The organism is Streptomyces sp. AC602_WCS936, from assembly GCF_019049125.1.
Lineage (GTDB): Bacteria > Actinomycetota > Actinomycetes > Streptomycetales > Streptomycetaceae > Streptomyces.
Map to the genome: position 1 here is coordinate 1 of NZ_JAGMUF010000005.1, position 85,254 is coordinate 85,254.

General features: G+C 71.7%; 99 protein-coding genes, 1 tRNA gene and 1 pseudogene. 59 read left to right on the forward strand and 42 right to left on the reverse strand.

The window, feature by feature from the left end:
- Positions 1–110: 110 nt before the first annotated feature.
- Together KUM03_RS01990 and KUM03_RS01995 are read right to left on the reverse strand one after the other, a co-directional pair.
- Positions 111–776 carry a response regulator transcription factor gene (locus tag KUM03_RS01990; RefSeq protein ID WP_217245203.1) on the reverse strand — a complete coding sequence of 222 codons (666 nt, stop codon included), beginning with the start codon at positions 774–776 and terminating at the stop codon, positions 111–113.
- Entirely contained in the window at positions 773–2,029 is a 1,257-nt protein-coding gene (locus tag KUM03_RS01995; protein ID WP_217245205.1) for a sensor histidine kinase, read from the reverse strand. Before KUM03_RS01995 ends, KUM03_RS01990 begins: the two co-directional genes overlap by 4 nt.
- 94 nt (positions 2,030–2,123) lie before the next feature.
- Here KUM03_RS01995 and KUM03_RS02000 point away from each other — a divergent pair, with 94 nt between their 5' ends.
- Positions 2,124–2,687 (forward strand): GNAT family N-acetyltransferase, encoded by a 564-nt coding sequence (locus tag KUM03_RS02000; protein WP_217245206.1) that lies wholly within the window; start codon positions 2,124–2,126, stop codon positions 2,685–2,687.
- 21 nt (positions 2,688–2,708) lie between these two features.
- On the opposite strand, the gene KUM03_RS02005 is transcribed toward KUM03_RS02000, so the two are convergent.
- The 8 genes from KUM03_RS02005 to KUM03_RS02040 form a co-directional block, all read right to left on the reverse strand.
- Complete coding sequence (locus KUM03_RS02005; RefSeq protein WP_217245208.1) at positions 2,709–4,172, reverse strand: type IV secretory system conjugative DNA transfer family protein; 1,464 nt, start codon at positions 4,170–4,172, stop codon at positions 2,709–2,711.
- Positions 4,173–4,194: 22 nt separating this feature from the next.
- Positions 4,195–5,607: an ATP-binding protein gene (locus KUM03_RS02010; protein ID WP_217245210.1), complete on the reverse strand. Its 1,413-nt coding sequence runs from the start codon at positions 5,605–5,607 to the stop codon at positions 4,195–4,197.
- Between the two features lie 12 nt (positions 5,608–5,619).
- A complete protein-coding gene (locus KUM03_RS02015; protein ID WP_217245211.1) occupies positions 5,620–7,179 on the reverse strand; it encodes an SCO6880 family protein in 1,560 nt (519 codons plus the stop codon).
- Positions 7,176–8,525: a hypothetical protein gene (locus tag KUM03_RS02020; RefSeq protein ID WP_217245213.1), complete on the reverse strand. Its 1,350-nt coding sequence runs from the start codon at positions 8,523–8,525 to the stop codon at positions 7,176–7,178. Before KUM03_RS02020 ends, KUM03_RS02015 begins: the two co-directional genes overlap by 4 nt.
- A complete protein-coding gene (locus tag KUM03_RS02025) occupies positions 8,515–9,315 on the reverse strand; it encodes a hypothetical protein (RefSeq protein ID WP_217245214.1) in 801 nt (266 codons plus the stop codon). Before KUM03_RS02025 ends, KUM03_RS02020 begins: the two co-directional genes overlap by 11 nt.
- Before the next feature lie 166 nt (positions 9,316–9,481).
- Positions 9,482–9,790: a membrane protein gene (locus KUM03_RS02030; protein ID WP_019326783.1), complete on the reverse strand. Its 309-nt coding sequence runs from the start codon at positions 9,788–9,790 to the stop codon at positions 9,482–9,484.
- Between the two features lie 277 nt (positions 9,791–10,067).
- A complete protein-coding gene (locus KUM03_RS02035; RefSeq protein WP_217245216.1) occupies positions 10,068–10,415 on the reverse strand; it encodes a DUF397 domain-containing protein in 348 nt (115 codons plus the stop codon).
- 11 nt (positions 10,416–10,426) lie between these two features.
- Positions 10,427–11,272 carry a helix-turn-helix transcriptional regulator gene (locus KUM03_RS02040; protein ID WP_217245218.1) on the reverse strand — a complete coding sequence of 282 codons (846 nt, stop codon included), beginning with the start codon at positions 11,270–11,272 and terminating at the stop codon, positions 10,427–10,429.
- A 179-nt stretch (positions 11,273–11,451) separates the two neighbouring features.
- Between KUM03_RS02040 and KUM03_RS02045 the strand changes: the two genes are divergently transcribed.
- The 3 genes from KUM03_RS02045 (at position 11,452) to KUM03_RS02055 (ending at position 13,903) form a co-directional block, all read left to right on the forward strand.
- Positions 11,452–11,922 carry an ATP-binding protein gene (locus KUM03_RS02045; protein WP_217245220.1) on the forward strand — a complete coding sequence of 157 codons (471 nt, stop codon included), beginning with the start codon at positions 11,452–11,454 and terminating at the stop codon, positions 11,920–11,922.
- An 11-nt stretch (positions 11,923–11,933) separates the two neighbouring features.
- On the forward strand, positions 11,934–12,953 hold the full coding sequence (locus KUM03_RS02050; protein ID WP_217245221.1) for a bifunctional lytic transglycosylase/C40 family peptidase: 1,020 nt from the start codon (positions 11,934–11,936) through the stop codon (positions 12,951–12,953).
- Positions 12,954–13,192: 239 nt separating this feature from the next.
- Entirely contained in the window at positions 13,193–13,903 is a 711-nt protein-coding gene (locus KUM03_RS02055; protein ID WP_217245222.1) for a phosphatase PAP2 family protein, read from the forward strand.
- 43 nt (positions 13,904–13,946) lie between these two features.
- Here the strand turns inward: KUM03_RS02055 and KUM03_RS02060 are convergent, their stop codons facing one another.
- Positions 13,947–14,129 (reverse strand): hypothetical protein, encoded by a 183-nt coding sequence (locus tag KUM03_RS02060; protein ID WP_217245344.1) that lies wholly within the window; start codon positions 14,127–14,129, stop codon positions 13,947–13,949.
- Between the two features lie 87 nt (positions 14,130–14,216).
- Between KUM03_RS02060 and KUM03_RS02065 the strand changes: the two genes are divergently transcribed.
- Both KUM03_RS02065 and KUM03_RS02070 read left to right on the forward strand, forming a co-directional pair.
- Entirely contained in the window at positions 14,217–15,107 is an 891-nt protein-coding gene (locus KUM03_RS02065) for a hypothetical protein (protein ID WP_217245224.1), read from the forward strand.
- Positions 15,108–15,175: 68 nt separating this feature from the next.
- Positions 15,176–15,358: a hypothetical protein gene (locus KUM03_RS02070; RefSeq protein ID WP_073729770.1), complete on the forward strand. Its 183-nt coding sequence runs from the start codon at positions 15,176–15,178 to the stop codon at positions 15,356–15,358.
- Positions 15,359–15,388: 30 nt separating this feature from the next.
- Here the strand turns inward: KUM03_RS02070 and KUM03_RS02075 are convergent, their stop codons facing one another.
- Positions 15,389–15,775, reverse strand: coding sequence for a metal-sensitive transcriptional regulator (locus KUM03_RS02075; RefSeq protein WP_217245226.1), 387 nt, complete (start codon positions 15,773–15,775; stop codon positions 15,389–15,391).
- Positions 15,776–16,020: 245 nt separating this feature from the next.
- Here KUM03_RS02075 and KUM03_RS02080 point away from each other — a divergent pair, with 245 nt between their 5' ends.
- Entirely contained in the window at positions 16,021–16,641 is a 621-nt protein-coding gene (locus KUM03_RS02080; protein WP_030403626.1) for a DUF47 domain-containing protein, read from the forward strand.
- Between the two features lie 7 nt (positions 16,642–16,648).
- Positions 16,649–17,647 (forward strand): low-affinity phosphate transporter PitH, encoded by a 999-nt coding sequence (gene pitH / locus KUM03_RS02085; RefSeq protein ID WP_217245228.1) that lies wholly within the window; start codon positions 16,649–16,651, stop codon positions 17,645–17,647.
- A gap of 230 nt (positions 17,648–17,877) precedes the next feature.
- Here pitH and pstB read toward each other — a convergent pair whose 3' ends face one another.
- The 7 genes from pstB to KUM03_RS02120 all read right to left on the reverse strand — a co-directional run bounded on the left by pstB (position 17,878) and on the right by KUM03_RS02120 (position 26,199).
- Complete coding sequence (gene pstB / locus KUM03_RS02090) at positions 17,878–18,654, reverse strand: phosphate ABC transporter ATP-binding protein PstB (RefSeq protein ID WP_217245230.1); 777 nt, start codon at positions 18,652–18,654, stop codon at positions 17,878–17,880.
- A gap of 57 nt (positions 18,655–18,711) precedes the next feature.
- Entirely contained in the window at positions 18,712–19,770 is a 1,059-nt protein-coding gene (gene pstA, locus KUM03_RS02095; protein ID WP_073729766.1) for a phosphate ABC transporter permease PstA, read from the reverse strand.
- Positions 19,767–20,780, reverse strand: coding sequence for a phosphate ABC transporter permease subunit PstC (pstC, locus tag KUM03_RS02100; protein WP_073729765.1), 1,014 nt, complete (start codon positions 20,778–20,780; stop codon positions 19,767–19,769). Before pstC ends, pstA begins: the two co-directional genes overlap by 4 nt.
- A 124-nt stretch (positions 20,781–20,904) precedes the next feature.
- Positions 20,905–22,032 (reverse strand): phosphate ABC transporter substrate-binding protein PstS, encoded by a 1,128-nt coding sequence (gene pstS, locus KUM03_RS02105; RefSeq protein ID WP_217245233.1) that lies wholly within the window; start codon positions 22,030–22,032, stop codon positions 20,905–20,907.
- A 208-nt stretch (positions 22,033–22,240) separates the two neighbouring features.
- Positions 22,241–22,678 carry an NUDIX hydrolase gene (locus KUM03_RS02110; protein WP_217245235.1) on the reverse strand — a complete coding sequence of 146 codons (438 nt, stop codon included), beginning with the start codon at positions 22,676–22,678 and terminating at the stop codon, positions 22,241–22,243.
- A gap of 31 nt (positions 22,679–22,709) precedes the next feature.
- Positions 22,710–23,933 carry a CHAD domain-containing protein gene (locus KUM03_RS02115; RefSeq protein ID WP_217245238.1) on the reverse strand — a complete coding sequence of 408 codons (1,224 nt, stop codon included), beginning with the start codon at positions 23,931–23,933 and terminating at the stop codon, positions 22,710–22,712.
- The gene (locus tag KUM03_RS02120) at positions 23,914–26,199 is read right to left on the reverse strand and encodes an RNA degradosome polyphosphate kinase (RefSeq protein WP_217245240.1); all 2,286 of its coding nucleotides are present in this window, start codon (positions 26,197–26,199) and stop codon (positions 23,914–23,916) included. The genes KUM03_RS02115 and KUM03_RS02120 overlap by 20 nt, the downstream gene beginning before the upstream one ends.
- Positions 26,200–26,397: 198 nt before the next feature.
- Between KUM03_RS02120 and KUM03_RS02125 the strand changes: the two genes are divergently transcribed.
- Genes KUM03_RS02125 through KUM03_RS02145 form a run of 5 tightly spaced genes read left to right on the forward strand, consistent with a single transcriptional unit; the run spans position 26,398 to position 30,853 of the window.
- On the forward strand, positions 26,398–26,940 hold the full coding sequence (locus KUM03_RS02125) for an RNA polymerase sigma factor (RefSeq protein ID WP_217245242.1): 543 nt from the start codon (positions 26,398–26,400) through the stop codon (positions 26,938–26,940).
- Positions 26,937–27,773: a zf-HC2 domain-containing protein gene (locus tag KUM03_RS02130; protein ID WP_217245245.1), complete on the forward strand. Its 837-nt coding sequence runs from the start codon at positions 26,937–26,939 to the stop codon at positions 27,771–27,773. Before KUM03_RS02125 ends, KUM03_RS02130 begins: the two co-directional genes overlap by 4 nt.
- 55 nt (positions 27,774–27,828) lie before the next feature.
- Entirely contained in the window at positions 27,829–28,698 is an 870-nt protein-coding gene (locus tag KUM03_RS02135; RefSeq protein ID WP_217245246.1) for an ABC transporter ATP-binding protein, read from the forward strand.
- Positions 28,695–30,224, forward strand: coding sequence for an ABC transporter permease (locus tag KUM03_RS02140; protein ID WP_217245247.1), 1,530 nt, complete (start codon positions 28,695–28,697; stop codon positions 30,222–30,224). Before KUM03_RS02135 ends, KUM03_RS02140 begins: the two co-directional genes overlap by 4 nt.
- Complete coding sequence (locus KUM03_RS02145; RefSeq protein ID WP_308406229.1) at positions 30,221–30,853, forward strand: ABC transporter; 633 nt, start codon at positions 30,221–30,223, stop codon at positions 30,851–30,853. Before KUM03_RS02140 ends, KUM03_RS02145 begins: the two co-directional genes overlap by 4 nt.
- A 7-nt stretch (positions 30,854–30,860) precedes the next feature.
- Here KUM03_RS02145 and mshD read toward each other — a convergent pair whose 3' ends face one another.
- A complete protein-coding gene (gene mshD / locus KUM03_RS02150; RefSeq protein WP_217245249.1) occupies positions 30,861–31,790 on the reverse strand; it encodes a mycothiol synthase in 930 nt (309 codons plus the stop codon).
- 182 nt (positions 31,791–31,972) lie between these two features.
- Between mshD and KUM03_RS02155 the strand changes: the two genes are divergently transcribed.
- Positions 31,973–33,826: a bifunctional UDP-sugar hydrolase/5'-nucleotidase gene (locus KUM03_RS02155; protein ID WP_217245251.1), complete on the forward strand. Its 1,854-nt coding sequence runs from the start codon at positions 31,973–31,975 to the stop codon at positions 33,824–33,826.
- Positions 33,827–33,990: 164 nt separating this feature from the next.
- On the opposite strand, the gene KUM03_RS02160 is transcribed toward KUM03_RS02155, so the two are convergent.
- Positions 33,991–34,281 (reverse strand): hypothetical protein, encoded by a 291-nt coding sequence (locus tag KUM03_RS02160; RefSeq protein WP_217245253.1) that lies wholly within the window; start codon positions 34,279–34,281, stop codon positions 33,991–33,993.
- Positions 34,282–34,407: 126 nt separating this feature from the next.
- On the opposite strand from KUM03_RS02160, the gene KUM03_RS02165 reads away from it, so the two are divergent.
- From KUM03_RS02165 to KUM03_RS02185, 5 genes are all read left to right on the forward strand, one after another.
- Positions 34,408–35,232, forward strand: coding sequence for a helix-turn-helix transcriptional regulator (locus KUM03_RS02165; RefSeq protein WP_217245255.1), 825 nt, complete (start codon positions 34,408–34,410; stop codon positions 35,230–35,232).
- Positions 35,229–35,432 carry a DUF397 domain-containing protein gene (locus KUM03_RS02170; protein WP_217245257.1) on the forward strand — a complete coding sequence of 68 codons (204 nt, stop codon included), beginning with the start codon at positions 35,229–35,231 and terminating at the stop codon, positions 35,430–35,432. Before KUM03_RS02165 ends, KUM03_RS02170 begins: the two co-directional genes overlap by 4 nt.
- A 170-nt stretch (positions 35,433–35,602) precedes the next feature.
- Positions 35,603–35,875: an RDD family protein gene (locus tag KUM03_RS02175; protein WP_217245341.1), complete on the forward strand. Its 273-nt coding sequence runs from the start codon at positions 35,603–35,605 to the stop codon at positions 35,873–35,875.
- A 126-nt stretch (positions 35,876–36,001) separates the two neighbouring features.
- Complete coding sequence (locus KUM03_RS02180; RefSeq protein WP_217245259.1) at positions 36,002–36,286, forward strand: hypothetical protein; 285 nt, start codon at positions 36,002–36,004, stop codon at positions 36,284–36,286.
- Positions 36,283–36,681: a hypothetical protein gene (locus tag KUM03_RS02185; protein WP_217245261.1), complete on the forward strand. Its 399-nt coding sequence runs from the start codon at positions 36,283–36,285 to the stop codon at positions 36,679–36,681. The genes KUM03_RS02180 and KUM03_RS02185 overlap by 4 nt, the downstream gene beginning before the upstream one ends.
- Here the strand turns inward: KUM03_RS02185 and KUM03_RS02190 are convergent.
- The 5 genes from KUM03_RS02190 to KUM03_RS02210 form a co-directional block, all read right to left on the reverse strand.
- Positions 36,672–38,114, reverse strand: coding sequence for a cell wall metabolism sensor histidine kinase WalK (locus KUM03_RS02190; protein ID WP_217245264.1), 1,443 nt, complete (start codon positions 38,112–38,114; stop codon positions 36,672–36,674). The two genes, KUM03_RS02185 and KUM03_RS02190, sit on opposite strands and share 10 nt — an antisense overlap.
- Positions 38,111–38,857 carry a response regulator transcription factor gene (locus KUM03_RS02195; RefSeq protein ID WP_217245266.1) on the reverse strand — a complete coding sequence of 249 codons (747 nt, stop codon included), beginning with the start codon at positions 38,855–38,857 and terminating at the stop codon, positions 38,111–38,113. The genes KUM03_RS02190 and KUM03_RS02195 overlap by 4 nt, the downstream gene beginning before the upstream one ends.
- A gap of 97 nt (positions 38,858–38,954) precedes the next feature.
- Entirely contained in the window at positions 38,955–40,007 is a 1,053-nt protein-coding gene (locus tag KUM03_RS02200) for a S1C family serine protease (protein ID WP_217245267.1), read from the reverse strand.
- Between the two features lie 111 nt (positions 40,008–40,118).
- Positions 40,119–41,141 (reverse strand): LacI family DNA-binding transcriptional regulator, encoded by a 1,023-nt coding sequence (locus KUM03_RS02205; protein WP_217245269.1) that lies wholly within the window; start codon positions 41,139–41,141, stop codon positions 40,119–40,121.
- Positions 41,142–41,183: 42 nt separating this feature from the next.
- The gene (locus tag KUM03_RS02210; RefSeq protein WP_217245271.1) at positions 41,184–41,960 is read right to left on the reverse strand and encodes a response regulator transcription factor; all 777 of its coding nucleotides are present in this window, start codon (positions 41,958–41,960) and stop codon (positions 41,184–41,186) included.
- A 267-nt stretch (positions 41,961–42,227) separates the two neighbouring features.
- On the opposite strand from KUM03_RS02210, the gene KUM03_RS02215 reads away from it, so the two are divergent.
- From KUM03_RS02215 to KUM03_RS02245, 8 genes are all read left to right on the forward strand, one after another.
- Positions 42,228–43,076, forward strand: a complete 849-nt coding sequence (locus KUM03_RS02215) for an alpha/beta hydrolase (protein ID WP_217245273.1) — start codon at positions 42,228–42,230, stop codon at positions 43,074–43,076.
- 63 nt (positions 43,077–43,139) lie between these two features.
- Entirely contained in the window at positions 43,140–43,394 is a 255-nt protein-coding gene (locus KUM03_RS02220; protein WP_217245275.1) for a MoaD/ThiS family protein, read from the forward strand.
- 2 nt (positions 43,395–43,396) lie between these two features.
- Positions 43,397–44,560 carry a hypothetical protein gene (locus tag KUM03_RS02225; protein ID WP_217245277.1) on the forward strand — a complete coding sequence of 388 codons (1,164 nt, stop codon included), beginning with the start codon at positions 43,397–43,399 and terminating at the stop codon, positions 44,558–44,560.
- Between the two features lie 129 nt (positions 44,561–44,689).
- A complete protein-coding gene (locus KUM03_RS02230) occupies positions 44,690–45,427 on the forward strand; it encodes a DUF2993 domain-containing protein (RefSeq protein WP_217245279.1) in 738 nt (245 codons plus the stop codon).
- A 214-nt stretch (positions 45,428–45,641) separates the two neighbouring features.
- On the forward strand, positions 45,642–45,749 hold the full coding sequence (locus KUM03_RS39160; RefSeq protein ID WP_374225249.1) for a putative leader peptide: 108 nt from the start codon (positions 45,642–45,644) through the stop codon (positions 45,747–45,749).
- A gap of 128 nt (positions 45,750–45,877) precedes the next feature.
- Positions 45,878–46,723, forward strand: a complete 846-nt coding sequence (locus KUM03_RS02235) for a sulfurtransferase (RefSeq protein WP_217245281.1) — start codon at positions 45,878–45,880, stop codon at positions 46,721–46,723.
- Between the two features lie 31 nt (positions 46,724–46,754).
- Positions 46,755–47,042 (forward strand): DUF1416 domain-containing protein, encoded by a 288-nt coding sequence (locus KUM03_RS02240; RefSeq protein WP_217245282.1) that lies wholly within the window; start codon positions 46,755–46,757, stop codon positions 47,040–47,042.
- A 101-nt stretch (positions 47,043–47,143) separates the two neighbouring features.
- The gene (locus KUM03_RS02245) at positions 47,144–47,404 is read left to right on the forward strand and encodes a DUF3099 domain-containing protein (RefSeq protein WP_217245283.1); all 261 of its coding nucleotides are present in this window, start codon (positions 47,144–47,146) and stop codon (positions 47,402–47,404) included.
- A gap of 60 nt (positions 47,405–47,464) precedes the next feature.
- On the opposite strand, the gene KUM03_RS02250 is transcribed toward KUM03_RS02245, so the two are convergent.
- The gene (locus tag KUM03_RS02250) at positions 47,465–48,094 is read right to left on the reverse strand and encodes a TetR family transcriptional regulator (protein WP_217245285.1); all 630 of its coding nucleotides are present in this window, start codon (positions 48,092–48,094) and stop codon (positions 47,465–47,467) included.
- A gap of 163 nt (positions 48,095–48,257) precedes the next feature.
- Here KUM03_RS02250 and KUM03_RS02255 point away from each other — a divergent pair, with 163 nt between their 5' ends.
- The 5 genes from KUM03_RS02255 (at position 48,258) to KUM03_RS02275 (ending at position 52,538) form a co-directional block, all read left to right on the forward strand.
- Entirely contained in the window at positions 48,258–49,067 is an 810-nt protein-coding gene (locus tag KUM03_RS02255) for an SDR family NAD(P)-dependent oxidoreductase (RefSeq protein ID WP_217245286.1), read from the forward strand.
- 28 nt (positions 49,068–49,095) lie between these two features.
- Positions 49,096–49,860 carry a glucose 1-dehydrogenase gene (locus tag KUM03_RS02260; protein WP_217245288.1) on the forward strand — a complete coding sequence of 255 codons (765 nt, stop codon included), beginning with the start codon at positions 49,096–49,098 and terminating at the stop codon, positions 49,858–49,860.
- Between the two features lie 148 nt (positions 49,861–50,008).
- Complete coding sequence (locus KUM03_RS02265; RefSeq protein WP_217245289.1) at positions 50,009–50,857, forward strand: hypothetical protein; 849 nt, start codon at positions 50,009–50,011, stop codon at positions 50,855–50,857.
- Positions 50,854–51,678, forward strand: a complete 825-nt coding sequence (locus tag KUM03_RS02270; RefSeq protein ID WP_308406230.1) for a hypothetical protein — start codon at positions 50,854–50,856, stop codon at positions 51,676–51,678. The genes KUM03_RS02265 and KUM03_RS02270 overlap by 4 nt, the downstream gene beginning before the upstream one ends.
- Positions 51,675–52,538, forward strand: coding sequence for a hypothetical protein (locus KUM03_RS02275; protein WP_217245291.1), 864 nt, complete (start codon positions 51,675–51,677; stop codon positions 52,536–52,538). The genes KUM03_RS02270 and KUM03_RS02275 overlap by 4 nt, the downstream gene beginning before the upstream one ends.
- A gap of 102 nt (positions 52,539–52,640) precedes the next feature.
- On the opposite strand, the gene KUM03_RS02280 is transcribed toward KUM03_RS02275, so the two are convergent.
- From KUM03_RS02280 to KUM03_RS02290, 3 genes are read right to left on the reverse strand one after another with little or no spacing between them, the layout of a single operon-like run.
- Positions 52,641–53,003: a DsrE family protein gene (locus KUM03_RS02280; protein ID WP_003974797.1), complete on the reverse strand. Its 363-nt coding sequence runs from the start codon at positions 53,001–53,003 to the stop codon at positions 52,641–52,643.
- A gap of 16 nt (positions 53,004–53,019) precedes the next feature.
- Complete coding sequence (locus tag KUM03_RS02285; protein WP_217245293.1) at positions 53,020–53,286, reverse strand: hypothetical protein; 267 nt, start codon at positions 53,284–53,286, stop codon at positions 53,020–53,022.
- The gene (locus KUM03_RS02290; protein ID WP_217245294.1) at positions 53,283–53,687 is read right to left on the reverse strand and encodes a hypothetical protein; all 405 of its coding nucleotides are present in this window, start codon (positions 53,685–53,687) and stop codon (positions 53,283–53,285) included. The genes KUM03_RS02285 and KUM03_RS02290 overlap by 4 nt, the downstream gene beginning before the upstream one ends.
- A 171-nt stretch (positions 53,688–53,858) precedes the next feature.
- Here KUM03_RS02290 and KUM03_RS02295 point away from each other — a divergent pair, with 171 nt between their 5' ends.
- The 3 genes from KUM03_RS02295 (at position 53,859) to KUM03_RS02305 (ending at position 55,721) form a co-directional block, all read left to right on the forward strand.
- A complete protein-coding gene (locus tag KUM03_RS02295; RefSeq protein WP_217245296.1) occupies positions 53,859–54,701 on the forward strand; it encodes a helix-turn-helix transcriptional regulator in 843 nt (280 codons plus the stop codon).
- Positions 54,683–54,976: a DUF397 domain-containing protein gene (locus KUM03_RS02300; RefSeq protein ID WP_217245298.1), complete on the forward strand. Its 294-nt coding sequence runs from the start codon at positions 54,683–54,685 to the stop codon at positions 54,974–54,976. Before KUM03_RS02295 ends, KUM03_RS02300 begins: the two co-directional genes overlap by 19 nt.
- Before the next feature lie 169 nt (positions 54,977–55,145).
- On the forward strand, positions 55,146–55,721 hold the full coding sequence (locus tag KUM03_RS02305) for an FABP family protein (protein WP_217245299.1): 576 nt from the start codon (positions 55,146–55,148) through the stop codon (positions 55,719–55,721).
- Positions 55,722–55,749: 28 nt separating this feature from the next.
- Here the strand turns inward: KUM03_RS02305 and KUM03_RS02310 are convergent, their stop codons facing one another.
- Positions 55,750–56,055: a DUF6247 family protein gene (locus KUM03_RS02310; protein ID WP_217245301.1), complete on the reverse strand. Its 306-nt coding sequence runs from the start codon at positions 56,053–56,055 to the stop codon at positions 55,750–55,752.
- A gap of 115 nt (positions 56,056–56,170) precedes the next feature.
- Here KUM03_RS02310 and KUM03_RS02315 point away from each other — a divergent pair, with 115 nt between their 5' ends.
- Both KUM03_RS02315 and KUM03_RS02320 read left to right on the forward strand, forming a co-directional pair.
- Positions 56,171–56,608 (forward strand): Fur family transcriptional regulator, encoded by a 438-nt coding sequence (locus KUM03_RS02315; protein ID WP_073729728.1) that lies wholly within the window; start codon positions 56,171–56,173, stop codon positions 56,606–56,608.
- 20 nt (positions 56,609–56,628) lie between these two features.
- Complete coding sequence (locus tag KUM03_RS02320; protein WP_217245303.1) at positions 56,629–57,594, forward strand: folate-binding protein YgfZ; 966 nt, start codon at positions 56,629–56,631, stop codon at positions 57,592–57,594.
- Between the two features lie 24 nt (positions 57,595–57,618).
- On the opposite strand, the gene dtd is transcribed toward KUM03_RS02320, so the two are convergent.
- Positions 57,619–58,044, reverse strand: a complete 426-nt coding sequence (gene dtd, locus KUM03_RS02325; RefSeq protein WP_073729726.1) for a D-aminoacyl-tRNA deacylase — start codon at positions 58,042–58,044, stop codon at positions 57,619–57,621.
- Between the two features lie 179 nt (positions 58,045–58,223).
- Here dtd and KUM03_RS02330 point away from each other — a divergent pair, with 179 nt between their 5' ends.
- The 4 genes from KUM03_RS02330 (at position 58,224) to KUM03_RS02345 (ending at position 62,522) form a co-directional block, all read left to right on the forward strand.
- Entirely contained in the window at positions 58,224–58,907 is a 684-nt protein-coding gene (locus KUM03_RS02330; RefSeq protein WP_217245305.1) for an aerial mycelium formation protein, read from the forward strand.
- A gap of 93 nt (positions 58,908–59,000) precedes the next feature.
- Entirely contained in the window at positions 59,001–60,020 is a 1,020-nt protein-coding gene (locus tag KUM03_RS02335) for an asparaginase (RefSeq protein ID WP_217245306.1), read from the forward strand.
- A gap of 74 nt (positions 60,021–60,094) precedes the next feature.
- Positions 60,095–61,348, forward strand: a complete 1,254-nt coding sequence (locus KUM03_RS02340; protein WP_217245308.1) for a GNAT family N-acetyltransferase — start codon at positions 60,095–60,097, stop codon at positions 61,346–61,348.
- Between the two features lie 262 nt (positions 61,349–61,610).
- Entirely contained in the window at positions 61,611–62,522 is a 912-nt protein-coding gene (locus KUM03_RS02345) for a FadR/GntR family transcriptional regulator (protein WP_217245309.1), read from the forward strand.
- Here KUM03_RS02345 and KUM03_RS02350 read toward each other — a convergent pair whose 3' ends face one another.
- Positions 62,523–62,711 carry a hypothetical protein gene (locus KUM03_RS02350; protein ID WP_217245310.1) on the reverse strand — a complete coding sequence of 63 codons (189 nt, stop codon included), beginning with the start codon at positions 62,709–62,711 and terminating at the stop codon, positions 62,523–62,525. It lies immediately after the preceding gene.
- A gap of 148 nt (positions 62,712–62,859) precedes the next feature.
- Between KUM03_RS02350 and KUM03_RS02355 the strand changes: the two genes are divergently transcribed.
- The 6 genes from KUM03_RS02355 (at position 62,860) to KUM03_RS02380 (ending at position 69,432) form a co-directional block, all read left to right on the forward strand.
- Complete coding sequence (locus KUM03_RS02355) at positions 62,860–63,735, forward strand: winged helix-turn-helix domain-containing protein (RefSeq protein WP_254398712.1); 876 nt, start codon at positions 62,860–62,862, stop codon at positions 63,733–63,735.
- Positions 63,735–64,472: an HAD-IA family hydrolase gene (locus tag KUM03_RS02360; RefSeq protein WP_308406231.1), complete on the forward strand. Its 738-nt coding sequence runs from the start codon at positions 63,735–63,737 to the stop codon at positions 64,470–64,472. The genes KUM03_RS02355 and KUM03_RS02360 overlap by 1 nt, the downstream gene beginning before the upstream one ends.
- A 62-nt stretch (positions 64,473–64,534) precedes the next feature.
- The gene (locus tag KUM03_RS02365; protein ID WP_217245312.1) at positions 64,535–65,611 is read left to right on the forward strand and encodes a phosphotransferase family protein; all 1,077 of its coding nucleotides are present in this window, start codon (positions 64,535–64,537) and stop codon (positions 65,609–65,611) included.
- A gap of 84 nt (positions 65,612–65,695) precedes the next feature.
- On the forward strand, positions 65,696–66,691 hold the full coding sequence (locus KUM03_RS02370) for an ATP/GTP-binding protein (protein WP_217245313.1): 996 nt from the start codon (positions 65,696–65,698) through the stop codon (positions 66,689–66,691).
- 9 nt (positions 66,692–66,700) lie between these two features.
- Entirely contained in the window at positions 66,701–67,306 is a 606-nt protein-coding gene (locus KUM03_RS02375) for a TetR/AcrR family transcriptional regulator (RefSeq protein ID WP_217245314.1), read from the forward strand.
- A 65-nt stretch (positions 67,307–67,371) separates the two neighbouring features.
- Positions 67,372–69,432, forward strand: a complete 2,061-nt coding sequence (locus KUM03_RS02380) for an AAA family ATPase (protein WP_217245316.1) — start codon at positions 67,372–67,374, stop codon at positions 69,430–69,432.
- 50 nt (positions 69,433–69,482) lie between these two features.
- Here the strand turns inward: KUM03_RS02380 and KUM03_RS02385 are convergent, their stop codons facing one another.
- On the reverse strand, positions 69,483–70,385 hold the full coding sequence (locus KUM03_RS02385) for an NAD(P)-dependent oxidoreductase (protein WP_217245317.1): 903 nt from the start codon (positions 70,383–70,385) through the stop codon (positions 69,483–69,485).
- Between the two features lie 60 nt (positions 70,386–70,445).
- On the opposite strand from KUM03_RS02385, the gene KUM03_RS02390 reads away from it, so the two are divergent.
- From KUM03_RS02390 to KUM03_RS02405, 4 genes are all read left to right on the forward strand, one after another.
- Complete coding sequence (locus tag KUM03_RS02390; protein WP_217245320.1) at positions 70,446–70,805, forward strand: helix-turn-helix domain-containing protein; 360 nt, start codon at positions 70,446–70,448, stop codon at positions 70,803–70,805.
- A gap of 129 nt (positions 70,806–70,934) precedes the next feature.
- Entirely contained in the window at positions 70,935–71,405 is a 471-nt protein-coding gene (locus tag KUM03_RS02395) for a helix-turn-helix domain-containing protein (protein WP_217245323.1), read from the forward strand.
- Between the two features lie 83 nt (positions 71,406–71,488).
- Positions 71,489–72,094, forward strand: coding sequence for a hypothetical protein (locus KUM03_RS02400; protein WP_217245324.1), 606 nt, complete (start codon positions 71,489–71,491; stop codon positions 72,092–72,094).
- Between the two features lie 97 nt (positions 72,095–72,191).
- On the forward strand, positions 72,192–72,527 hold the full coding sequence (locus KUM03_RS02405; RefSeq protein WP_161342092.1) for a DUF2516 family protein: 336 nt from the start codon (positions 72,192–72,194) through the stop codon (positions 72,525–72,527).
- 28 nt (positions 72,528–72,555) lie between these two features.
- On the opposite strand, the gene KUM03_RS02410 is transcribed toward KUM03_RS02405, so the two are convergent.
- From KUM03_RS02410 to KUM03_RS02420, 3 genes are all read right to left on the reverse strand, one after another.
- Positions 72,556–73,980 carry a PP2C family protein-serine/threonine phosphatase gene (locus KUM03_RS02410; RefSeq protein ID WP_217245326.1) on the reverse strand — a complete coding sequence of 475 codons (1,425 nt, stop codon included), beginning with the start codon at positions 73,978–73,980 and terminating at the stop codon, positions 72,556–72,558.
- Positions 73,981–74,240: 260 nt separating this feature from the next.
- The gene (locus KUM03_RS02415) at positions 74,241–75,350 is read right to left on the reverse strand and encodes a C40 family peptidase (RefSeq protein WP_217245327.1); all 1,110 of its coding nucleotides are present in this window, start codon (positions 75,348–75,350) and stop codon (positions 74,241–74,243) included.
- 209 nt (positions 75,351–75,559) lie between these two features.
- Positions 75,560–76,378: a class I SAM-dependent methyltransferase gene (locus KUM03_RS02420; protein ID WP_217245328.1), complete on the reverse strand. Its 819-nt coding sequence runs from the start codon at positions 76,376–76,378 to the stop codon at positions 75,560–75,562.
- A gap of 214 nt (positions 76,379–76,592) precedes the next feature.
- Here KUM03_RS02420 and mshA point away from each other — a divergent pair, with 214 nt between their 5' ends.
- Both mshA and KUM03_RS02430 read left to right on the forward strand, forming a co-directional pair.
- Positions 76,593–77,966, forward strand: a complete 1,374-nt coding sequence (gene mshA / locus KUM03_RS02425) for a D-inositol-3-phosphate glycosyltransferase (protein WP_217245329.1) — start codon at positions 76,593–76,595, stop codon at positions 77,964–77,966.
- The gene (locus KUM03_RS02430) at positions 77,959–78,462 is read left to right on the forward strand and encodes a YbjN domain-containing protein (RefSeq protein ID WP_217245330.1); all 504 of its coding nucleotides are present in this window, start codon (positions 77,959–77,961) and stop codon (positions 78,460–78,462) included. The genes mshA and KUM03_RS02430 overlap by 8 nt, the downstream gene beginning before the upstream one ends.
- Positions 78,463–78,469: 7 nt before the next feature.
- Here KUM03_RS02430 and KUM03_RS02435 read toward each other — a convergent pair whose 3' ends face one another.
- On the reverse strand, positions 78,470–79,282 hold the full coding sequence (locus KUM03_RS02435; RefSeq protein ID WP_217245331.1) for an AraC family transcriptional regulator: 813 nt from the start codon (positions 79,280–79,282) through the stop codon (positions 78,470–78,472).
- Between KUM03_RS02435 and KUM03_RS02440 the strand changes: the two genes are divergently transcribed.
- Positions 79,281–79,748 carry a DUF2000 domain-containing protein gene (locus KUM03_RS02440; protein ID WP_217245332.1) on the forward strand — a complete coding sequence of 156 codons (468 nt, stop codon included), beginning with the start codon at positions 79,281–79,283 and terminating at the stop codon, positions 79,746–79,748. The two genes, KUM03_RS02435 and KUM03_RS02440, sit on opposite strands and share 2 nt — an antisense overlap.
- Positions 79,749–79,773: 25 nt before the next feature.
- On the opposite strand, the gene KUM03_RS02445 is transcribed toward KUM03_RS02440, so the two are convergent.
- On the reverse strand, positions 79,774–81,057 hold the full coding sequence (locus KUM03_RS02445; protein WP_217245333.1) for an MFS transporter: 1,284 nt from the start codon (positions 81,055–81,057) through the stop codon (positions 79,774–79,776).
- A 154-nt stretch (positions 81,058–81,211) separates the two neighbouring features.
- On the opposite strand from KUM03_RS02445, the gene KUM03_RS02450 reads away from it, so the two are divergent.
- Both KUM03_RS02450 and KUM03_RS02455 read left to right on the forward strand, forming a co-directional pair.
- Complete coding sequence (locus KUM03_RS02450) at positions 81,212–81,973, forward strand: phosphoglyceromutase (RefSeq protein ID WP_217245334.1); 762 nt, start codon at positions 81,212–81,214, stop codon at positions 81,971–81,973.
- A 149-nt stretch (positions 81,974–82,122) separates the two neighbouring features.
- Positions 82,123–82,530 (forward strand): hypothetical protein, encoded by a 408-nt coding sequence (locus KUM03_RS02455; RefSeq protein ID WP_217245335.1) that lies wholly within the window; start codon positions 82,123–82,125, stop codon positions 82,528–82,530.
- 77 nt (positions 82,531–82,607) lie between these two features.
- Here KUM03_RS02455 and KUM03_RS38090 read toward each other — a convergent pair.
- Positions 82,608–82,721 (reverse strand): annotated as a pseudogene (locus KUM03_RS38090) (ATP-binding protein); the annotation flags it as partial.
- A gap of 34 nt (positions 82,722–82,755) precedes the next feature.
- Here KUM03_RS38090 and KUM03_RS02460 point away from each other — a divergent pair.
- Both KUM03_RS02460 and KUM03_RS02465 read left to right on the forward strand, forming a co-directional pair.
- Positions 82,756–83,004 (forward strand): type II toxin-antitoxin system CcdA family antitoxin, encoded by a 249-nt coding sequence (locus KUM03_RS02460; protein ID WP_217245336.1) that lies wholly within the window; start codon positions 82,756–82,758, stop codon positions 83,002–83,004.
- Positions 83,001–83,402, forward strand: coding sequence for a PIN domain-containing protein (locus tag KUM03_RS02465; protein ID WP_217245337.1), 402 nt, complete (start codon positions 83,001–83,003; stop codon positions 83,400–83,402). The genes KUM03_RS02460 and KUM03_RS02465 overlap by 4 nt, the downstream gene beginning before the upstream one ends.
- Before the next feature lie 74 nt (positions 83,403–83,476).
- On the opposite strand, the gene KUM03_RS02470 is transcribed toward KUM03_RS02465, so the two are convergent.
- Positions 83,477–84,034, reverse strand: coding sequence for a DinB family protein (locus KUM03_RS02470; protein WP_217245338.1), 558 nt, complete (start codon positions 84,032–84,034; stop codon positions 83,477–83,479).
- A 145-nt stretch (positions 84,035–84,179) separates the two neighbouring features.
- On the opposite strand from KUM03_RS02470, the gene KUM03_RS02475 reads away from it, so the two are divergent.
- A tRNA-Trp gene (locus tag KUM03_RS02475) sits at positions 84,180–84,254 on the forward strand.
- A 17-nt stretch (positions 84,255–84,271) separates the two neighbouring features.
- Here KUM03_RS02475 and KUM03_RS02480 read toward each other — a convergent pair.
- Positions 84,272–85,141, reverse strand: a complete 870-nt coding sequence (locus KUM03_RS02480) for an AraC family transcriptional regulator (RefSeq protein WP_217245339.1) — start codon at positions 85,139–85,141, stop codon at positions 84,272–84,274.
- Between the last annotated feature and the right edge of the window lie 113 nt (positions 85,142–85,254).

Here is an 85,254-nt window from a genome sequence, read left to right on the forward strand (position 1 = left end):
TGGTACTGCAGGGGGGACCCTGTGGGAGAGTAGGACGCCGCCGAACAATTATTGCGAGAAAGCCCCGCACCGGGAACGGTGCGGGGCTTTCTGCGTTTACGGGGCCCTTTTCAGGACGGTTTCACGAGCTTCGTGTCGTACGCCAGGATGACCGCCTGGACGCGGTCGCGTGAGCCGGTCTTGGCGAGGATGCGGCCCACGTGCGTCTTCACCGTCGACTCGGCCAGGTGCAGGCGCTCCGCTATCTCCGTGTTGGTCCAGCCGAGGCCCAGGACGCGCAGGATCTCGCTCTCCCGGTCGGTGAGGGTGGCCAGGCGGGGGTCGGGGGAGCCGGTCGTTTCCGTGGGAGCCGGCAGGTGGTGGACGTAGGCGTCGAGCAGGCGGCGGGTCAGGCTGGGGGCCACCACGGCGTCGCCGGTCGCCACGGCCCGGATGCCGGAGAGCAGCTCCTCGGGCTGGGCGTCCTTGACGAGGAAGCCGGAGGCGCCGGCGCGCAGACCTGCGTAGGCGTACTCGTCGAGGTCGAAGGTCGTGAGGATGAGAATCCGGGTGCGGCCTCCGGAGGCGACGATGCGGCGGGTGGCCTCGATGCCGTCCAGGCCGGGCATGCGGACGTCCATGAGGACGACGTCGGGGTGGAGTTCGGCCGCCGTGCGGGCGGCTTCCGCGCCGTTGGCCGCCTCCCCGACGACCGTCATGTCGTCCTGGCTCTCCAGGAGCATCCGGAAACCGAATCGCTGGAGAGGCTGGTCGTCGGCGATGAGGACGGTGGTCACTGCGGGGGTTCCTCCGGGAGGTGTAGGTGGACGCGCCAGCCCTGCTCGGGGCGGGGGCGTGGGCCGGCCTCAAGTGTGCCGCCGTACAGCGCGGTCCGCTCCCGCATGCCGGGAAGTCCTCGGCCGTCGGACGTGGCGCCGGGCCGGGCGGTGCGGCCCGTGTCGGTGATCGTGAGGGTGACGGCGCCGCCGTCGCCGTAGGAGAGGTCGATGTCGGCGGTGGCGTCGGGGCCCGCGTGTTTGAGGGTGTTGGTCAGGGCCTCCTGGATCACGCGGTAGACGGCGAGCTGGCGGCCGGCGGGGAGGTCGGGACGGCCGTGCACGGTCGTGCGGACGGGGAGGCCGGCCTGGCGGACGCCGTCGATGAGGGGGGCGAGGTCGGTGAGGGAGGGCTGGGGAGCCAGCTCGGCCGGTTCCTGGCGGCTCTGCTCGTCGTCGCGCAGGACGTCGAGGAGACGGCGTAGCTCGCCCATGGCCTGGCGGCTGGTGTTGCCGATCGCGTCGAGGGCCTGGGCGGCGCGCTCCGGGGACTTGGTGGCGGCGTACCGGCCGCCGTCCGCGAGGCCGGTGATGACGGAGAGGTTGTGGCCGATGATGTCGTGCATCTCGCGGGCGATGCGGGCGCGTTCCGCGGCGGCGGCGAGCTGTGCCTGCTGGTCGCGTTCGACCTCCAGGCGGTGGGCGCGATCCTCGAGGGCGGCGGTGTAGTTCCGGCGGGTGCGGACCGTGACGCCGATGAGGGCCGCCACGCCGATGGAGAGGAGCTGGGAGCCGAACTGCTGGTTCCAGGAGCCCGCGCTGTCCCCGTGGCGGAGACCGGAGACGAGGACCTGCGTCAGTACCAGGGGAGTCGCCCAGCACAGGGAGCGCAGGGGAAGGCGCAGGGCGATGTGGAAGACGACGAGGAGTTGGAGCATGGCCGCTTGGAGGATGGCGCCGGTCCAGGCGTTGATGACGGCGACCGGGGCCATCGCGAGCAGCACCGCCCCCGGGTGGCTGCGGCGCCACAGGAGGGGGATCGTGAAGCCCAGGGTCATGACGAGCAGGAGCCAGCCGGGGACGTCCAGGTTGTGGGCGATGTTGCGCCAGCCGCCGCCGGTGTAGTCGATGAGGCCGGCCGTGACCCAGAAGGCGGTGAGGTGCAGGTCCCAGACGAGCGGGCGGCGCCGGTCGAAGGCCCGTACCCGGCGGACGACGCGTTGGACGTGCTCGGTGAGGGGGTCGGCGGCTCTTTCCTCGGTCACGGGCTCCATCCGACCATCCTCGGATGTACGGGTCCGGTGGGCGTCCGCCTCGGGGCCGTATATGAGGTGAGGGGTGTAGTACCGGGGTATTACGGTGGCCCGCATGAGTGCCTCGGTTCCCGGTGACTACGTGATCCGCTCCATACGCGCCGACGAGTGGCCCGCCGTGAAGGAACTGCGGTTGCGCGCGCTGCGGGACCCGCTGGCGCACCTCGCGTACCTGGAGACGTACGAGGACGCCGCGGGCCGGCCGGACGCGTACTGGCAGGAGCGGGCGGCGAAGGCGGCCGAGGGCGGGTCCGGGGCGCGGCAGATCGTCGCCGAGGGGCCGGGAGGTGCGTGGCTCGGCACGCTGGCCGTGCTGGTCGAGGAGGCCGGGACGAACGACTGGGCCGGGTTGCCCGTGGAGCGGCGGCAGGGGCACGTGGTCGGGGTGTTCGTACGGCCCGAGTGGCGGGGGAGCGGGCTGACCAAGGCGCTCTTCGCCGCCGGGCTGGAGTGGGCCTGGGCGAGCGGCCTGGAGCGGGTGCGGCTCATCGTCCACCCGGACAACGGGCGCGCGCAGGGCGCCTACCGGAAGGCCGGGTTCGCGCCGAGCGGGCGGACGGTGCCGCTGGTGGGCGGGGAGCCGGGTGAGCGGGAGCTGGAGTTCGTGGTCGAGCGCTGACGCGGCCGCGTGCGCGCGGGCTCAGACCGGGAGTTCGTCGTGGGGCCAGCGGGCGCGGCCCTGTTCGCGGGAGCGGAGGAGGGCCAGGGTCGGCAGGCCGAGGTCCGCTCCGATGGTGAGCAGTTCCGGGAGCTGGGGGAGCGGGGCTACGGCGGCCACGTCGTCCAGGACCAGGGTGAGTGGTGGGTCGAGGCGACCGGAGGATGACCGTTCGGCCATGCGCCGGCCGCTCTCGACCACGCTTGAGACGAGCGCCGTCAGCAGCGGCATCGCGCCGGGGCTCGTCCGAGGGTCCTCGATGGATTCACCCACCACGTAAAGGGTTCCCTGTTCGTGCACGAAGGAATCCAAGGCGAGGGCATCAGTTCGGTTCGGAGTGCAGGCTTCGCGGATGTTGACCGTGGAGAGGGCGGCCAGGGCCCGGGTGGTCAGCTGCTGGGCCATGTCCCGGCGGTCGGGGTGGGCGGTGAGGGCGCCTTCGAGCTCGCCCGCTGCACCGGGTGCGGCCTTGGGGTTGGTACGGAGGATGCGTACGGCGTCCTGGATCTGCAGGCCCTGGGACCAGCGGTGGACGTGGCGGACGGTGCGGCCGTCGATGGCGGCGGCGTGGAGGTAGCTGCGCAGGAGCAGTTCGGCGGTGTCGCCGAGGGCCTGGTCGAGCCGGGCGGTGGGGCGGACCGGTGCGAGGAGGGCGGCCGCTCGGGCCGTGGCCGTCTGTCTGTCCTCGCAGCCGGTGGTGGGGGACCAGTGGACGCGGGCCGGGGTGTCGCAGAGGTGGCCGGGGTCGTAGAGGTGGCAGGGGCCGAGTTTGGCGCGGGCGTCCTTGGTGTCCGACCAGAGGGCCGGGCTTGAGGTGATGACGAGGGCGGCGCCTTCTGCTTCGCGCAGGGCGTTGGCGGCGGTTTCGGTGCGGGTGGCCGGGGGGCCGTAGTGGATCGCGCCTTCGGCGCGGGGGGTTTCCCACCCACCCACCCGTTTACTGTCGGCCACAGAGGCGAGGGATTCCTCCGCCGGTTCCGATGCCGGTTCCGGTTCCGGTTCCGGCTGCTGCGGTGCCTGCGGTGCCCTCGGGGTCGGGACCTCGTGGACCTGCTCCGGCTCCTGTAGGGGCGTCGCCCGCCGTCGCTGCCGTACCGCCCGCCACCGCGCCACCGTCCCCATCACGAACACGGTCAGCACGACCAGCACCATCAGCTGGCCGATGAACAGCCCCCAGAACAGCCCGTACCCGGAGAGGCCGGAGGCGGGGGAGTTCGGCCAGGCCCCGGGGATGTCGTGGGGTTCGGCGACCAGGTGACGCATGGCCTGGGGCGTGTCGGTGAAGGTCACGCCGGCGGGCCAGGAGCCGTGGGCGAACAGGGCGGCGAGACCGGTCGCCGTCCACACCAGCAGGGTCATGCCGAGGAGGAAAGCGAGTATGCCGATCAGCAGCCCGTCCGGGATGCCGCCGCCCTGACCGTCCCGCCGCTGGTCGTCCGGTCTCATCTGCCCCGTGCCTCCCCCTCGCCTAGGCCACCGTCGATTCCGACGAGTCGCCGATGTGCTGTTCCACGAACGCCGCCGCCCGCTCCTCCGCCTCCAGCTCGGCGGCGCGCAGGGCGTCGTCGCTGAAGTCCGCGGAGGACTCGGTCATCGCGCGGTCGGTGAAGACCAGCGGGCGTTCGGTCTCCGTGATCAGGTGCTTGACCACCTGGACGTTGCCGTTGACGTCCCACACCGCGATGCCGGGGGTGAGGGTCGGGATGATCTCCACGGCCCAGCGCGGCAGGCCCAGGACGCGTCCGGTGGCCCGGGCCTCGTCGGCCTTCTGCGCGTAGATGGTGCGGGTGGAGGCCATCTTCAGGATCGCCGCGGCCTCCCTCGCCGCCGCCCCGTCCACGACGTCCGACAGGTGGTGCACCACCGCCACGAACGACAGGCCCAGCCGCCGCCCGAACTTCAGCAGCCGCTGGAACAGCTGCGCCACGAACGGGCTGTTGATGATGTGCCAGGCCTCCTCGACCAGGAAGATGCGCTTCTTCCGGTCGGGGCGAATCCAGGTGTGCTCCAGCCACACCCCCACGATCGCCATCAGGATCGGCATGGCGATGGAGTTGCGGTCGATGTGGGAAAGGTCGAAGACGATCAGCGGGGCGTCGAGGTCGATGCCGACGGTCGTCGGTCCGTCGAACATGCCGCGCAGGTCGCCGTCGACGAGCCGGTCGAGGACGAGCGCCACGTCCAGGCCCCACGCCCGTACGTCGTCTATGGCGACGTTCATCGCCTCGGCCGACTCCGGCTCGGGGTGGCGGAGCTGCTCGACGATGTCGGTGAGGACCGGCTGGCGTTCGACGATGGTCTCGTTGACGTAGGCGTGCGCGACCTTGAGCGCGAAGCCGGAGCGCTCGTCCAGGCCGTGGCCCATCGCGACCTCGATGATCGTCCGGAGCAGGGCGAGCTGGCCCGTCGTCGTGATCGCCGGGTCGAGCGGGTTGAGCCGGATGCCGTGGTCCAGGGCGGCCATCGGGTCGAGGCGGATGGGAGTTATGCCCAGCTCCTCGGCGATGAGGTTCCACTCGCCGACGCCGTCCTCGCCCTGGGCGTCCAGGACGACGACCTGGCGGTCGCGGAAGCGGAGCTGGCGCAGGACGTACGTCTTCTCCAGCGCCGACTTGCCGTTGCCGGACTCCCCGAGCACCAGCCAGTGCGGGGCGGGGAGCTGCTGGCCGTAGAGCTGGAAGGGGTCGTAGATGTAGCCCTTGCCGGAGTAGACCTCGCGGCCGATGATCACGCCGGAGTCGCCGAGGCCGGGCGCTGCGGTGGGGAGGTAGACGGCCTGCGCCTGGCCCGTGGAGGTGCGGACGGGCAGGCGGGTCGTCTCCACCTTCCCGAAGAGGAAGGACGTGAAGGCTTCGGTGAGGACGGTCAGCGGGTCCCGCATCAGGCTCAGCCCCTACCTTCGGATGCCGGTGGCGAACGGAAGTGTGTTCACGAAGGCGCGGTGGTGCTCACGGTCGCACCACTCCAGTTTCAGGTACGACTTTCCGGCCGAGGCCCTTATCGTCCGCTTGTCGCGGGCCAGCGCCTCGGGGGAACGGGAGGAGACGGTGATGTAGCCGACCAGGTTGACGCCGGCCGCGCCGCTGGCGAGGTCCTCGCCCCGCTGATCCAGGCGGCCGTGGGCGGCGATGTCGCGCGGGTCGACGGTGCGGTTCATCTTGGCGGCGCGGGAGGCCTCGGCCTCGTCGTTCGTCTTCTCGGTCAACATGCGCTCGATGGCGACCTCGGTGGGTTCGAGGTCCATCGTGACGGCGACCGTGCGGATCACGTCCGGCGTGTGGACGAGAAGAGGGGCCAGGAAGTTGACGCCGACCGGGGTCATCGGCCACTCCTTGACCCAGGCGGTGGCGTGGCACCAAGGGGCGCGGGTGGAGGACTCGCGGGTCTTCGCCTGGAGGTAGGTGGGCTCCATGGCGTCCAGCTCGGCCGGCCAGGCGTTGCGCTTGGTCATCGCCTGGATGTGGTCGATGGGGTGGTCCGGGTCGTACATGGCGTGGACGAGGGAGGCGAGCCGGCCCTGGCCCAGCGGCTGGCGTACGCGGATGTCCGCCTCCTGGAGGCGCGAGCAGATGTCGGTCAGCTCGCGCGCCATGACCACCGCGAGGCCCGCGTCCCGGTCCAGCTTCCGGCCGTTCTGCGGGCGTGCGGCGCGGGCCATGGCGTTGGCCTCGGCCGCCAGCTCGCGGGTGTAGTGCATGCAGGCGATGAGGTAGGCGCGGTGCTGCTCGCTGCTGGTCGACACCATCGACTGGAGCTGGTCGTACGACTGCTGCAGCCACGGCAGCGCCTTGTCGTCGCCGCGCTGGGCGACGTCCTTGGCGTGCGCGTCGGGGTCGGCCGGGAGGGTGCGGGCGAGCATCTGGATGCGGGTGACGAAGCCGTCGCCGTTGGCCACGTGCTTGAGCAGGGTGCCGAAGCGGTCGACGAGGGCTTCCTGGTCCTCGGAGTCGCGCAGGCCGACGCCGGGGCCCTCGATCTCGATCGCGGCCGTCACCGTCTTGCGGTCGGCGTGCAGCAGTACGGCGATCTCGTCCGGCCCGAAGGGCGCGGCCAGCCAGGTGATGCGGCCGATGCCGGGCGGCGGGCCGACCTCGACCTCCCGGCCGTCGAGCCGGGTGCCCGCCTCGATCGCGCCGGAGCGGTAGGTGGTGCCGTTGCGGAGCGTCCGCTTGTAGCTCCGGTTGATCTCGAACCACCGGTAGAACGTCCGGTGCTTGTACGGCACGTAGACGGCGGCCAGCGCGAGCATGGGGAAGCCGACGAGCAGCACGATGCGCAGGGTCAGGACGGGGACGAGGAGCCCGCACATCATGCCGAGGAACGCGCCGACGACGATCAGCGCGATCTCACCGGTCTCGCGGTTGCGGCCGACGATCGCGTTCGGCCGGGCGCGGCCGATGAGATACGTACGGCGGGGCGTGACCGGATGGGACACGTGGGACTCGGTCGTCAACGCCCGTCACCTCCTGTGCTGTTTTTGCTGTTACGGGCGTTGCTGGCGTGGGGTGTGTTCACCGGGCTGGCGGAGCGCGGTGCGGGTGCGGCGGAGGGGACAGTTCCGCCGCCGCCGTTCGAGGGGCGCGAGCTGTGCGCGGCGACTCCGCCGGAGGCGGGGTTCGAGGGGCGGGACGCGGAGGAGGAGCTGCCGCCCTGGCCGCCGCCGCCTCCGCCGTCGCCGTTGTGGCGGGAGCTGTGGGTTCTGATGCCCTGGGCGACCAGGTTCGCCGGGGAGCTGATCACGGCGGCGGCCTTGCCCTCGGCACCCTGCATGATGCGGTTGTTGCGGCCGTTCGCGATCTCGTCGCCGAAGCCGGGGACGAAGCGGTAGATCATCGCGGACGCGAAGATGGCGAGCAGGATGATCGCTAGGCCGGAGACGACGGCGGAGAAGGCGTCCGGCCCGTCGTCGGCGGACAGCGCCCCGGCGAGCCCGAGCACGATGACGATGACGGGCTTCACGAGGATGACCGCGATCATGATGCCGGCCCATCGGCGGACGTGACCCCACAGGTTCTTGTCGACCAGGCCGGCGTAGACGACGGTGCCGAGCAGGGCGCCGACGTACAGCAACGCGGCGCGGATGACCAGTTCCAGCCAGAGGACGCCGGCGGCGAGGATCGACACCAGGGAGACGACGATCAGCATGATCGGTCCGCCGCCGATGTCCTCGCCCTTTTTCAGGGCGCCGGAGAACGTGCCGAAGAACGTGTCCGTCTGGTCGCCGGTCGTCTGGGCGAGGACGTCCGTGACGCCGTCGGTCGCGGACACGACCGTGTAGAGGATCAGCGGCGTGAACGCCGACGCCAGGACGGTGAGCCAGAGGAACCCGATGGCCTCGGAGAGCGCGGTACTGAGCGGGACGCCGCGCACGGCACGCTTCGCTACCGCGAGCAGCCAGAGGACGAGCGTGAGGATGGTCGACGCCGCGAAGACGACGGCGTACTGCTGGAGGAACTTCGGGTTGGTGAAGTCGACGTTCGCGGTGTCCTCGACGGCGGCGCTGAGCTTGTCGACGGTCCATGCGGCGGCGTCGGCGCAGCCCTTGGCGAGGGAGGAGAGGGGGTCGAGGGTGGAGGAGATGCCGGGAGTGTCGGCTCCGCCGCCGCCGGTGGAGCCGGTGCCGCTGTTGCCGTCTTCGCAGTACTCCTTGGCGGGGCCGTGGATGAGGTCGCAGGGGTCGTCGCTCGGCGTGGGCGAAGGCGTGGGGGCAGCGAAAGCGCGCGTGGCGCAGAGGACGGCGGCCACCTGCACGGTTGCGAGGAAACCGGTCAACCTGAGGACGCGGCGGTTAGCGGGCATAGCTGAACCCTCCATACTCCTGGACTGCCTTCGCCATCTCGTCCGCGCTGGAGGCCTTGTTGTCGCCGGGGATCGGTGCCGGGCCGTCCTTCTGGGAGTGCGTCACGATCTTCCAGTCACCGTCCACCCATTCGAGCTTCATGGTGATGGTGAACCAGCTGCTCGTGACCGGGGTTGTGGAGTTCTTGCCTGCGAGTCCGAGCAGCCCACTGCACCAGACTTCGACCGTTGCGCTGTCGGCCGAGCTTTCGGTGACCTTGGTTCCGATCGGGCTGGTACGGCTCACGAAGGTGTAGCCCTTCGGGGTCGAGCCGTCCTCGTTCAGGCCGACAGCCTTGTTGAACTGGGGGCTGTAGGCCTTGTCCAGGGTCGCCCCGAAGTCTGCCGCTCTGGAGGGGACGATGATCGCCTGGAGGATGGAGGTCCGCTTGGCCTTGTCGAACATGTCGGCCGACCCCAAAGCCACCGCATAGTTCGCCGCCGCACTCTGCGCCCCCTGCTCGTCATGGGCGAAGCCCGACTGGACCGGCGCGGTGCCTGATGGGGCCGTCGAGGACGTCTTCGGCTTGTCTTCCGCAGCCGCGTCGGAGGAATCGGAGTCCTCTCCTCCACGGTTCGCGAAGGCGATCGCGGCGATGAGGAGGACGACGACGCCGACCACGGTGACCAGGCTTCTGGACGACGAACGGCCGCCGCGTCGGTGCCCGCCCTCGTCCTCGGGCAGCCGCATCCGCGTCCCGCTCATGCCGCCGTAACCGCCGGAGGACTGCTGGTCGTCTCCGAGACTCATGCCGCGTACGCCCCCTCGACGTCGTGTCTGCCGTAGAAGTACGACGGTAGCCGTGCTGGTTCCCGCGCGGGCGCGGTGTGGTGACTCGACATCAGGGAAACGCAACCTCAGCCGGTTGGCACGACGGGCGGGTGGGGTGGAGGGTGAGGAACGGGCGTGAGCGTGGCTATACGGCCATCCCGTACACGATGGTGAAGAGCGTGCCGAGGGAGCCGATGATGAACACGCCCGTCAGCCCGGCGATGATGAGGCCCTTGCCCTGCTCGGCGCTGAAGGTGTCCCTCAGGGCCGTGGCGCCGATGCGCTGCTTGGCGGCGCCCCAGATGGCGATGCCGAGGCAGAGCAGGATGGCTACGGCCATGACGACCTGGACCATCGTCTTCGCCTCGGCCCCCAGCGCACCGAAGGGGCCCCAGTCCGGAGCGATCCCCCCGATGATGGTGTTGATGTCTCCCTCGTCGGCCGCAAAGAGCATGTAAGTCACCGCCCCTGTTGGGTAGTTCCGCACCCTCTGCGGACGTGCAGAGGTCAGGCCTCATTGTCGCCGACAAATCCGCCGTCGTATGTCGACTTGGCGTCATTGATTGGCAGGTTTCGTACGGATAGCTTGCCACCGGCCCGCGCCGGCCCCTAAGAGGGCCGTGCGGACCGGTATGCGATGAATCGTATGGTCACTCTGTGTATCACGGCATGTTACGCCTAGCAATGATGCTGGTGCGCAACCTGTCGCGTGGTTGTGTCGTTGGGCCCTTCTACGCGTCCACGAAGTGATCGAACTCGCCGGCCTTCACGCCGAGCACGAAGGCGTCCCACTTCTGACGGTCCGTCGTGACGACGGCTCCGTGGATGCCGGGGCCGTGGACGCGGACGGGGGCGTCCGCGTCATTCGCGGGAGTGAAAGTGACCTGGACGGGCGCGGGGTGGGCGTTCGCCTTCAGGGCGGTGAGCAAGGTGCCGAAGGCGGTCGGGGTGAGGGTGAGTATGGAGTCGCTGGGGTCGCTGCTTTCGGTGAGATGGACGGCGCCGGGCGTCGTGGCGACGTGGAGGCAGGAGTCGCCCTGTGCGCAGTAGGAGGACCTTTGCCAGGCGAGTTGCTTCATGTCGACCTTCCTCACAGTTCTTCCGCGATCTTGTGGATGAGATCCCGTGACCTGTCGGGCGGCAGAGCGCTGGCGTCGATTCGGTCCAGGAGACCCCGGTACTTGTCGAGCTGGGCCCCGGCGTCGAGGAAGACCGGGCCATGGGACTGGTCGAGGTGGACGGTGTCGAGCTGCGGGACGGGGCCGGAGGAGTAGTAGAAGGACTGCCCCGAGCCCGGAAGCATTCCGGCGTCGAATGTCAGGACGCGCAGGGTGATGTGGTCGCGTTCGCTCATGTCGAGCAGGTGGCGTAGCTGCGAGCGCGTGACGTCGGCGCCGCCGAGGCGCATGCGGAGTGCCGCCTCATGGATGGTCGCCTGATGTGGTGTCGGGGACGCTCGGAAGATGACCGCCTGACGCTTGATGCGGAAGGAGACCCGGTGCTCGACGTCGGGGGGCGCCATCGCCGGCACGTCCTGGCGGAAGATCTCGCGGGCGTAGTCCGTCGTTTGCAGGAGGCCGGGGATGTGCAGCGTGACGGCTGCGCGCAGGCGCTCGGCGTGGTGCTCCACCTCGGCCAAATCCAGCAGTGCGGCAGGCAGGAGCTCGCGGTACTCCTCCCACCATCCGCGCGTCCGCTCGGTCGCCATGTCGCTGAGCGCGTCGACGAGGGCTTCGTCGCCGCAGTCGTAGTGGCATGCGAGTGCGCGGACCCGCTCGGGGCTCACTCCCGCCCGTGCGGCTTCCACGTTGCTGATCTGGTTCTGCTGTACGCCGAGGAGGCGGCTGGCCTGTGTGGAGGTCAGCCCAGCTCGCTCGCGCAGTTTGCGCAGCTCGGCACCCAAACGGAGTTGACGGCCCGTCGGGTTGCTTCTCACGCCACTCTTGCCTCTCTGTCACTCACATGAGTGTCATCTAAGTTCTTTTCTAGCGCCGTATAAGAACTGCGCTTAGCTTACTCGTGGCGCCCCGCTCAGAAGCGCACCGGTCGACGGACCGGCAGGCCACTGGGCACCCCCGTCCGTCAACCAACTTCCCGCACTGATCGGAGACGTCCATGGCCACCGTAGACCCGTCCTGGGGATACACCCTCCACCTCCCGCACGATCCACGCGCACCGGGGATCGCCCGCACAACCCTCCGTGCCACCCTCGCCGCGCACGGGCTCGGCGAGCTCACGCCCACCGCCGAGCTGCTGGCCGCCGAACTCCTCGCCAACGCCCACCTGCACACCACCGGCCCCTACTCCCTCCGCATCCTGTCGCGCGAGCCGGGACGGCTACGGGTCGGCGTGTGGGACACCGACTGGAGGGTGCCGCCCGGCTTCCGGGACGAGGAGCAGCCCGGCACCGCGGCCCCGGCGGACGCCGAGAGCGGACGAGGGCTTCAGCTGGTGCGGGCCTGCGCCGACGCCGTCGGCGTGTCCGTGCTGCGCGAGCTGGGCGCGTCGAAGGGCGGCAAGCTGCTGTGGGCCGAGTGCCGGAGCCGTCCCGAAGAGGTGCGCGACATGGCTGGAAAGTGTTATTGAACGGCCCGGACATGGGGGAGGGTTGGGCCATGCGGAAGTTGTGGGTCGGGGCCGGTGTCGCGGTTGCCCTCGGGATGGGCTTCGTGATGCTGCTCGTCGTGGGCGTCTACGTGGTCGCCGGGAACCTGGCCAACGGCATCGGGGGCGGGTCGAAGAGGCTCGCGAAGGGGTCCGTTCCCGCGGCGTACCAGGCGCTCGTGCAGAAGTGGGGCAATCTCTGTCCCGCCATCAACCCCGCGCTGCTCGCCGCCCAGCTCTACCAGGAGAGCGGCTTCAATCCGAAGGCGCAGAGCCACGCGGCCGCGCAGGGGATAGCGCAGTTCATCCCGGGGACGTGGGCGACGCACGGGATCGACGGGGACGGTGACGGGGACCGGGACGTCTGGGACCCGGCGGACGCCATCCCCTCGGCGGCGTCGTACGACTGCACCCTCGCGTCGTACGTGAAGGACGTGCCCGGCGACCCGACCGCGAACATGCTGGCCTCCTACAACGCGGGCGCCGGCGCGGTGATCCAGTACCAGGGCGTGCCGCCGTACAAGGAGACCCAGAACTACGTCAAGGTCATCCGGAGCCTGGAGAAGAGCTTCGCGGCGCCCGAGGGGCGCGTCGATCCGTCCGAGCAGGCCGCCGGGGCCATCGCCTACGCGCAGGAGAAGCTCGGGACGCCCTATCTGTGGGGCGGTACGGGTACGGCGGGTCAGGGTGGGCGGTTCGACTGTTCGGGGCTGACGCAGGCGGCGTACGAGAGTGTGGGGATCAAGTTGCCCCGGGTCGCCAACGACCAGTACAACGCGGGGCCGCATCCGGGGCGGGACGAGCTGCTGCCGGGGGATCTCGTGTTCTTCTCGGACGACCTCACCAATTCGCGGGCCATCCGGCACGTGGGGATCTACGTCGGCGGCGGGTACATGATCGACGCGCCGCGGACGGGGGCCGTGATCCGGTTCGATCCCATCGACACCCCGGACTACTTCGGGGCGACCCGGGTGACGGAAGATGGCGCGAAAGCGTTGCCCACCACGGTGTGAATGCCATGGTTTGGACACAGCGTGAACCCATGCCCTGAGCTGCGACGACGTGTCTCTCTTCGATAACGTCTGCGTGATCATTCAGTGGAAGGTGGAACGTATCAACGGGGGCCGTGCGTTCCTGTTGTCGTGTAGGTGTGCGGGACAAGAGGAGCCGGCGGATCTACTGACCACGGGGGTGGCAGAGGAAAGGCGTGCGTACGGTGCGCCGCAGGACATGACGAAGGGGCCGCTGCACCATGGCTGGACTCGCCGAATCCGGGTCGAACCCCGACGTCGAGCTGCTCTACGACATCAACGGCCTGGCCAAGGACGCGCCGCACTGGTTCGACCGGGTCATGGAGTTCGTCGGTGAGTACGGACTGCTGTTCGCGATCGTGCTGCTGGTGCTGTGGTGCTGGTGGGGTGTGCGGCGGCGGGGCGGTGAGGATGCGGCCACGAGCGTGGCGGCCCTGGTGTGGGCGCCGCTCGCGGCCGGTGTCGCGGTACTGGTCAACATCCCGATACGGGGTTTCGTGGAGCGGCCACGGCCGTTCAAGACCCATGACGGGCTGGAAGTGCTGGTCGCGGGTAAGGACGACTTCTCCTTCGTGAGCGATCACGCCACTCTGTGCATGGCGCTCGCCGTCGCCCTGTTCGTCGCCAACCGGAAGTTCGGGCTCGGCGCGATCGTGCTGGCGTTGTTCGGCGGCTTCATCCGGGTCTACATGGGCGTGCACTACCCGACGGACGTCATCGGCGGCTTCGCCCTCGGTACGGCGGTCGCGCTGCTGCTGTCGCCGGTCGCCATGGCGCTGCTGACGCCGCTGACCCGCGCCATCGAGCGGTCGCCCAGGGTGGGTTGGCTGGTGCGTGCCCGGGGGCGAGACGGTGAGGACGGGCGCGGCGCCGTGATTCCGGGGGCGCGCAAGGAGAGTACGGAGACGGGGGAGCGGGATCTCGCCGCGTAAGTAAGGCAGACGTCCCACCCCGGCAACGCACGCGGCGGCCTTCTCAGGCCGCCGCGTGCGTTTGTGCGTCCGTCCGGGCCTGGCTTCTCGCCCTGCGGGCCGGGCCGCGCCAGCCGCAGCTGCAGCGGGCCAGGCAGAAGCGGCCCTGTTCGGCCGTCGTCGTGAGGTGTTCCGGTTCCGGTCCGGGGGCTTCCCCGGGGGCTTCCAGCCCGTCCTGCTGCGCCACGCCGTCCACGTTACCGGCGTCACCCACCCCTCGTTAACCGGGTCGGCAGGGGGTCCGGAGCGGGCGTGACGGCTGGGGTAGGTGGCGATGGTCGGGCGGGAACGGGAGCGGGAGCGGGAGAGGGAGCAGCGGCGGGGCAGGAGGGGCCTCGGTGGTCTCGCCGTCGCCGGGGGCGTGGTCTGTGTGTGGCTGGTCGGGAGTGGGTGTTCCGGGGAGGGGGCCGCTGTCCAGGGGACGGGCGGCGGCGATCCGGTCGCCGTGCTGCAGCGGGCCGCCGACCGGCTGGTGGCCGCCGGGAGCGCCAAAGCGCGCACCGCGATGGAGATGGCCAGCGGCGGGACGCGGGTCACCGTCCGGGGCGAGGGCGTCTACGACTTCGAGCGGCGGTTCGGCCGGCTGGAGGTGCGGCTGCCGCAGGACCCCGCGGGCACGAGCGAGCACCGACCGATCACCGAACTGCTCGCGCCGGGGGCCCTGTTCATGAAGAACCGGGGGGCCGGCGTGCCCGACGACAAGTGGGTGCGGGTGGAGACCGCCTCGCTGTCCGACGGGAACCTCGTGACCGGCGGGGCGACCGACCCCTTCGCCGCCGCCGAGGTGCTGCGGGGGACGCGGACGGCGACGTACGTGGGGCGGACCGAGGTCGGCGGGACCGAGGTGCGGCACTACCGGGGGATCGCCGACCTGGCGCGGGCGGCGCGGGGCGCCTCCGACGGCAACAAGGACGCGCTGGCCGCGGCGGCCGACGGGTTCGCCACCGCCGAGGTGCCCTTCGACGCCTACCTCGACGACGAGGGCCGCATCCGCAAGGTCCGGCACCGCTTCAGCTTCGTCAACGGGCGGGACGAGGGCACCGTCGACGTCGCCTCGACGACGCTGCTCTACGATTTCGGCGCCGCCGTCCGCGTACGGCTGCCGGACGACGAGGACATCTACGCCGGCAAGATCGCGGCGGGGCCGGGCGGCGACAAGAACTAGCCCTTCCGTGCCATGCGCGGTGTGTAGGCCGCTCCCTACTCTAGGAAGTCGGTGACGGCAGAGACGAGGTGACGCGCGTGGCTCCGGTCGGCGGTACGGCGGTTCAGGACCACGTGGCCCTCGCCGAGATCGAGCTGTGCGGCGAGCTGATCATCGCGGCGTCGGCCGCGCGGGAGCGGCTCAGTCTGGAGAGCATCGACGAAGTGCTGCGGGTGGCCGAGGAGCGCAGGGCCGCTCCGGCCGACCGGTAGCGGCCGGCCGCCCCACGGAGCCGCCCGGGATCAGGTGCGCAGCAGGCGGCCGATCGCCTTCGTGGCCTCCTCCACCTTCGCGTCGATCTCGGCGCCGCCCTTGACGGCCGCGTCGGCGACGCAGTGGCGAAGGTGCTCCTCCAGGAGTTGCAGGGCGAAGGACTGCAGGGCCTTCGTGGAGGCGGAGACCTGGGTCAGTATGTCGATGCAGTAGACGTCCTCGTCGACCATCCGCTGCAGGCCGCGGATCTGGCCCTCGATGCGGCGCAGCCGCTTGAGGTGCTCGTCCTTCTGCTTGTGGTAGCCGTGCACGCCCCGGTCGTGGTCGGTCACGACGTCCGTGCCGTCCGTCTCCACCTCGTTCACCTCGTCCACGGCGGGGGAGGGCGCACCTGCGCCGGCCTCAGTGGTCGTCATCGCGTCCTCCTGTGAGATTGGGCAGATAGCGGACATATACCCCTGGCGGGTATATGGTAACGAACTTTGCGGGGTAAGGGGCCCTTGGAAGGAAACCCTGGCAGTGGCCTGGGCGTCGTCCGGGTGTCGCCCCCCTGCTCATCAGTCTTCCCGATGGGCGACACTGGGGGACGGCCCGTTAGCCGTGGCCGGATGATGCGCCTAGCATCAGCCTGACCGAAACCGATGCACCCCGAGGACCCCACGTGCGCTTTCGTCTGACCCCCAGGGAGACGAGCTTCTACGACATGTTCGCCGCATCCGCGGACAACATCGTCACGGGCTCGAAACTCCTGATGGAACTGCTCGGGGCGGACGCATCCGCCCGGGCCGAGATCGCAGAGCGTATGCGGGCCGCCGAACACGCCGGTGACGACGCCACGCACGCGATCTTCCACCAGTTGAACTCCTCGTTCATCACGCCCTTCGACCGCGAGGACATCTACAACCTCGCCTCCTCCCTCGACGACATCATGGACTTCATGGAGGAGGCCGTCGACCTGGTCGTCCTCTACAACATCGAGGAACTGCCCAAGGGCGTCGAGCAGCAGATCGAGGTGCTGGCGCGGGCCGCCGAGCTGACCGCCGAGGCCATGCCGAACCTGCGGACCATGGACAACCTCACCGAGTACTGGATCGAGGTCAACCGGCTCGAGAACCAGGCCGACCAGATCCACCGCAAGCTGCTCGCCCACCTCTTCAACGGCAAGTACGAGGCCATCGAGGTGCTGAAGCTCAAGCAGATCGTCGACGTGCTCGAGGAAGCGGCCGACGCGTTCGAGCACGTGGCGAACACGGTGGAGACCATCGCGGTCAAGGAGTCCTGACCCCTTCATGGACACCTTCGCACTGGTCGTGACCATCGGGGTCGCGCTCTTCTTCACGTATACGAACGGCTTCCACGACTCGGCGAACGCGATCGCGACGTCCGTGTCGACGCGCGCGCTGACGCCGCGGGCGGCGCTCGCGATGGCCGCCGTCATGAACCTCGCCGGCGCGTTCCTCGGCTCCGGGGTCGCCAAGACCGTCAGCGAGGGGCTGATCGAGACGCCCGAGGGCTCGAAGGGGATGGGGATTCTCTTCGCGGCGCTCGTGGGTGCCATCGTCTGGAATCTGATCACCTGGTACTTCGGGCTGCCGTCGTCCTCGTCGCACGCGCTGTTCGGCGGGATGGTGGGGGCCGCGCTGGCCGGGAGCACGACCGTGTACTGGCACGGGGTCGTCGACAAGATCGTCATTCCGATGTTCGTGTCGCCGGTGGTCGGTCTGATCGCCGGCTACCTGGTGATGACGGCCATCATGTGGATCTTCCGGCGGGCCAACCCGCACAAGGCCAAGCGGGGCTTCCGTATCGCGCAGACGGTGTCCGCGGCGGGTATGGCGCTGGGGCACGGTCTGCAGGACGCGCAGAAGACGATGGGCATCGTGGTGATGGCGCTGGTCATCGCCGATGTCGAGGACTACGGCGATCCCATTCCGGTGTGGGTGAAGATCGCGTGCGCGCTGATGCTGTCCGCGGGGACGTACGCGGGGGGCTGGCGGATCATGCGGACGCTGGGGCGGAAGATCATCGAGCTGGATCCGCCGCAGGGGTTCGCGGCGGAGACGACGGGGGCGTCGATCATGTTCGGGTCGGCGTTCCTGTTCCACGCGCCGATCTCGACGACGCATGTCATCACGTCGTCGATCATGGGTGTGGGGGCTACGAAGCGGGTGAATGCCGTGCGGTGGGGGGTTGCGCGGAACATCATCGTGGGGTGGTTCATCACGATGCCGGCGGCTGCGGTGGTGGCTGCCGGTTCGTTCTGGGTTGTGAATCTGGCGTTCCTCTAGGGAGTGCCCGGTGCTCGTGCGGGTCGGGGGTGGGTGCGCAGCCCGGCGTCGCGGGGTGCCGCTGCGCCCACCCGTGCCGCCCCAGCGGCACGAATGCCCGCAGCTACGCGGGCGCGGCTGCCTGCAGCTGGGTGCATGTAAGAGGGCCCGCCCCCGGTCGGGGGCGGGCCCTTTGTGCTCCTCGCGGTGGCACCGCCATGCAGCACCGCGAGGGGATCGGGGGTGGGGGTCTAGCCGAAGCGGCCGGAGATGTAGTCCTCCGTGGCCTGGACCGACGGGTTGGAGAAGATGCGCTCCGTCTCGTCGATCTCGATCAGCTTGCCGGGCTGGCCGACCGCCGCCAGGTTGAAGAACGCCGTGCGGTCGGAGACGCGCGCCGCCTGCTGCATGTTGTGCGTCACGATGACGATCGTGAAGCGCTCCTTCAGCTCGCCGATCAGGTCCTCGATGGCGAGGGTGGAGATCGGGTCCAGGGCGGAGCAGGGCTCGTCCATCAGGAGGACGTTCGGCTCGACGGCGATGGCGCGGGCGATGCACAGGCGCTGCTGCTGACCGCCGGAGAGGCCGGAGCCCGGCTTGTTGAGGCGGTCCTTCACCTCGTTCCAGAGGTTGGCGCCGCGCAGCGACTTCTCGACGACGTCGTCCATCTGGGACTTCTTGTACTTGCCGTTGAGCCTCAGGCCGGCCGCGACGTTGTCGTACACCGACATGGTCGGGAACGGGTTCGGGCGCTGGAAGACCATGCCGACCTCGCGGCGCACGGCCACCGGGTCGATGCCGGCGCCGTAGAGGTTCTCGTCGTCCAGCATGACCTTGCCGTCGACGCGGCCGCCGGGCGTGACCTCGTGCATGCGGTTGAGCGTGCGCAGGAAGGTGGACTTGCCGCAGCCGGAGGGGCCGATGAAGGCGGTCACGGAGCGGGGCTCGACGGTCATCGAGATGTCCTCGATGGCCAGGAAGGAGCCGTAGTAGGCGTTGAGGCCGCTGACGTCTATGCGCTTGGCCATGGGTATCACTTCTTCTTTCGCGTGTCCGGGTCGCTGACTGTTCTTGCTGCGGCCGCGTCAGCGACCCGTCTTCGGGGCCTTCCAGCGGGCGATCCCGCGGGCCACGAGGTTGAGGATCATGATGAACGCGATGAGCGTCAGGGCCGCCGCCCAGGCACGGTCGTAGGCGGGGTCGGAACCGGCGGTGTACTGGAGGTAGATGTACATCGGCAGCGATTCCTGCGGGTCCTGGAACGGGTTCGCGTTGATGAAGTCCGTGCCCCAGACCAGCAGCAGCACCGGTGCCGTCTCGCCGGTGATGCGGGCGATGGACAGCATGACGCCGGTGACGATGCCGCCGATCGACGTGGGCAGGACGACCTTCAGGATCGTGCGCCACTTCGGCACGCCGAGCGCCAGCGACGCCTCGCGCAGCTCGTTGGGGACGAGCTTGAGCATCTCCTCGGTGGAGCGGACGACCACCGGGATCATCAGGATGGACAGGGCGAACGAACCGGCGACGCCGGAGGGGCCCATGTCCAGGATGAGGACCCACAGGCTGAGGATGAACAGACCCGCGACGATCGACGGGATGCCCGTCATCACGTCCACGAAGAACGTGACCGCCTTGGCGAGCCGGCCCTTCCCGTACTCGACCAGGTAGATCGCGGTGAGCACACCGACCGGCACGGAGAACAGGGTGGCGAGGCCGACCTGCTCCAGGGTGCCGAGGATGGCGTGGTAGATGCCGCCGCCGGGCTCGTAGTCGGCGACCACACCCATCGAGTGGGTGAGGAAGTAGCCGTCGAGGACGTCGACGCCCCGCTTGACGGTCTCCCAGATCAGGGACAGCAGCGGGATCAGGGCCAGCAGGAACGCGACCCAGACCATGCTGGTCGCCACCCGGTCCTTGGCCTGCCGCCCGCCCTCGACACCCGCCGAGATGGCGTACGTGCCGCCGACGAAGAGGACCACGGCGATCAGGGCCCACTGGATGCTGCTGTTCAGCCCGGCCACGGTGCTGATGCCGAGGCCGGCGAGGGTCGCGCCGGCCGCGACCGCCCACGGGAACCACTTGGGCAGGGTGGCGCCGCGCAGCGAGCTGCGGCTCTTGGGGGTGAGGGTTGCGTGGCTCATGCGTTGGCCCCCGAGTACTCCTTGCGGCGAGCGATGATCATGCGGGCACCGCCGTTGACCAGCAGCGTGATGACGAACAGCACCAGACCGGAGGCGATCAGCGCGTCCCGGCCCATCACGGTCGCCTCGTTGAACTTGCTGGCGATGTTCTGGGCGAAGGTGCCGCCGCCCGGGTCGAGCAGGCTGGCGTTGATGTCGAAGGTCGGCGAGAGGACCATGGCCACGGCCATCGTCTCGCCGAGCGCGCGCCCGAGACCGAGCATCGAGGCGGAGATGATGCCGGAGCGGCCGAAGGGGATCACCGACATCCGGATGACCTCCCACCGCGTGGCGCCGAGGGCCAGGGCGGCCTCCTCGTGCATGCGCGGGACCTGCCGGAAGACCTCACGGCTGACGTTGGTGATGATCGGCAGGATCATGATCGCGAGCAGGACGCCCACGGTGAGCATCGAGCGCGGCGCGCCGCCGCTCCACTCGAAGATGCCGGTCCAGCCGAGGTACTCGTCCAGCCAGCCGAAGAGTCCGTCCATGTGCGGCACGAGGAAGAGCGCGCCCCACAGGCCGTAGACGATCGAGGGCACGGCGGCGAGCAGGTCGATCACGTACGCGATGACGCCGCCCAGCTTGCGGGGCGCGTAGTGCGTGATGAACAGGGCGATGCCGACCGAGATCGGGACGGCGATGGCCATCGCGATGACCGACGACACGACGGTGCCGTAGACCAGGACGGCGATGCCGAACTGCGGCGGGTCGCCGCTGGGGTTCCACTCGAAGCTGGTGAGGAAGTTGGCCTCGTTCTCGCTGATGGCGAGGGTGGCGCGGTAGGTGAGGAAGGCCGCGATGGCGGCCATGATGGCCAGCACCAGGATGCCGGACCCGCGGGAGAGCCCGAGGAAGACCCGGTCGCCGGGGCGGGTGGCGCCGCGGGTGGCGCGCTTGCCGTCCTTGCCGGGGGGCTGGTGCGGTACGGGGGCTGCTGCTGGCTTCTGGGGATCAGTGGTTATGTCCATCGGGTTCTCCGGTCTGCGGAGCCGCCGCTGTGACGGCGGCTCGGGCGGAGCCCGTCGGGCTCCTGGCGGCGGTGCACCGGACGGTGCGGTCCGGTCCCCGGTCGGGGGCCGGACCGCACTCGGGTCAGCTCAGGCCCGAGATGGTCTCGCGGACCTTGGTGATGATCTCGGTGGGCATCGGGGCGTAGCCGGCGTCCTTCAGCAGGCCCTGGCCGTCCTCCGAGGCGATGTAGTTGAGGAAGGACTTGGTGGCGGGCAGGGTCTCGGCCTTGTTGCCCTTGTCGCAGACGATCTCGTACGTGACGAGGACGATCGGGTAGGCGCCGTCCGCTTCCGGCGTGTAGTCCAGCTCCAGCGCGAGGTCCTTGCCGGTGCCGACGATCTTGGCGGCGCCGATGGCGGCGGTGGCGTTGTCGACGGTGGCCTTGACCGGCTCGGCGGCCTCGGTCTTGATGTCGACGGTCTTGATGCCGCCCTTGGCGTACGACAGCTCGAAGTACGAGATGGCGCCCGGCGTCTGCTTCACCTGGCCGGCCAGACCGGAGGAGCCCTGCGCGGACTGGCCGCCCTTGGCCTCCCAGGACTTGCCCGGCTCGTACTTCCAGGCGTCGGGCGCGGCGGCCTTGAGGTACTTGGTGAAGTTGTCGGTGGTGCCGGACTCGTCCGAGCGGTGGAAGGCCTGGATCTTCAGGTCGGGCAGCTTGGCGTCGGGGTTGAGCTTGGCGATCGCCTCGTCGTTCCAGTTGGTGATCTGGCTGTCGAAGATCTTGGCGAGCGTCGGGGCGTCCAGGGCGAGGGTGTCGACGCCCGGGACGTTGAAGCCGACGGCGATGGGGCCGCCGACCATCGGCAGGTCGATGGCCTGGCCGTCCTTGCAGACCTTCTTCGACGCCTCGATCTCGTCCGGCTTCAGCGCGGAGTCCGAGCCGGCGAACGCGGTCTGGCCCTGCGTGAAGGCGGTGATGCCCGCGCCGGAGCCGGTCGGGTTGTAGTTGATCTGGACGCCGTTGCAGGCCGCGACGTACTGCTTGACCCAGGCGTCGATCGCGTTCTTCTGCGCGGAGGAACCGGAGGCCTGGAGCTGGCCCTTGGCGTCGTCGCAGTTGATGTTGCTGTTGGCGGCGTTGCTGGCGTCGCCGCCGTTGCTGTTGCCGCCGGTGTCGTCGGAGCCGCACGCCGTGAGGGCCAGGGCGCCGGAGACGGCGAGAGCACCGAGAGCGAGGGCCCGCCGGTTCTTGCGCTGAAGCTTCACTTGAGGGAGTTCCTTCCAGGAGCCGCCGTCCTGAATTCGGCGGCGTGCGAGGACTGCGATGAAGACTGGTGGATACGGACGCCTTCTCGGGATGCGTCCCGTATCGGTAAGGCCGAAATTAGGCAGAACAGGTGAAGCCGCCGATGGCCGTAAATGAACGCGGGGTGAACCCCTGTGGTCGGTGCGGTGAGGTCACGGAACGCTTACGTCAAGGACACGGAGTGGTCCCGGGCGGGAGCGTGGCGAGGAGGGCGTCGACGAGGGGGCGGTCGCCGGGCCGGGTGAGGCGGGCGCGGGCCTCCGCGGGCGCCAGCCACAGGATGCGGTCGACCTCGTCGGACGGGGTGAAGGCGCCGGTCGTGGCCGCCGCCGCCCAGTAGCGGACCTCCTTGGGGCGGCCGTCGGCGAGGTAGCGCACGCGGGGCAGCTCGGCGCCGGGCGCGGCGGCGTACCCCGTCTCCTCCGCCACCTCGCGCAGGGCGCCCGCGAGCGGGTCCTCGCCGCGCTTGAGCTTGCCCTTCGGGTGCGACCAGTCGTCGTACTTCGGCCGGTGGACGAGGCACAGCTCCAGGCCGGGCGGGCGGGGGGAGCGGCGCCACAGGACGCAGCCGGCCGCGCGGACGGTGGGGACCTCGTCGGGGCTCACGGTGTGTGTCGCCTCCAGTGCTGCGACGGGTCTACGGCAGCCGGATGGGCTCCTTGCGCCAGCTGTGCTGGAACGCGTACCTCGCCGCCTCCACCTCATGCCGCTGGTCGGCGTGGAGCACGCCGAGCGCGTACGCCGTCGCGGGCGCGATGCGCGGCGTGCGGGCGGCCTGGGCGGCGGCAGCGGCGGCCTCGGAGGCGTCGCGGTGGCGGTCCAGGGCCTCGCCGGCCGCCAGGAGGCGTACGTCCGTGCCGCCGCCGTCGGTCCGGCCAGCTCCGTCGGTCCCGTCGGTCCCGTCGGCGTGCTCGCCGGACAGCACCTCGAGCGCGTACCGGTGCAGGCGCAGGAGCAGGCGGACCTGGTGCCACTGGGTGTCCTGGGGGTGGGGCGCCGGGTCCGGGGAGAGGCCGTGGATCAGGGCCTGGGCGTTGTACGGATTGCCCGCGGTGACCAGCGGGAGCGCGGCCACGGCGTCGGTGAGGCGGTCCCGCGCCGCGGCGGCCAGGGGGCGCAGGTCGGTGGTGGACGCCGTGGTGTCCTTCAGCGGCACCTCGCTGGCCAGTAGGGCGACCTTGTCGGCGACCGCGTGGAAGCGGCTGCTGCCCAGCGCCTGGAGGGCCGTGGAGTGCGCCCGGGTGCGGGCCAGGGTCAGCTGGCGGTCGAGCAGCGCGCCCGCCTTGGCCGCGCCCACGGTGAGGCTGCCGCGGTCGGCCGGGGACGGGCGGGTGGGGGCGAGGGGCGCGGGGGAGTCCGCGCCGGTGGGCGCGGACACGGTGGCGGTGGTGCGGCCCGCCTGCTGCTGGGTGGGGAACAGCGCCGTCCCCGACAGCCGGTGCAGGGCCTGGAGCAGGCGTTCCAGGCGGGACGCGTACGCGTGCTCCAGCGCCAGCGTGCCGGACAGCCACGCCAGCTCGGGGCGCATGGACTCGGCCCACTCGGCGTCCAGCAGCGGCTGGAAGGTGTGCAGGGTGCCGCTGAGGCGGCGGGCCGCGCGGCGCAGGGCGCGGGCCGCGTCGACGGGGCCGTCGGAGGCGGAGGCCCCGTCCGGGCCGTGTGCTCCGGCTCCGCGCGCCCCGGCTCCCTGGCCCCCGGTCGCGTGCGCGCCCGCGCCGGTCTCCCGGTGCAGGCGCAGGGCGCGGAGGAACTCCGTGGCCTGGGCGCGCAGGTAGCTCGCGAGGGCGTCACCGCCCGCGGGCACCGGCGGTGGCCCGGCGGCGGCCGCGGGGTCCGTCGGTTCAAGGTGTTGCTTTGCCACGCCGGCGCCTCCGGGCGTCAATGAGCATCTCCTGGACGTTGCGCAGGGGCTGGCCGTCCGGGTCCGTCGCGTGCCGCGTCCACTCGCCGTCCGAGCCGAGGTGCCAGGACGCGGTGGAGTCGGACATGCCGGTCTCCAGCAGCCGGTTCAGGGCCGCCCGGTGGGCCGGGTCGACGACCCTGACCAGGGCCTCTATCCGGCGGTCGAGGTTGCGGTGCATCATGTCGGCGCTGCCGAACCAGACCTCCGGCTCGCCGCCGTTGCCGAAGGCGAAGACACGGGAGTGCTCCAGGAAGCGGCCGAGGACGGAACGGACCCGGATGTTCTCCGACAGGCCCGCCACGTCCGGGCGCAGCGCGCAGATCCCGCGCACCCACACGTCGACCGGGACGCCCGCCTGGGACGCGCGGTAGCAGGCGTCGATCACGGCCTCGTCGACCATCGAGTTGACCTTGATGCGGATGTAGGCGGGACGGCCGGCGCGGTGGTGCTGGATCTCCTTGTGGATGCGGGAGACCAGGCCGTCGCGCAGGGACTTCGGCGCGACGAGGAGACGGCGGTAGGTCTCGCGCCGGGAGTAGCCGGAGAGCCGGTTGAACAGGTCGGAGAGGTCCGCGCCGACCTGCGGGTCGGCGGTGAGCAGGCCCAGGTCCTCGTAGAGGCGGGCCGTCTTCGGGTGGTAGTTGCCGGTGCCGACGTGGCTGTAGCGGCGCAGCGTCTCGCCCTCCTGGCGGACCACCAGCGACAGCTTGCAGTGGGTCTTCAGGCCGACCAGCCCGTAGACGACGTGGCAGCCGGCCTCCTCCAGCTTGCGGGCCCACTTGATGTTCGCGTGCTCGTCGAAGCGTGCCTTGATCTCGACCAGCACCAGGACCTGCTTGCCGGCCTCGGCGGCCTCGATGAGCGCGTCGACTATCGGGGAGTCGCCCGAGGTCCGGTACAGCGTCTGCTTGATCGCCAGGACGTCCGGGTCGGTGGCCGCCTGCTCCAGGAACGCCTGCACGGAGGTGGAGAAGGAGTCGTACGGGTGGTGCAGGAGGACGTCGCGGCTGCGCAGGGCGGCGAAGATGTCCGGCGCGGAGGCGGACTCCACCTCCGCGAGGTCGCGGTGGGTGCCGGCGACGAACTTCGGGTACTTCAGCTCGGGCCGGTCCAGGCCGTGGATGCGGAAGAGGCCGGTGAGGTCGAGCGGGCCCGGTAGCGGGTAGACCTCGGCCTCGCTGACCTTCAGCTCACGCACGAGGAGGTCCAGGACCTCGCGGTCGATGGACTCCTCGACCTCCAGGCGCACCGGCGGGCCGAAGCGGCGCCGCATCAGCTCCTTCTCCAGCGCCTTGAGGAGGTTCTCGGCGTCGTCCTCCTCCACCTCCAGGTCCTCGTTGCGGGTGACGCGGAAGGCGTGGCTCTCCAGGACCTCCATGCCCGGGAACAGCTCCTCCAGGTGGGCGGCGATGACGTCCTCGATGGGGACGAAGCGGCCCGGGGAGGCCTCCAGGAAGCGGGAGAGCAGCGGGGGGACCTTGACGCGGGCGAAGTGGCGGTGGCCGGTGACCGGGTTGCGGACGACGACCGCGAGGTTCAGGGAGAGGCCCGAGATGTACGGGAAGGGGTGCGCCGGGTCGACGGCGAGGGGGGTGAGGACCGGGAAGATCTGGTGCCGGAAGAGGGTGAACAGGCGGGCCTGCTCCTTCTCCGCCAGCTCCTTCCAGCGGACCAGGTGGATGCCCTCCTCGGCGAGGGAGGGGGCGACGTCCTCCTGGAAGCAGGCGGCGTGCCGGGCCATCAGCTCACGCGAGCGCGCCCAGATCATCTCCAGCACCTCGCGGGGCTGGAGGCCGGAGGCGGAACGGGTGGCGACGCCGGCGGCGATGCGGCGCTTCAGTCCGGCGACGCGGACCATGAAGAACTCGTCCAGGTTGCTGGCGAAGATCGCGAGGAAGTTGGCGCGCTCCAGGACGGGCGTGTTCGGGTCCTCGGCCAGTTCGAGCACGCGTTCGTTGAACGCGAGCCAGCTGCGCTCCCGGTCCAGGAAACGCCCCTGCGGGAGCTTGGTGCCGTCCGCCTGGAGCCCCTGGGACTCCTCCGACTCCTCGTACGCGTCGAGGTCGGCGTCGATGTCCGGTTCCAGGTCGGAGACGGTCGCGGCCACGGTGTGCGGGCGGTGCGCGGCGATGGAGCCCACGGAGGGCTGCGGGTGCTGCGCGTGCGCCGCCGACGGCGCGGACTGCGGGTGCTGGACCTCTGCCTGGGTGTTCGGCTGCCTCATGAACCCATTCTTCCGCGCAGCGCGCAGTCCAGGCGCGTCGGAAGGCGCGTGATGCCCTGCTCCTGGTTGCTCCGGCACGGTCGGCTGCATTCGGTGAGCGTCGCAAGGCAGTCTGAATCGATGGTTACGGGGACATGACGTCTGGGATAGCGCGGTGCGATCGTGAACCGCCGGCCCCGCCCCGTGCGATGAGGAGACGTGAGCGAAACGAGAAGCGACGGCGAGCTGCTGCGGGCCGTCGCCGCCGACGGCGACCGGCGTGCCTTCGAGGAGCTGTACCGCCGCTACGCACCCTGGCTGACCGCCCGCATGCGCGGCCGCTGCGCCGACTCCGGGATCGTCGACGACGTCGTACAGGAGACGTTCCTGGCGGTGTGGCGGGGCAGCGCGCGCTACCGGGAGGACGGGGACGTGGCCGGGTGGCTGTGGCGGATCGGGTCCCGGCGCCTGATCGACGTGATGCGGGGCGACGGCGCCCGGGGCCGGCTGCGGCAGGCGCTGGCGCGGCTGCGGCACCGGGACGAGGCCTCGGCGGAGGAACGGGTGCTGGCCGGGGTGGAGCACGGCGACCTCGCCGGGGCGCTCGTCCGCCTCTCGCCGGAACTGCGCGCGGTGCTCCAGGCCACCGTCATCGACGGGCTGACCACCCGCGAGGCGGCCGTCCTGCTCGGCATCCCGCCGGGCACGGTCAAGACACGGGCGATGCGGGCCCGCCGACAGCTGCGGGAGGCGCTGGCATGACCTGGCACGTTGACGAGGCCGACCTGCGGGCCTATGCCCGGGGCGAGCTGGCGGCGCCCGCGCTGTGGTCCGCCGACGCCCACCTGACCGCCTGCGCCCACTGCCGCGCCGCCCTCGCCGGGGTGAGCGACCCCGCCGCCCTGGACGCCGGCTGGGAACGGCTCGACGCCGAGCTGGACGCCCCGAGGCCGGGGTGGTTCGAGGGCCTGCTGGTGCGGTGCGGCGTCGGTGACGGCACCGCGCGGCTGCTCGCCGCCACCCCCGTCCTGCGCCGCTCCTGGCTCGGCGCGGTCGCCGCCGTACTGCTGACGACGTTCCTCGTCGCCTACGCGGCGGGCGCCTCCGGCACGCCCACCCTCTTCCTCGCCGCCGCCCCGCTGCTGCCGCTGGCCTCGGTGGCGCTCGCGTACGGGCCCGCGCTGGACCCGACGTACGAGATGGCCGTCGTCTCGCCGCTGCACGGCTTCCGGCTGCTGATGATCCGCACGGTCGCCGTGCTCTCCGTAGCGCTGGGCGTGGGCGGGCTGGCGAGCCTGGCCATGCCGGGGTACGGACTGCGGGCGCTGGCCTGGCTGCTGCCCGGGCTCGCCCTGACCGCGACCGGCCTGGCGCTGACGCCCCGGCTGGGGCCGGTGGCCGCGCCGTCCGTCGTGGCGGGGGCGTGGGTGGCGGTACTGCTGGCCGCGGACGCGGCGGGTCCGGCCGGGGACGACCCGCTGGCGCCGTTCACGGCGGCCGGGCAGGGCGTGTCCGGGCTGGTGGCCGTGCTGGGCGCCGGGCTGCTGTTCCTGTTGCGTGACCGGTTCGACGTGTCCGCGCGCGGTGTCGCGTGAGCGCCGTCCTCTCCCCTCACTTCTTCCACTGGAACCTCTCGCACGGGAGTGCCGTATGACCCCCACCGTTTCCGCCTCCGGGCTCAGCCTCTCCTACGGCCGGACCCGCGCCCTCGACGACGTGTCGCTGCGGCTCACCCCGGGCGTCACCGGGCTGCTCGGACCCAACGGCGCCGGGAAGACCACCCTGCTGCGGGTGCTCGCCACCGCCGTGCCCGCCGACCGGGGCGCGTTCACCGTGCTCGGGCACGACCCGGGGAGCGCGCGCGGGCGCCAGGAGGTGCGGCGGCGGCTCGGCTACCTGCCGCAGACGCCCGGCTTCCATCCGGACTTCACCGCGTTCGAGTTCGTCGACTACGTCGCCGTACTGAAGGAGATGACGGGCCGTGCCGCCCGCCACCGCGAGGTGCGGCGCGTGCTGGAGGAGGTCGGCCTGGGCGACGTGCGCGGACGGAAGATCAAGAAGTTGTCCGGCGGGATGCGGCAGCGGGTCGCGCTCGCGGCCGCGCTGGTCGGCGACCCCGGGTTCCTCGTGCTCGACGAGCCGACCGTGGGCCTGGACCCGGAGCAGCGGATGCGCTTCCGGGAGCTGATCGCCGGCGCGGGCGAGGGCCGCACGGTGCTGCTCTCCACCCACCAGACCGAGGACGTGGCGATGCTCTGCCACCGGGTCGTCGTCATGGCCGCCGGCGCGGTGCGCTTCGACGGCACCCCGGCCGAGCTGACGGCACGGGCCGCCGGACGCGTGTGGAGCGGCGCGGCGCGCGACGCGGGGGCGAAGGCCGGGTGGCGCTCGGGCGACGGGTCGTTCCGGAACGTGGGTGATCCGCCCGAGGGGGCCGAGCTGGTCGAGCCCACGCTCGAGGACGGCTACCTGCTCGCCCTCGACGGCGCCGCCGGCACGGACGCGGAGGTGGCCGCGTGAGCGCCGTACTGACGACGACCGCCCCGGATGCGGACGCCGTGAACGCCGGGCCCCGCGGGGCGGGCGCGAAGGCCGTGTTCGCCCTCGCGCGCGTCGAGGCGCGCCGGATGCTGACGAGCATCCCCGTCGTGCTGGTCTTCCTCGGCTACGTCGCCTGGATCGTGTGGCGCGGCCGCAGCGCCTGGGACGGCTACCCGGCCCTTCAGGACGCCGACCGCGCCACCCAGAGCATGCCGATGTTCGTCGGCCTGGCGGTCCTGGTCGGCGTCAACTTCGCGATGCTGCGGTCCCAGCGGCACGGTACGGAGCACCACTTCGCCGTGCTGGTCCTGCCCGCCTGGCAACGTACGGTCGCCCACGCGCTGTCCGTCGTACCGGCCGCCCTGCTCACCGCCGTGTGCGTGGCCGGGCAGTTCACCTGGACGGCGCTCAAGCCGGGCGCGGTCGGGCACGGTTCGCCCTCCGAACTGGCCGTCGGACCGCTGACGGTGCTGCTGTTCGGCATGCTCGGGGTGCTGCTGGCGCGGGTGCTGCGGTCGCCGCTCGCCGGACCGCTCACGGTGGTGCTGCTGCTCTTCGCCTTCGTGCTCGGTACGGGACCCAGCGGCGCGGACGGCACGTCCTGGCTCTCGCCGGTCGTCGCCTCGATCAGCGGCGACACCCTGCCCTCCGAGCTGCTGGGCCGGCCCGCCGCCTGGCACGCCCTCTACCTGACGGGCGCGGCCCTGTTCGCCGCCTTCCTCGCCGTCCTCCTCGCCGGCGGGCGGAACCTGGCCGTCCGTGCGGGCACCGCCCTGGCCCTCGCGCTGGCCGTGACGGGCGGCGTCCTCCAGGCCCGGGGCGTGGCGCCGTCGCCGGAGCTGACCGCGGCCCGGGAACGTGCCTCGGTGCGGCCGGAGCAGACCTGCGTGGAGCGGGGCGGGTCGACGTACTGCGCCTTCGACGAGTGGGTCCCCCGCGTCGGTACCTGGGCCGGTGTCGTCGAGCGGGTCCAGTCCCTGGCGGGCGGTACCGCGGGGGAGCGGCGGATCGTCGTACGGCAGCGGATCGACGCCCGGTACGGGCTGGAGGGCGACGCCGCGATCCCCGCGCTCACCGAGCCCGGCCAGGTGACCGTGGGCACCGCCTGGGGCGGCAACCGCGTCCCCGAGTTCTCCAGCGCCGTCGCCGCCGTGCTCGTCGCGGGAACGGAGGCGGCCGGGAGCGAGCTCTGCGACGGGCGGATGGTCACCGTCATGTGGCTGTCCCTCGCCTGGCAGGACGACCCGATGGACGCCCTGCGCCGGGTCCGGCTCGACGACAGCGTGAGGGGTTCGGCCATCGTCCTGTCGCCCACCGACCCGCTGAGCATGACGGAGGGCCAGACGGACGTCGTACGGCGGCTGCTGGAGAACCCGCCGACCGGGGTCGGGCAGCGGGTGAAGGAGCACTGGGCCGAGCTGACCGCCTCGGGCGTCACCACGGCGCGCGCAGCCGAACTGCTCGGTGTGAAGGGGCCGGACAAGGCGGACTCGTGCGAGGAGTGACGCGAGCCCTGGTCGTCCCCGTGTGGCGCACGCTGCCGTGGCCGGCCCTGGCCGCCGCCGGAGCGCTCGGCCTGCTGGCCGCGGCCACGCCCGCCCTGACGGGCGCGGAACCCGCCCCCTGGCAGACGCTGATCCTGCTGCGGGGCGTCGCGCTCATCGGCGCGCTCGGCCTGGCCTTCCTCCTGGACGACCCGGCCCGCCACATCACCACGCCCGTCCCCGTCCCGCGCCCGCTGCGGCAGGCGCTGCGGGTGGCCTTGGTCGCCCCGCTCGCCGCCCTGTGGTGGACGGCCGTACTGCTGATCGCCCCGTCGGCGTCCCGGCCCCCGGCCGGTGACATCACCCTGGAGGCGGCGGCGGTGGGCGTGCTGGCCCTCGCGGCCGCCGCGACCGCGATACGGCTGACGGACGAGGCACGCCCCGGCCCGGCGGTCGTGGCGGCCCTGCTGCTGGCGGCCGTCGCCGCGCCCCTGCTGGCGCCGGAGGGCTGGGCGCTGTTCGTCCCGGCCGAGGACCCGCGGTGGCCCGAGGCCCACGACCGGTGGGCGGTGCTGCTGGCGGCGACGGCCGTGGCGTGGGCGGTGTGCGGCCCGGAGCCGGTAGGGCGGCGCGGCAGGCGCGCCCGGTGAGGCCGCCTCAGGTCTCCGTGCGGTACATCAGGTCCGTCTCGTGGGTGGTGAACCCGAGGCGTTCGTAGACGGACACCGCCGCCGTGTTGTCGGCGTCGACATACAGCATCGCCGTGGGCAGCCCGCGCTCCGCCAGGTGCCGCAGCCCGATCGTGGTCAGCGCCTTGCCGAGGCCGCCGCCCTGGGTGTCGGGGCGGATGCCGAGGACGTACACCTCACCGAGCCGCTCCTCGGCGTGCACCTTGGTCCAGTGGAAGCCGATCAGCTCTCCGTCCCGCTCCGCCAGGAAGAACCCCTCCGGGTCGAACCACGCCTCGGCCTTGCGGTCGTCGAGGTCCCGCTGCGTGAGCGAGCCCTGCTCGGGGTGGTGGGCGAAGGCGGCGGCGTTCACGGCGAGCCACGCCGCGTCGTCCCGGCCGGGCACGAAGGTCCGCACGGTCACGCCCTCGGGCAGGCGCGGATCGGGCAGCTCCAGGTCGGCCAACGGACGCCGCATCTGCCGCAGTTCGCGGAAGAGGGTCAGCCCCAGCACCTGCGCGAGGTGCCGGGCGGCGGAGTGGCCGCCGTGCGCCCAGATCCGCAGCCGCTTGCCCGAGGCGGCGAGCAGCGCGGAGCCCAGCGCCCGCCCGTGTCCCTGCCCCCGGTGCGAGGGGTGGACGACCAGCTCGGCGGCCGGGGGCTCGATCGGGTCGGTGCCCTCCAGTTGGGCGTAGCCGACGAGTTCGCCGCCGTCGACGGTGAGCAGCAGGTGCGAGACACCCTCCCGCGCCGGACCGCGCAGTTGCAGCCGCCCCTGCTCGGACACGGCCTGCTGACCGTCGTACCGGGCGGCCTCGGCGAGCAGGGCGAGGACGGCTTCGGTCTGCTCCGGGGTGAGTGCGGAGAGGGTGTCGATCGAACGGGAGCGGCCGGGCCGCACGGTGTCGTCGCTGGTCATGCGTACGAGGGTAAAGGGCGGGCGCGGCAAAGCGGCGGTGGTCGGCGCGGACGGGCCGACCGGGACGTACACCAGGCTGTGACCAGGAACCCCCTGTCGCGCTACGCGCGTTGACTCTAGGCTGTCGCGCCGGCGGGCCGTCTCCTCAGCGGCTCGCGTCACGCACACCCACAGGGGGGCGCATGCCAGCCACAGCACAGTCGCACCATCCGCGCCGCGGACGCCGTACGACCCGTCTCCTCGCCGCTGCCGCCACCGTCGTCACCGCGGGCGCGCTCGCCGCGGCGACACTGCCGGCGTCGGCGAGCACGGCCGGGAACCACCGGGGCCACGGCGGCCATGGAGGCCATGGAGGCCATGGAGGCCACGGCCATGGTCACGGCCGCTACCAGGACGTCCAGCTCCTCTCCTTCAACGACCTGCACGGCAACCTCGAACCGCCCGCCGGCTCCTCCGGCCGGGTCACCGAGATCCAGCCGGACGGCACGACGGAGACGATCGACGCGGGCGGCATCGAGTACCTGGCCACCCACCTGCGCGAGGCCCGCAAGGGCAACCGCTACTCCATCACCGCCGCAGGCGGCGACATGGTCGGCGCGTCCCCCCTCCTCTCCGGCCTCTTCCACGACGAGCCGACCATCGAGGCGCTGAACAAGCTGGACCTTGACGTGACGAGCGTCGGCAACCACGAGTTCGACGAGGGGGCCAAGGAACTGGCCCGCCTCCAGAACGGCGGCTGCCACCCCACCGAGGGCTGCTACACCGACAAGGAGTTCAAGGGCGCCGACTTCCCGTACCTGGCGGCGAACGTCCTCGACGAGAAGACGAAGAAGCCCATCCTGAAGCCCTACTGGGTGTGGAAGCAGCGGGGCGTCAAGGTCGGCTTCATCGGCGTGACCCTGGAGGGCACCCCGGACATCGTCTCGGCGGAGGGCGTCAAGGGCCTTGCCTTCAAGGACGAGGTCGAGACGATCAACAAGTACGCCAAGGTGCTCCGGCGCCAGGGCGTGAAGTCCATCGTCGCCCTGATCCACGAGGGCGGCTTCCCGGCCTCCTCCTCCTACAACTACGACTGCGACTCCCCGGGCGCGGGCGACGGCATCTCCGGCCCGATCGCCGACATCGCGAAGAACGTGACGCCCCAGGTGGACGCGCTGGTCACCGGCCACACCCACGCGGCGTACGTCTGCACGATCCCCGACCCGGCGGGCAAGCCCCGCATGGTCACCTCGGCGTCGTCCTTCGGCCGCCTCTACACGGACACGACGCTGACCTACGACCGCGCGACGGGTGACATCGCCCGTACGGCCGTGAAGTCGGCGAACCACGTCGTCACGCGGGACGTCCCGAAGGCCCCGGACATGACCCGCCTGATCGACAAGTGGAGCACCCTGGCCGCCCCGATCGGCAACCGCGCGATCGGCTACGTCTCCGGCGACATCGACCGCACCGGCACCGAGTCCCCGCTCGGCGACCTGATCGCCGACGCGCAGCTCGCGTACGGCAGGTCCCAGGACCCGGAGACCGACCTGGCCCTGATGAACCCGGGCGGCATCCGGGCCCCGTTGACCTACGCCGCCTCGGGCGCCGAGGGCGACGGAGTCGTCACCTACGCCGAGGGCTTCACCGTCCAGCCCTTCGCCAACACGGTGAACCTGAAGGACTACACGGGCGCCCAGCTCATCCAGATCCTCAAGGAGCAGGTGACCGGCCCGAACGAGGCCTCCCCGAAGATCCTCCAGATCTCCTCCGGCCTCACCTACACCCTGGACCTGACCAAGTCCGGCGCGGACCGGGTGCTGACGGACTCCATCCGCCTCAACGGCGCGCCCATCGACCCGTCGGCCACCTACCGCGTCGCCTCCAACAGCTTCCTCGCGGGCGGCGGCGACGGCTTCCCCACGCTGAACGAGGGTACGAACGAACTGGTCGGAGCGGACGACCTGACGGCCCTGGAGCAGTACCTGACGGCCAACTCGTCAGCCGGCGACCCGATCGCCCCGCCGGCGGCGGACCGGATCACGATCGTGCAGTAGGCGCTACGCGTCTGGGAGAGGGGCCCGGAATCCGCACGGGGTGCGGACGCCGGGCCCCTCTGTGTTGCCCCGAAGCGTGAACACTCAGCCGCGAACTGTCCTCGCCGCGCTCACATGAGCTCACGACCAACAGACGACCCGTGACTGTCCTCGCCGTGAAGATGTCACTGGCGACCCATCTCGATCCGCGCTCCCCGGCTGACCGCGACCCGGAGCACGTCCTGAAGCGCCTCGGTCGCCCTCACCAACGCGAACCGCACCGCCCGCTCCCCGGCCCGCCGGTCCCCGAGCACGGCCCTGGCCCCGGCGAGGACCTGCTCCCCCGACTCCACCTGCGCCTCCTCGATGTCGTCCGCGAGCCGGGAGAGCCGGCTGTCGTCGTTGTCGGTGCTCAGGTAGCAGGGGTTGCCTTGAGGGGTGGTCCAGGGGAGGAGGCGGAGTGGAGGAGCGGCCATCGTGCTTGTCCCTTCGGTTGCCGAGCAGGCGTGATTACGTTTCGTGCCGCGATCGTCACTCGCCGCGCGTACGCTGCGAAAGGGGGTCGGCGTTGTCCGCGCCCCGGGGCAACAGGGAGGGGTGACGTGGTCGAACAGGTTGACGGGCAGGGCGAGTCGGGCCGCTCGGTGTTGGGGCGAACGCTTCGCTTCCTGCGTGAGAAGGAAGGCAAGTCGCTCGGACAGTTGGCCGACGAGTCCGGATACGACAAGAGCTACCTGAGTCGCCTGGAGTCAGGTGAGCGGCTGTCCAAGGTGACGGTCATGGAGGACCTCGACGGGTACTACGGGGCCAGTGGGCTGTTGGTGAGCCTCTGGAAGATGGCCCGGATCGATGCCTTCAAGGACAAGTACAAGGAGTACATGCGCTTGGAGGCGGCAGCGCGCGTCATCCACGTCTACGCTCCTGGCATCCCGGGGTTGTTGCAGACCGAGGACTTCGCCCGAGAGGTGTTGTCCGGCCCTCAGGCAACGGAGGAACGCGAGGTCGTCGACGAGCAAGTGGCCGCACGCCTGGGACGACAACTGCTGCTGCGCAGGAACCCGGCACCCAGCGTCCGTTTCATCATCGACGAGCTGGCCCTCCGCAGGACCTCCGCCAGCACCAAGACCTGGCTGGATCAACTGGCTCATGTTGAGATGGCTGCCCAAGAGCCCCACGTGGTCGTCCAGGTGCTGCCGTTCTCCGCCGGTGTGCATCACCTCATGGGCAAGGGATCACTGACTCTTCTGCGCCAGGCGGACGGAAGTTCCGTGGCTTACACGGAAGGTGGCAGCAGCGGTGTGTTGATGGACGATCCGGACGACGTCCTGTGCCACAGCTTGTCCTACGATCGGCTCCGGGATCTGGCGCTGTCCCCGTCGGACTCGCTGGCGTTCATCAAGGACGTACTGGAGGAGCACCGATCATGAAGTACACCCCCGACCTCAGCACCGCTGCCTGGCGCAAGTCGACCTACAGCGACGGGGGCGCCAACAACTGCGTCGAGGTCGCCGACGGTTACCCCGCCCTCGTACCGGTCCGGGACAGCAAGGTGCAGGGTGGGCAGGTACTGCTGTTCGGCTCGGCGCCGTGGAAGGCGTTCGTGGCGGGGGTGAAGGGCGGCGTCTGAAGAGAGGCGCGGCAGCCACACTGAGCCACCCAACGGGGGACCCGTCTCGGCGCGCGTGTACTGGACTTCATCATCTGGTTCGCCGGGTACTTCGTCACGGGCGTGCTTCCGATGATGATCCTTCGGCGCGGCCATGAGGGCGATGACGCGGCCGGCGCGATGCTGTACAGCTGGTTCGTCGCTTCGTATCTCTCTACTTCCCGTTCTGCGTAGTCGAGTTCGGATCGACGCTGGGCAAGCGCGTCTGCGGGATCCGGGTCGTGCGTCGCGGCTCGGGACGCAACATCGGCTTCGGGCGCGCGCTGGTCCGGGAGATCTCCTGGCCGGTCTTCTCCCTCGTCCCCGTCCTCGGCCTGCTGAACTCGCTGTGGTGCTGCTGGGACCGGCCGTACCAGCAGTGTCTGCACGACAAGTTGCCGGACACCGTGGTCGTGGATCGCTGAGACCGGGTGGCTGCCGCCATGTGGAGGGTGCTGTGGAGTCAAGTCGACGGAGCACCGTGAGCACCTTCGGGTGAAGGGAGCGGCGGACGGCGGCCTCCTGCGCTGTGAGGCGCCAATGGTGGGGCCATGGCAGAGAACACGACCATCCAGGTGTCGCGTCAGGCCCGCGACCATCTCGCGCAGGTCGCGAAGGAGCGGGGCATGACCCTCGGCCAGCTGGTCGAGCAGCTCGCGTCGGAGCAGCCGACGGCGGAGCAGATCGCCGGGCGGGTGGCGGCCGATCGGCAGGTCGTCCGTGATGTCGTCGGCGTAGACATCAGCGACGAGGAATTCGACGGCGCGCCCGACGTGCTGGGGAACATCTACCGGATCGCGGCCGAGAAGATCCGCATGGCCCGGGGCGCTGCGTGATCATTCTGGACACCGGCGCGACCCGTGCCCTCGCGGACGGCCACAAGACGCTGAACCTGCTCGCCGGGAACATGGCCCGCACACCGGGTGACCTGCTTCGCGTTCCCGCCCTCTGCCTGATGCAGGCCGAGTCGGAGGAAGCGGGGGCGGGCGAACGGGTGCTGGCGTTCTCGTCGGTGGTCGTCGACGACCTGGACACGGCCGGGGCAGTCACCGTCGGGACCATGGTGCGGGACGGGTACGGAGGCGCGGACACCTGTCACGCCCTGTACTGCGCGCTGCCGCGCCCCGAGTTCACGGGCATGCCCATCCTCCTCACGGACCGGGGGAACGCCTACCCGCCCGGCTTCCTCACCGTCGACATCGACTCTCCCGGAATGCTCGGCTACTCCTGACCCCCGCCGTCCCCGCCCGTCTCCGGTGGCGGTACCGGCGCTCCCGGCAGGCGTACGGTCGCCGTCGTGCCGCCTCCCTCGCCCGGCGTCAGGCTGACGGTGCCGCCCGCCTGCTGCACCGTGCGGGCCACGATGGACAGGCCCAGGCCCGAGCCGGGGAGGGCGCGGGCGGACGGGGAGCGCCAGAAGCGGTCGAAGACGTGGGGGAGTTCGTCGGCGGGGATGCCGGGGCCGTGGTCGCGGACGGTGAGGACGCCGTCGGTGAGGCGGACGTCGACCGTGCCGCCCTTGGGGCTGAACTTCACCGCGTTGTCCAGGATGTTGACGACCGCGCGTTCCAGGGCGGCCGGCTCCGCGCGTACGTACCAGGGGTGCACGTCCGCCGTGATGGTCAGCTCCGGGCCGCGCAGGCGGGCGCGGCGCAGGGCGGACTCGACGGCGTCGTGCCAGGCGAGGATGCGGGTCTTGCCCGCGTGCTGGCCGGTGTCGGGGCGGGAGAGTTCCTGGAGGTCGCCGATCAGGGCGGCCAGTTCCGTCATCTGGGCCTTGACCGAGGCGAGCAGGGCCTTGCGGTCCTCCTCCGGGATGGGGCGGCCGGTCTCCTCGCTGCGGGTCAGGAGCTCGATGTTGGTGCGGAGGGAGGTGAGGGGGGTGCGGAGTTCGTGGCCGGCGTCGGCGATCAGTTGTTGTTGCAGGTCGCGGGAGCTGGCCAGGGAGGAGGTCATGCTGTTGAAGGAACGGGAGAGGCGGGCGATCTCGTCCTCGCTGTCCTCCTCGACCGGGATGCGGACGGTCAGGTCCTCGGTGCGGGCCACGTGCTCCACGGCCTGCGTCAGTTCGTCGACGGGGCGCAGGGCGGTCCGCGCCACCCAGAGGCCGGCGGCGCCCGCGCCGACGACCCCGGCGCCGGCGACGAAGACGAGGACCAGCGCGAGGTTGCTGAGGGAGCTGTTCACCTCGCTCAGCGGGCGGGCGGCGGAGACGGCGACGCCTGGCAGATTGGGGACGGTGTAAGTGAATACCCGGTACTGGGCGCCGTCGGACCCGGTGGCGTCGTGCAGCGCGTTCGGGGACGTGCCCTCGGCCACCGCGTGGTCGGCGTCGGTGAGCGGGACCTCCTCCGTGCCGATGATGAGGCAGCTTCCGCCCTGCCGGTCCACGAGTTGCACGGACGAGCCGAATGGGTTCTGTTCGTGCGTGCCGGGGTCGTGGGCGCAGAGGAAGGTGCGCAGGTTGAGGTACTGGCTCACCTGGTCCCTGTCCATGCGGTTCGCCTTCAGCGCCTCGTCCAGCGAGCTGACCAGCACGCTCTTCACCACGAACCAGCACGCCACCGCCGCCACCGCCACCGCCAGCGCCACCGCCGACGCCACCAGCAGCGACAGCCGGGCCCGGATGGGCAGGGCGCGGACGCGGCGGGCCAGGCTTGTCACTCCGCGCCGCCCTGCCGCAGGACGTAGCCGACGCCGCGCACGGTGTGGACGAGGCGCGGCTCGCCGGCCGCCTCGGTCTTGCGGCGCAGGTACATGACGTACACGTCGAGGGAGTTGGAGGACGGCTCGAAGTCGAAGCCCCAGACGGCCTTGAGAATCTGCTCGCGGGTGAGGACCTGGCGCGGGTGGGCCATGAACATCTCCAGGAGCGTGAACTCCGTGCGGGTCAGTTCGACCGGGCGTCCGGCGCGCACGACCTCCCGCGTCGACAGGTCCATGGTCAGGTCGGCGAAGGTGAGGGTGTCGTCGTCCTCGGCGGTGGCCTCCACCGCCGCCGCGTACGAGCTGCGGCGCAGCAGCGCGCGGATGCGGGCGAAGAGTTCGTCGAGCTCGAAGGGCTTGACCAGGTAGTCGTCGGCGCCGGCGTCCAGGCCGGTCACCCGGTCGCCGACCGTGTCGCGGGCCGTGAGCATGAGGATGGGCGTCGTGTCGCCCGCGCCGCGGATGCGCCGGGCGGCGGTCAGGCCGTCCATGCGGGGCATCTGGATGTCGAGGACGACCAGGTCGGGGCGGTACGCCGACGCCTTCTCCAGCGCGTCGGCGCCGTCGACGGCGACCTCGGTGTCGTAGCCCTCGAAGGCGAGGCTGCGCTGGAGGGCTTCGCGGACCGCCGGTTCGTCGTCGACGATCAGGATGCGCTGGACTTCTCGGTCGCGGTCGCGGTCGCCGTCTGCGGGGCTCATGGGCTCGGGTTCCTCGGATGCGGTGTCGGGGGCGGCTGCGGGCCTCTTCAGCCTCGCATGTTCGCGGCGGCCTCGGGCAGCCGCGCGGGACGCCCGCTCAGCCGTCGGCGCCCGCGCGCAGCTTGGCCAGGTCCGCCTTGACGGTGTTGATCGGGATGGCGAAGCCCAGGCCGACGCTGCCCGCGTTGGCGGAGGACTCGGCCGACGAGTACATCGCGGAGTTGATGCCGATGATGTTGCCGTTCATGTCGATCAGCGCGCCGCCGGAGTTGCCCGGGTTCAGGGACGCGTCGGTCTGGATCGCCTGGTACGTCGTCGTGGACGAGCCGGTGTCACCGTTGAACTCCCGGCCGTCGAACTCGAACGGCCAGTTGCCGCCCTGCTGCTGTTGCTGCTGCCCCTCGTCGGTGGAGACGGTCACGTCGCGGTCCAGGGCCGAGACGATGCCGCTGGTCACCGTGCCGGTCAGGCCCTCGGGGGAGCCGATCGCCACGACCTGCTGGCCGACCTTCAGGGCGTCGGAGTCGCCGAGGGTCGCGGCCTTGAGGCCGGAGGCGTTCTCCAGCTTGATCAGCGCGAGGTCCTTGCTGCTGTCGGTGCCGACGATCTCGGCCGCGTACTGCTTGCCGTCGTTGGTCGTCACCTTGATGGAGGAGGCGCCGGAGACGACGTGGTTGTTGGTGATGATCTCGCCGTCACCGGTGATGATCACGCCGGAACCGGTGGAGGAACCGGCGGGCGAGGTGGCGCTGATCTCGACGATGCTCGGGCTGACCGCCGCGGCGACGCCGGCGACCGTGCCCTTCTGGCTGGAGGGCACCACGTTGGTGCTGCTGGAGCTGGAGGCGACGGTGTCGCTGCCGGTCAGCTCCTGGATGCCGAAGGCGGTGCCGCCGCCGACGGCCGCCGCGACGATCGCCACGGCGGCGAGGAGGGCGACCGGGCCGCGTCGGGCCCTGCGCGTCTTGGGCGGCTGCTCGGGCTGCCCGGCCTGGAAGGAGGCGGCGGGCGGCTGGGCCGGCGGGGGCGGCCACTCGGGGTCGACGGGAGAGGAGGCGTGCTCGTGGGTTCCCTGGTACGGGTTCCCGTACGGGTTCTCCTGCGCGTGCTCGTACTCGCCGTTCCGGCGGAGGCTCTCGGTCATGTTCATGAGCGTCCCGCGCGCGTATGAGAGCGGCCTGAGTGCTGCCTGAGAAGCCCGGCAGAACCTCGTATGCCCGATGTAAAGACCGGCGGGGGCGGTCCGGAAGGCCGCCGGAGGCTACTCGCAGCCGCAGGACTGGCGGACCACCAGCCGCGACGGGAAGACCTTCAGCCGTTCCCGCCGCGAGCCCGCCACCCGCAGGCCGTCGTCCAGGACCAGGTCCACGGCCTCCCGCGCCATCGCCGAGCGGTCGGAGGCGACCGTCGTCAGCGGCGGGTCCGCCAGATCGGCCTCCTTGATGTCGTCGAAGCCGGCCACCGCCAGCTCGCCGGGCACGTCGATGCGCAGCTCGCGGGCCGCGCGCAGCAGGCCGATCGCCTGGTCGTCGGTGGAGCAGAAGATCGCGGGCGGACGCTGCGGGCCGGAGAGCAGGTCCAGCCCCACACGGTAGGCGTCGTAGCGGTTGTACGGGGCTTCGAAGAGCCGGCCCTCGGTGTGGAGCCCGGCCTCCTTCATCGCCCGCTTCCAGCCCTCGACGTGGTCGGAGACCGGGTCGCCGACGGACGGGGTCTCGGCGGTGCCGCCCATGCAGGCGACGTACTCGTACCCGTGCTCCAGCAGGTGGCGCACGGCGAGCTGGGCGCCGCCGAGGTCGTCGGTGACGACGGCGACGTCGTCGATGGCCTCGGGGCGTTCGTGCAGCAGGACGACCCGGGCGTCCCAGGCCTCGATCTCGGCGGCGGCCAGGTCGTTCAGGGCGTGGCTGACCAGGATCAGGCCGGAGACGCGCATGCCGAGGAAGGCGCGCAGGTAGTGGACCTCGCGCTCGCCGACGTAGTCGGAGTTGCCGACGAGGACCATTTTCCCGCGCTCGGAGGCGGCCCACTCGACCGCGTGCGCCATCTCCGCGAAGAACGGCTGGCGCGCGTCCGGCACGATCAGCCCTATGAGGTCCGTGCGCCGCGACGCCATCGCCTGGGCGACCCGGTCCGGGCGGTACCCCAGTTCCTTGATCGCGGCGAGGACACGCTCGCGCGTGGCCGGGGCGACCGGCCGGGGTCCGTTGTTGATGACGTAGCTGACGACGGCGGTGGAAGTCCCCGCCAGTCGCGCCACATCATCCCGAGTCACCTTGGCCACGCGCGGAGTCTACGCGGATGGAACGGCCCTGGGCAGGGCGTATCACACCTTGGTTGACGTCGCCCGCGCCGCGGGGTCCGGCTGCGACCGGGCCTCGGTCTCCTTCACTGAACGCTCCGGCTTCTCCGGCTTCTCCGACTTCTCCGGTTTCTCGGGCGTGACGAAGCGGTAGCCCACGTTGCGCACGGTGCCGATCAGCGACTCGTGCTCGGGGCCGAGCTTGGCGCGCAGCCGCCGTACGTGCACGTCGACCGTGCGGGTGCCGCCGAAGTAGTCGTAGCCCCAGACCTCCTGGAGCAGCTGGGCGCGGGTGAAGACCCGGCCCGGGTGCTGGGCGAGGTACTTCAGCAGCTCGAACTCCTTGAAGGTCAGGTCCAGGACCCGCCCCTTGAGCTTCGCGGAGTACGTCGCCTCGTCCACCGACAGGTCGCCGTTGCGGATCTCCATGGGGGAGTCGTCGCCGACGATCTGCTGGCGGCCCATGGCGAGGCGCAGCCGGGCCTCGACCTCCGCCGGGCCCGCGGTGTCCAGCAGTACGTCGTCGATGCCCCAGTCGGCGGTGACGGCGGCGAGGCCGCCCTCGGTGACGACCAGGACCAGCGGGCAGCTGAGCCCCGTGGAACGCAGCAGCTGGCACAGGCTGCGGACCTGGGGGAGGTCGCGGCGCCCGTCGACGAGGATCACGTCGGCGCCGGGGGTGTCGACGAGGGCGGGGCCCTCCGCGGGCGCGACGCGGACGTTGTGCAGCAGCAGGCCGAGGGCGGGAAGCACCTCCGTCGACGGCTGGAGGGCGTTGGTCAGGAGCAGCAGAGAACTCATCGCGCCCCACCTGCCTGGGTCGCCCTGTGATCGTGCCCGGTTCGCTCGCCCATAACGTCTGGTTCCTCCTGGGTCCCTGCGAGGACGTTTGCGGCACTGCTTCGTACTGTCGTACAGGTGGCTGGGTCCCGTGCCCGTGGGGCCCGCCGCGCGTCCGGGAGGTGAACGCCCAGCGGCCGTCCGGCGACCGCCCGGCATCGCTCCCGAAAGCACAAAAGGACCCGGGGGCTACGTTGCCCGAGTCCTCTGCCCAGCAGAATAGCCGACATGAGCAACCGACCGGCAGGTCATGTGGCGCGTTCCACCATTCGTCCCACCACTCGTCCGAATGCCGAGACGTCCGGCGAGACGCCCGCGCGCACCTTCCTCCATACGCCCGACGGGGTCCGGATCGACGCCGTGTACGAGCCCGGCGCGACTGCCAACGGCACCTCTGACCTGGTGTTCGTCGTCGCGCACGGGTTCACCGGCGACGCTGATCGCCCGCACGTGCGCCGCATCGCGGAGGCGTTCGGGCGCCACGGCGCCGTCGTCACGTTCTCCTTCCGCGGGCACGGTGCGTCCGGCGGCCGGTCCACCGTCGGCGACCGCGAGGTGCTGGACCTGGCGGCCGCGGTCACCTGGGCACGCGGCTTCGGGCACGCGCGCGTGGTGACCGTCGGCTTCTCCATGGGCGGCTCCGTCGTCCTGCGGCACGCCGCGCTGTACGCCGGCGACCGCGAGGCCGGCACGGACGCGGTGGTGTCGGTGAGCGCGCCGGCCCGCTGGTACTACCGGGGCACGGCACCCATGCGCCGGCTGCACTGGCTGGTGATGCGACCCGCCGGGCGCCTGGTGGGCCGCTACGGCATGCGCACCCGTATCCACCACCGGGACTGGGACCCGGTGCCGCTGTCGCCGGTGGAGGCGGTGCCCCGGATCGCGCCGAGGCCGCTGCTCGTCGTGCACGGCGACCGGGACGGCTACTTTCCCCTGGACCACCCCCGGATGCTGGCCGAGGCGGCCGGTGACCACGGGGAACTCTGGGTGGAGCCCGGCATGGGCCACGCCGAGCACGCGTCCGGCGAGGGGCTGCTGCGCCGCATCGGCGACTGGGCGGTGGCGCGGGCGGGCTAGCCTGACATGGTTCACCGCCGAACGGCACCCGACGCCGATCGGCACCGGCGACGAAGGATCCAGATGGCAAAGGTCACGGTGCGCTACTGGGCCGCCGCGAAGGCCGCGGCGGGGGTGGCCGAGGAGGCGTACGACGCGGCCACGCTCGCCGACGCGCTCGGCGCGGTGCGCGAGCGGCACCCCGGCGAACTCACGCGCGTGCTGCTGCGCTGCTCGTTCCTCGTCGACGGCGACCCCGTGGGCACGCGCGAGCACGAGGCGGTACGGCTGGCCGACGGCGGCACGGTCGAGGTGCTCCCGCCGTTCGCGGGAGGGTGAGCATGACCGACCAGCCGCATCAGCCGTACGGGCAGAATCAGCCGTACGAGGGATACGACGCCCAGGCGTGGTACGAGAGCAACGGGTACGAGGGCAACGGGTACGAGGGCGCGGACGCCGCCCAGTACACCCAGCAGTGGCAGGGGCAGACCTGGGAGACCCAGGTGCAGCCGCCGGTCTCCGCGGAGGAGACGGCGTATCTCCCGCCGCAGCAGCCGCAGCAGCCGCAGCAGCCGCAGCAGCCGTACCAGGCGCACCCGCAGACGTACGGGTACTACTCCGAGCCGCAGCCGCAGCCGCAGCCCCAGGCCTACGAACCCCAGCCTCAGCACCAGACACCCGCTCCGGTCGCCCCCGCCCCCGCCTCCGCCGACGAGCCCGGCTACGGCCCCGCGACCGTCGCCGGGAACACGCGGATAACGGACGCCCAGCGTGCCCGTGCCGAGGGGCGCTCGCCGATCATCGACCCCGGCATGCAGCCGGCGGGGCTCACCGCGCTGCTCGGTCTGCTGCTGGCCGGCGGGGCGGCGCTCGGCATGTACGCCCTGCTCGTCCCGCTCGTCGTCCTCCAGGCGGTCACCGCGGCCGGCTGGTTCCGGCTGAACGGCATGTGGCCCGCCCGGCAGGGCATCGCCCTGGGCTTCGCCGCCGCGCTCGCCGCCGACGCGGCGATGCTGGTGTCGGACCGCTCCCCGGCGGCGATCATCGGCACCCTCGGGGTGTGGGTGCTGCTCTCCCTCGTGCTGCAACTGCGCTCGCACGCCGACCCGGACGAGCGGATGTACGGCCTGATGGCGACCGTCGTATCGGCGGCCCTGGCCGTGGTCGCGGGCGGGTACCTCGCCGCCGACGCGGACGCCGTGACGGTCGGCGCGATCGCGGTGGCCGTCGCCGTCGTGGCGCGGGCCCTGCCGCTGCCGACCGCGGCGTCCCTGGTCGTGGCGCTGCTCGCGGCGGCCGGGGCGGGGATCGCGGTCGGCGCGATGACGGACTTCGGGTCGTCGGGGGCGCTGCTCGGCGCGGGCGCCGCGGTGTGCGCGCTGATCGGCCACCGGGTGGCGGCGTACGACTACCCGTCCCGCTTCGTCCACTTCACGGCGGGCGTGGCCCTGCCGCTGGCGGCCGCCGCACCGGCCGTCTACCTGCTGGGCCGGGCGCTCGGCTGAAACCGGCCGCCTGTCACAGGTGATCGACAAAATCCCGGTGGCCCTTGTCCGTCGCGTTACTCTCGCGCTGGACGGCCGCCGGTCGTCGGAGACCGCCGTCATTGACCGCCCGAGGTGGGGGAACACCGCATGCGTGCACTGCGAATACTGTTGATCGTCGTCGTGATATTGGGCGGTCTCTTCGTGATCGCGGACCGGGTGGCGGTCAACTTCGCCGAGGGCGAGGCGGCGGACCAGCTGCAGAGCACCGAGAACCTGGCCTCGAAGCCCGACGTCTCCATCAACGGCTTCCCCTTCCTCACCCAGGTCGTCGGCGGCGAGCTGGACGACGTCGAGATCGGCATCGACGGCTACGAGGCGTCCACCGGCGACGGCGCCGAGAAGATCCGTATCGACCATCTGCGCGCGAACATGAAGGGCGTCGGTTTCTCCAGCGACTTCAGCAGCGCCACCGCGGCCACCGCCACCGGCACCGCGACCATCTCCTACGACGAGCTGATGAAGGCCGCCAAGTCCGAGCCCACGGACATCGCGCCGGGCGTCACCGCGAAGGTCGTCGGCCTCTCCGACGGCGGCAACGGCAAGATCAAGGTCTCCCTCCAGGCCACGGCGTTCGGCGTCGAGCTGCCCGAGCCGGTCGACGTCCTCAGCTCGGTCACGGTCAAGGACAACAACGTCGAGGTCGTCGCCGACGGGCTGCCGGAGATCGGCGGCAAGGAGCTGGCCGAGTCCCGCATCCGGGCCATCACCGACTTCCAGCAGACCATCGACGAGCTGCCCGGCGGCGTGCAGCTGGACAAGGTCGAGGCGGCGAAGGACGGCGTCGAGATCACGGTGAAGGGTTCGGACGTCAGGCTGGCCGGGTAGGACGACGACGGTCGTTCGCAGGGGGCGCGGGCCTCGGGGCGTCCGACTGGCGAGACGCTGACGTCCGCCCCGTAGATGTGATGGCGACGGTCCCGGTCCGGAGGTCGCTCACCGGTGCGCCGGAAAGACCTCGCGTCCCGAATCCCGGACGGTCGCGTCTCATAATCCGACACGCCGGTGACATTGGCCGCCGTCCGTCCCTACGATCGGGCCTATGCAGCATCAGACGAGCGTCCTCCGGCCGCGGGGACAGGCGGATCTCACGAAGCGGCGGGCAGTCGACCTGTGCCGCGTCGCCGCCATGCTCTGTCGCACCGTCTGAGCGGACGGCGACGCCGCCGTCCGTGTCCCCCTCGCCCGCCCTGCCCAGGGCACCCGCGCGCCGCCCCGGCCTGAGCGCGCACACCCTCTCACCGCACGCCCCGCCGCAACTGCCCCGGAGGAGAAATCATGAGCCGCAGCGACGTCCTGGTCGACGCCGACTGGCTGCAGGACCACCTGGACGACTCGACCATCGCGATCGTCGAGGTGGACGAGGACACGTCCGCGTACGACAAGAACCACATCAAGAACGCGATCCGGATCGACTGGACCCAGGACCTCCAGGACCCGGTCCGCCGCGACTTCGTCGATCAGGAGGGCTTCGAGAAGCTCCTGTCGAAGAAGGGCATCTCCAACGACCACACCGTGGTCCTCTACGGCGGCAACAACAACTGGTTCGCGTCCTACGCCTACTGGTACTTCAAGCTGTACGGCCACGACAGCGTCAAGCTCCTCGACGGCGGCCGCAAGAAGTGGGAGCTGGACGCCCGCGAGCTGGTCGACGGCACCGACGTGCCCGAGCGCCCGGCCACCGACTACAAGGCCAAGCCGCAGGACACCTCCATCCGCGCCTTCCGCGACGACGTCGTCAAGGCGATCGGCGCGCAGAACCTGGTCGACGTCCGCTCGCCCGACGAGTTCTCCGGCAAGCTGCTCGCCCCGGCCCACCTCCCGCAGGAGCAGTCGCAGCGCCCGGGCCACGTCCCGTCTGCCCGCAACATCCCGTGGTCGAAGAACGCCAACGACGACGGCACCTTCAAGTCGGACGACGAGCTGAAGCAGCTCTACACCGACGAGCAGGTCGACCTGGCGAAGGACACCATCGCCTACTGCCGCATCGGTGAGCGCTCGGCCCTGACCTGGTTCGTGCTGCACGAGCTGCTGGGCGTGGAGAACGTCAAGAACTACGACGGCTCCTGGACCGAGTACGGCTCCCTGGTCGGCGTGCCGATCGAGCTCGGCGCCAGCAAGTAAGCCCGCCCCCTCAACCCCTCAGGAGTACGACATGTGCGGAGCGAAGGCCGGCGGCCCCGACGCCTCGACGATCAAGCCCGGTGAGACCACGATCCAGGGTCACGTGACCCGCGACGGCGAGCCGGTGACGGGCTACGTCCGTCTGCTGGACGCCACCGGCGAGTTCACGGCGGAGGTCCCGACCTCCGCGACGGGCCAGTTCCGCTTCTACGCGGCCGAGGGCACCTGGACCGTCCGCGCGCTCGTCCCGGGCGCCAGCGCCGACCGCACGGTCGTCGCCCAGCAGGGCGGGCTCGCGGAGGTCGCGATCGCCGTCTGACGGCGAATGTGGCGGCGAGGGGCCGCACCCCACGGGTTGGACGCCCGGGGTGCGGCCCCTCGGCATGTCCGGGGACCCGGGTGCGGACCTACCCTGGAGTCATGTACGCGCGGCGGCGGCACCGCTACTTCGTGATGATGGGCATCTGCATCGCGCTGTTCGTCCTGGCCTGGGGCGTCGTCCGGCTCTGGTCGGTCCCCGCGGCCGTCGCCATGTGCGTGGTCGCCATGGTCATCCCCCCGCTCGCCGCCGTCGTCGCCAACCGCCGCGGCCCCGACGACCGCTGGTGGGACGACCCGTCCGGCGACCCGAAGTCCGACGAGTGGTGGGACGAGCTGGACGGCAAGAAGAAGCGCCTCTAGACAGCGGCTCTAGGCAGCGCATCCAAGCAGCGCCTCCAGGCCCCGGCCCCGCGCCGCTCCCTACCGCCGGTCGAGCCCCCCGACGAGCCGTTCCAGACACCGCACCGCCAGTTCGGCCGGTGAACCCGGCCCCTCGGCCCCCGCCTCCGTCCCGGCCCACGTCTCCATGGCGATCCGGATGGCGTCGGTGGCGGCGGCGGCCACCAGCCGTACCTCCAGCGGATCGGCCGCGCCGTCCGTGAGGCGCGCGACGACCGGGACGAGCCGCTCCTCGGACTCCTGGTTCACCCGGTACCACACGGCGCGCAGCGCCGGATCGTCCTGCGCGGCCCGCAGCAGCCCGCGCGTGCGCAGCAGCGCCTCGGCGGCCCGGTCGTCCGGGACCGCCAGCGCCTCCTCGACCGCGGTGCGCAGCGCCGGGCCGAGCGGGGTGCCCGGCTCCGTGTCGGCGAGCAGCCCCCGCCAGCGGTCGGCACCGACCGTCAGCAGCGGACCGACCGCGTCCTGCTTGGAGCGGAAGTACCGGTAGAAGGTGCGCAGCGCGACCCCGGCGCGCCGGGCGATCTCCTCGGCCGTCGTGGCGTGCGGGCCCTGGGTGCCGAACAGCTCGGCCGCCGCGTGCGCGATGTCGAGCTGGGTGGCGGCCTTGCGGCGCTCGGTCAGGGACGGGGGCGGCGGCTCGGTGCTCACCCCAGAAGCGTACGACCCGCGACCACTCGGCGGCATGTCGTGACGTAGTGGCAAACCGTGCCACCTAGGCGTACCGTGAAGTGGAATCGGGGCGCCGCAGGACAGAGAGCGGGCGCCGCAACTGACCGGCCGACGGACAGCGCCGAGCCGGCTTGGAGCACACATGAACCCCCTGAACCACCTGAACCGCTACGAAGGCCGCCGCGCCCTGGTCACCGGCGCCGGCTCGGGCATAGGCCAGGCCACCGCGCTGCGGCTGCTCGCGGAGGGCGGCACCGTCGTGGCCGCGGACGTCAGCGAGAAGGGTCTGAAGGACACCTTCGAGAAGGCGGCCGGTCACGGTCACACGGACCGTCTCACCACCCTCGTCGTCGACATCGCCGACGAGACCTCGGTGCGCGAGGGCGTCAAGGCCGCTACGGACGCCCTCGGCGGACTGGACGTCCTCGTCAACGCCGCCGGCATCCTGCGCTCCTCGCACACCGAGCAGACCAGCCTCGCGGACTTCACCCGCGTCCTGACGGTGAACCTCGTCGGCACCTTCCTGGTGATCCGCGAGGCGATCCCGGCGCTCCTGGAGGGCCGGGACGCGGCCGTGGTCAACTTCAGCTCCACCTCGGCGGCGTTCGCCCACCCGTACATGGCGGCCTACGCGGCGAGCAAGGGCGGCATCCAGTCCATGACCCACGCCCTGGCCGGCGAGTACGCGGGCCGCGGCATCCGCTTCACCGCCGTGCAGCCCGGGTCCATCTCCTCCGGCATGACGGACGGCAGCGGGGCCAGCGGGCAGAGCGCCGGTCCCGGGCTGCCCGAGGACGCCGACATGCGCCTCTTCGCGAAGCTCTCGCCCGCCCTCGGCCAGGGCTTCGCCGGCCCGGAGACCGTGGCGTCCGTGGTCGCGATGCTCGGCTCCGAGGACGGCCGGTTCATCACCGGCACCGAGATCCGGATCGACGGCGGCACCCACTTCTGACCTGCCCGCCCCTGGAAAGGAACCCGACATGCACGACCTGACCGGCAAGAACCTGATCATCACCGGCGGCGCCCGGGGCCTGGGCGCGGAGGCCGCCCGCCAGGCGGTCGCCGCGGGCGCACACGTCCTGATCACCGACGTCCTGGACGGCGAGGGCGAGGCCACCGCCCGCGAACTGGGCGCCCGCGCCCGCTTCCTGCACCACGACGTGACCTCGGAGGAGGACTGGCGCCGCGCCGCCGACCTCGCGGTCGACGCGTTCGGCTCGCTGCACGGCCTGGTGAACAACGCCGGCATCTCGACCGGCACCCTGCTGGAGTCGGAGTCCGTCGAGCACTTCCGCAAGGTGCTCGACATCAACCTCACGGGCGTCTTCATCGGCATGAAGACCGTGATCCCCGCGCTGAAGGAGGCCGGCGGCGGATCGATCGTCAACATCTCGTCCGCCGCGGGCCTGATGGGCCTCGCCCTCACGGCGGGCTACGGCGCCTCCAAGTGGGCCGTGCGCGGACTGACGAAGATCGGCGCCGTGGAACTGGGCACCGCCCGCATCCGCGTCAACTCCGTCCACCCGGGGATGACGTACACCCCGATGACCGCGGCCGTCGGCATCGAGCAGGGCGAGGGCAAGTACCCCAACACGCCCATGGGCCGGGTGGGCGAGGCCCACGAGATCGCCGGCGCGGTCGTCTTCCTGCTCTCGGACGCCGCGTCCTACGTCACCGGCGCGGAACTGGCGGTGGACGGCGGCTGGACCACCGGCCCGACCGTGGCGTACGTCATGGGGAAGTGAGCGTCAGTCTCGAGACTGCCGCAGCGGCGGCCACCGGGTCCGCCATGGCCGAATCGTGATCAACTTCGCCGCAACCCCGGACGTCGGCTGTGGGTCTCCTGGGTGCGCGCATACGGAATGCGCGCTTCACGTTCTGTGGGGGGACGTTATGGAAGAGGAACCACGGAGACCCGCGGCACCCGCCGAGCCGACGACGCCGGACGAGGACGTGCCGCCGGCCGGTGGCCCTTCCGCGCCCGTCGAGGAGCCCGTACGCCCCCGGAGGCGCGGGCGTACGGCACTGCTCATCGGTGCCGCCACCGTGTTGGGACTGGTCGCCGGCACCTGCGCCGGAGTGCTCGTGCAGGCGGACCGGGAGCCGACGAAGCTGCCGCCGCTGTCGCAGGCCGCGCTCGCACCCAGCACGGGGAAGGCGCCGAAGCCGCTGCCCGCCGACCAGGACCGCCGGGTGCGCACCGAGGGCGACCTGCGTGACCTGCTGCTGGAGAAGCCGCGCGGGGCGGAGGAGTTCGACTGGCTGAAGGGCTCCGAGGGCTGGATCGACCTGGCGGGCTACGCCGGGACCTTCGGGTATCCGCAGCGTGCGTTCGAGAACCTGCTCCGCAACGAGTTCCGCCGGGCCGCCGTCACCGGCTGGGAGGTCGGCGAGACGTACTCCGTGGAGATCCGGCTGATTCAGTACCGGCAGGAAGAGGTCCTCGGCGCCACCGAGGCCAACGAGAAGAACCAGTACTTCGCTACCGACCTGGCGGACGAGTACTTCGTGGCCGGCGACGGCCTCCGCGTCGGCGACTGGAGCATCCCGGGCACAGGGGACGGCCGTGTGTTCGTCAACGACGAGCCTGTCCCCGGCCTCGACAGCACGCAGTTCCCCTACCGGGCGCAAGCGCACGCCCGGCGGGGCGACATCGCCGTTCAGATCTGGGTGAGCGGTGCCAAGCCGATCGACAAGAAGATGATCCTGGACCTGGCCGAGCAGCAGATGGAGCGGCTGTGAACGAGAACCGGAACGACGCCCCGTCCACGGCCGAGCCCACCGAACCGCCCTCTCCCGCCCCCGGACGCCGGGGCCGCCGCCGGATCGCCGCCGTCACCGGAGCGCTCCTGCTGACCGGCGCCGTCGTCGGAGCCGTCGCGTACACCGCCGTGGCCGTCGCGGACGCCGACCGCGATCCGGGCGTCCCTTCCTGGGCGCGTCCCCAGCCCACCGAGGACCGGACGGCAGCCGCGGCCGAGCCGGGCAGTCTGGCCTGGACCCTCGTGCCGTACCGGCCCCACAACTGGCGGCGCGGCCCCGACCTGGGCGAGTTCGGCTCGGACGCCGTGCTGGACGGAGACCGGACGGCCGCCCTGTTCAAGGAGTCGCTGGCCGGTCTGCCCCGGACCGAGCGCAAGGAGCTGGAGAAGGAGATCGACCGCCGGCCCGTCAAGGAGATGGCGATGCGCAGCTACGCCTTCACCATGGAGGAGGACGCCAGCCGTATGGCGGGCGCCGCCACCATGACGATCGTCCTGGCCCGGATGGAGGACCAGGCCGCGGCCAGCTCCGTGACGACGGGCCGGAACGAGCTTCTGGAGGCCCTCGACATCTTCCGCGAGGGCCCCGAGATCGAGGGCTACGAGAACGCCGCGTGCTATCGCGCGCCTTCCGGCTCCGGCGACGAGGAGCAGCTCGACGCGATGTTCTGCTCCGCCTCCACCGGAGACATCGCGGTCATCGCCACCGCCGAGGGAGTGCGGCCGTTCGACGCGGACGGCGTCGCCGCGCTGTTGAAGGACCAGTTGGACCGCATCGTCGAACCCGGGGAGTCCGTGTGACCGAGCAGATCACCCCGCCGGCTCCCACCCCGCCGGCCCCCGCCCTGCCGCCCCTGCCGGACGCCCCGCCGCCCGGCGCTCCGACTCCGTCGGGCAAGGACCGCCGGGTCCTGCGCGCCGTGCTGCGCTGGACCGCCGCCGTCGCCGTCTTCGCGGCCGTCGGGTCGGCCACGGCGTACGGCATCACGCGGATGGACCGGACGGACGTACCAGGGCTCGCGACCGCGTCGGACGGGCGCTGGGAGTACCCGACACTCACCGCGGCGCCGCTGCCGTCCGGCAGCCCGGGGCCGTTCGCCGAGGGGAACGCGGCCGGTGCCCACTACGCCGATCTGCGGGCCCTGGTCCTGCCGGCGCCCGACGGGGCGACGACGGACCCGGCTCTGCGCGGCAAGGACGGCTGGCTGGCGACGGAGACCTTCCTCGCGGAGTACGAGGAGGAGTCCGACCGTGAGGCAATGCGGCTGAAGATCGTCGACGCGGGGCTGCGTCACATCGCCGCCCGTGGCTGGACCACCGACGACGGTACGCACACGCGGATCTACCTGCTCCAGTTCGGTACGGCGGCCGTCGTGGACGACCTGCACACCATGCAGTTGGCGCCGTACGACAGCCCGGTCTACGCCGTGCGGGGCGCGGAGACGGTGGAACCCGACGAGGACTTCCCGGAGGCCGCTGAGTCCGACGACGTGCTCACCGCCGTCTTCACCGAACCCGAGCCCTACGGCGGCGAACAGGTCCGCGAGGCCTACCTCGGTGCCGGCGACGTCCTGGCGGTGGTGGTGCAGAGCCGCGCGGGCGGGGCGGCGGAGGTGCCCTTCCAGCAGACCGTGGCGCTACAGACCCGGCTGCTTCTCTGACGGAAAGCGTGAACACTTCGCCCCCTGGTGTCCTCGTGGCGCTCGGATGAGCGCTCTGAGGACACTTGGGTGCTGAGTGTTCGCGCTTTTCGGGGAGGGGGGTCAGTAGACGAGGGCCTGGGTGTCGTCGGCCAGTGCCTCCTGGACGAAGACCTGGGCGCCGGCGATCCGCACGCCCTCGATGACGTCCTTCTCGGTCAGGTCGCGCCGGGCCGCGCACTGGGTGCACAGCGTCACCCGGCCACCGGCCAGGAGGGAGTCGAGCAGGTCGGGCAGCGGCGCGGCGTGCGGCAGCTCGAACTCGGCCGCGCGCCCCGGCACCGCGAACCAGGCGGACTCCCCGGTCAGCCACAGAGACACGTCCACCCCACTGGCCACGGCCACCGCCGCCACGGTGAACGCCTGCGAGCAGCGCTCCGGGGCATCGGCCCCCGCCGTCACCTTGATCACGAGCTTCTTCGCCATGGCCGAAGCGTAGCCCTCACGGGCGGGGCCAGGCGGCGACGGTGACCGTCACCAGCAGCGTCGTGACGCAGAGGACGGTGAGCAGGCCGCTGACCGTGGCCCCGTCCAGCCGGGCGTACCGCCGGGGCCGGGACGCACGCCTCGGCGCCACGGGCCTCGACGGGTGGTCCGGATGGAACGGCGGCATCGCGAAGCCGGGGGAGAGGGGAGTCCGGTCCCGTCGCGGCGCGAGCCGCTGCGCCCGTCGGCACTCCTCGTAGGGCAGTCCACCGTCGTACGTCATCCCTCGTGCTCCTCGCGCTGGTGCTGGCGCAGCAGGACGTTGGCGTCCGTCACCGCGCTGTGGTCGAACGCCGCGCGTGCGGCTTCCCGCCGGTCAGCCAGCCGGGCGCAGGCGTCGCAGCCGGTGACCGGCATGGGCGGCCGGTCTGGATCGCCCACGCCCGTCCCGGGGGCCGGGGGCGTGGCGAGGGTGCGGTTGTTAGCGGCCCGCAGGCTCGCCCCGAGGCGCTCGCGGTCGGTCGCCGGGCGCAGTGCCGCCGGCTCCGCCTCCCACTCCCGCCCGCCGCCGAGCGGCCGGAGCATCACGCGCGACCCGCTGCGGCCCCGGTACTCGCCGACCTTGGCGGCGGCGGTGTCGTAGAGCACGGTGCCGGGCTCGTAGGTGGCCGGTTCTGTTCTCACGGGTCCGCTCCCTTACGTCAACATCTATACGGAATGCGACAGTTGCCCCACTCTGCGTAGTGCTGGGCAGTAAGAGCATGACCCAGACCGGGGGTCGCCAGGCCCGAAACGGCCGCTAGTGCCACACCGGGCGCTCCAAATTCCACAAATTCCACAGCCGGGAGGGGTGCGGTGCCGCAGCGGAGGGCGATCACGGGTCGCAGTCAGGAACCGAGGGCACGGTTCGCGGAGGAGCTGCGGCTGCTGCGGCAGGGGCGGGGCGTGTCCCTGCGGGGCATGGCGGAGGCGGTGGGGTGGGACGCGTCCCAGTTCGGAAAGATGGAGAACGGCCACACGCTGGGCGGCCCGGAGATCGTGGAGGCGCTGGACCAGTACTACGGCACGGCCGGAATGCTCCTCACCCTGTGGGAGCTGGCCGTGGCCGATCCCACGCAGTTCCGCGAGCAGTACCGCCGGTACATGATCCTTGAGGCCGAGGCGATCAGCCTGTGGCACTACGCGGTGAGCGCGCCGCCGGGCCTGCTCCAGACCGCCGGGTACGCGCGCGAGGCGCTTGCCGTGGGCTGGCTCAAGGGGCCTGAACTGGAGCAGCAGGTCGAGGCCCGTCTCGGCCGTCGGCAACTGCTGGAAGGGGAGGCTCCACCGCCGTTTCGCGTCATTCTCTCCGAGGCGGTGCTGCGCACGTCGCTGCGCGACGTGGAGGCGTGGCGGGAGCAGCTGGCCCACTTGGCCGAGATGGCCGGGCGCCCTGGCATCACCCTCCAGGTACTGCCGTTCCGTGCTGGCCCGCACGGTCTGATGAACACCTCGGTGATGTTCCTGCGGCTGCCGAACGGCCGCGTGGTCGCCTACACCGAGAACGACCTGCGCGGCGAACTCGTGGAGGAAAACGCCGCAGTTGAGCTGCTGCAACGTAGGTACGATGCGATGCGAGACTTGGCGCTGTCACCCGCCGAGTCGTGCGAGTTCATCCTGCGGACGTTGGAGGAAGCGCCGTGCGAGCCATCGACCTGAGCACCATCAATTGGCGCAAGAGCAGCTACAGCAACTCCGACGGCGGCAACTGCATCGAGGTCTCCGACGACCTCCTCCGCGCCGCCGACTGGCGCAGGAGCAGCTACAGCAACACGAGCGGCGGCGAGTGCGTCGAGGTCGCCCCCAACCTCCCCTCCCTCGTCCCCGTCCGCGACAGCAAGGACCCCGCCCGCGGAGCACTCCTCTTCACCGCACCCGCGTGGGCCGCCTTCGTGGGCGGAGTCCGACGGGAAGCGGCCGGAGGGGCCGCGTAAGCTGGGGGCGGCCCTGTCGTATGCCCCCCGCTCAAGGAGCACCCCGTGGAGATCTTCTTCGAAGCCCTGCTGGTCCTGGTCTGCGTCGGCGTCCTCGCCTTCGCCGGTCTGACCGTGAAGAAGCTGTACCAGGGCCAGCGCTGATCACCGACGCCAGGAAGTACCCCTCATGATCGAGATCCCGTCCGACCTCCACAAGGACCTCGTCCCCCTCGCCTTCCTCCTCGGGAACTGGGCGGGCGCGGGCGTGCACGACTTCCCCGGCGCCGAGAAGTGCAACTTCGGCCAGGAGGTCTCCTTCACCCACGACGGCCGGGACTTCCTGGAGTACCAGTCCCACACGTGGGTGCTGGACAACGACGGCAACAAGGTCCGTCCCCTGGAGTCCGAGCACGGCTTCTGGCGCATCGACGCCAACCGCAAGGTCGAGGTCACGATGGTCCGCGACGACGGCGTCATCGAGATCTGGTACGGCGAGATGGCCGAGCAGAAGCCCCAGATCGACCTGGTGACGGACGCGGTGGCCCGCACGGCTGCCTCTCAGCCCTACACCGGCGGCAAGCGGCTCTACGGCTACGTCAAGAGCGACCTGATGTGGGTCGGCGAGAAGCAGACCCCCGAGGTCGAGCTGCGCCCCTACATGTCGGCGCACCTGAAGAAGGTCGTCACCCCGGAGGACGTCGAGCGCTGGGCCAAGGCCCTCCCGGACGACATGCCGGACGACGGGATCGCTTTCTTCAAGTAGCCGCCCGTCCGTCTGCTCACCCGCTCGCTCACAGGCCCGCCTCCGCCGCCGCCTCGGCGTGGATCTTCCGGATCTCGGCGATGGCGTTCGTCGGGTCCTCCGTGCCTGCGCTCACCACCTCTTCCAGGTGCCGCACGCGCGCGGCGAGGGACGGCCGGCGCTGGATCGCCACGAACACTCCCCAGGTGTGGACGAACGTACGCAGCGGCGCAAGGGACTGCGTCTGCTGCGCGCTGGTCGTCGCCTCGACGAGGTCCTGCACGAAGGCGGGCACCCGGCTCGGCGTCAGACTCGCGACCGCGGTACGGAGCGCCTCGGGAGTGAGGGCGGTCATGGAGTCCTCCGGATCGAGGGCCGGTGCTGGTGTCGACGGTACCGACCGCGGCGATCGCCCGGAGGTTTCTCGGGCGTCACGCCGAGAGGAGGGCCGCCGGGCCTAGACTCGTGGTGTGGTGAGCACCGACTGGAAGAGCGACCTCAGACAGCGCGGCTACCGGCTGACCCCGCAGCGGCAGCTGGTGCTCGAAGCCGTGGACACCCTGGAGCACGCGACCCCCGACGACATCCTCGGCGAAGTGCGGAAGACGGCGTCGGGGGTGAACATCTCCACGGTGTACCGCACGCTGGAGCTGCTGGAGGAGCTGGGGCTGGTCAGCCACGCCCACCTGGGGCACGGGGCGCCCACCTACCACCTGGCCGACCGGCACCACCACATCCACCTGGTGTGCCGGGACTGCACGAACGTGATCGAGGCCGACCTGTCGGTGGCCGCCGAGTTCACCGCCAAGCTGCGGCGGCAGTTCGGATTCGACACCGACATGAAGCACTTCGCGATCTTCGGCCGGTGCGAGGACTGTTCCCTGAAGGGTTCAACTACCGAGTCGTAAGCGAGTCGTAGGCTGGGCGTATGAAGAGCCCCCTGCTGACCCTGCCCGGCGCCGTCCCCGCCGAGGGCGTGGACGAAGGCGTCGCCGCCCACTACGGCGACCTGTTCCGTGAGCAGCGTGCCCTCGCCGACGGCACCGGATTCGTCGACCTCTCGCACCGCGGCGTCGTCACCGTCACCGGCGACGACCGGCTGAGCTGGCTGCACCTGCTGCTCACCCAGCACGTCAGCGAACTGCCGACCGGCGAGGCCACCGAGGCGCTGATCCTCTCCGCCAACGGCCACATCGAGCACGCCCTGTACCTCGTCGACGACGGCACGACGACCTGGGCCCACGTGGAGCCCGGCAGCCAGGAGGCGCTGATCGGCTACCTGGAGTCGATGAAGTTCTTCTACCGCGTCGAGGTCGCCGACCGCACCGCCGACACCGCGGTCGTGCACCTGCCGGCCGGTTCGATCGCCGAGGTCCCCGAGGGCGTCGCCGTCCGCGAGACGCCGTACGGCCGTGATCTGTTCCTGCCCCGGGAGGAGCTGGAGGCGTTCGCGGCGCAGGCCGGGCCGCCGGCCGGGATCCTCGCCCACGAGGCGCTCAGGGTCGAGCAGCACCGCCCGCGGCTCGGCTTCGAGACCGACCACCGGACCATCCCGCACGAGCTGGGCTGGATCGGGACCGCCGTGCACCTCCAGAAGGGCTGCTACCGGGGGCAGGAGACCGTCGCCCGGGTGCAGAACCTGGGCAAGCCGCCGCGTCGGCTGGTCTTCCTGCACCTGGACGGCAGCGAGGTCCACCTGCCGCCGGCCGGGGCGGAGGTGCGGCTCGCGGACGACGGGCCCGACGGCCGGAAGATCGGGTTCGTGACCACGTCCGTACGCCACCACGAGTTGGGGCCGGTCGCCCTCGCCCTGGTGAAGCGGAACGTGCCGGTGGACGCCCGGCTGGTGGCCGAGGACACGGCCGCCGCGCAGGAGACGGTCGTCGAGCCGTAGGGCGCTGCGCTCGGACCCCGGCGCTCAGACCTCGACGAGGACCGTGAACGGGCCGTCGTTCGTCAGCGACACCCGCATCTGCGCGCCGAAGCGGCCCGTGGCCACCGTCGCGCCCAGCGCGCGCAGCCGCGCGACGACCTCGTCGACCAGGGGTTCGGCCACGTCGCCCGGGGCGGCGGCGTTCCAGGTGGGGCGGCGGCCCTTGCGGGCGTCACCGTAAAGAGTGAACTGGCTGATCACCAGGAGCGGTGCGTCGACGTCGCTGCACGACTTCTCGTCGTGCAGCACCCGCACCGACCAGAGCTTGCGGGCCAGCTGCGCAGCCTTCTCCTCGGTGTCGTCGTGGGTGACGCCGACCAGGACGCACAGACCCTCGCCCTCGATCGCCCCCACGGTCTCGCCGTCCACCACGACGCTCGCGCCGTCCACCCGCTGTACCACTGCACGCATCCCGTCATGATGCCGTGCGCCCCCAGGGTGCGGGCACGCGGGCCCGTACGGGGTTTCTTTTCGCTCCCTAACCCCCCATCTGGGGCCGATCGGGTCCGATCGTGGGCACTCGGTCACATAACAACCACTTGGGGTGGCACGATGCTCCCAGACGCCGGTCGAGGGGACGGTAGAGGCACATGAGCACAACCAGTACGGGGACGGGGCAGTCGCTGGGGGCTGTCGCGTTGACATATCCGGGCGGCCTGGAGGCACCCAGGCCGCCCGTGCAGCGCACGGACAGCCCGGAGCTGCCCGCGGACCGGCCCCCGGGCCTTTCGGTCACGGGGGACACGGGGGACACGGGGGACACGGGGGCGCACGACCTGACCACACTGAGCCTGCCCGAGCTGCGCACGCTGCGCCGGGACGCCCAGCGCGAGGAGGCCGATCTCAGCTACGTACGACGGCTGCTGCAGGGGCGGATCGACATCCTGCGCGCGGAGCTGGCGCGGCGCGGTCCGGGCCCGTCGTCGTCCGTGGTCACCACCGCGGCGACGGGGTCCGTCGTCGAGCGGCTGTCCGAAATCCTGGCGGACGCCCCGGCCCGGCAGCGGTCCTCCGCGCGGCATGTGACGCTCGCCACCCCGCGCAGCGAGGAGTGCCGGCGGCTGGCCGCGGAGATGCTCGGCGAGGTGGAGCTGTCCGACCTGACGGCCCGCACCGACGCGGAGCTGACCGGCGGGATGGGCCGGCTCGTCCGGTACGAGCAGCAGGTCTCCCGGCGCAGACAGCGGCTCCAGCGGACCGCCGACGACTGCAGCGGGGAGATCGCACGCCGGTACCGTGAAGGGGAAGCACAAGTCGACGACCTGCTCGTGTGACGGGAGGGGCGGCCGGTCCGGCCGCCACCGGAGGTCCGGTGACCCCGGGCCGTCGCCGCGCGGCGGGTCACCCGTCCGGAAGGCCCACCGCCGATGTCCGCGCCCCAGCCGCCCCAGCCGTCGCAGCCGCACCAGTCGTCCCAGCCCGCCCCCACGTCCGCCCTGTCGCCCGTCGTGCCGCCCGTCCTCGCCGAGGTCGTCCGGTCCGGGTTCGTCGAAGGGCGGCACCGGGGCAGTCTCGTCGTCCTGGCCGCGGACGGGGCCGTGGAGCTGGCGCTGGGGGAGGTGACGGAGCCGGTCTTCCCGCGGTCCGCCAACAAGCCGATGCAGGCGGCCGGCGTCCTGCGGGCCGGCCTGGACCTCGCCGGGGAGCGGCTGGCGCTGGCCGCCGCGAGCCACTCGGGAGAATCGTTTCACCGTGACCTGGTCCGCAAGATGCTCGACGAGCACGGCCTGGACCCGGCCCTGCTCCAGTGCCCGCCCGACCTGCCGCTGGACCCCGAGGAGCGGGACACGTACCTGACCTCGGGCGCGGTCGCCGACCGCGTCACCATGAACTGCTCCGGCAAGCACACCGCGATGCTGGCGGTCTGCGCCGAGCGGGGCTGGCCGCAGGAGACGTACCTCGACCCGGAGCACCCGCTCCAGCGGATCATCCACAGGGTGGTGGAGGACGCGGCGGGCGAGCCGGTCGCCGCCGTCGGCACGGACGGGTGCGGGGCGCCGCTGATGGCGATCAGCCTGGTCGGACTGGCCCGCGCCTTCCGCTCCTTCGTCGCCGCCGAGCCGGGCTCGGCCGAGCGCCGGGTCGCCGACGCGATGCGAGCCCACCCCGAGTACGTCGCCGGCACCCGGCGCCCCGACACCTGGCTCATGCGCGAGGTGCCCGGCACTCTCTCCAAGATGGGCGCCGAGGCCGTCCAGGCCGTCGCCCTGCCGGACGGCCGCGCCCTGGCCTTCAAGGTCGAGGACGGCGCGACCCGCGCCCTCGGCCCGGTCCTGGCCCGCGCCCTGACGCTGATGGGGGTGGAGAGCCCCGTGGTCGAGCGCATCGGCCGTACGCCGCTGCTGGGCGGCGGGCGCGAGGTGGGGGAGATCCGGGCGGCCTTCTGACCGGCCCGGGAGCCCGCACACGGGGCCCGCAAATCCCCGCGACGTGGGCGGGGGCCCCGGCCTACCGTGGGCCCATGACCAGCCGCACCGACATAGACGTACGTCCCATCACCGAAGCCGAGTACGCCGACTGGATCCGGGCCCTGAAGACGGGGTTCCTTCGGCCGCCCGCCGTCACCGCTAAGGAGCCGGAGGCCCGCCGCGCCGAGTTCGTGCCCGGCCGGCTGCTCGGCGCCTTCGACGGGGCCCGGTGCGTGGCGACCTTCCGGTCCTTCGACCAGGAGGTCACCGCCGTCGGCGGCACCCCCGTCCGGGCCGACGCGATCTCCAACGTCACCGTCACCGCGACCCACCGCCGCCGCGGCCTGCTGACCCGGATGATGGCGCGGGACCTGGCCGCCGCGAAGGACCGCGGGGACGTCGTCGCGACGCTGATCGCCGCCGAGTACCCGATCTACGGCCGCTACGGCTTTGGCCCCGCCACCACCATGACCGAGTGGACCGTCGACGTCCCCCGCGCCGGTCTCGACCCGCGCCGGCCGGTCCCGGAGGACGGCGGGCGGATCGACCTCGTGGACGGCGAGGACGTCCGCAAGCTCGGCCCCGAGCTGCACGAGCGGCTGCGCCGGGCCCAGCCGGGCGCGGTGAGCCGGACCGACCTGTGGTGGCAGATGCGGACGGGCGCCGTCAACTGGAGCGGCGCCCCGTGGACCGAGCCCTACTACGCCCTGTACCGCTCGGCGGACGGCGAGGTGGAGGGCCTGGTCTGCTACCGGAGCGACGACCACTGGGTCGGCAAGCAGCCGCTGAACACGGCGACCGTCGACTGGCTGATCGCCGTCACCCCGGCCGCCGAGCGCGCGCTGTGGCGCTACCTGTGCTCGATCGACTGGATCACGACCGTCAAGAGCGGCTGGCGCGCCCCCGACGACCTGCTCCCGCACCTCCTGCCGGACCCGCGCGCGGCCAGGATCACCACGCAGGCGGACTGGCTGTGGGTGCGGATCCTGGACGTCGTACGGGCGTTGGAGGCGCGCGCGTACGAGGGACAGGGGTCACTGGTGCTGGAGGTCGCGGACCGGGCGGGGCCGGCCGGCGGGCGGTGGCGGCTGGACGCGGGGCCGGACGGGGCGTCCTGCACGCCGACCACCGAGAGCGCCCACCTCGTGCTCGACGCGGGCGAGCTGTCGGCGCTGTGGCTCGGCGACGAGTCGGCCGTGCGGCTGGCCGCGCTCGGCCGGGTCCGGGAAGAACGAGCGGGCGCCGCCCGTGTGGCCGACGCCCTGCTGCGTACGTCCAGGCGGCCTTGGTGCCCGGACCTGTTCTGAGGTGCCTCCCTTCTGCCGGTGACGGTGGGTGTGCGCATCCGTAGCGCTCTTCGGTTGTGGTGCGTGGTGCGTGGTGCGTGGTGCGACTGCCCGTCCGGGTCCCCGGCTCCCCTCCGGAAGGGGGCCCGGAGCGGCCAACCCCCGAGAGGTTTGACCACGTTGCTCAAGTTGGCTGCCAACTTCACTGTACTTATCTCCGCTTGGGCACGTCTCATAACCACCTTCCGCTGAACTGCCCAAAGATGGCGGGAAGTTGTAGTGTTTGGTCGTGGAGCCGGAACACGCCCTCGTCGACGGTCTCAAGAGACCGCAGCGGCCGCAGAGGACACATCGCGAGGTGGCCGACGAGCTGCGCGCCCGGATCAGGTCCGGACGGCTGCGGCCGGGCCAGCGCATGCCCACCCAGGCCCAGTTGGCGGACGAGTTCGGGGTGGAGCGCGGCACCGTCCGCCAGGCCCTGCGCATCCTCCAGTCGGAGCGCCTGCTCACCAATGTGTCCAAGGGGAGTCCGGCGACGGTCGCGCCCGACCCCGGCGCGGCCCTGACCGGGCCGGCCGCCCTCCCCGCGCCCACCACGGTCGCCCTCGCGCCCCGCATCGCCGAGGCCTTCGCGTCCCCGCACGTGGAGATCGACGCCCTGTGCCTGACCTCGGTCTCCCTCACCCTCGCCCTCGGCGAACCCCTGCGCCAGATCCACGCGGGGCGGCGGAAACCGGCCAAGATCGACGTACGCGTGCTGCTGCCGGGCCGGAACATCGACCTGGCCTTCCCGGTGGCGGTGGCCGGCCGCGGGGACGGCGACCCGGTGCACGAGCGGTGGCTGGCCATGCGCAACGCCCAGGGGCAGGTGCTCCGGCACAACCTGCTGGGCCTGCGGGCCACGCACGGTATCGACGTCAGCGTCTCCTTCCGCGCGCTGCCCTTCACGCCGCCGGTGAAGCTGTACCTGCTCAACGGCACGGAGGCCCTCTTCGCGTACTACACCCTCAGCCGGCGTGAGCACGAGATCGAACACGAGCCGGTGGAGATGTACGACGTGGAGGGCATCCGTTCGACGCTGTTCGCGTTCGGGCAGGCCGGGGGCGTGCGGGACGGGGTGTTCGCGAAGCAGTCGCGGCTGTGGTTCGACGCGCTGTGGGAGACGATCAGCTCGGAACTGCTGCTCACGACGTGATCACAGGGCGGGGCCCGCGACCAGGAGCGCCAGCACCACCGCTCCGGCGGAGCTGACGGACGGGCTCTTGGCCTTGACGCCCACGGTGAGCAGGAGCAGTCCGACGATGCCGACGGCGCCGTACTTCCACTGGACGACCTGTTCGAGGGTGACGACGAGGATCGCGGAGACGAAAGCGAGGACGGGCACGGTCTTTCCCCCTTCGGAGGTTCGGGAAGAAGAACTTCCGCCAACTGGCTAAAGTTGGCAACCAACTCCAACTAGGTTGTCCCCACTTGGCTGCTACCTATAAACAAGTTTCAAACAACTCCCTCTAGGCAGGTCGAAGTTGTAGCGTTTGGTCGTGACCCAGGAGAACGTGTCCGTGAACGGCAGCAGAAGGCTCTCGTCCCAGGAGATCGCCGACATCCTGCGGGAGCGGATCCGCGAGGGAGACCTCAAGGCGGGCGACCGCCTGCCCACCCAGGCCGAGCTGGCCGACGAGTTCGGGGTGGAGCGCGGCACCGTCCGCCAGGCCCTGCGCGCGCTCCAGGAGGACGGCCTGCTCACCAACGTGAGCAAGGGCAGCCCGCCCCGCATCGCCGAGCCCGCCACGCCCCGGGGCGAGCCGCAGCCGACGATGGTGGCCCTCGGGCCCCGCCTGTCGGACGCGTTCTCGGCACCGCGCGTGAAGGTCGACGTCGTCTGCCACACCTCGGAGACGCTGATGCTCGCCCTCAGCGAGCCCCTCCGCCTCATCCACGAGGGCCGCATCCGCCCCGAGGTCATCGACTTCCGCGTCCTGATGCCGTCGCGGGACATCGAGCTGGCCTTCCCCGTCCTGGTGGACGAGGAGGACGACGACCCGGTCCACCAGCGCTGGCTCCAGATGCGCAACGCCCAGGCCCGCGTCCTCCAGCACAACCTGCACGCCGTGCGCTCCACCCACCACGTCGACGTGCACATCGCCTTCCGCGCGCTGCCCTTCACCCCGCCGATGAAGCTTTACCTGCTCAACGGCGAGGAGGCCCTGTACGGCTACTACCTGCTGACCCGGCGCGAGGAGGAGTACGAGAGCCGGACGCTGGAGATGTACGACGCCCTGGGCTCCCAGTCGCTGCTGTTCTCCTTCCTGAAGCGGGCGGGTCACCGGGACGCGGTGTTCGTGGAGGAATCCCAGAAGTGGTTCGACGCCCTCTGGGAAACCATCACCTCGGACATGACACTCTCCTAGTGACTTCTGATACGACGCGGACCGGGCCGGGGCCGGCCACGGGCAACCTCGGGCGGCTGTTGAACGGTGCCCGTTTCGTGCTCTGGGACTTCGACGGGCCGATCTGCCGCCTGTTCGCCGGGCACCGGGCGGAGCAGGTGGCGGCCGACCTCGTCGACTGGCTGGGGCGTCGCGGGCTGCGCGGGCTGCTGACGGACCAGGAACTCGACTCCCCCGACCCGCACGCGGTGCTGCGCGCGGTCGACCGACGGCATCCCCGCAGCGATCTGGTCGAGGAGCTGGAGGAACGTCTCACCCAGGAGGAGCTGCGGGCCACCGCGTCCGCCATGCCGACCGCATACGCCGACCCGCTGATCCGGACCTGGACGGCCGTGGGCGTACGGCTGGCCGTCGCCACCAACAACTCCCCGCTCGTGGTGCGCGCCTACCTGTCCGGCCGGGGCCTGCTGCCGAGCTTCAGCCCGCACATCTACGGCCGCACCCAGGAGCTGCGGCTGCTCAAACCGGACCCGCACACGCTGGTCCGGGCACTCAACGCACTGGGGGCGGCGCCGGCCGCCTCGCTGTTCATCGGTGACTCCCCGTCCGACTGCGAGGCGGCCCGACGGGCCGGGATCCCCTTCCTCGGGTACGGGCGCGACGGCCGGAAGGCGCGGCTCCTCACCGAGGCCGGCGCCGACACGGTCGTCGGCTCCTTCGCGCCGCTGCTGGAGCTGCTGCGCGGTCCGGGCCGCTAGCTCTTGCCAACACCTCGGTCACGCCGCCCGCCGCGACGGGCCGGGAGCGCTACTCTCCGGCCATGCACCGTCTGCACCACCGGGCGCGCAAGGCGCTCGTGCACCAGCTCGTGGAGTCGCGCGGACTCCGTGGCCGGGGTGAGGTACTGCTGGGGCACCACAACGTCAACTACGTCCGGCGCTCGGGTCTGGTGCTGGCGCTGCTGCTGGGCGCCGTACCGTTCACCCGGGTCAAGTACCGCGTTCCCCTGCGGACGGTGGAGGTCGTGCCGCGCATCTGGCCGAGGGAGGCGGAGGTGCTCGGCGTCGTCTGCCGGTACCTGCGGGAGGTCCCGCCCTGCCTCGCCGACCTCGGGGACGGCTCCGTGCACCGGTACCGGGCGGGCCGGGCGCTCAGCGACAGCGGGGCGGCCGGGGACGTGGGCGAGGGGATCATGCGTTCGTTCGCGTCCTTCTTCGTCCGCACCGCGCGCATCCCCGTGGCGGAACTGCCTGCCCGCCCCGAGGACTGGCCGCCCGACGGCGACAGCCAGGGGTTCCTGGACTGGCTGGTCCGCTTCACGCGGGAGCGCGTGCACCTGCCGAACCGGGACCGGTTCGGCGCCCTGTTCGACGCCGTCGGCGTCCCGGACGACGCGATGGAGCGTTTCGCCGCCCGCCACCGCTGCCGGGCCTCGCGTCCGTTCCGGCTCCTGCACACGGACGTGCACCGGGCCAATGTCGTCGTACGGGGCAGCCGGCTCGCGGTGATCGACTGGGAGCTGGCGATACTCGGCGATCCCCTGCACGACCTCGCGACCCACCTGGTGCGCATGGCGTACAGCAAGGAGGAGCAGGAGCGCATGACGCAGCTGTGGGCCGAGGCCATGACGGACGCCGGGCTCGCCGAGCTGACCGCGGGCCTGCATGAGGACCTTCCCGTCTACATCGCGTTCGAGTACGCCCAGTCGGTGTTCCCCGACATCATGCGGGCGGCCCTCGAGCTGCCCGAGGACGCGGACACGGGCCGCTTCCATGCCGCCGCCGACCGGATCGAACGGGCGACGCGGCGGGCCCGTGAGCCGCTGCGGCTGGTCGACCTGCCGGGCCGGGACCGGGTCGTTCAAGCCCTGCGGGAGTGGCACGCCACGCGGGAATGAGGCGCACCACCCTCTTCCGGTCCGCCGCCGCAGCGGGCACCATTGGCCGGTCGGCTCCAACCCGGGTGCAGGCGGGGGGACTTGGTGGCTGAGGGCAGACCGTCGCTGGGCGGCAGAGTGGCGGCGCGCTGGAGTCGTGCCGAGACGACGGTGACCAAGGGGCTGCTCCTGGCGGTCTTCTGCGTCGGCCTCCTGGCCCAGTTCGTCAAACCGGTGGGCGACGCCCTCCAGGGAAAGACCTACATCGGCGGAGCGCTGCTCAGCATCGTGGGCTACGTGCTCTACGCCGAGGTGCTGCGGCTGAACACGGCGCACGACGCGCAGCGGGAGGGGACGCGTCAGCTGCACGAGACCGTCCGGCGGCTGAGCGACGAGGTCCGGGAACTGACCGCGCGGCTGCGCCCGCAGTCGGGCGAGGAAGCCACTGCGGACCGGTTGCTCCAGGAGTGCGCGCAGGCGCTCCGGCGCGGCGGCGAGATCGAACTGTGGGGCATGTGCTTCACCGGGGAGACCTTCGTCGAACCGCTGCGCAGAGTGCTGGAGGACCTGCCGCCCGACCCGTCGAGAAGCGTGTCGGTCCGCGTCCTGGTCCCGGACTTCACCCGACCCATCGAGGTCCCCGGCCTCGTACGGCTCGCGGACGGCAGGCTGGCGGACGCCCCGGGGTTCCGCCGGCACCTGGTGGAGACGATCACCGGGTACGAGCGGGGGTTGCGCACGATGCGCGGCAGGATGGCCCGCAAGGCCCAGGGCGCACTGTCCGTCGAGTTCCGGACGGTGCACATGTCCCCCTTCCTCAAGCTGTACGTCGTCGGCGACGAGGTGGTGTACGAGGGGATCTACGACAAGCTCGACGTCAGGCCGGACGAGTACCGTGGGCCGGTGCCGCCGGACCCGGAGACCGACGGGGACCAGCTGCTCGACCTCATCGGACACGGTTCGCTGCTGACCCGCTGGAGCCGGTACGACGGTGAGCTGGGGCGTGAGGTCGTCGCCCGCAGGCGCGCGTTCTTCGGAACCCTCTGGGACGCGGCAGCCCCGCTGGAGGCACGGTCCGCGCGTGGCGGGAGCGGTGCGTAGGCTCGCCTCATGAGCGACCCCGGCCTGCGCGAGCGCAAGAAGCAGCGGACCATCCGGACCCTGTCGGACACCGCCGTCCGGCTCTTCGTGGAGAAGGGATTCGACGCCGTGTCCGTCGCGGAGGTCGCCGCCGCGGCCGAGGTGTCCAAGCCGACGCTGTTCCGGTACTTCCCGGCCAAGGAGGACCTGGTCCTGCACCGCATCGCCGACCACGAGGGCGAGGCGGCGCGGGTGGTGGCGCAGGGTCCCACACCGCTGGCGGCGCTGCGCCGGCACTTCCTGGCGGGGCTGGAGCGGTGCGACCCGGTGACCGGGCTCAATGACGATCCCGGCGTACTCGCGTTCCACACGCTGCTGTACGGGACGCCCGCGCTCGTCGCCCGGATGCACACGCACCTGGAGCGGTCGGAGGCGGCACTGGGCCAGGCCCTGGGCGGGGACCTGGACGCCAGGCTCGCGGCCGGGCAGATCATCGCCGTGCAGCGGGTGCTCGCGCTGGAGAACTGGCGGCGGATCGCGGCCGGGGAGCGGGTGGCCGGGGTGCGCGGCGACGCGGTGGCTGCGGCGGAGCGGGCGTTCGGGGTGCTGGCGGCCGGGCTGCCGCGGATCGCCTGAGCCGACTGATGTGAGCCTGAGTAAATTATTTAACCAAGTCTCGATTTTTGGGTACGCTCGATGGAATGAGCTCACCCGACCCCGCCGCCCTCCGGTACACCCTCGCCCGCGAACGCGCCCACCATGATCACTGCCGTACCGCCCTCGCCGCCATGGCCGACGGCGCCCGGGAACACGTCGTCACCGGCGAGGACGTCTCCGCCTCCGGTGCCGACGCCGAAGTGCTCGGGTACCGGTTGCGCAGCCGGGCCGAGGAACTGCGCGCACTGCCCGCGGGCCCGCTGTTCTTCGGGCGGCTGGACTTCGCCGGGACGGACGTGGCGGGCGATCACGCGGGGCAGACGTATCACCTCGGCCGGCTGCGGATCACCGAGGACCCCGCCGCCCCGCCCCTCGTCGTCGACTGGCGCGCCCCTGTCTCCCGCGCCTTCTACCAGGCCACCGCCACCGACCCGCGCGGCGTCGCCGTCCGCCGGCGCTTCGGCTGGGCGCCCGGCAGCCGCGGGGACTCGGCCGACCTCACCGGGCTGGAGGACGAACACCTCGGCCGGGGCGAGTCCCGCGCGAGCGACATCGTCGCCCGGGAGATCGAACGGCCCCGCGTCGGACCCATGCGGGACATCGCCGCCACCATCCAGCCCGAGCAGGACGACCTCGTCCGCGCCGGCCTCACCGCCACGGTCTGCGTCCAGGGCGCCCCGGGCACCGGGAAGACCGCCGTCGGCCTCCACCGGGCCGCCTACCTGCTCTACTCCCACCCGCGGCGCATCGCCCGCGGCGGACTGCTGATCCTCGGCCCCAACCCCACCTTCCTCGCCTACATCGCCGAGGTGCTGCCCGCCCTCGGCGAGAGTGGCGTACGGCAGTCCACCCTCGCCCGGGAGATCGCCCGGCACCCGGTCACCGCCACCGACGACGAGCGGGCCGCCGCCGTGAAGCACGACGCCCGGACGGCCGAGGTGCTGCGCCGCGCCCTGTACGCGCGCGTGGCCGCCGACGCCGCCGGTTCCCTCGCCGTGCCGGACGGCTCGTACCGCTGGCGGGTCCCGGCCGACGAGCTGACCCGGATCGTGACGGACGTGCGGGGGGAGGAGCCGCCGTACACCGTGGGCCGGGAACGGGTGCGGGCCCGGATCGTGCGGTACGTGCAGGAGCAGGCCGAGCGGCGGAGCGGGCCGCGGACGGCCGCCTGGACGCGCCGGATCGAACGCGCCCGGCCCGTCACCGCCTACCTCGACGCGGCCTGGCCGAAGGTGCGTCCCGAGGAGGTCGTCGCCGGAGTCCTCGGCGACCCGGACGCGCTGGCACGCGCCGCCGACGGGCTGCTGGACGACGAGGAGCGGAAGGCGGTGCTGTGGACGGCGGCCGACGCGCGGCGGTCGTGGCGGTCGGCCCGCTGGACCGCCGCCGACCTGGTCCTCCTCGACGAGGTCGCCGGGCTCCTCGAACACCCCGAGAGTTACGGGCACATCGTCGTCGACGAGGCCCAGGACCTCTCCCCGATGGAGTACCGGGCCATCGCCCGCCGGGCCGCCTTCGGCTCGCTCACCGTCCTCGGCGACCTGGCCCAGGGCACCACGCCGTGGGCCGCCCTCTCGTGGCGGACGGCCCTCGCCCACCTCGGCCGCCCGGACGCCCCGGTGACGCCGCTGACCACCGGCTTCCGGGTGCCGCAGGCGGTCGTCGGCCTCACCAACCGGCTGCTGGCGCGGCTCGGCGTGGAGGTCCCCGAGGCCCGCTCGCTGCGCGCGGACGGGGAGCTGACGGTCCGCCCCGTCGCCCCCGGCCGGGTCGTGGGCGCGGCCGTCGACGCCGTACGGGCCGCCCTCACCCGGGACGGCTCCGTCGGGGTCGTCGCCGCGGACGCGGACGTACCCGGACTGCGGGCCGCCCTCGACGCGGCCGGCATCCCGGCCGGGGGGCCGGAAGAGCTGGGCGCCCGGGTGACCGTGGCGCCGGCGGGCGTCGTCAAGGGGCTGGAGTACGACCACGTCGTCGCCGTCGAACCGGCGGCGATCGCGGAGGCGGAGGGCACCGGCGGGCGGGGCCTGCACCGGCTGTACGTGGTGCTCACCCGCGCGGTGTCCCGGCTGGACGTGGTGCACGCGCGGCCGCTGCCCTTCTGACGTCCGCCGCCCTTCTGACGGCCCGGCTCTGCTGATGGCCGCCGCCCGGGTCAGCGCCCGGTGATCACGTCGGCGACCCGGGTGTACCCGTCCGTGCCGTGCCCGCGCGCGACGACCCGCCGGGCCTGCCCCTCGACGACCCGCATCAGGCTCGCGTCGATGCCGTGCGCCTCGGAGGCGTGGACGACGTGGGACATGGTCGAGACGGCCGAGGTGATCGGGTTCAGCTCGCCCGAGTAGGTACCGGCGTCGGTGTCGGCGGCGAACTCGGTGAACAGCGGCGGCAGGATCGCGGCGATGCCCTGCGCGAACGGCGCGAGTTCCGCCCCGGTGACGCCCTCCGCCCGGGCCACCGCGAGCGCGTGCGTGTAACCCGCCATCGCCGTCCAGAAGATGTCGAGCAGCGCGATGTCGTAGGCCGCGGCCCGCCCGGCGTCCTCGCCGAGGTGGGTGTGGGTGCCGCCGAGCGCCGCCAGCACCGGCCGGTGCTCCCGGTACAGCTCCTCGGGGCCGCTGTGCAGGAACACCGCGTCGTCCGTGCCGATGGTCGGGGTCGGGGTCATGATCGCGCCGTCCAGGTAGCGGACGCCGTGGCGATCGGCCCACTCGGCCGTGTCCCGGGCCCGCGCGGGGATGTCGGCGCTCAGGTTCACGACCGTGCGGCCCTTGAGGGCGGCCGTGACGGCGTCCTGGCGCAGTACGGCGTCGGAGGCGTCGTAGTTCACCACGCAGACGACGGTCAGCGGGGCGGCGGCGACCGCCTCCTCGGCGGAGGAGGCCGGGACCGCGCCCTTGGCGACCAGGTCGGTGTCCCGGCCGGGCGTGCGGTTCCAGACGGTGGTGCGCAGCCCGGCGGCCAGGAAGGCGGCGGCCAGCGCCCGGCCCATCGGGCCCAGGCCGAGGACGGTGACGTCGGAGGGCCGGCCGGAGGGCTGGTCGGTGTGTGCGGACATGCTTCAACTCCCGTAACGTGACGAACAATTACTCAAAGTGCTGATGAATGGGGGCACGGCATGGCGCACCGGCGCCACGATCCGAACGTCTGCGGAGTGACCGCCGCGATCGCCGTGATCGAGGGCAAGTGGAAGACCACGCTGCTGTGGCTGCTGGAGTCAGGACCGCACCGGCCGGCCGAACTGCGCCGGAAGGCGCCGGGCCTCACCGAGAAGGTGCTGACCCAGGCGTTGCGCGAGATGGAGGCGGACGGCGTGGTGCACCGTGAGGTGTACGACGTGCTGCCGCCCAAGACCGAGTACTCCCTGACCGCGTTCGGCCGGGATCTCGCCGAGGCCCTCTCCCCCCTCTCCGACTGGGGCCACCGCCGCCTGGACCGGCTGGCTGAACCGGAGGCCGCCGTCCGCGCGGCCTCCTGACGCCTGCCTGTCTGCTGCTTCAGTCTCGAACGGGCGTGGCGCGTTGCCCAGTACGCACAAAAAAGTGGGTGCGGGCACTATTGCAAGCGGCTGCTTGCAATAGTTAGCAGGCTGGTGCAAGGTGGAGGCATGGCCTCGCTCAACGTCGGCAATCTCGGCAACCTCGGTGAGTACCTGCGCGAGCAGCGGCGCAACGCGCAGCTCTCGCTGCGGCAGCTCGCCGACGCCGCGGGCGTGTCCAATCCGTACCTGAGCCAGATCGAGCGCGGGCTGCGCAAGCCGAGCGCGGAGGTGCTCCAGCAGGTCGCCAAGGCGCTGCGGATCTCCGCCGAGACGCTGTACGTAAGGGCCGGCATCCTCGACGCCGAGCGCGACCGGGACGACGTGGAGACGCGTGCGGTCCTCCTCGCCGACCCCTCGCTCAACGAGCGGCAGAAGCAGGTGCTGCTCCAGATCTACGAGTCCTTCCGCAAGGAGAACGGGTTCGGCACCGACGGGGAGGAAGAGGTGCCGGCCCGGGACGCGGCGGCGGGCGACGCCGCCGAGGGCGCGGACTCCATACCGGGTCCCGGCGCCCGTACCGGCGGCGGCGAGCCGTAGCCGACAGCCGGTGGCCGGCCGGGCGCGGGACCACCGCAAAACCCAAAACCCTCAGCCGAACGCAATTCCGGAGGACCATCACCATGGCCATCACCGACGACCTGCGCAAGACCTTCAGCGACCCCACCCCGCTCTACTTCGCCGCGGGCACCGCCGACCTGGCCTTCCAGCAGGCCAAGAAGGTGCCGGTGCTGGTGGAGCAGCTGCGCGCCGAGGCCCCGGCGCGGATCGAGGCCGTGCGCAACACCGACCCGAAGGCCGTCCAGGAGAAGGCGACGGCCCGCGTCAAGGAGACCCAGGGCACCCTCCAGGCCAGGGCCAACGAGCTCTTCGGCTCCCTCGACGCCGACTTCAAGAAGCTCGGCGAGAACGCCCAGGACCTCGCGCTGCGCTCGGTCGGCGTCGCCGCCGAGTACGCCGTCAAGGCGCGGGAGGCCTACGAGAAGGTCGCCGAGCGCGGCGAGCAGGCGGTGCGCACCTGGCGCGGCCAGGCCGCCGACGGCATCGAGGACGTCGCCGAGGGCGTGGAGGAGTTCGCCGTGGCCGTCGAGCCGGCCGCACCCGCCAAGTCCGAGCCGGTCGAGGTCACCGAGGACAAGTCCGCCGCGGCGAAGAAGACCCCGGCGCCGCGCAAGGCCCCGGCCAAGAAGAGCCCGGCCGCCAAGAAGACGACGCCGCCCGCGAAGTAGCCGGCTCCGGGCCGGGCACCTCTGGGGTGTCCGGCCCGTTCAACGGGTACGGTGACCGCGTAAGGACGATCCGACTCGGGTGGTGGACGTTGTGCTGATGCAGGGGTTCGCAGGCTTCATGTGGCTGCTGAGCATCGCCCTGATCCTTTTCAGCGGCTTCGCGTTGATCGACGCCGCCACGCGCCGTGAGGACGCCTACCGCGCGGCCGACAAGAAGACCAAGCCGTTCTGGCTGATCATCCTCGGGCTCGCCTTCGTGGTGAACCTGATCTTCAACATCCTGTCGTTCCTGCCGATCATCGGGCTCATCGCGACGATCGTGTACATGGTCGACGTACGGCCCGCGCTGCGCGGCCTGCCGGGCGGCGGGCGCAGCACCCGCCGCGGCTCCAGCAGCGACGGCCCGTACGGTCCGTACAACGGCGGACGCTGACCCGCACCGGTGCTCCGGGCCGGGCGGCTCAGGGCGTCCGGTCCAGCAGGACCACGGCCACGTCGTCGGCCAGTTCGCCGCCGTTCAGCTCGCGGACCTCGTTGACGGTCGCCCGCAGCAACTGCTCGCCCTGCAGGCCCTCGGCGAACTGCCGGCGCACCATCTCCACCATGCCGTCCTGGCCCAGCCGCTCCCGGCCCTCGCCGACGTGGCCCTCGATCAGGCCGTCGGTGTAGAGCATCAGGCTCCACTCGGCGCCCAGCTCCACCTGCATGCGCGGCCAGCGGGCGCCCGGCAGCAGGCCGAGCGCCGGGCCGTTGTTGTCGTAGGGCAGCAGCCTCGCGGGCGTGCCCGGACCGGCGACCAGCGGCGCCGGGTGCCCGGCCAGGCACAGGCCGGCGCGGCGGCCGTCCGGGGCGATGTCCACGGCGCACAGGGTCGCGAAGATCTCGTCGTGCGCCCGCTCGTGCTCCAGCACCTGCTGCAGCGTGCCCAGCAGCTGGTCGCCGCAGAGCCCCGCCAGGGTCAGCGCGCGCCACGCGATCCGCAGCTCCACGCCGAGCGCCGCCTCGTCCGGGCCGTGCCCGCAGACGTCGCCGATCATGGCGTGCACGGTGCCGTCCGGGGTGCGGACGACGTCGTAGAAGTCGCCGCCGAGCAGGGCGCGGGAACGGCCCGGCCGGTAGCGGGCGGCGAAGCGCAGCGGAGAGCCCTCCAGGAGCGGGGTCGGCAGCAGGCCGCGCTCCAGCCGGCGGTTCTCCTGGGCGCGCAGCCGGCCCTCGGCCAGGCGCCGCTCCGCCGAGTCGGACCGCTTGCGCTCGACGGCGTAGCGGATCGCGCGGCTCAGCAGCCGGCCGTCGAGTTCGTCGCGGAACAGGTAGTCCTGGGCGCCGACGGCCACGGCCTCCGCGCCGCGCTCGGCGTCGCTGGAGGAGGTGAGCGCGAGCACGGCGTGCCGGGGCGCGAGCTCCAGCACGTGCCTCAGCACCGCCAGCTCGTCGTGTCCGTCCGCGTCCCCGTCGCCGCCGTCGTCGGCGCTCGTGCGGGCCGGGGCGTGCGACGGCAGGGCGAGGTCCAGCAGGATGCAGTGGACGTCGTCGGTCAGCAGCCGGCCGGCCTCGGTGAGGTTGCGGGCCGTGCGGATGCGGATCGGCTTGCCGGACTGGTCGAGCAGGTCGGGCACGATCGGCGAGCCGCCGGGATCGTCCTCGATCAGCAGCACCGTCAGGTTCGTGGGGACGGCACTCTCACGCCGGTTCGGGGTGTTCTCGCGGTTCTCCGTGGTCTTCTCGCGCTTCTGGGTGGGGTTCTCCGGCCGGCCGGAGAGGTTCTCGGCCGGGGCTGTCCCGGGCGGGGCCTGTTCCGTGGAAGGGCCGCGGTCCTGGGACGCGGCGGGCGCCTGACCACACTCCACGGCCGGGATCGCCCTTGGCCGCGGTACGGGTACGGGCATCGTCTTGGTTTCCTTCCCTCCCCCCGAGGGCATGGCGGGGCGAGGGACCTCGACCCACCGACGGGGACCATAGCGGGTGACGCCGCCGCTGCGGAATGGTCCAGAACACGCCGGACGGTCGTCGGCCACTGTCATATGCCGCGTTATGTACCGCAGTTGGACACGTCGACCGGTGGCCCGGGATGACGAACGTCACGCGGGGCGGGGCGCCGGGCGTGGACTGGGTCACGTGGCCCGGTTCACGTTCCCGGCACGCGGGGTCACTCCGGGGCGGACGCGCCCGTGCCGGGTCGTACCACCCCGAGTATGGGCATCGTGCCCGCTCCCGCGATCGTGATCGAGCGCCCCGGGCGCGGGGCGTGCACGACGGAGCCGTCGCCGACGTACATGCCGACGTGGCTGGCGTCGTCGAAGTAGATGATCAGGTCGCCGGGACGCATGTCCTTGATGTCCACACGCTGGAGCTGCTTCCACTGCTGCTGCGAGGTGCGCGGTATCGCCGTGCCGGCCGCCACCCAGGCCTGTGAGGTCAGGCCGGAGCAGTCGTAGGCCTTCGGGCCCTCGGCGCCCCACTGGTACGGCTTGCCGACCTGGGCGGTGGCGTACTCGACGGCCTTGCGGCCCTGCTCGGTCGCCTCGCTGTCGAGGTCCTTCAGGATGCCGGAGCCGAGCCAGGCGGTCTGGGCCCTCTCCTGGGCCTCACGCTCCAGCCGGGCCAGGCGCTCCTTCTCCTCCTGCTCCAGCTCGGACTCCAGCTTCTCGGCCGCCTTGATCTGCTTCTCGATCTTCTTCTGGGCGGTGGCCCTGGCCTTGCGGTTCGCCTCCAGCTTCTCGAACTGGGCCGAGGCGTCGGCCGCGTAGGCCTTCAGGTCCTGCTGGGTGCGGGTCATCTCGGCGAGCAGGCCCTTGGTGGCGCGCTGGCCCTGGACGACCCGGCCGGTGCCGTCGAGGAAGTCCTCGGGATCGTCGCTCAGCATCAGCTTGGCCTCGTCGGGCAGGCCGCCGGTGCGGTACTGGGAGCGGGCCGCCGCGCCCGCGCGGTCCTTGAGGCCGTCCAGCTTCTCCTGGCCCTTGACGATCTTCTTGGCCAGCTCGACGATCTCGGCCGACTGCTTGTCCGCCTTCTCCTCGGCCGCGTTGTACTCCTCCGTGGCCGAGGCCGCCGCGCGGTAGAGCTTGTCGAGCTTCTTGCGCACGGCCTCCAGGTCCTTGCCGGGGGTGGCGGCAGGGGCGGAGGGCGAGGCGCCGGTCGTGCCGGGCGACGGTGAGGGCCCGGGGTCCGCGAACGCCGTGCCCGGTGCCGCCAGCACGGTGACCGCGCAGACCACGGTCACGGCAGCGGTCGTCCAGCCATGCTTCCCCGTGCGCATACCTCGCCCCCAAACTGATTAACCGTCAGTAACATACGTCGCCTGGGGGATCGTGCCATGCCGGCGCGGAAAGCGACAGAGGTCGTGCTTCCCTCCTGCATCCCCCCTTCTGCCGCGCCGCACGACGATTCCCCCGCGGTGTGACGAACGCCGCACGGAGATCGTTCCCGTGCGGCGCGGCGCGGCGCGGCGCGGCGGGGCGGGGCGGTTCAGGCGCGCGGCGCCAGCGCATCCCACCGCACCGTCACCTCGCCCTGCCGCCAGCGCGCCGGCCCGTCCGTCACCGGCCAGTCGGCCGTCAGGTCCCGCACCGCCCGCATCCAGCGCTGGCGGGCGCCGTAGGAGGCGTAGGGCGCGGCGGCGGCCCAGGCGCGGTCGAAGTCGCGCAGGAAGGCGTGCACGGGCTCACCGGGGACGTTGCGGTGGATCAACGCCTTCGGCAGCCGTTCCGCCAGGTCGGAGGGGCGGTCCAGGGAGCCCAGCCGGGTGGCGAGGGTGACCGTGCGCGGCCCCTCGGGCCCGAGCGCCACCCACACGTGCCGGCGCCCGACCTCGTCGCACGTCCCCTCGACCAGGAGCCCCCCGCGCGAGTGCTCCGACGCCGGCGCGAGCCGCGCGCACAGCCGCTGCCAGACCGCGGCCACCTCACCCTCGTCGTACTGCCGCAGCACGTTCGCCGCGCGGACGAGCGAGGGCCGGGCGGCGACGGGCACCTCGAAGCCGCCGTGCCGGAAGTCGAGCCCCTCGCGCGCGTACGGCTGGGCGGCCGCCACCCGCGCCGGGTCGATCTCGACGCCCACCACGCGCGCGTGCGGCGCGACCGTGCGCAGGCGGTGCAGCAGCTCGACGGCCGTCCAGGGGGCCGCGCCGTACCCGAGGTCCACGGCGACGGGGTCGGCGGCGCGGCGCAGTTCGGCTCCGTGGACGGCGGCGATCCAGCGGTCCATCCGACGCAACCGGTTCGGGTTCGTCGTCCCGCGGGTGACCGTGCCCACGGGGGCGGGGCGGGCGGTGGCGCGGGAGGGCATGCGTACGAGGGTATGCGGCCGGGGCCGTACGTCCGGACGCGTCCGCCCCCTGCGAGGGTGACGCAACTACCCCTCGAACGGTTGATCGATCACCGGTAATGATTCGGCAAAGGCGGGGAAACCGGAAATGGAGCGCCCCGGTCCGGTGTTCGCACCTCTTGGAGGGCGGCGCGTGCCTTCCGACCGGCATGCCCGCAGCGAGGAGGAATGGCTCGTGAGCCAGTACGTCAGCAGGCTCGGGCGTCGCTCACCGGCGGCCTCCCCGCGGCTGAGGCTGCACCGCAGGCCCCGACGCGTCGCCATGCTCTCCGTGCACACCTCACCGCTCCACCAGCCCGGCACCGGCGACGCCGGCGGCATGAACGTCTACATCGTGGAGCTCGCGCAGCGCCTCGCCGCGATCAACATCGAGGTCGAGATCTTCACCCGCGCGACGGCCGGCGGACTCCCGCCCTCCGTCCAGCTCGCCCCCGGCGTACTCGTCCGCCACGTCGACGCCGGACCGTACGAGGGCCTGGCGAAGGAAGAGCTCCCGGCCCAGCTGTGCGCCTTCACGCACGGCGTGATGCAGGCCTGGGCCGGCCACCGCCCCGGGTACTACGACCTGGTCCACTCCCACTACTGGCTCTCCGGCCACGTCGGCTGGCTCGCCGCCCAGCGCTGGGGCGCTCCCCTGGTGCACGCCATGCACACCATGGCCAAGGTCAAGAACGCCAACCTGGCCGACGGCGACACCCCCGAGCCCGCCGCCCGCGTCATCGGCGAGACCCAGATCGTCGCCGCCTCCGACCGGCTGATCGCCAACACCGCCGAGGAGGCCGACGAGCTGGTCCGCCACTACGCCGCCGACCCGGCCAGGGTCGCCGTCGTCCACCCCGGCGTGAACCTCGACCGCTTCCGCCCCTTCCCCAAGGGCGCCGAGCCCGCCCCCGGCGAGACCGCGAACGCCCGCGCCGCCGCCCGCGCCCGCCTCGGCCTGCCCCAGGACGCCCTGATCCCCCTCTTCGCCGGCCGCATACAGCCCCTCAAGGCCCCCGACATACTCCTCCGCGCGGTCGCCGTCCTCCTCGACGAACGCCCCGAGCTGCGCTCCCGCATCCTCGTCCCCGTCGTCGGCGGCCCCAGCGGCAGCGGCCTCGCCAAGCCGGAGGGCCTGCAAAAACTCGCCGCGCGGCTCGGCATCGCCGACGTCGTACGCTTCCGCCCGCCGGTCGGCCAGGAGCAGCTCGCCGACTGGTTCCGGGCCGCGTCCGTCCTCGTCATGCCCTCCTACAGCGAGTCCTTCGGCCTGGTCGCCATAGAGGCCCAGGCGGCCGGCACCCCGGTCCTCGCCGCCGCGGTCGGCGGCCTCCCGGTCGCCGTGCGCGACGGGCACACCGGCCGCCTCGTCGAGGGCCACGATCCCGCCGCGTACGCGCGCGTGCTGCGCGATTTCGCCGACAACCCGGAGCTGGCGCCCCGGATGGGCGACGCCGCCGCCCGGCACGCCCAGTCCTTCGGCTGGGACAGCGCCGCCGCCACCACCGCCGACGTCTACACGGCCGCGATCCAAGCCCACCGCCGTCGCGTACGCTCCCACCATGGCTGAGGCACCGCAGAAGGCAGCACAGGTCGTCGAGGACGCCCTGAAGGACGCCGAGCTGGAGTGGGAGAGCCCCGAACCCGGCAACTACGTAGTCAAACTCCCCGGCACCCGCAAGCTCTCCACGACGGTCTCCCTCCTCGTCGGCAGGCACTCCCTCTCCCTCAACGCCTTCGTCGTCCGCCACCCCGACGAGAACGAACCGGCCGTCCACCGCTGGCTCCTGGAACGCAACCTCAAGCTCTACGGCGTCAGTTACGCGGTCGACCGCCTCGGCGACGTCTACGTCACCGCGAAGCTCCCCCTGGCCGCCGTCACCCCCGACGAGATCGACCGTCTCCTCGGCCAGGTCCTGGAGGCCGCCGATGGCGCCTTCAACACCCTCCTGGAGCTGGGCTTCGCCACCGCCATCCGCAAGGAGTACGAGTGGCGCACCGCGCGCGGGGAGTCGACGCGGAACCTGGAGGCGTTCCAGCGCCTGATCGAGCGCACGGAGGACTGACGCCCGGTCAGCCCGGGGTGCGACCGGTGCGGTACCGCCCCGGCGTGACCCCCACCAGCCGCTTGAAATGCCGGGTCAGGTGGGCCTGGTCGTAGAAGCCGGCCGCGCCGGCCACCTCCGCCGGAGCCTGCCCCGCGAGCAGCAGCCGCCGCGCCCGCTCCACGCGCCGGGACATCAGGTACTGGTGCGGCGCGATGCCGTAGGCGCCGCTGAACGCCCGTACGAGGTGGGCCGGGTGGGAGGGCAGCAGCTTGGTGGCCTCGCTGAGGGTGACGCCCTGGACGACCCGCTCGTCCAGCAGCTCCCGCAGCCGCCGCGCCAGCACGGGATCGCGGCGGGCCGCGTATTGGGGCTCCCGGGGCCGCAGATGGGCGCGCAGCCGCTCCCCGACCAACGTCAGCCGGCTCTCCGCCTCCAGCTCCTCCCCGGGCAGCGCGAGCGCCGCGTGCAGCTGCCCGACCCGCCGCCGCAGCACCGGGTCCCGCAGGTCGGGGCCGTCGACCGCCGGCCCGATCAGCTCCTCGCCCAGCCGGGAGGCGTCCAGGTACAGGACGCGCTTGCGGAAGCCGTCCGGGGTGGCGGGGGAGCCGTTGTGCGGCACGTGCGGCGGCAGCAGCGACACCGTGTCGTGCGGGGTGCCGTGCTCGTGCCGGTCGAGGTCGTACCGTACGGCGCCGTCGTCGACGATGAGCAGCGTCCAGGCGTCGTGGACGTGCATGGGGTAGGCGTACTCGGTGTAGTGGGCGTGGAAGACCTCGACGACGCCCGGGACGCGGGGTCGCCAGGCGGAGACGGTGCGCGTCCGCTGGTCGGCGGCCATGCAAAGAACGTACAAGACCCGCCCGCACCCGGCCCGGCAGTCTCACCGTATGAACACGCGTTTCGACACCAAGATCGCCGTACTCCTCCGCGAGGACCTGGAGACCTGGCAGCGCCTCAACGTCACCGCCTTCCTGGTCAGCGGCCTGGGCACGAACTTCCCCGAGGTGATCGGGGAGCCGTACGAGGACGCCGACGCGGTCGGTTACCTGCCGATGTTCCGCCAGCCGGTGCTGGTCTTCGAGGGCACGAAGGAGACGCTGACGACCGCCCACACGCGCGTCCTCTCCCGCGCCCTGCCCCGCGCGCTGTTCACGTCCGACCTGTTCGCCACCGGCAACGACCGCGACAACCGGGCGGCGGTACGGGCCGTGCCGACGGCGGAACTGGACCTGGTGGGCCTCGCGGTGTACGGCCCGAAGAACGCCGTGGACAAGGTGCTGAAGGGGGCGCGGATGCACCGGTGAGCGGTCCGGCCTCCGACGGTGACCGTCAGGCGTTGGTGACTTCGGCCTTCGCCGGCGCGGGCGAGTCGGGGACCGTCTCCGTGACCGCGGCGTCCTCCCGCGGCAGCCCCCGCATGAGCCCCCAGTACCCGGCCGCCGCCACCGTCCCGACGACGGCGCACACGCCCCAGAGCCACTCGGCGCCCCAGCGGTCGATGACGAACCCGGACATCAGCGGGGCGACGAGGGAGGCGACCGCCCAGGACATGGTGTACATCCCCTGGTAACGCCCGCGCCCGTGCACGGGCGACAGCCGCACGACGAGCCCGGTCTGGGTCGGCGCGTTGACGATCTCGGCCAGCGTCCACACGCACACGGTCAGCGCGAACACCGCGACCGACCCGGCGAAGGCGGTGAGCCCGAAGCCGTACCCGGCCAGCAGCGCCGAGCCGACCAGCAGCAGCCGGGGATCACGGTGCTCGATGAACCGCGTGACCGGGATCTGGAGCACGACGATCAGCACCCCGTTGACGGCGATCGCCATACCGAAGTCGGCGGGCGTGAACCCCGCCTCACCCATGGCCACCGGCAGCCCGACGTACGCCTGCTGGAAGATCAGTGCGATGAGGAAGGACAGCCCGACGACCCCCATGTACCGCCCGTCACGCAACACTGTCCCGAGCGAGACGGGCACCTCCGCGGCGCCGGCAGCCCCACTGCCCTTCTCTCCCTCCTTCGGCCGCGACTCGGGCAGCTTCACGAAGACGAGCACGGCGCACACGAGCGTCATCCCGGCCTCGATCAGGAACCCGGCGAGATAGCTGTACTCGGCGATGAACCCGGCCGCCATGGAGGAGATCGCGAAACCGAGGTTGATGGCCCAGTAGTTGAGCGAGAAGGCGCGGATACGGTCCTCGGGCCGCACGATGTCCGCCATCATCGCCTGCACGGCCGGCCGGGAGGCGTTGCTCGCCATACCGACGAGGAAGGCGACGGCCGCGATGGCGAGCGGATCCCGTACGAAGCCGAGCAGGGCGACGGACAGCGCGGTGGAGACCTGCGCGACGAGCAGCGTGGGCCGCCGCCCGAGCCGGTCGGCCATCACCCCGCCGCCCAGCGAGGAGACGACCCCGCCGAGCCCGTGCAGCGCGGCGACCAGTCCGGCGTACGTGGCCGAGTACCCGCGGTCGATGGTCAGGTACAGCGCCATGAAGGTGGCGACGAAGGCGCCGAGCCGGTTGACCAGGGTGCTGGTCCACAGCCACCAGAACTCGCGGGGGAGCCCGGAGACGGACTCCCGCACGGCACGCCTGACACCGGTGACGGACATGGGACCCCCGAGAGCTGGCTGTAAGTGGCTGAAGCGGTGAAGACAACTTACGAACGCGAGGGCCCGCAGGCCATCCGATTAACACTTCCCGTCAACCGTCCGAGCTTCGGGCGCCCCGCGCGGCCGGTGCGGGGGTTCGATTAGGCTCACAAGCATGGCCGACGCACCGTACAAGCTGATCCTCCTCCGCCACGGCGAGAGCGAGTGGAACGAGAAGAACCTGTTCACCGGCTGGGTGGACGTCAACCTCACCCCCAAGGGCGAGAAGGAGGCGACGCGCGGCGGCGAGCTGCTCAAGGACGCCGGCCTGCTGCCCGACGTGGTCCACACGTCCGTCCAGAAGCGCGCGATCCGCACGGCCCAGCTCGCACTGGAGGCCGCCGACCGCCACTGGATCCCGGTCCACCGCCACTGGCGCCTGAACGAGCGCCACTACGGCGCCCTCCAGGGCAAGGACAAGGCTCAGACCCTCGCGGAGTTCGGCGAGGAGCAGTTCATGCTGTGGCGCCGCTCCTACGACACCCCGCCGCCCGCCCTGGACCGCGACGCCGAGTACTCCCAGTTCTCCGACGCCCGCTACGCGACCCTCCCGCCGGAGCTGCGCCCGCAGACGGAGTGCCTCAAGGACGTCGTCGCCCGCATGCTGCCGTACTGGTTCGACAGCATCGTCCCCGACCTCCTCACCGGCCGCACGGTCCTGGTCGCCGCCCACGGCAACAGCCTGCGCGCCCTCGTGAAGCACCTCGACGGCATCTCGGACGAGGACATCGCGGGCCTGAACATCCCGACGGGCATCCCGCTGACGTACGAACTGGACGCCGAGCTCAAGCCGCTGAACCCGGGCGGGACGTACCTGGACCCGGACGCGGCCGCGGCGGCGATCGAGGCCGTTAAGAACCAGGGCAAGAAGAAGTAACCCGACGCCGACGCCGGTAAGCCCCCGTCCTGCGGTTTCTCCGCGTGGCGGGGGCTTACGTGTGTGGGCGGATCGACTCCGAGGCGGCTGCCGAGCGAACCCGACGTGGCGAGCGCACTATGAAGCAAGCGGCACGAGGAGGGCGCGCCATGAGCAGAAGACACCGCGCTCGAGAGCCACAGTGGGGACCGAGCGCCCCGCAAGCTTCCGGACCGCCGCCGAACGACTGGCTGGCACCGCCACCTGGACCGCCGCCCGAAAGCCCCTACCGAGCCCAGACCGGCCCTCCACCGAAGAAGCGGCACCGGGTCTTCCCCTGGGTCTTCCTGGCCGTCCAGATCCTGTTCCTGATCTGGGTGATCACGGGCGCGGCGAGCGGCAGCGGAACGCCTGCGCAGTGCAGGGGCCGGACAGGCGACGCCCTAGAACTGTGCGAGGACGCGAGCGACGTCGGAACCGCCATCGGCGTGTGGCTGGTGATCGTTCTGTGGGCGGCGACCGACATCATCCTCGGCTTCACGTACCTGGTGTTCCGGCTCGCCCGACGACGCACCTGAGCCAGACCGCCACCGCCCGAGCCGCAGCGCGGCCGGCTTGTGCTGCAACTCCCCGGCGCGCACCCTGAGTCGTCGCATCACGCCGACCAGGCATCATCGACCACGAACGAGACGACCGTGCCGCCGAGGTGGCTGGGGCCGGAGTGTCAGGAATCCGCGATGGAGTCCACGAGGAGCAGCCCTCGGCCGTGGGGAAGCCCATGCATACTCCGGTATGCTTGGTGTATGTCCTCAACGACTCGCATCACCGTCACACTCCCCAGCGATCAGGTCGCGGAGCTGCGTAAACTTACGGACAACGTCTCCGGCTACGTGGCGGAAGCCGTAGCCCGCCAGATCCGGCACCAGCTTCTGGGCGACGACCTTCGCCGACACGAGGAAGAGCATGGAGGCTTCAGCGATGAGGAGCTCGCCGAGGCCCACGCGAAGATCTTTGGCACGGTCGGTTCCTCCAAGGGCGCGGACGCAGCGTGAGCGAGCGCATCGAAACCGTCGTCCTGGACTCGGAAGGTCTCTCCGCCTGGATCACGCAGGATCGCAAGTTCCTCGCGATGTTGCAGGTCTTCCACGACATGGGAGCTGACCTCGTGATCGGGGCGAACACCGTCGTGGAAGTCAGCCATTCCCGTACCAATATCCCCCGGCTGAACTGGGCCCTGTCGCGTATCAAGGTAGAACCGGTCACCGAGCGAGCAGCCAAAGCGGCAGCGGAACTCCTCAAAGGCGCCGGGCTGCACGGACACAAGTACGCCATCGACGCGACGGTGGCCGAGGTCGCACTCCGCCAGCCGAAACCCGTCGCTTTGCTGACGTCCGACAGCGACGACATGGCCAAGCTCTGCGGTAGCCAGGTCCGCGTCATCCCTCTCTGACCCGGTGCCGCAGAAGTCACGAACACGCCCCTCACCCGCACGTCCGGCACGAGTGAGGGGCGTATCACGGGGCGTCAGCCCATGCTCTTCGCGCCGTCCAGGGACTCCCGGATGATGTCCGCGTGGCCCGCGTGCTGGGCGGTCTCGGTCATGATGTGCATCAGTACCCGGCGGGCCGACCACTGTGCGTCGGCCTCGAACCACGGGGCCTTCGGCAGCGGCCACGCAGCGTCGAGGTCGGGGAGGGTGGCGACCAGGTCGTCGGTGCGGCGGGCCACGTCGGCGTAGGCGGCCAGTACGCCGTCGAGCGTCTCACCGGGCAGCATGCGGAACTCGTCGGTCCGCTTGGCCCAGTCGGCCTCGGTCATCGCCGTGAAGTCGCCCATCGCCGACGGGCCCTCCAGGATGAAGTCGGCCCAGCCCCGCTCGACCGACGTCACGTGCTTGATCAGGCCGCCCAGACACAGCTCGCTGGCGGTGGTCCGGAGGCCGGCCTGCTCGTCGGTGAGGTCGCGGGTGGTGAAGCGCAGGAAGTGCCGGTGCTTGGCCAGCGTTTCCAGCAGGTCGGCGCGCTCACCGGTGGCGGTCGTCGCGGTGGCTGTGTCGCGGGTGGTCTGCTCGTTGGAGGTCATGGTGTCCGCCTTCCGGGGTTCCTGCTCCGTCGGTGTAGGCACACGCTATGAGGCATCGAGGTCAGACCATGACCTACTTCGTGCGGGCCGCGCGCGAATCTCCCGCGACCGTCCCGCCCTCAACCGTTACGATCGCGGTCAAGGGCGGGACGTAGCGCAGTGGTCGACGCGAGCGGTCTCCAGAACCGCGAGGACGCCGGTTCGAATCCGGTCGTCCCGCCCCCTCCTGCGGAGGTCTTACGCCGGTTCCACCGGGAGCCACAGTTCGCAGGTCGCCGTCGAGAAGTCCTCCGCGCGGTCGAGGACGGTGACGATCGAGGGGCCCGGGCGCAGGCGCCACGGGTTGGACGGGAACCACTCCGACGCCGTGGCGGCCCAGGTGGTCTGGAGGGTCGCCGGGTACGGGCCCGAGCTGCGGAAGACCGCCCACTGGCCGGCCGGTACCTCGATGGCGTCGAGGTCGTCGGGGGCCGGGGCGTCCCGGGTGACGGCGACCCCGTGCAGGTAGGTCAGTTCGCTGCCCTCGGGGCTGTCGGGGGCCAGGTCGTCGCAGACCTGGAGCAGGCCCGCCGGGTCGGTGTCGCTGAGGGATTTCAGGCGGGCGTGCTCCTGCTGGGGCAGCGCGGCGATGTGCTGCTGGATGTGCGGGTTGACGCCCTCGTGGATCAGCGGGACGCGGGTCGCGTGGCCGATCAGGCGGAACGCGGGGCGGTCGGCGAAGCGGGTGTCCATGGAGGTGCTCCCTTCGACGGTCAGGCGGAACCTGAGCTGCGGCTGTGTCTGAAGGGGGCCTCCGTCACGGCGTACGTCACGCGGAGCGGCGCCGTGGACCGCCCGGAACGCACGTCCGAACGCCTCCGTGGAGCCGTAACCGTGCCGGACGGCGATGCTCAGCAGGTCGTCCTCACCGCGTACGACGTCGGCGGCGGCGACCGTCATGCGGCGCCGGCGCACGTACTCCGACAGCGGCATGCCCGCCAGCGACGAGAACATCCGGCGCAGGTGGTACTCGGTGGTGCCGAGCGTTCCGGCCAGTGCGGGGACGTCGAGTTCCTCGGTGAGGTGTTCCTCGACGAGGTCGACGAGCTTGTTGAGTGCCGAGATCACGAGGCCTCCTTTCGACATCCACGGTGGCAGGGGGCGGGGGTGCGCTTCCCGATCGTTGTGGTCCGGTTCGGTCGGGTGGAGGAGAGGGGCAGGGAGAGGGGGAGGGGGAGGGG

What these genes read in the sequence shown, in the direction of transcription:
- KUM03_RS01995 (WP_217245205.1), bottom strand. Translation starts at nt 2,029, where the DNA reads ATGGAGCCCGTGACCGAGGAAAGAGCCGCCGACCCCCTCACCGAGCAC.
- KUM03_RS02000 (WP_217245206.1), top strand. Translation starts at nt 2,124, where the DNA reads ATGAGTGCCTCGGTTCCCGGTGACTACGTGATCCGCTCCATACGCGCC.
- KUM03_RS02005 (WP_217245208.1), bottom strand. Translation starts at nt 4,172, where the DNA reads ATGAGACCGGACGACCAGCGGCGGGACGGTCAGGGCGGCGGCATCCCG.
- KUM03_RS02010 (WP_217245210.1), bottom strand. Translation starts at nt 5,607, where the DNA reads ATGCGGGACCCGCTGACCGTCCTCACCGAAGCCTTCACGTCCTTCCTC.
- KUM03_RS02020 (WP_217245213.1), bottom strand. Translation starts at nt 8,525, where the DNA reads ATGCCCGCTAACCGCCGCGTCCTCAGGTTGACCGGTTTCCTCGCAACC.
- KUM03_RS02025 (WP_217245214.1), bottom strand. Translation starts at nt 9,315, where the DNA reads ATGAGTCTCGGAGACGACCAGCAGTCCTCCGGCGGTTACGGCGGCATG.
- KUM03_RS02030 (WP_019326783.1), bottom strand. Translation starts at nt 9,790, where the DNA reads ATGCTCTTTGCGGCCGACGAGGGAGACATCAACACCATCATCGGGGGG.
- KUM03_RS02035 (WP_217245216.1), bottom strand. Translation starts at nt 10,415, where the DNA reads ATGAAGCAACTCGCCTGGCAAAGGTCCTCCTACTGCGCACAGGGCGAC.
- KUM03_RS02045 (WP_217245220.1), top strand. Translation starts at nt 11,452, where the DNA reads ATGGCCACCGTAGACCCGTCCTGGGGATACACCCTCCACCTCCCGCAC.
- KUM03_RS02050 (WP_217245221.1), top strand. Translation starts at nt 11,934, where the DNA reads ATGGGGGAGGGTTGGGCCATGCGGAAGTTGTGGGTCGGGGCCGGTGTC.
- KUM03_RS02055 (WP_217245222.1), top strand. Translation starts at nt 13,193, where the DNA reads ATGGCTGGACTCGCCGAATCCGGGTCGAACCCCGACGTCGAGCTGCTC.
- KUM03_RS02065 (WP_217245224.1), top strand. Translation starts at nt 14,217, where the DNA reads ATGGTCGGGCGGGAACGGGAGCGGGAGCGGGAGAGGGAGCAGCGGCGG.
- KUM03_RS02075 (WP_217245226.1), bottom strand. Translation starts at nt 15,775, where the DNA reads ATGACGACCACTGAGGCCGGCGCAGGTGCGCCCTCCCCCGCCGTGGAC.
- pitH (WP_217245228.1), top strand. Translation starts at nt 16,649, where the DNA reads ATGGACACCTTCGCACTGGTCGTGACCATCGGGGTCGCGCTCTTCTTC.
- pstB (WP_217245230.1), bottom strand. Translation starts at nt 18,654, where the DNA reads ATGGCCAAGCGCATAGACGTCAGCGGCCTCAACGCCTACTACGGCTCC.
- pstA (WP_073729766.1), bottom strand. Translation starts at nt 19,770, where the DNA reads ATGAGCCACGCAACCCTCACCCCCAAGAGCCGCAGCTCGCTGCGCGGC.
- pstC (WP_073729765.1), bottom strand. Translation starts at nt 20,780, where the DNA reads ATGGACATAACCACTGATCCCCAGAAGCCAGCAGCAGCCCCCGTACCG.
- KUM03_RS02120 (WP_217245240.1), bottom strand. Translation starts at nt 26,199, where the DNA reads ATGAGGCAGCCGAACACCCAGGCAGAGGTCCAGCACCCGCAGTCCGCG.
- KUM03_RS02130 (WP_217245245.1), top strand. Translation starts at nt 26,937, where the DNA reads ATGACCTGGCACGTTGACGAGGCCGACCTGCGGGCCTATGCCCGGGGC.
- KUM03_RS02135 (WP_217245246.1), top strand. Translation starts at nt 27,829, where the DNA reads ATGACCCCCACCGTTTCCGCCTCCGGGCTCAGCCTCTCCTACGGCCGG.
- mshD (WP_217245249.1), bottom strand. Translation starts at nt 31,790, where the DNA reads ATGACCAGCGACGACACCGTGCGGCCCGGCCGCTCCCGTTCGATCGAC.
- KUM03_RS02155 (WP_217245251.1), top strand. Translation starts at nt 31,973, where the DNA reads ATGCCAGCCACAGCACAGTCGCACCATCCGCGCCGCGGACGCCGTACG.
- KUM03_RS02160 (WP_217245253.1), bottom strand. Translation starts at nt 34,281, where the DNA reads ATGGCCGCTCCTCCACTCCGCCTCCTCCCCTGGACCACCCCTCAAGGC.
- KUM03_RS02170 (WP_217245257.1), top strand. Translation starts at nt 35,229, where the DNA reads ATGAAGTACACCCCCGACCTCAGCACCGCTGCCTGGCGCAAGTCGACC.
- KUM03_RS02180 (WP_217245259.1), top strand. Translation starts at nt 36,002, where the DNA reads ATGGCAGAGAACACGACCATCCAGGTGTCGCGTCAGGCCCGCGACCAT.
- KUM03_RS02195 (WP_217245266.1), bottom strand. Translation starts at nt 38,857, where the DNA reads ATGAGCCCCGCAGACGGCGACCGCGACCGCGACCGAGAAGTCCAGCGC.
- KUM03_RS02200 (WP_217245267.1), bottom strand. Translation starts at nt 40,007, where the DNA reads ATGAACATGACCGAGAGCCTCCGCCGGAACGGCGAGTACGAGCACGCG.
- KUM03_RS02210 (WP_217245271.1), bottom strand. Translation starts at nt 41,960, where the DNA reads ATGAGTTCTCTGCTGCTCCTGACCAACGCCCTCCAGCCGTCGACGGAG.
- KUM03_RS02215 (WP_217245273.1), top strand. Translation starts at nt 42,228, where the DNA reads ATGAGCAACCGACCGGCAGGTCATGTGGCGCGTTCCACCATTCGTCCC.
- KUM03_RS02220 (WP_217245275.1), top strand. Translation starts at nt 43,140, where the DNA reads ATGGCAAAGGTCACGGTGCGCTACTGGGCCGCCGCGAAGGCCGCGGCG.
- KUM03_RS02225 (WP_217245277.1), top strand. Translation starts at nt 43,397, where the DNA reads ATGACCGACCAGCCGCATCAGCCGTACGGGCAGAATCAGCCGTACGAG.
- KUM03_RS02230 (WP_217245279.1), top strand. Translation starts at nt 44,690, where the DNA reads ATGCGTGCACTGCGAATACTGTTGATCGTCGTCGTGATATTGGGCGGT.
- KUM03_RS39160 (WP_374225249.1), top strand. Translation starts at nt 45,642, where the DNA reads ATGCAGCATCAGACGAGCGTCCTCCGGCCGCGGGGACAGGCGGATCTC.
- KUM03_RS02235 (WP_217245281.1), top strand. Translation starts at nt 45,878, where the DNA reads ATGAGCCGCAGCGACGTCCTGGTCGACGCCGACTGGCTGCAGGACCAC.
- KUM03_RS02240 (WP_217245282.1), top strand. Translation starts at nt 46,755, where the DNA reads ATGTGCGGAGCGAAGGCCGGCGGCCCCGACGCCTCGACGATCAAGCCC.
- KUM03_RS02245 (WP_217245283.1), top strand. Translation starts at nt 47,144, where the DNA reads ATGTACGCGCGGCGGCGGCACCGCTACTTCGTGATGATGGGCATCTGC.
- KUM03_RS02255 (WP_217245286.1), top strand. Translation starts at nt 48,258, where the DNA reads ATGAACCCCCTGAACCACCTGAACCGCTACGAAGGCCGCCGCGCCCTG.
- KUM03_RS02260 (WP_217245288.1), top strand. Translation starts at nt 49,096, where the DNA reads ATGCACGACCTGACCGGCAAGAACCTGATCATCACCGGCGGCGCCCGG.
- KUM03_RS02265 (WP_217245289.1), top strand. Translation starts at nt 50,009, where the DNA reads ATGGAAGAGGAACCACGGAGACCCGCGGCACCCGCCGAGCCGACGACG.
- KUM03_RS02280 (WP_003974797.1), bottom strand. Translation starts at nt 53,003, where the DNA reads ATGGCGAAGAAGCTCGTGATCAAGGTGACGGCGGGGGCCGATGCCCCG.
- KUM03_RS02285 (WP_217245293.1), bottom strand. Translation starts at nt 53,286, where the DNA reads ATGACGTACGACGGTGGACTGCCCTACGAGGAGTGCCGACGGGCGCAG.
- KUM03_RS02305 (WP_217245299.1), top strand. Translation starts at nt 55,146, where the DNA reads ATGATCGAGATCCCGTCCGACCTCCACAAGGACCTCGTCCCCCTCGCC.
- KUM03_RS02310 (WP_217245301.1), bottom strand. Translation starts at nt 56,055, where the DNA reads ATGACCGCCCTCACTCCCGAGGCGCTCCGTACCGCGGTCGCGAGTCTG.
- KUM03_RS02320 (WP_217245303.1), top strand. Translation starts at nt 56,629, where the DNA reads ATGAAGAGCCCCCTGCTGACCCTGCCCGGCGCCGTCCCCGCCGAGGGC.
- dtd (WP_073729726.1), bottom strand. Translation starts at nt 58,044, where the DNA reads ATGCGTGCAGTGGTACAGCGGGTGGACGGCGCGAGCGTCGTGGTGGAC.
- KUM03_RS02330 (WP_217245305.1), top strand. Translation starts at nt 58,224, where the DNA reads ATGAGCACAACCAGTACGGGGACGGGGCAGTCGCTGGGGGCTGTCGCG.
- KUM03_RS02335 (WP_217245306.1), top strand. Translation starts at nt 59,001, where the DNA reads ATGTCCGCGCCCCAGCCGCCCCAGCCGTCGCAGCCGCACCAGTCGTCC.
- KUM03_RS02340 (WP_217245308.1), top strand. Translation starts at nt 60,095, where the DNA reads ATGACCAGCCGCACCGACATAGACGTACGTCCCATCACCGAAGCCGAG.
- KUM03_RS02365 (WP_217245312.1), top strand. Translation starts at nt 64,535, where the DNA reads ATGCACCGTCTGCACCACCGGGCGCGCAAGGCGCTCGTGCACCAGCTC.
- KUM03_RS02375 (WP_217245314.1), top strand. Translation starts at nt 66,701, where the DNA reads ATGAGCGACCCCGGCCTGCGCGAGCGCAAGAAGCAGCGGACCATCCGG.
- KUM03_RS02380 (WP_217245316.1), top strand. Translation starts at nt 67,372, where the DNA reads ATGAGCTCACCCGACCCCGCCGCCCTCCGGTACACCCTCGCCCGCGAA.
- KUM03_RS02385 (WP_217245317.1), bottom strand. Translation starts at nt 70,385, where the DNA reads ATGTCCGCACACACCGACCAGCCCTCCGGCCGGCCCTCCGACGTCACC.
- KUM03_RS02390 (WP_217245320.1), top strand. Translation starts at nt 70,446, where the DNA reads ATGGCGCACCGGCGCCACGATCCGAACGTCTGCGGAGTGACCGCCGCG.
- KUM03_RS02395 (WP_217245323.1), top strand. Translation starts at nt 70,935, where the DNA reads ATGGCCTCGCTCAACGTCGGCAATCTCGGCAACCTCGGTGAGTACCTG.
- KUM03_RS02400 (WP_217245324.1), top strand. Translation starts at nt 71,489, where the DNA reads ATGGCCATCACCGACGACCTGCGCAAGACCTTCAGCGACCCCACCCCG.
- KUM03_RS02405 (WP_161342092.1), top strand. Translation starts at nt 72,192, where the DNA reads ATGCAGGGGTTCGCAGGCTTCATGTGGCTGCTGAGCATCGCCCTGATC.
- KUM03_RS02410 (WP_217245326.1), bottom strand. Translation starts at nt 73,980, where the DNA reads ATGCCCGTACCCGTACCGCGGCCAAGGGCGATCCCGGCCGTGGAGTGT.
- KUM03_RS02415 (WP_217245327.1), bottom strand. Translation starts at nt 75,350, where the DNA reads ATGCGCACGGGGAAGCATGGCTGGACGACCGCTGCCGTGACCGTGGTC.
- KUM03_RS02420 (WP_217245328.1), bottom strand. Translation starts at nt 76,378, where the DNA reads ATGCCCTCCCGCGCCACCGCCCGCCCCGCCCCCGTGGGCACGGTCACC.
- KUM03_RS02430 (WP_217245330.1), top strand. Translation starts at nt 77,959, where the DNA reads ATGGCTGAGGCACCGCAGAAGGCAGCACAGGTCGTCGAGGACGCCCTG.
- KUM03_RS02440 (WP_217245332.1), top strand. Translation starts at nt 79,281, where the DNA reads ATGCAAAGAACGTACAAGACCCGCCCGCACCCGGCCCGGCAGTCTCAC.
- KUM03_RS02435 (WP_217245331.1), bottom strand. Translation starts at nt 79,282, where the DNA reads ATGGCCGCCGACCAGCGGACGCGCACCGTCTCCGCCTGGCGACCCCGC.
- KUM03_RS02445 (WP_217245333.1), bottom strand. Translation starts at nt 81,057, where the DNA reads ATGTCCGTCACCGGTGTCAGGCGTGCCGTGCGGGAGTCCGTCTCCGGG.
- KUM03_RS02450 (WP_217245334.1), top strand. Translation starts at nt 81,212, where the DNA reads ATGGCCGACGCACCGTACAAGCTGATCCTCCTCCGCCACGGCGAGAGC.
- KUM03_RS02455 (WP_217245335.1), top strand. Translation starts at nt 82,123, where the DNA reads ATGAGCAGAAGACACCGCGCTCGAGAGCCACAGTGGGGACCGAGCGCC.
- KUM03_RS02460 (WP_217245336.1), top strand. Translation starts at nt 82,756, where the DNA reads ATGTCCTCAACGACTCGCATCACCGTCACACTCCCCAGCGATCAGGTC.
- KUM03_RS02470 (WP_217245338.1), bottom strand. Translation starts at nt 84,034, where the DNA reads ATGACCTCCAACGAGCAGACCACCCGCGACACAGCCACCGCGACGACC.